Annotated in this window: 91 protein-coding genes, 4 tRNA genes, 6 rRNA genes and 2 pseudogenes (2 of these 103 cut by a window edge); 52 read left to right on the top strand and 51 right to left on the bottom strand. The window is 67.7% G+C overall.

Annotated features, from left to right (window positions below):
* A protein-coding gene (locus AC1VNM_RS19455) for a CaiB/BaiF CoA transferase family protein (RefSeq protein ID WP_483107991.1) crosses the window boundary here: on the bottom strand, positions 1–52 show its 5' end (the start). It extends 1,214 nt beyond the left edge of the window; the window shows 52 of its 1,266 coding nt (coding positions 1–52); it begins with the start codon at positions 50–52; its stop codon lies beyond the left edge, outside the window.
* A gap of 75 nt (positions 53–127) precedes the next feature.
* On the opposite strand from AC1VNM_RS19455, the gene AC1VNM_RS19450 reads away from it, so the two are divergent.
* The 3 genes from AC1VNM_RS19450 (at position 128) to AC1VNM_RS19440 (ending at position 1,423) form a co-directional block, all read left to right on the top strand.
* Positions 128–646 carry a hypothetical protein gene (locus AC1VNM_RS19450; protein WP_483107990.1) on the top strand — a complete coding sequence of 173 codons (519 nt, stop codon included), beginning with the start codon at positions 128–130 and terminating at the stop codon, positions 644–646.
* Between the two features lie 85 nt (positions 647–731).
* Positions 732–1,157, top strand: a complete 426-nt coding sequence (locus AC1VNM_RS19445; RefSeq protein ID WP_377159735.1) for a PTS sugar transporter subunit IIA — start codon at positions 732–734, stop codon at positions 1,155–1,157.
* On the top strand, positions 1,154–1,423 hold the full coding sequence (locus AC1VNM_RS19440) for an HPr family phosphocarrier protein (RefSeq protein ID WP_067281479.1): 270 nt from the start codon (positions 1,154–1,156) through the stop codon (positions 1,421–1,423). The genes AC1VNM_RS19445 and AC1VNM_RS19440 overlap by 4 nt, the downstream gene beginning before the upstream one ends.
* 145 nt (positions 1,424–1,568) lie before the next feature.
* On the opposite strand, the gene AC1VNM_RS19435 is transcribed toward AC1VNM_RS19440, so the two are convergent.
* Positions 1,569–2,414, bottom strand: a complete 846-nt coding sequence (locus AC1VNM_RS19435; protein WP_483107989.1) for a GNAT family N-acetyltransferase — start codon at positions 2,412–2,414, stop codon at positions 1,569–1,571.
* Positions 2,415–2,613: 199 nt separating this feature from the next.
* Here AC1VNM_RS19435 and ptsP point away from each other — a divergent pair.
* The 11 genes and pseudogenes from ptsP (at position 2,614) to rrf (AC1VNM_RS19380) (ending at position 15,967) form a co-directional block, all read left to right on the top strand.
* Positions 2,614–4,391, top strand: a pseudogene (gene ptsP, locus AC1VNM_RS19430) (phosphoenolpyruvate--protein phosphotransferase).
* 488 nt (positions 4,392–4,879) lie between these two features.
* Positions 4,880–6,408, top strand: a 16S ribosomal RNA gene (locus AC1VNM_RS19425).
* A 180-nt stretch (positions 6,409–6,588) separates the two neighbouring features.
* Positions 6,589–6,665 (top strand) — tRNA-Ile (locus tag AC1VNM_RS19420).
* 19 nt (positions 6,666–6,684) lie between these two features.
* A tRNA-Ala gene (locus AC1VNM_RS19415) sits at positions 6,685–6,760 on the top strand.
* A 301-nt stretch (positions 6,761–7,061) separates the two neighbouring features.
* Positions 7,062–9,942, top strand: a 23S ribosomal RNA gene (locus tag AC1VNM_RS19410).
* Between the two features lie 177 nt (positions 9,943–10,119).
* Positions 10,120–10,232: ribosomal RNA gene (gene rrf / locus AC1VNM_RS19405) — 5S ribosomal RNA — on the top strand.
* 382 nt (positions 10,233–10,614) lie between these two features.
* Positions 10,615–12,143, top strand: a 16S ribosomal RNA gene (locus AC1VNM_RS19400).
* 180 nt (positions 12,144–12,323) lie between these two features.
* Positions 12,324–12,400 (top strand) — tRNA-Ile (locus AC1VNM_RS19395).
* 19 nt (positions 12,401–12,419) lie between these two features.
* Positions 12,420–12,495 (top strand) — tRNA-Ala (locus AC1VNM_RS19390).
* A gap of 301 nt (positions 12,496–12,796) precedes the next feature.
* A 23S ribosomal RNA gene (locus AC1VNM_RS19385) occupies positions 12,797–15,677 on the top strand.
* Between the two features lie 177 nt (positions 15,678–15,854).
* Positions 15,855–15,967 (top strand): 5S ribosomal RNA (gene rrf, locus AC1VNM_RS19380).
* Together the 16S, 23S and 5S rRNA genes with 4 tRNA genes alongside form the textbook arrangement of a ribosomal RNA operon.
* 71 nt (positions 15,968–16,038) lie before the next feature.
* Here rrf (AC1VNM_RS19380) and AC1VNM_RS19375 read toward each other — a convergent pair.
* Together AC1VNM_RS19375 and AC1VNM_RS19370 are read right to left on the bottom strand one after the other, a co-directional pair.
* A complete protein-coding gene (locus tag AC1VNM_RS19375) occupies positions 16,039–16,983 on the bottom strand; it encodes an MBL fold metallo-hydrolase (protein ID WP_483107988.1) in 945 nt (314 codons plus the stop codon).
* 32 nt (positions 16,984–17,015) lie between these two features.
* Entirely contained in the window at positions 17,016–18,710 is a 1,695-nt protein-coding gene (locus AC1VNM_RS19370; protein WP_483107987.1) for a long-chain-fatty-acid--CoA ligase, read from the bottom strand.
* 225 nt (positions 18,711–18,935) lie between these two features.
* Between AC1VNM_RS19370 and AC1VNM_RS19365 the strand changes: the two genes are divergently transcribed.
* Entirely contained in the window at positions 18,936–19,880 is a 945-nt protein-coding gene (locus AC1VNM_RS19365; protein ID WP_483107986.1) for an esterase/lipase family protein, read from the top strand.
* 12 nt (positions 19,881–19,892) lie between these two features.
* Here AC1VNM_RS19365 and hppD read toward each other — a convergent pair whose 3' ends face one another.
* On the bottom strand, positions 19,893–21,017 hold the full coding sequence (gene hppD / locus AC1VNM_RS19360) for a 4-hydroxyphenylpyruvate dioxygenase (protein WP_483107985.1): 1,125 nt from the start codon (positions 21,015–21,017) through the stop codon (positions 19,893–19,895).
* A 137-nt stretch (positions 21,018–21,154) separates the two neighbouring features.
* Here hppD and AC1VNM_RS19355 point away from each other — a divergent pair, with 137 nt between their 5' ends.
* Positions 21,155–21,637: an Lrp/AsnC family transcriptional regulator gene (locus AC1VNM_RS19355; protein WP_088407753.1), complete on the top strand. Its 483-nt coding sequence runs from the start codon at positions 21,155–21,157 to the stop codon at positions 21,635–21,637.
* 10 nt (positions 21,638–21,647) lie between these two features.
* Here AC1VNM_RS19355 and AC1VNM_RS19350 read toward each other — a convergent pair whose 3' ends face one another.
* The 6 genes from AC1VNM_RS19350 to fusA form a co-directional block, all read right to left on the bottom strand.
* Positions 21,648–22,259: a methyltransferase domain-containing protein gene (locus AC1VNM_RS19350; RefSeq protein ID WP_483107984.1), complete on the bottom strand. Its 612-nt coding sequence runs from the start codon at positions 22,257–22,259 to the stop codon at positions 21,648–21,650.
* Positions 22,260–22,320: 61 nt separating this feature from the next.
* Positions 22,321–23,082 carry an HDOD domain-containing protein gene (locus AC1VNM_RS19345; RefSeq protein ID WP_483107983.1) on the bottom strand — a complete coding sequence of 254 codons (762 nt, stop codon included), beginning with the start codon at positions 23,080–23,082 and terminating at the stop codon, positions 22,321–22,323.
* A gap of 285 nt (positions 23,083–23,367) precedes the next feature.
* Positions 23,368–23,619: a hypothetical protein gene (locus AC1VNM_RS19340; RefSeq protein WP_377159749.1), complete on the bottom strand. Its 252-nt coding sequence runs from the start codon at positions 23,617–23,619 to the stop codon at positions 23,368–23,370.
* Positions 23,620–23,685: 66 nt separating this feature from the next.
* Positions 23,686–23,868 (bottom strand): hypothetical protein, encoded by a 183-nt coding sequence (locus AC1VNM_RS19335; protein ID WP_483107982.1) that lies wholly within the window; start codon positions 23,866–23,868, stop codon positions 23,686–23,688.
* Between the two features lie 252 nt (positions 23,869–24,120).
* Positions 24,121–24,720 carry a hypothetical protein gene (locus AC1VNM_RS19330; RefSeq protein ID WP_483107981.1) on the bottom strand — a complete coding sequence of 200 codons (600 nt, stop codon included), beginning with the start codon at positions 24,718–24,720 and terminating at the stop codon, positions 24,121–24,123.
* 99 nt (positions 24,721–24,819) lie between these two features.
* Positions 24,820–26,949: an elongation factor G gene (fusA, locus tag AC1VNM_RS19325; RefSeq protein ID WP_483107980.1), complete on the bottom strand. Its 2,130-nt coding sequence runs from the start codon at positions 26,947–26,949 to the stop codon at positions 24,820–24,822.
* 254 nt (positions 26,950–27,203) lie between these two features.
* On the opposite strand from fusA, the gene AC1VNM_RS19320 reads away from it, so the two are divergent.
* A complete protein-coding gene (locus AC1VNM_RS19320) occupies positions 27,204–28,373 on the top strand; it encodes a PQQ-dependent sugar dehydrogenase (RefSeq protein WP_483107979.1) in 1,170 nt (389 codons plus the stop codon).
* Positions 28,374–28,396: 23 nt separating this feature from the next.
* On the opposite strand, the gene AC1VNM_RS19315 is transcribed toward AC1VNM_RS19320, so the two are convergent.
* Both AC1VNM_RS19315 and AC1VNM_RS19310 read right to left on the bottom strand, forming a co-directional pair.
* On the bottom strand, positions 28,397–28,906 hold the full coding sequence (locus tag AC1VNM_RS19315) for a GNAT family N-acetyltransferase (RefSeq protein ID WP_483107978.1): 510 nt from the start codon (positions 28,904–28,906) through the stop codon (positions 28,397–28,399).
* Positions 28,897–29,478, bottom strand: a complete 582-nt coding sequence (locus AC1VNM_RS19310) for a GNAT family N-acetyltransferase (protein WP_483107977.1) — start codon at positions 29,476–29,478, stop codon at positions 28,897–28,899. Before AC1VNM_RS19310 ends, AC1VNM_RS19315 begins: the two co-directional genes overlap by 10 nt.
* A gap of 10 nt (positions 29,479–29,488) precedes the next feature.
* On the opposite strand from AC1VNM_RS19310, the gene AC1VNM_RS19305 reads away from it, so the two are divergent.
* Positions 29,489–30,313 carry a TetR/AcrR family transcriptional regulator gene (locus AC1VNM_RS19305; protein ID WP_483107976.1) on the top strand — a complete coding sequence of 275 codons (825 nt, stop codon included), beginning with the start codon at positions 29,489–29,491 and terminating at the stop codon, positions 30,311–30,313.
* A 67-nt stretch (positions 30,314–30,380) separates the two neighbouring features.
* On the opposite strand, the gene AC1VNM_RS19300 is transcribed toward AC1VNM_RS19305, so the two are convergent.
* Positions 30,381–31,013 carry a GNAT family N-acetyltransferase gene (locus AC1VNM_RS19300; RefSeq protein WP_377159765.1) on the bottom strand — a complete coding sequence of 211 codons (633 nt, stop codon included), beginning with the start codon at positions 31,011–31,013 and terminating at the stop codon, positions 30,381–30,383.
* 252 nt (positions 31,014–31,265) lie between these two features.
* Positions 31,266–32,447, bottom strand: a complete 1,182-nt coding sequence (locus AC1VNM_RS19295) for a GGDEF domain-containing protein (protein ID WP_377159767.1) — start codon at positions 32,445–32,447, stop codon at positions 31,266–31,268.
* A gap of 73 nt (positions 32,448–32,520) precedes the next feature.
* On the opposite strand from AC1VNM_RS19295, the gene AC1VNM_RS19290 reads away from it, so the two are divergent.
* Positions 32,521–33,582, top strand: coding sequence for a lactonase family protein (locus AC1VNM_RS19290; RefSeq protein ID WP_483107975.1), 1,062 nt, complete (start codon positions 32,521–32,523; stop codon positions 33,580–33,582).
* Between the two features lie 31 nt (positions 33,583–33,613).
* Here the strand turns inward: AC1VNM_RS19290 and ftrA are convergent, their stop codons facing one another.
* Complete coding sequence (gene ftrA, locus AC1VNM_RS19285; protein WP_483107974.1) at positions 33,614–34,624, bottom strand: transcriptional regulator FtrA; 1,011 nt, start codon at positions 34,622–34,624, stop codon at positions 33,614–33,616.
* Between the two features lie 100 nt (positions 34,625–34,724).
* Between ftrA and AC1VNM_RS19280 the strand changes: the two genes are divergently transcribed.
* A complete protein-coding gene (locus AC1VNM_RS19280) occupies positions 34,725–35,150 on the top strand; it encodes a rhodanese-like domain-containing protein (protein WP_483107973.1) in 426 nt (141 codons plus the stop codon).
* Between the two features lie 28 nt (positions 35,151–35,178).
* On the opposite strand, the gene AC1VNM_RS19275 is transcribed toward AC1VNM_RS19280, so the two are convergent.
* From AC1VNM_RS19275 to AC1VNM_RS19260, 4 genes are all read right to left on the bottom strand, one after another.
* Entirely contained in the window at positions 35,179–35,712 is a 534-nt protein-coding gene (locus AC1VNM_RS19275) for a CreA family protein (protein WP_483107972.1), read from the bottom strand.
* Positions 35,705–36,895 carry an acyltransferase family protein gene (locus AC1VNM_RS19270; protein ID WP_483107971.1) on the bottom strand — a complete coding sequence of 397 codons (1,191 nt, stop codon included), beginning with the start codon at positions 36,893–36,895 and terminating at the stop codon, positions 35,705–35,707. Before AC1VNM_RS19270 ends, AC1VNM_RS19275 begins: the two co-directional genes overlap by 8 nt.
* Before the next feature lie 162 nt (positions 36,896–37,057).
* On the bottom strand, positions 37,058–37,405 hold the full coding sequence (locus AC1VNM_RS19265; RefSeq protein WP_483107970.1) for an antibiotic biosynthesis monooxygenase family protein: 348 nt from the start codon (positions 37,403–37,405) through the stop codon (positions 37,058–37,060).
* On the bottom strand, positions 37,402–38,337 hold the full coding sequence (locus AC1VNM_RS19260; RefSeq protein ID WP_483107969.1) for a cytochrome P450 family protein: 936 nt from the start codon (positions 38,335–38,337) through the stop codon (positions 37,402–37,404). Before AC1VNM_RS19260 ends, AC1VNM_RS19265 begins: the two co-directional genes overlap by 4 nt.
* A 51-nt stretch (positions 38,338–38,388) precedes the next feature.
* On the opposite strand from AC1VNM_RS19260, the gene AC1VNM_RS19255 reads away from it, so the two are divergent.
* The 4 genes from AC1VNM_RS19255 to AC1VNM_RS19240 all read left to right on the top strand — a co-directional run bounded on the left by AC1VNM_RS19255 (position 38,389) and on the right by AC1VNM_RS19240 (position 43,199).
* The gene (locus tag AC1VNM_RS19255; RefSeq protein ID WP_377159783.1) at positions 38,389–39,096 is read left to right on the top strand and encodes an ArsR/SmtB family transcription factor; all 708 of its coding nucleotides are present in this window, start codon (positions 38,389–38,391) and stop codon (positions 39,094–39,096) included.
* Entirely contained in the window at positions 39,093–39,890 is a 798-nt protein-coding gene (locus tag AC1VNM_RS19250; protein ID WP_483107968.1) for a DUF72 domain-containing protein, read from the top strand. The genes AC1VNM_RS19255 and AC1VNM_RS19250 overlap by 4 nt, the downstream gene beginning before the upstream one ends.
* 151 nt (positions 39,891–40,041) lie before the next feature.
* The gene (locus tag AC1VNM_RS19245; RefSeq protein WP_483107967.1) at positions 40,042–41,916 is read left to right on the top strand and encodes a carboxyl transferase domain-containing protein; all 1,875 of its coding nucleotides are present in this window, start codon (positions 40,042–40,044) and stop codon (positions 41,914–41,916) included.
* Positions 41,917–42,002: 86 nt separating this feature from the next.
* The gene (locus tag AC1VNM_RS19240; protein WP_377159787.1) at positions 42,003–43,199 is read left to right on the top strand and encodes a GGDEF domain-containing protein; all 1,197 of its coding nucleotides are present in this window, start codon (positions 42,003–42,005) and stop codon (positions 43,197–43,199) included.
* A gap of 31 nt (positions 43,200–43,230) precedes the next feature.
* Here AC1VNM_RS19240 and AC1VNM_RS19235 read toward each other — a convergent pair whose 3' ends face one another.
* Positions 43,231–43,836 (bottom strand): YdeI/OmpD-associated family protein, encoded by a 606-nt coding sequence (locus tag AC1VNM_RS19235; RefSeq protein ID WP_483107966.1) that lies wholly within the window; start codon positions 43,834–43,836, stop codon positions 43,231–43,233.
* Positions 43,837–43,893: 57 nt separating this feature from the next.
* Between AC1VNM_RS19235 and AC1VNM_RS19230 the strand changes: the two genes are divergently transcribed.
* Positions 43,894–45,009 carry a calcium:cation antiporter gene (locus tag AC1VNM_RS19230; protein WP_377159791.1) on the top strand — a complete coding sequence of 372 codons (1,116 nt, stop codon included), beginning with the start codon at positions 43,894–43,896 and terminating at the stop codon, positions 45,007–45,009.
* A gap of 6 nt (positions 45,010–45,015) precedes the next feature.
* On the opposite strand, the gene AC1VNM_RS19225 is transcribed toward AC1VNM_RS19230, so the two are convergent.
* From AC1VNM_RS19225 to AC1VNM_RS19195, 7 genes and pseudogenes are all read right to left on the bottom strand, one after another.
* Positions 45,016–46,245, bottom strand: coding sequence for a serine hydrolase domain-containing protein (locus tag AC1VNM_RS19225; RefSeq protein ID WP_483107965.1), 1,230 nt, complete (start codon positions 46,243–46,245; stop codon positions 45,016–45,018).
* Positions 46,242–47,792, bottom strand: coding sequence for a methyl-accepting chemotaxis protein (locus tag AC1VNM_RS19220; RefSeq protein ID WP_483107964.1), 1,551 nt, complete (start codon positions 47,790–47,792; stop codon positions 46,242–46,244). The genes AC1VNM_RS19225 and AC1VNM_RS19220 overlap by 4 nt, the downstream gene beginning before the upstream one ends.
* 100 nt (positions 47,793–47,892) lie before the next feature.
* Complete coding sequence (locus AC1VNM_RS19215) at positions 47,893–48,030, bottom strand: hypothetical protein (RefSeq protein WP_483109356.1); 138 nt, start codon at positions 48,028–48,030, stop codon at positions 47,893–47,895.
* On the bottom strand, positions 48,027–49,265 hold the full coding sequence (locus AC1VNM_RS19210) for a hypothetical protein (RefSeq protein ID WP_483107963.1): 1,239 nt from the start codon (positions 49,263–49,265) through the stop codon (positions 48,027–48,029). Before AC1VNM_RS19210 ends, AC1VNM_RS19215 begins: the two co-directional genes overlap by 4 nt.
* Before the next feature lie 71 nt (positions 49,266–49,336).
* Positions 49,337–52,647: pseudogene (icmF, locus tag AC1VNM_RS19205) on the bottom strand (fused isobutyryl-CoA mutase/GTPase IcmF).
* Between the two features lie 180 nt (positions 52,648–52,827).
* On the bottom strand, positions 52,828–53,820 hold the full coding sequence (locus AC1VNM_RS19200) for a PEP-CTERM sorting domain-containing protein (protein WP_483107962.1): 993 nt from the start codon (positions 53,818–53,820) through the stop codon (positions 52,828–52,830).
* On the bottom strand, positions 53,820–57,938 hold the full coding sequence (locus AC1VNM_RS19195; protein ID WP_483107961.1) for a PEPxxWA-CTERM sorting domain-containing protein: 4,119 nt from the start codon (positions 57,936–57,938) through the stop codon (positions 53,820–53,822). Before AC1VNM_RS19195 ends, AC1VNM_RS19200 begins: the two co-directional genes overlap by 1 nt.
* Positions 57,939–58,110: 172 nt before the next feature.
* Here AC1VNM_RS19195 and AC1VNM_RS19190 point away from each other — a divergent pair, with 172 nt between their 5' ends.
* From AC1VNM_RS19190 to AC1VNM_RS19175, 4 genes are all read left to right on the top strand, one after another.
* The gene (locus AC1VNM_RS19190) at positions 58,111–58,755 is read left to right on the top strand and encodes an ANTAR domain-containing response regulator (RefSeq protein WP_483107960.1); all 645 of its coding nucleotides are present in this window, start codon (positions 58,111–58,113) and stop codon (positions 58,753–58,755) included.
* A gap of 275 nt (positions 58,756–59,030) precedes the next feature.
* Positions 59,031–60,254: a CmpA/NrtA family ABC transporter substrate-binding protein gene (locus AC1VNM_RS19185; protein ID WP_483107959.1), complete on the top strand. Its 1,224-nt coding sequence runs from the start codon at positions 59,031–59,033 to the stop codon at positions 60,252–60,254.
* 44 nt (positions 60,255–60,298) lie between these two features.
* Entirely contained in the window at positions 60,299–61,216 is a 918-nt protein-coding gene (gene ntrB, locus AC1VNM_RS19180) for a nitrate ABC transporter permease (RefSeq protein ID WP_377159807.1), read from the top strand.
* Between the two features lie 16 nt (positions 61,217–61,232).
* On the top strand, positions 61,233–62,033 hold the full coding sequence (locus AC1VNM_RS19175; RefSeq protein WP_483107958.1) for an ABC transporter ATP-binding protein: 801 nt from the start codon (positions 61,233–61,235) through the stop codon (positions 62,031–62,033).
* A 155-nt stretch (positions 62,034–62,188) separates the two neighbouring features.
* Here the strand turns inward: AC1VNM_RS19175 and AC1VNM_RS19170 are convergent, their stop codons facing one another.
* Positions 62,189–63,559 (bottom strand): type IV pili methyl-accepting chemotaxis transducer N-terminal domain-containing protein, encoded by a 1,371-nt coding sequence (locus AC1VNM_RS19170; protein ID WP_483107957.1) that lies wholly within the window; start codon positions 63,557–63,559, stop codon positions 62,189–62,191.
* 301 nt (positions 63,560–63,860) lie between these two features.
* Here AC1VNM_RS19170 and AC1VNM_RS19165 point away from each other — a divergent pair, with 301 nt between their 5' ends.
* The 5 genes from AC1VNM_RS19165 to cobA are packed head-to-tail and all read left to right on the top strand — an operon-like array spanning position 63,861 to position 71,807.
* Complete coding sequence (locus AC1VNM_RS19165) at positions 63,861–65,180, top strand: MFS transporter (protein ID WP_483107956.1); 1,320 nt, start codon at positions 63,861–63,863, stop codon at positions 65,178–65,180.
* 50 nt (positions 65,181–65,230) lie between these two features.
* Positions 65,231–67,672 (top strand): nitrite reductase large subunit NirB, encoded by a 2,442-nt coding sequence (gene nirB / locus AC1VNM_RS19160; RefSeq protein ID WP_483109309.1) that lies wholly within the window; start codon positions 65,231–65,233, stop codon positions 67,670–67,672.
* A 10-nt stretch (positions 67,673–67,682) separates the two neighbouring features.
* Entirely contained in the window at positions 67,683–68,063 is a 381-nt protein-coding gene (gene nirD / locus AC1VNM_RS19155) for a nitrite reductase small subunit NirD (protein WP_377159815.1), read from the top strand.
* A 13-nt stretch (positions 68,064–68,076) separates the two neighbouring features.
* The gene (locus tag AC1VNM_RS19150; protein WP_483109308.1) at positions 68,077–70,902 is read left to right on the top strand and encodes a nitrate reductase; all 2,826 of its coding nucleotides are present in this window, start codon (positions 68,077–68,079) and stop codon (positions 70,900–70,902) included.
* Positions 70,899–71,807: a uroporphyrinogen-III C-methyltransferase gene (gene cobA / locus AC1VNM_RS19145; protein ID WP_483107955.1), complete on the top strand. Its 909-nt coding sequence runs from the start codon at positions 70,899–70,901 to the stop codon at positions 71,805–71,807. The genes AC1VNM_RS19150 and cobA overlap by 4 nt, the downstream gene beginning before the upstream one ends.
* On the opposite strand, the gene AC1VNM_RS19140 is transcribed toward cobA, so the two are convergent.
* Positions 71,775–72,947, bottom strand: coding sequence for a YbfB/YjiJ family MFS transporter (locus tag AC1VNM_RS19140; protein WP_483107954.1), 1,173 nt, complete (start codon positions 72,945–72,947; stop codon positions 71,775–71,777). The genes cobA and AC1VNM_RS19140 overlap by 33 nt on opposite strands.
* Positions 72,948–73,295: 348 nt before the next feature.
* The gene (locus tag AC1VNM_RS19135) at positions 73,296–75,167 is read right to left on the bottom strand and encodes a methyl-accepting chemotaxis protein (RefSeq protein ID WP_483107953.1); all 1,872 of its coding nucleotides are present in this window, start codon (positions 75,165–75,167) and stop codon (positions 73,296–73,298) included.
* Between the two features lie 179 nt (positions 75,168–75,346).
* Here AC1VNM_RS19135 and AC1VNM_RS19130 point away from each other — a divergent pair, with 179 nt between their 5' ends.
* Together AC1VNM_RS19130 and AC1VNM_RS19125 are read left to right on the top strand one after the other, a co-directional pair.
* On the top strand, positions 75,347–76,135 hold the full coding sequence (locus tag AC1VNM_RS19130; protein ID WP_483107952.1) for a type III pantothenate kinase: 789 nt from the start codon (positions 75,347–75,349) through the stop codon (positions 76,133–76,135).
* A 100-nt stretch (positions 76,136–76,235) separates the two neighbouring features.
* A complete protein-coding gene (locus AC1VNM_RS19125; RefSeq protein WP_377159827.1) occupies positions 76,236–76,559 on the top strand; it encodes a hypothetical protein in 324 nt (107 codons plus the stop codon).
* A 3-nt stretch (positions 76,560–76,562) separates the two neighbouring features.
* Here the strand turns inward: AC1VNM_RS19125 and AC1VNM_RS19120 are convergent, their stop codons facing one another.
* The 5 genes from AC1VNM_RS19120 to AC1VNM_RS19100 form a co-directional block, all read right to left on the bottom strand.
* On the bottom strand, positions 76,563–76,958 hold the full coding sequence (locus AC1VNM_RS19120; RefSeq protein ID WP_483107951.1) for a tautomerase family protein: 396 nt from the start codon (positions 76,956–76,958) through the stop codon (positions 76,563–76,565).
* A 202-nt stretch (positions 76,959–77,160) separates the two neighbouring features.
* Entirely contained in the window at positions 77,161–77,580 is a 420-nt protein-coding gene (locus tag AC1VNM_RS19115) for a YybH family protein (protein ID WP_483107950.1), read from the bottom strand.
* A 102-nt stretch (positions 77,581–77,682) separates the two neighbouring features.
* Positions 77,683–77,931 carry a hypothetical protein gene (locus AC1VNM_RS19110; RefSeq protein WP_483107949.1) on the bottom strand — a complete coding sequence of 83 codons (249 nt, stop codon included), beginning with the start codon at positions 77,929–77,931 and terminating at the stop codon, positions 77,683–77,685.
* A gap of 139 nt (positions 77,932–78,070) precedes the next feature.
* Complete coding sequence (locus AC1VNM_RS19105; RefSeq protein ID WP_483107948.1) at positions 78,071–78,904, bottom strand: oxidoreductase; 834 nt, start codon at positions 78,902–78,904, stop codon at positions 78,071–78,073.
* A complete protein-coding gene (locus tag AC1VNM_RS19100) occupies positions 78,901–79,530 on the bottom strand; it encodes a nuclear transport factor 2 family protein (RefSeq protein WP_483107947.1) in 630 nt (209 codons plus the stop codon). Before AC1VNM_RS19100 ends, AC1VNM_RS19105 begins: the two co-directional genes overlap by 4 nt.
* Positions 79,531–79,683: 153 nt before the next feature.
* Between AC1VNM_RS19100 and AC1VNM_RS19095 the strand changes: the two genes are divergently transcribed.
* Positions 79,684–80,676: a LysR family transcriptional regulator gene (locus AC1VNM_RS19095; protein ID WP_483107946.1), complete on the top strand. Its 993-nt coding sequence runs from the start codon at positions 79,684–79,686 to the stop codon at positions 80,674–80,676.
* A 174-nt stretch (positions 80,677–80,850) separates the two neighbouring features.
* Here AC1VNM_RS19095 and hslU read toward each other — a convergent pair whose 3' ends face one another.
* The 5 genes from hslU to AC1VNM_RS19070 all read right to left on the bottom strand — a co-directional run bounded on the left by hslU (position 80,851) and on the right by AC1VNM_RS19070 (position 86,791).
* On the bottom strand, positions 80,851–82,200 hold the full coding sequence (gene hslU, locus AC1VNM_RS19090; RefSeq protein WP_483107945.1) for an ATP-dependent protease ATPase subunit HslU: 1,350 nt from the start codon (positions 82,198–82,200) through the stop codon (positions 80,851–80,853).
* 19 nt (positions 82,201–82,219) lie between these two features.
* A complete protein-coding gene (gene hslV, locus AC1VNM_RS19085; protein WP_431263929.1) occupies positions 82,220–82,780 on the bottom strand; it encodes an ATP-dependent protease subunit HslV in 561 nt (186 codons plus the stop codon).
* A gap of 233 nt (positions 82,781–83,013) precedes the next feature.
* Complete coding sequence (locus AC1VNM_RS19080; RefSeq protein ID WP_483107944.1) at positions 83,014–84,768, bottom strand: hypothetical protein; 1,755 nt, start codon at positions 84,766–84,768, stop codon at positions 83,014–83,016.
* Between the two features lie 91 nt (positions 84,769–84,859).
* Positions 84,860–85,495 (bottom strand): RNA polymerase-binding protein DksA, encoded by a 636-nt coding sequence (gene dksA / locus AC1VNM_RS19075; RefSeq protein WP_483107943.1) that lies wholly within the window; start codon positions 85,493–85,495, stop codon positions 84,860–84,862.
* A 150-nt stretch (positions 85,496–85,645) separates the two neighbouring features.
* Positions 85,646–86,791, bottom strand: a complete 1,146-nt coding sequence (locus AC1VNM_RS19070) for a CobW family GTP-binding protein (protein WP_483107942.1) — start codon at positions 86,789–86,791, stop codon at positions 85,646–85,648.
* Positions 86,792–86,913: 122 nt separating this feature from the next.
* On the opposite strand from AC1VNM_RS19070, the gene AC1VNM_RS19065 reads away from it, so the two are divergent.
* The 7 genes from AC1VNM_RS19065 (at position 86,914) to AC1VNM_RS19035 (ending at position 95,081) form a co-directional block, all read left to right on the top strand.
* Entirely contained in the window at positions 86,914–87,798 is an 885-nt protein-coding gene (locus AC1VNM_RS19065; protein ID WP_483107941.1) for an HlyC/CorC family transporter, read from the top strand.
* Complete coding sequence (gene lnt, locus AC1VNM_RS19060) at positions 87,798–89,348, top strand: apolipoprotein N-acyltransferase (RefSeq protein WP_483107940.1); 1,551 nt, start codon at positions 87,798–87,800, stop codon at positions 89,346–89,348. The genes AC1VNM_RS19065 and lnt overlap by 1 nt, the downstream gene beginning before the upstream one ends.
* Before the next feature lie 100 nt (positions 89,349–89,448).
* Positions 89,449–90,426, top strand: a complete 978-nt coding sequence (gene glyQ / locus AC1VNM_RS19055) for a glycine--tRNA ligase subunit alpha (RefSeq protein WP_377159857.1) — start codon at positions 89,449–89,451, stop codon at positions 90,424–90,426.
* A 19-nt stretch (positions 90,427–90,445) separates the two neighbouring features.
* Positions 90,446–92,587 (top strand): glycine--tRNA ligase subunit beta, encoded by a 2,142-nt coding sequence (gene glyS, locus AC1VNM_RS19050; protein WP_483107939.1) that lies wholly within the window; start codon positions 90,446–90,448, stop codon positions 92,585–92,587.
* 86 nt (positions 92,588–92,673) lie between these two features.
* Positions 92,674–93,324: a D-glycero-beta-D-manno-heptose 1,7-bisphosphate 7-phosphatase gene (gene gmhB, locus AC1VNM_RS19045; protein WP_377159861.1), complete on the top strand. Its 651-nt coding sequence runs from the start codon at positions 92,674–92,676 to the stop codon at positions 93,322–93,324.
* A complete protein-coding gene (locus tag AC1VNM_RS19040) occupies positions 93,324–94,142 on the top strand; it encodes a lysophospholipid acyltransferase family protein (RefSeq protein ID WP_377159863.1) in 819 nt (272 codons plus the stop codon). Before gmhB ends, AC1VNM_RS19040 begins: the two co-directional genes overlap by 1 nt.
* 15 nt (positions 94,143–94,157) lie before the next feature.
* The gene (locus tag AC1VNM_RS19035) at positions 94,158–95,081 is read left to right on the top strand and encodes a M48 family metallopeptidase (protein ID WP_377159865.1); all 924 of its coding nucleotides are present in this window, start codon (positions 94,158–94,160) and stop codon (positions 95,079–95,081) included.
* A gap of 312 nt (positions 95,082–95,393) precedes the next feature.
* On the opposite strand, the gene AC1VNM_RS19030 is transcribed toward AC1VNM_RS19035, so the two are convergent.
* Positions 95,394–96,461, bottom strand: a complete 1,068-nt coding sequence (locus tag AC1VNM_RS19030; RefSeq protein ID WP_483107938.1) for an MBL fold metallo-hydrolase — start codon at positions 96,459–96,461, stop codon at positions 95,394–95,396.
* Between the two features lie 45 nt (positions 96,462–96,506).
* Between AC1VNM_RS19030 and AC1VNM_RS19025 the strand changes: the two genes are divergently transcribed.
* From AC1VNM_RS19025 to AC1VNM_RS19010, 4 genes are all read left to right on the top strand, one after another.
* Positions 96,507–96,977, top strand: a complete 471-nt coding sequence (locus AC1VNM_RS19025) for a MerR family transcriptional regulator (protein ID WP_377159869.1) — start codon at positions 96,507–96,509, stop codon at positions 96,975–96,977.
* A 150-nt stretch (positions 96,978–97,127) separates the two neighbouring features.
* A complete protein-coding gene (locus AC1VNM_RS19020) occupies positions 97,128–97,517 on the top strand; it encodes an S-adenosylmethionine decarboxylase family protein (RefSeq protein WP_483107937.1) in 390 nt (129 codons plus the stop codon).
* 41 nt (positions 97,518–97,558) lie between these two features.
* Entirely contained in the window at positions 97,559–98,830 is a 1,272-nt protein-coding gene (locus AC1VNM_RS19015; protein ID WP_483107936.1) for a YjgN family protein, read from the top strand.
* Positions 98,831–98,846: 16 nt separating this feature from the next.
* On the top strand, positions 98,847–99,950 hold the full coding sequence (locus AC1VNM_RS19010) for a M48 family metallopeptidase (RefSeq protein WP_483107935.1): 1,104 nt from the start codon (positions 98,847–98,849) through the stop codon (positions 99,948–99,950).
* 3 nt (positions 99,951–99,953) lie between these two features.
* Here AC1VNM_RS19010 and AC1VNM_RS19005 read toward each other — a convergent pair whose 3' ends face one another.
* Together AC1VNM_RS19005 and AC1VNM_RS19000 are read right to left on the bottom strand one after the other, a co-directional pair.
* On the bottom strand, positions 99,954–103,247 hold the full coding sequence (locus tag AC1VNM_RS19005; RefSeq protein ID WP_483107934.1) for a S9 family peptidase: 3,294 nt from the start codon (positions 103,245–103,247) through the stop codon (positions 99,954–99,956).
* A gap of 69 nt (positions 103,248–103,316) precedes the next feature.
* On the bottom strand, positions 103,317–104,021 hold the full coding sequence (locus AC1VNM_RS19000) for an alpha/beta hydrolase (protein ID WP_377159879.1): 705 nt from the start codon (positions 104,019–104,021) through the stop codon (positions 103,317–103,319).
* Between the two features lie 184 nt (positions 104,022–104,205).
* On the opposite strand from AC1VNM_RS19000, the gene AC1VNM_RS18995 reads away from it, so the two are divergent.
* Positions 104,206–104,571, top strand: a complete 366-nt coding sequence (locus AC1VNM_RS18995; RefSeq protein ID WP_377159881.1) for a PspC domain-containing protein — start codon at positions 104,206–104,208, stop codon at positions 104,569–104,571.
* 148 nt (positions 104,572–104,719) lie between these two features.
* On the opposite strand, the gene AC1VNM_RS18990 is transcribed toward AC1VNM_RS18995, so the two are convergent.
* On the bottom strand, positions 104,720–105,370 hold the full coding sequence (locus tag AC1VNM_RS18990) for a class I SAM-dependent methyltransferase (RefSeq protein WP_483107933.1): 651 nt from the start codon (positions 105,368–105,370) through the stop codon (positions 104,720–104,722).
* A gap of 110 nt (positions 105,371–105,480) precedes the next feature.
* Between AC1VNM_RS18990 and AC1VNM_RS18985 the strand changes: the two genes are divergently transcribed.
* The 3 genes from AC1VNM_RS18985 (at position 105,481) to AC1VNM_RS18975 (ending at position 109,515) form a co-directional block, all read left to right on the top strand.
* A complete protein-coding gene (locus AC1VNM_RS18985) occupies positions 105,481–106,023 on the top strand; it encodes a hypothetical protein (protein WP_483107932.1) in 543 nt (180 codons plus the stop codon).
* Positions 106,020–108,077: an alkaline phosphatase gene (locus AC1VNM_RS18980; RefSeq protein WP_483107931.1), complete on the top strand. Its 2,058-nt coding sequence runs from the start codon at positions 106,020–106,022 to the stop codon at positions 108,075–108,077. Before AC1VNM_RS18985 ends, AC1VNM_RS18980 begins: the two co-directional genes overlap by 4 nt.
* A gap of 166 nt (positions 108,078–108,243) precedes the next feature.
* On the top strand, positions 108,244–109,515 hold the full coding sequence (locus AC1VNM_RS18975; RefSeq protein ID WP_483107930.1) for a hypothetical protein: 1,272 nt from the start codon (positions 108,244–108,246) through the stop codon (positions 109,513–109,515).
* Between the two features lie 43 nt (positions 109,516–109,558).
* Here AC1VNM_RS18975 and AC1VNM_RS18970 read toward each other — a convergent pair whose 3' ends face one another.
* The 6 genes from AC1VNM_RS18970 to AC1VNM_RS18945 all read right to left on the bottom strand — a co-directional run.
* Complete coding sequence (locus tag AC1VNM_RS18970) at positions 109,559–109,903, bottom strand: type II toxin-antitoxin system ChpB family toxin (protein ID WP_483107929.1); 345 nt, start codon at positions 109,901–109,903, stop codon at positions 109,559–109,561.
* Positions 109,897–110,148, bottom strand: coding sequence for an AbrB/MazE/SpoVT family DNA-binding domain-containing protein (locus AC1VNM_RS18965; RefSeq protein WP_483107928.1), 252 nt, complete (start codon positions 110,146–110,148; stop codon positions 109,897–109,899). The genes AC1VNM_RS18970 and AC1VNM_RS18965 overlap by 7 nt, the downstream gene beginning before the upstream one ends.
* A 387-nt stretch (positions 110,149–110,535) precedes the next feature.
* Positions 110,536–112,260 carry a bifunctional hydroxymethylpyrimidine kinase/phosphomethylpyrimidine kinase gene (locus AC1VNM_RS18960; protein ID WP_483107927.1) on the bottom strand — a complete coding sequence of 575 codons (1,725 nt, stop codon included), beginning with the start codon at positions 112,258–112,260 and terminating at the stop codon, positions 110,536–110,538.
* The gene (locus AC1VNM_RS18955; protein ID WP_483107926.1) at positions 112,257–113,138 is read right to left on the bottom strand and encodes a thiazole synthase; all 882 of its coding nucleotides are present in this window, start codon (positions 113,136–113,138) and stop codon (positions 112,257–112,259) included. The genes AC1VNM_RS18960 and AC1VNM_RS18955 overlap by 4 nt, the downstream gene beginning before the upstream one ends.
* Position 113,139: 1 nt before the next feature.
* Positions 113,140–113,358, bottom strand: a complete 219-nt coding sequence (thiS, locus tag AC1VNM_RS18950; RefSeq protein ID WP_483107925.1) for a sulfur carrier protein ThiS — start codon at positions 113,356–113,358, stop codon at positions 113,140–113,142.
* Positions 113,355–114,187, bottom strand: partial view of an FAD-dependent oxidoreductase gene (locus AC1VNM_RS18945; RefSeq protein ID WP_483107924.1) — the 3' portion only. Its footprint extends 304 nt past the window's final position; 833 of the gene's 1,137 nt are visible here — the last part of the coding sequence; the start codon falls outside the window, past its right edge; its stop codon occupies positions 113,355–113,357. The genes thiS and AC1VNM_RS18945 overlap by 4 nt, the downstream gene beginning before the upstream one ends.

The raw sequence follows: 114,187 nt of genomic DNA, 5'->3' as shown, positions 1-114,187 counted from the left end.
GCACGCCCGTCAGGGCCATGGCGGAGGGCGTGGGAGAGTTCGCTTCGCTCATCGGGGCATTGTGGGGGATGCTGCGGTGGGCCGCACCGGGGGCGCGCGTCGTCGTCACGCCCTCGATAATCGTCCGATGCGTTCGTTGTCCCTGCTTGTTTCGATCGTCCCGCTGGTGTTGGCCGCCGGGTGCAGTCCGGCGTTGAACTGGCGCAAGGTGAGCCCGGAAGGGGCGCAGATGCAATTGATGTTTCCTTGCAAGCCAGACCGCGAGGAGCGTATGCAGCCTGGCCCGGCGGGTCAGGCGGTCGCCGTGCGGTCACTGAGCTGCAAGGCGCGGGGGGCCCAGTTCTCGTTGACCTGGACGGATCTCCGGGAGGCCGGGGCGACGTCCGCGGCGATGCGTCGCATGCATGAGGGCATCGCCCGGCAGATGCTCCCGCAGGCGTCCGCGCCCTTGGGCATGCGCGGTATCGCGGCCGATCCGGAAGCGTTCCAGCAATCGTTCGAGGCTCGCGCCGGCCAGCCCCGCCAGCAGGTGCGGCAGGCGGTGTTCTCGCGCGGGGGACGGCTGTATCAGTTGCTGATGCAAGGCGAACGCCTCGACCCGGAAGCCTGGGACGTATTCCTCGGGTCGGTGGAACTGCCGCCCTGAGGGCGGGGGGGCTGCATCCTCCCCACGATTGAGGGTTTGTGCGAGCCTCGCCCGCACCATGCTGCGCCGCACGATAATGATCGCCATGTCCGGCCTGCTGTTGATCGCTCACGCCCCGCTGGCCACCGCGCTGAAGCAGGTGGCCGAGCACACGTTCCCGCATTGCTCGCTGCAGCTGAGGGTGCTGGACGTGACGCCTGAGATGAGCGCCGACGACGTCGAGTCGCAGGCGCGCGCGCTGATCATCGCTTCCGGACACCAGCAGACCCTCGTGCTGACCGACGTCTACGGCGCGACACCGACGAATGCGGCGCTGCGCCTGCAGGGCGAGCAGGTGAAGGTGTTGACCGGCGTCAACGTGCCGATGCTGTGGCGCTCGTTGTGCTACGCCGGCGAAGGCCTGGAGGCGCTGGTCCAGCGCGCCAGCCAGGGCGGCACCCAGGGCATCCTGTGCGACGCGACGGCGCCCTGCGCCTCCAACAATTCCTCGTCCCATCCTTCCTGCACATGATCAAGTCGACCCTCACCATCAGCAACAAGCTGGGCCTGCATGCCCGGGCTTCGGCGAAGTTGACGAAGTTGGCGGGAGGATTCAAGGCGGAGGTCTTCATGACCCGCAACGGCCGTCGCGTGAATGCCAAGAGCATCATGGGCGTCATGATGCTGGCGGCGGGCATCGGCGCGGAGGTCGAGCTCGAGACCTCCGGCGAGGACGAACAGCCCGCGCATGACGCGATCACGGCGCTGGTCAACGACAAGTTCGGCGAAGGCCAGTAAGGCGAACGCCAGCCCCTTCAATCGCCCCCACGAACCGCGCGATCCGAAGAAGCCGGAGCGCCGGTACCCTGCGGAGCGAATGCCGAGCGTGAGGAGGCGATTGAGCGGAGCGGGGTACCGGCGCTCCGGCTTCGCAGCGCTGTGCTCAACGCCCCAGGAAGTGCTTCCGGTACCGCGCCGGCAGATCCGCGATGCGCATGATCATCGGCAGGTCGGCGGTATTGAAGTCCGGATCCCAGGCCGGCCGGCCGAGGATGCGCGCGCCGACCCGCAGGTAGCCCTTGATCAGGGGCGGTGGCTCGACCACCAGGTCCTGACGTAGCTCGTCGACCGGCAGCGGCAGGCGCGGGCGCACTTGCCAGGCGATGTCCGCCATGTGACTGGCGTCCAGCTGGCGCCACAGGCTGGCGGCGTAGTGACCGCCGTCGCGCATGCTGATGCTGGCGCAGCCGATCATCGTGTCCAGGTCGTTGCGCACCATGAATTCGGTGAGGGCGCCCCACAGCGCCATGATGGCGCCGCCGTTGCGATGATCCGGGTGAACGCAGGAGCGGCCCAGTTCAACCATGCGCGGACGCAGCGAGCGCAGGCGGGTCAGGTCGAACTCGGTTTCGCTGTAGAGGCCGCCGGCGCGGCGGGCCGCCTCCGGCGTCAGCACCCGGTAGGTGCCGATCACCTCGCCGGGCTGTCCGTGCTTGTCGAGCGTGCGCACCAGCAGGTGCTCGCAGAAAGGGTCGAAGAGGTCGATGTCGTGCCCGGCGGGCGCGCCGGCCGGCACGCTCAGGCGCGCGCCCATCTCATCGACGAAGACCTGGTACCTCAGGCGCTGGGCCTGGCGGACTTCGTCCTCCGTGCGCGCCCAACCCACGTGGAAGCGAGTGCGCGCAGCATCGACAGCGACGTCTTGCGAACTGGCTGGAAGTGACCTCCGAGGCGCTTCGACAGGGCGCAGATCGGAGAAGGGCAGGGTAGGCAGCGGCAGATCCCTCATGGCAAAGCCTCGCTGAAGTGATGGCTGCGATGCTGAGCGGGCGGGGTGACGCGTCGGTGACCCTCAAGTGAACGAACCGTGACAGTCGCGGCCTCGTCACGTTCATGCATCGGGGTGATTGACGCCGGCTCCACAGAGGTTTTCGCGGAGTTCACCTTCGTCCACCGGGGGATTCGGAACCCGCTGCTAAAGTCGGCGCATGAGTTTCCAGGTCTTCGGCATTCCCGTTTCTCGCGGCGTGGCGATCGGCCGCGCGGTGCTGGTCGCCTCCAGCCGCGTCGACGTCGCGCATTACTTCATCGCCGCCGCCGATGCGGAGCAGGAGTACGCCCGCTTGGTGCGGGGCCGCGATGTGGTCACCCGTGAATTGCAGGGGCTGAAGGCCGAACTGCCGGAGGACGCGCCGCACGAACTCGACGCGCTGCTGGATGTCCACCTGCTGCTGCTGAACGACGAGGCGCTCGTCGATACGGCTCGCGATTGGATCGTCGATCGCCACTACAACGCCGAATGGGCGCTGTCGGCGCAGCTGGAAGTCCTGGCGCGTCAGTTCGACGAAATGGAAGACGACTACCTGCGCGAGCGCAAGGCGGATCTGGAACAGGTGGTCGAGCGCATCCTGGCCGCCCTCGCCGCGGAACTGGACGATGCGCCCGCCGGCGGACCGGCCGCCGTGGTGGCCCGGGACTTCGCCGGAGAGGATCCGCTGCTGCTGGTGGCCGCCGACATCGCGCCCGCCGACATGATCCAGTTCAAGCGCAGCGTCTTTCAGGGCTTCATTACCGACATCGGGGGAAGACCTCACATACCGCGATCGTGGCGCGCAGCATGGCCATCCCCGCCGTGGTGGGAACGCGAGAGGCCTCGCGGCTGATCCGCCAGGACGATTGGGTCATCATCGATGGCGACGCGGGGACGGTGATCGTCAACCCGTCCCCCATCGTGCTGGAGGAATACCGCTTCCGGCAGCGTCAGTCGGAACTGGAGAACGCACGTCTCGCTCGCCTGCGGCACACGCCGGCGATCACCATGGATGGGCAGCGAATCGAACTGCACGCCAATATCGAGTTGCCGGGCGACACGGTGGCGGCGCTGGCGTCCGGCGCAACTGGCGTGGGGCTGTTCCGCAGTGAGTTCCTCTTCATGAACCGCGACGGCGACCTGCCGAGCGAGGAAGAGCAATTCGCCGCCTATAAGAGTGCGGTCGAAGCGATGGCCGGTCTGCCGGTGACGATCCGCACGGTTGATATCGGCGCCGACAAGCCACTGGACCGGATGTCGGTCAACGAGCTCCGGCACGAACATGTGCTCAACCCGGCCATGGGCCTGCGGGCGATCCGATGGAGTCTGGCGGAGCCGAGCATGTTCCGCCAGCAACTGCGTGCGATCTATCGGGCGAGCGCGTTCGGCAAGGTGAAGCTGCTGATCCCGATGGTCGCCCATCTGGGTGAGATCCGTCAGGTCCAGGAGGCCGCCAAACGAGTGAAGGCGCAGCTCGACGAGGCGGGGCAGGCTTATGGCGAAGTCGAACTCGGCGTGATGGTGGAGGTGCCCGCGGCGGCGATCATGCTGCCGCAGCTGCTCAGGCATGTGGACTTCGTGTCGATCGGGACCAACGACCTCATTCAATACACGCTGGCCATCGACCGTGCCGATGAGGCGGTCGCCCATCTCTATGACCCGTGGCATCCCGCAGTCCTCCATCTACTGGCGCATTCGATCGCGCAGGCGCGAGCGGCCGGGAAGGAAGTCAGTGTCTGCGGCGAAATGGCGGGCGATGCCGCCTTCACCGATCTGCTCCTGAGCATGGGACTCACCAGTTTCTCGATGCACCCGTCGCAGATCCCTTCGGTCAAGCAACGGGTCCTGCGGGCGGACGTGCCACGGTTGGCTGCTGCGCTGCCTCGCATCCTGGAGAGCGATGAACCCGCGAAAGTGGCTCTGGAAGTACTCGCGCCGCAGTCCCGCCTGCATTGAGCCGCGCCTACTCGGGCGGCTGCGGTCGAACATCGCACCTCCCCAAGCAAGTCGTACGGGGGAGTTGCGCCGGTGAAAAAACTCGTGCTAGACTAGCGGTCTTCGCTGTTCACGACATCGTTCTGAACAGCGGCCTCGGAGGGTATGCCGAGGTGGTCAGATGAATAACTAGCAAAAGCTAGTTTTCATTTGACGGCGAGATTCTCGCAGTCGCTGATGAAAATAATTTCTCTGACTGCTTGACGGGTTCGAAAGAAATCGTTCATAATCTCGCTTCTGCGCTTCTGACGACAAATCAGCGGTGCGACGAAGCAAGGCGGAAAGCCTGAAGCGAAAGCTGCTTCGATGTTCTTTAAGAATTTACAGCCGATAAGCGTGGGCGTCTGGACGAGCGACCTGAGAAGGTTAAATCGCTAGATGCTCACGGAAGATATGAATGAAGCTATGAAAGTAGTCTTTGTTCGATTCCGTTGAGTTTATTCAAGATCGAACTGTAGAGTTTGATCCTGGCTCAGATTGAACGCTGGCGGCATGCCTTACACATGCAAGTCGAACGGTAACGCGGGGCAACCTGGCGACGAGTGGCGAACGGGTGAGTAATATATCGGAACGTGCCCAGTTGTGGGGGATAACTGCTCGAAAGAGCAGCTAATACCGCATACGACCTGAGGGTGAAAGCGGGGGATCGCAAGACCTCGCGCAATTGGAGCGGCCGATATCAGATTAGGTAGTTGGTGGGGTAAAGGCCTACCAAGCCGACGATCTGTAGCTGGTCTGAGAGGACGACCAGCCACACTGGGACTGAGACACGGCCCAGACTCCTACGGGAGGCAGCAGTGGGGAATTTTGGACAATGGGGGCAACCCTGATCCAGCCATGCCGCGTGCGGGAAGAAGGCCTTCGGGTTGTAAACCGCTTTTGTCAGGGAAGAAAAGACTCCTACTAATACTGGGGGTTCATGACGGTACCTGAAGAATAAGCACCGGCTAACTACGTGCCAGCAGCCGCGGTAATACGTAGGGTGCAAGCGTTAATCGGAATTACTGGGCGTAAAGCGTGCGCAGGCGGTTATGCAAGACAGATGTGAAATCCCCGGGCTCAACCTGGGAACTGCATTTGTGACTGCATGGCTAGAGTACGGTAGAGGGGGATGGAATTCCGCGTGTAGCAGTGAAATGCGTAGATATGCGGAGGAACACCGATGGCGAAGGCAATCCCCTGGACCTGTACTGACGCTCATGCACGAAAGCGTGGGGAGCAAACAGGATTAGATACCCTGGTAGTCCACGCCCTAAACGATGTCAACTGGTTGTTGGGAGGGTTTCTTCTCAGTAACGTAGCTAACGCGTGAAGTTGACCGCCTGGGGAGTACGGCCGCAAGGTTGAAACTCAAAGGAATTGACGGGGACCCGCACAAGCGGTGGATGATGTGGTTTAATTCGATGCAACGCGAAAAACCTTACCTACCCTTGACATGCCAGGAATCCTGCAGAGATGTGGGAGTGCTCGAAAGAGAACCTGGACACAGGTGCTGCATGGCCGTCGTCAGCTCGTGTCGTGAGATGTTGGGTTAAGTCCCGCAACGAGCGCAACCCTTGTCATTAGTTGCTACGAAAGGGCACTCTAATGAGACTGCCGGTGACAAACCGGAGGAAGGTGGGGATGACGTCAGGTCATCATGGCCCTTATGGGTAGGGCTACACACGTCATACAATGGCCGGGACAGAGGGCTGCCAACCCGCGAGGGGGAGCTAATCCCAGAAACCCGGTCGTAGTCCGGATCGCAGTCTGCAACTCGACTGCGTGAAGTCGGAATCGCTAGTAATCGCGGATCAGCTTGCCGCGGTGAATACGTTCCCGGGTCTTGTACACACCGCCCGTCACACCATGGGAGCGGGTTCTGCCAGAAGTAGTTAGCCTAACCGCAAGGGGGGCGATTACCACGGCAGGGTTCGTGACTGGGGTGAAGTCGTAACAAGGTAGCCGTATCGGAAGGTGCGGCTGGATCACCTCCTTTCTAGAGAATGACGAGACCGTCGGGTTGCCTAGGCAGCTCGGGAGAGTCGAGTCGAAAAATGCGAGTTCAGCGCGCCCACACTTATCGGCTGTAGACACACAACAGTGAGTGAGAAAACGCGTGAGCCTGGCGAGCTGGCCTTGCCGGTTGGCGCGATACAGGAGCACGCATGAAACGCGTGGGTCTGTAGCTCAGTCGGTTAGAGCACCGTCTTGATAAGGCGGGGGTCGCTGGTTCGAATCCAGCCAGACCCACCACGAGGATCGTCAAGATCTTGGGGGATTAGCTCAGCTGGGAGAGCACCTGCTTTGCAAGCAGGGGGTCGTCGGTTCGATCCCGTCATCCTCCACCAATCACTTCACAAGGGTGGCAAACCACAGCGTCAAGCATGACGTTGTGGTTTGCCAGTCTCGACTTTTTAGTCGGCTGTTGTTCTTTAACAATTCGTAGAGTCGAATCAGCGTTGCTGGCGGAAAGCTTAGCGCTTCGTAAAGGGGCGCGGCACCGTGCCGCCAGCGACATTTGATTGCGTCAACAAACTTCAACTCTGAAAAGAGTAGAAATTGAAGAACGGCGAACGCGTGATACTCAAATAAATGCTCAAGTTGTTGAGCATCTGTCCTTGACGACATCTGCGGATGTCAAAGTTATAGGGTCAAGTGACTAAGTGCATGTGGTGGATGCCTTGGCGATTACAGGCGACGAAGGACGTGATAGCCTGCGATAAGCTTCGGGGAGCTGGCAAATAAGCTTTGATCCGGAGATTTCCGAATGGGGAAACCCACCTCGTTTAGAGGTATCGCACACTGAATACATAGGTGTGCGAGGCGAACCGGGTGAACTGAAACATCTCAGTAGCTCGAGGAAAAGACATCAACCGAGATTCCGAAAGTAGTGGCGAGCGAAATCGGAGTAGCCCTCGTGTTTTAGCAGTTGGCATATCAGAACGGAATGGAAAGTCCGGCCATAGCGGGTGATAGCCCCGTATGAGAAATGTCGATTGTGGAACTAGGCACGAATAGAGTAGGGCGGGACACGTGAAATCCTGTCTGAATATGGGGGGACCATCCTCCAAGGCTAAATACTCGTAATCGACCGATAGTGAACAAGTACCGTGAGGGAAAGGCGAAAAGAACCCCGGGAGGGGAGTGAAATAGATCCTGAAACCGCATGCATACAAAAAGTAGGAGCCCGCAAGGGTGACTGCGTACCTTTTGTATAATGGGTCAGCGACTTACATTCAGTGGCGAGGTTAACCGAATAGGGTAGCCGTAGAGAAATCGAGTCCGAATAGGGCGATTTAGTCGCTGGGTGTAGACCCGAAACCAGGTGATCTATCCATGGCCAGGATGAAGGTACCGTAACAGGTGCTGGAGGTCCGAACCGACTAGTGTTGCAAAACTAGCGGATGAGCTGTGGATAGGGGTGAAAGGCTAAACAAACCTGGAGATAGCTGGTTCTCTCCGAAAACTATTTAGGTAGTGCCTCAAGTATTACCTTCGGGGGTAGAGCACTGTTTAGGCTAGGGGGTCATGGCGACTTACCAAACCTATGCAAACTCCGAATACCGAAGAGTACAGCTTGGGAGACAGAGCACCGGGTGCTAACGTCCGGACTCAAGAGGGAAACAACCCAGACCGCCAGCTAAGGTCCCTAAAATTGGCTAAGTGGGAAACGAAGTGGGAAGGCTAAAACAGTCAGGATGTTGGCTTAGAAGCAGCCATCATTTAAAGAAAGCGTAATAGCTCACTGATCGAGTCGTCCTGCGCGGAAGATGTAACGGGGCTAAGCCAGTTACCGAAGCTGCGGATGCACAGTTTACTGTGCGTGGTAGGAGAGCGTTCTGTACGCCTGTGAAGGTGGGTCGTGAGGCCTGCTGGAGGTATCAGAAGTGCGAATGCTGACATGAGTAGCGTTAAAGGGGGTGAAAAGCCCCCTCGCCGAAAGCGCAAGGTTTCCTACGCAACGTTCATCGGCGTAGGGTGAGTCGGCCCCTAAGGCGAGGCAGAGATGCGTAGCTGATGGGAAACAGGTCAATATTCCTGTACCGATCAATAGTGCGATGTGGGGACGGAGAAGGTTAGCTCAGCCGGGTGTTGGATGTCCCGGTTCAAGCCTGTAGTCGTGCCTGGTAGGCAAATCCGCCGGGCTTAGATGAGGGGTGATAACGAGTCTGCTTGCAGACGAAGTGAGTGATACCCTGCTTCCAGGAAAAGCCACTAAGCTTCAGCTATTGACGACCGTACCGCAAACCGACACTGGTGCGCGAGATGAGTATTCTAAGGCGCTTGAGAGAACTCTGGAGAAGGAACTCGGCAAATTGACACCGTAACTTCGGAAGAAGGTGTGCCTTTAGTAGGTGATCCATTTACTTGGTTAGCCCAATGAGGCCGCAGAGAATCGGTGGCTGCAACTGTTTATTAAAAACACAGCACTCTGCAAAGACGAAAGTCGACGTATAGGGTGTGACTCCTGCCCGGTGCTGGAAGATTAAATGATGGGGTGCAAGCTCTTGACTGAAGTCCCAGTAAACGGCGGCCGTAACTATAACGGTCCTAAGGTAGCGAAATTCCTTGTCGGGTAAGTTCCGACCTGCACGAATGGAGTAATGATGGCCACACTGTCTCCTCCAGAGACTCAGCGAAGTTGAAATGTTTGTGATGATGCAATCTCCCCGCGGAAAGACGGAAAGACCCCATGAACCTTTACTGTAGCTTTACATTGGACTTTGAACAGATCTGTGTAGGATAGGTGGGAGGCTTTGAAACCTGGTCGCTAGATCAGGTGGAGCCAACGTTGAAATACCACCCTGGTGTGTTTGAGGTTCTAACCTTGGCCCGTTATCCGGGTTGGGGACAGTGTATGGTGGGCAGTTTGACTGGGGCGGTCTCCTCCCAAAGTGTAACGGAGGAGTTCGAAGGTACGCTAAATACGGTCGGAAATCGTGTTGATAGTGCATTGGCATAAGCGTGCTTGACTGCGAGACTGACAAGTCGAGCAGGTACGAAAGTAGGACAAAGTGATCCGGTGGTTCTGTATGGAAGGGCCATCGCTCAACGGATAAAAGGTACTCTGGGGATAACAGGCTGATACCGCCCAAGAGTTCATATCGACGGCGGTGTTTGGCACCTCGATGTCGGCTCATCTCATCCTGGGGCTGTAGCCGGTCCCAAGGGTATGGCTGTTCGCCATTTAAAGAGGTACGTGAGCTGGGTTTAAAACGTCGTGAGACAGTTTGGTCCCTATCTTCCGTGGGCGCTGCAAGATTGAGAGAGCCTGCTCCTAGTACGAGAGGACCGGAGTGGACGCACCTCTGGTGTATCGGTTGTCACGCCAGTGGCATCGCCGAGTAGCTAAGTGCGGAAGAGATAACCGCTGAAAGCATCTAAGCGGGAAACTCGTCTCAAGATGAGTCTTGCCGGGGCCTAGAGCCCCCTGAAGGGTCGTTCAAGACCAGGACGTTGATAGGCTGGGTGTGGAAGCGCAGTAATGCGTTAAGCTAACCAGTACTAATTGCCCGTGAGGCTTGACCCTATAACTTTGACACTCAAAACGTCAAGGTGAGTGGTCACGCAGATCGACGCGCATCCCGCTCATGCTGGGAATGCCCGATCAAAACCGTTCTTCAAACCTGAAGACGCAATCAAACCAAGCTGATTTGACTCTACCGAATTGGGCCTGCTGAGTTCCTCAGCAAGCCAACCAGTCAAGCCTGATGACCATAGCGAGTCGGTCCCACCCCTTCCCATCCCGAACAGGACCGTGAAACGACTCAGCGCCGATGATAGTGCGGATTCCCGTGTGAAAGTAGGTCATCGTCAGGCTAATATCCGGAGACGCCCGGTCGGATGACCGGGCGTTCCTTTCTCTGCTTGCAGAGATCAGCGCTTCGCGGAGCGTTGATCTCTGGAGCTGAGGCGGTGTCGATCAGATCATGAGAATGATCGTGAAAGACGCTTGACAAGTTCAAACGAACTCGTTTATAGTCTCATCTCTGCGCTTCTGACGACAAATCAGCGGTGCGACGAAGCAAGGCGGAAAGCCTGAAGCGAAAGCTGCTTCGATGTTCTTTAAGAATTTACAGCCGATAAGCGTGGGCGTCTGGACGAGCGGCCTGAGAAGGTTAAATCGCTAGATGCTCACGGAAGATATGAATGAAGCTATGAAAGTAGTCTTTGTTCGATTCCGTTGAGTTTATTCAAGATCGAACTGTAGAGTTTGATCCTGGCTCAGATTGAACGCTGGCGGCATGCCTTACACATGCAAGTCGAACGGTAACGCGGGGCAACCTGGCGACGAGTGGCGAACGGGTGAGTAATATATCGGAACGTGCCCAGTTGTGGGGGATAACTGCTCGAAAGAGCAGCTAATACCGCATACGACCTGAGGGTGAAAGCGGGGGATCGCAAGACCTCGCGCAATTGGAGCGGCCGATATCAGATTAGGTAGTTGGTGGGGTAAAGGCCTACCAAGCCGACGATCTGTAGCTGGTCTGAGAGGACGACCAGCCACACTGGGACTGAGACACGGCCCAGACTCCTACGGGAGGCAGCAGTGGGGAATTTTGGACAATGGGGGCAACCCTGATCCAGCCATGCCGCGTGCGGGAAGAAGGCCTTCGGGTTGTAAACCGCTTTTGTCAGGGAAGAAAAGACTCCTACTAATACTGGGGGTTCATGACGGTACCTGAAGAATAAGCACCGGCTAACTACGTGCCAGCAGCCGCGGTAATACGTAGGGTGCAAGCGTTAATCGGAATTACTGGGCGTAAAGCGTGCGCAGGCGGTTATGCAAGACAGATGTGAAATCCCCGGGCTCAACCTGGGAACTGCATTTGTGACTGCATGGCTAGAGTACGGTAGAGGGGGATGGAATTCCGCGTGTAGCAGTGAAATGCGTAGATATGCGGAGGAACACCGATGGCGAAGGCAATCCCCTGGACCTGTACTGACGCTCATGCACGAAAGCGTGGGGAGCAAACAGGATTAGATACCCTGGTAGTCCACGCCCTAAACGATGTCAACTGGTTGTTGGGAGGGTTTCTTCTCAGTAACGTAGCTAACGCGTGAAGTTGACCGCCTGGGGAGTACGGCCGCAAGGTTGAAACTCAAAGGAATTGACGGGGACCCGCACAAGCGGTGGATGATGTGGTTTAATTCGATGCAACGCGAAAAACCTTACCTACCCTTGACATGCCAGGAATCCTGCAGAGATGTGGGAGTGCTCGAAAGAGAACCTGGACACAGGTGCTGCATGGCCGTCGTCAGCTCGTGTCGTGAGATGTTGGGTTAAGTCCCGCAACGAGCGCAACCCTTGTCATTAGTTGCTACGAAAGGGCACTCTAATGAGACTGCCGGTGACAAACCGGAGGAAGGTGGGGATGACGTCAGGTCATCATGGCCCTTATGGGTAGGGCTACACACGTCATACAATGGCCGGGACAGAGGGCTGCCAACCCGCGAGGGGGAGCTAATCCCAGAAACCCGGTCGTAGTCCGGATCGCAGTCTGCAACTCGACTGCGTGAAGTCGGAATCGCTAGTAATCGCGGATCAGCTTGCCGCGGTGAATACGTTCCCGGGTCTTGTACACACCGCCCGTCACACCATGGGAGCGGGTTCTGCCAGAAGTAGTTAGCCTAACCGCAAGGGGGGCGATTACCACGGCAGGGTTCGTGACTGGGGTGAAGTCGTAACAAGGTAGCCGTATCGGAAGGTGCGGCTGGATCACCTCCTTTCTAGAGAATGACGAGACCGTCGGGTTGCCTAGGCAGCTCGGGAGAGTCGAGTCGAAAAATGCGAGTTCAGCGCGCCCACACTTATCGGCTGTAGACACACAACAGTGAGTGAGAAAACGCGTGAGCCTGGCGAGCTGGCCTTGCCGGTTGGCGCGATACAGGAGCACGCATGAAACGCGTGGGTCTGTAGCTCAGTCGGTTAGAGCACCGTCTTGATAAGGCGGGGGTCGCTGGTTCGAATCCAGCCAGACCCACCACGAGGATCGTCAAGATCTTGGGGGATTAGCTCAGCTGGGAGAGCACCTGCTTTGCAAGCAGGGGGTCGTCGGTTCGATCCCGTCATCCTCCACCAATCACTTCACAAGGGTGGCAAACCACAGCGTCAAGCATGACGTTGTGGTTTGCCAGTCTCGACTTTTTAGTCGGCTGTTGTTCTTTAACAATTCGTAGAGTCGAATCAGCGTTGCTGGCGGAAAGCTTAGCGCTTCGTAAAGGGGCGCGGCACCGTGCCGCCAGCGACATTTGATTGCGTCAACAAACTTCAACTCTGAAAAGAGTAGAAATTGAAGAACGGCGAACGCGTGATACTCAAATAAATGCTCAAGTTGTTGAGCATCTGTCCTTGACGACATCTGCGGATGTCAAAGTTATAGGGTCAAGTGACTAAGTGCATGTGGTGGATGCCTTGGCGATTACAGGCGACGAAGGACGTGATAGCCTGCGATAAGCTTCGGGGAGCTGGCAAATAAGCTTTGATCCGGAGATTTCCGAATGGGGAAACCCACCTCGTTTAGAGGTATCGCACACTGAATACATAGGTGTGCGAGGCGAACCGGGTGAACTGAAACATCTCAGTAGCTCGAGGAAAAGACATCAACCGAGATTCCGAAAGTAGTGGCGAGCGAAATCGGAGTAGCCCTCGTGTTTTAGCAGTTGGCATATCAGAACGGAATGGAAAGTCCGGCCATAGCGGGTGATAGCCCCGTATGAGAAATGTCGATTGTGGAACTAGGCACGAATAGAGTAGGGCGGGACACGTGAAATCCTGTCTGAATATGGGGGGACCATCCTCCAAGGCTAAATACTCGTAATCGACCGATAGTGAACAAGTACCGTGAGGGAAAGGCGAAAAGAACCCCGGGAGGGGAGTGAAATAGATCCTGAAACCGCATGCATACAAAAAGTAGGAGCCCGCAAGGGTGACTGCGTACCTTTTGTATAATGGGTCAGCGACTTACATTCAGTGGCGAGGTTAACCGAATAGGGTAGCCGTAGAGAAATCGAGTCCGAATAGGGCGATTTAGTCGCTGGGTGTAGACCCGAAACCAGGTGATCTATCCATGGCCAGGATGAAGGTACCGTAACAGGTGCTGGAGGTCCGAACCGACTAGTGTTGCAAAACTAGCGGATGAGCTGTGGATAGGGGTGAAAGGCTAAACAAACCTGGAGATAGCTGGTTCTCTCCGAAAACTATTTAGGTAGTGCCTCAAGTATTACCTTCGGGGGTAGAGCACTGTTTAGGCTAGGGGGTCATGGCGACTTACCAAACCTATGCAAACTCCGAATACCGAAGAGTACAGCTTGGGAGACAGAGCACCGGGTGCTAACGTCCGGACTCAAGAGGGAAACAACCCAGACCGCCAGCTAAGGTCCCTAAAATTGGCTAAGTGGGAAACGAAGTGGGAAGGCTAAAACAGTCAGGATGTTGGCTTAGAAGCAGCCATCATTTAAAGAAAGCGTAATAGCTCACTGATCGAGTCGTCCTGCGCGGAAGATGTAACGGGGCTAAGCCAGTTACCGAAGCTGCGGATGCACAGTTTACTGTGCGTGGTAGGAGAGCGTTCTGTACGCCTGTGAAGGTGGGTCGTGAGGCCTGCTGGAGGTATCAGAAGTGCGAATGCTGACATGAGTAGCGTTAAAGGGGGTGAAAAGCCCCCTCGCCGAAAGCGCAAGGTTTCCTACGCAACGTTCATCGGCGTAGGGTGAGTCGGCCCCTAAGGCGAGGCAGAGATGCGTAGCTGATGGGAAACAGGTCAATATTCCTGTACCGATCAATAGTGCGATGTGGGGACGGAGAAGGTTAGCTCAGCCGGGTGTTGGATGTCCCGGTTCAAGCCTGTAGTCGTGCCTGGTAGGCAAATCCGCCGGGCTTAGATGAGGGGTGATAACGAGTCTGCTTGCAGACGAAGTGAGTGATACCCTGCTTCCAGGAAAAGCCACTAAGCTTCAGCTATTGACGACCGTACCGCAAACCGACACTGGTGCGCGAGATGAGTATTCTAAGGCGCTTGAGAGAACTCTGGAGAAGGAACTCGGCAAATTGACACCGTAACTTCGGAAGAAGGTGTGCCTTTAGTAGGTGATCCATTTACTTGGTTAGCCCAATGAGGCCGCAGAGAATCGGTGGCTGCAACTGTTTATTAAAAACACAGCACTCTGCAAAGACGAAAGTCGACGTATAGGGTGTGACTCCTGCCCGGTGCTGGAAGATTAAATGATGGGGTGCAAGCTCTTGACTGAAGTCCCAGTAAACGGCGGCCGTAACTATAACGGTCCTAAGGTAGCGAAATTCCTTGTCGGGTAAGTTCCGACCTGCACGAATGGAGTAATGATGGCCACACTGTCTCCTCCAGAGACTCAGCGAAGTTGAAATGTTTGTGATGATGCAATCTCCCCGCGGAAAGACGGAAAGACCCCATGAACCTTTACTGTAGCTTTACATTGGACTTTGAACAGATCTGTGTAGGATAGGTGGGAGGCTTTGAAACCTGGTCGCTAGATCAGGTGGAGCCAACGTTGAAATACCACCCTGGTGTGTTTGAGGTTCTAACCTTGGCCCGTTATCCGGGTTGGGGACAGTGTATGGTGGGCAGTTTGACTGGGGCGGTCTCCTCCCAAAGTGTAACGGAGGAGTTCGAAGGTACGCTAAATACGGTCGGAAATCGTGTTGATAGTGCATTGGCATAAGCGTGCTTGACTGCGAGACTGACAAGTCGAGCAGGTACGAAAGTAGGACAAAGTGATCCGGTGGTTCTGTATGGAAGGGCCATCGCTCAACGGATAAAAGGTACTCTGGGGATAACAGGCTGATACCGCCCAAGAGTTCATATCGACGGCGGTGTTTGGCACCTCGATGTCGGCTCATCTCATCCTGGGGCTGTAGCCGGTCCCAAGGGTATGGCTGTTCGCCATTTAAAGAGGTACGTGAGCTGGGTTTAAAACGTCGTGAGACAGTTTGGTCCCTATCTTCCGTGGGCGCTGCAAGATTGAGAGAGCCTGCTCCTAGTACGAGAGGACCGGAGTGGACGCACCTCTGGTGTATCGGTTGTCACGCCAGTGGCATCGCCGAGTAGCTAAGTGCGGAAGAGATAACCGCTGAAAGCATCTAAGCGGGAAACTCGTCTCAAGATGAGTCTTGCCGGGGCCTAGAGCCCCCTGAAGGGTCGTTCAAGACCAGGACGTTGATAGGCTGGGTGTGGAAGCGCAGTAATGCGTTAAGCTAACCAGTACTAATTGCCCGTGAGGCTTGACCCTATAACTTTGACACTCAAAACGTCAAGGTGAGTGGTCACGCAGATCGACGCGCATCCCGCTCATGCTGGGAATGCCCGATCAAAACCGTTCTTCAAACCTGAAGACGCAATCAAACCAAGCTGATTTGACTCTACCGAATTGGGCCTGCTGAGTTCCTCAGCAAGCCAACCAGTCAAGCCTGATGACCATAGCGAGTCGGTCCCACCCCTTCCCATCCCGAACAGGACCGTGAAACGACTCAGCGCCGATGATAGTGCGGATTCCCGTGTGAAAGTAGGTCATCGTCAGGCTAATACCCCGCCAAACCCCTCGATCAGTCATGGTCGAGGGGTTTTGCCTTTTCCGGAAGCAATTTCCGACTTCAACCGCTCGCAGCTGAGATTGTTCGAATTGGCGTCGAGTCCTGTTGCAAGGCGCCGCCAAGTACGAGGTTCTGCACCAACTGCGCTGCCCAACCATGTAGCGGATCCGAGTCAAAGAACCGTCTCCAGGTCTGGACCAGGATAGGGGTGCTCGTCAGCCACTCGACCAAGTCCTCCGTTGGGCAGGCTTGAGCTTCGAGCATGTGGAAGACCGTCAGTGCCTTAGCCGCATGCATGGCGTGTTTTCGAGGCTCGCGCTGGAAATACTCGAGTCTTCCGCGTGCAGTGCTCAGGGCGGCTTGTGCATCTTTAAATGGCGAGCCATGACCCGGGATAACGATTCGAGGGTGGAGCGATTCGATGAGGTCCAGCGTCGCGCCCACGTGCGCGAACGCGTGTTCGTCGTCGAGCTCCGGAAACACAATGCCGAAACCTCGTTCCCACAACGCGTCAGCCGAGATCAGTGTCCGGTTCTCTGGCTCAAAAAGGATCACCGAGTGAGGATCATGGCCTGGTGCCGAATGAATCTGCCATTCGTGCCCACCTTGGTACAAGGCTTCGCCGGGAATCAGCTTGCCCGTGGGGCTGAACTGTTCACAGTATTGGCCAGTGGCGCGAAAACTGAGTGCGGCCTGGTCCCAGGCCAAGATTGCCGAGAATTCGCCCGGGGGGATCAAAACTGGGCAACGATATCTCGCCGAGAGGGCCGCGTTTCCACCGCAATGATCCGAGTGCAAGTGACTATTGGCGATTAGCCGGAGCTTTTCACCCGGCCGGAGTGATTCCGCGATCAGTGCGAGCGTCTGTTCACGATGGGACGAGTACCCGGTATCGACCAGGACCGCACCTTCCTCACGTGTCGCGCCATGAAGCAGGATGTTGTTGGAGGAGAGCCATCCGCGCTCCAGCACTGTCATGCCGGCAGGAAGGTTCAGGTGGCCCATCGCCCCGCGTCTCGCCAAGTCCAATCGAACTGCTACTGGCGCAACTCGCGCCTGAGGATCTTGCCGACATTCGTCTTGGGCAGCTCATCGCGGAACTCGATGTACTTCGGACGTTTGTAGCCGGTCAGTTGCTTATGGCAGTAGGCGGACAAGTCCTCTTCCGCGAGCGCCGAATCCTTCTTGATGACGAAAAGCTTCACCGCCTCACCTGAATGCTGATCGGGAACTCCGATCGCAGCGCATTCCATGACCCCGGGATGCAGATTGACCACCTGTTCAATCTCGGTGGGATATACGTTGAACCCGCTGACAAGGATCATGTCCTTCTTGCGATCTACGATGCGCGTGAAGCCTTCGGCGTCCATGACGCCGATGTCGCCGGTCTTGAAGAATCCGTCCGGGCCGATTGCCTGTGCGGTGTCGTCCGGGCGATTCCAATAGCCGGCCATCACCTGAGGGCCGCGGATGCAGATCTCTCCGCGCTGCCCCAATGGCACGTCATTCCCGTCGTCGTCGCGGATGGCAATCTCAGTATTTGGAACAGGCAGCCCGATCGAGCCGTTGAACTGATCCAGGTCGAGGCGGTTGACCGTCGCGACAGGAGACGTCTCCGAGAGTCCATAACCTTCGACGACGGGACAGCCGGTGATGCGAGCCCATTTCTCCGCCGTGGCCTGCTGCACTGCCATGCCACCGCCGTTCGAGATCACCAGTTCGCTGAAGTCCAGCTTGGCGAAGGCGGGGTCGTTCGCCAAGGCGTTGAACAGCGTATTGACCGCGGGGAACATGTTCACGCGGTAGTTGCGAAGCGTGGCGATCAGCCCTGGAATGTCGCGCGGATTGGGAATCAGCAGATTCATGATCCCCATCCGCGCGCCCAGCATGTAGCACGCCGTCAGCGCGAAGATGTGATACAGCGGCAGCGCGCAGACGATGGTCAGCGGCTTGTCGCCCAGCTTGTTGAGCATCGGCGCGAACCACGCCTCGCTCTGCAGGATGTTGGCCACGACATTTCGATGCAGCAGCGTCGCCCCCTTGGACAGGCCGGTCGTGCCGCCGGTGTACTGCAGGAACGCGGGATCCTCGGCGCCCACCTGCACCGGCCTCAGCGGCTGGCCTGCGCCTTCCGCAAGCGCCTTGTTGAAGCGCGTGACGCTGCGGCCGCCGGTCAATGGCAGGCGGAATTCCGGCACCATCTTCTTGACATGTCGAACCGCGAAGTTGATCAGTGGCCCGCGCCACCAACCGAGCATGTCGCCCAAACCGGTGAGCACCACGTGCTTCACCTGAGTTCGGTCGATGACCTCCGACAGCGTCTTGGCAAAGTTCTCGAGGACGATGATCGCCTCGGCGCCGGAGTCTTTCAGCTGATGCTCGAGCTCGCGAGGCGTGTACAACGGATTGACGTTCACGACGACGTAGCCTGCGCGCAGGATCGCGGCGATCGTCACCATGTACTGCAGCACGTTCGGCATCATGATGGCGACGCGAGCACCCCGCGCCAGACCGCGGTGCTGCAACCAGGCGCCCAATGCGGTCGAGAGCTCATCGACCTGCGCGAAGGTCAGGCGCTGATCCATGCAGGCGGCCGCATCGCGGCGCGCATGCTTGCGGAAGGCCTCCTCCAGCAGGGCTACCAGCGAGGGATAGACATCGACGGGGATCTCGGCAGGAACGCCTGGCGGATAGTTCTTGAGCCAAGGCTTGTCGGTGTGGGTTGCGGTCATGTCTCCTCGTCGCGTTCTTGATGTTGGGGAGGGGGCTGGCCCCCGAGGAACTGCCGATGCTGGCGGCTGACGCGGTCTCGTCGTAGCGGGGATGCCCTAGGCCGACGCGTCACGTGAGGGACAACGTGGGTGATCCGAGGGGCGGTGCACGCCGCCGCAGAATTTTCCGAACTCCCGGCGACGCCGAACCCACCTCTACACTCGATGCTTTGCCCGGGAGTCCGGATGAACGGCAGGCTGCAGCGCCTCACTTCCCTGTTTCGCTGGATCGTCGGACCGCTGCTGTCCGTGTGTGCGGCCGTTCTCTGGACGCCATGGATCGGTCTTTCCGTCCTCGCCCTGTTCGTGCTGGGACCCCCTTTGACGATGCTGCCGCAGTTCCTGGTTCTGCGCGTCATACCGCCGGCGCCGGGGCTCCCGACCGCGCCGCTCGGCGACCTGCTGCACGCATGGTGGCGCGAAGTCGTCGTGGTGACCAAGGTGTTCAGCTGGCAGCAACCGTGGGCAGAGCACCAGGAGCCCGACTTCATCCCCGACGCCGCGCAGGGACGAGGGGAGCGCGGCGTCGTGCTCCTGCACGGCTATGGCTGCAATCGCGGCTTGTGGAACGGATGGATGAAGGCGCTGCGCAAGCGCGGCATTCCCTTCGTCGCCATCACCCAGGAGCCGGCATTTGGCTCGATCGATCGTTACGCGCCTCAGATCGACGCGGCTATGCACGCGCTGCAGGCGTGCACGGGGCAGGCGCCGTTGATCGTCGCGCACAGCATGGGCGGATTGAGCGCTCGCGCCTGGTGGCGCAGCCAGGGCCACGCCTTTGACCGCGTCCATCGCATCCTGACGCTGGGCACCCCGCATCACGGCACGCTGCTGGCGAAACTCGGGACCACCGAAAACGCTCGCCAGATGCGCGGCGATTCGGAATGGCTGAATCAGATGGCGCGCGAGGAGCCTGCACAGCTGGCAGGTCATTTCGATTGCCTCTACGGACACTGCGACCAGATCGTGTTCCCGGCGGAAACCGCCATCCTGCCCGGCGCCCGCGTCCTGCACCTCCCGGCGCGGGGACATCTGCAACTGGTGTTCGAGCCGCAGGCCTTCGAACGGGCGATGCAGTTGCTCGAAGAGCCCGCCCAGCGTGCACCCGAAAGGGCGAGCCGGGCGGGCTGAGTCAGGCAAAGATCAGGCGTCGGCCTTGAGCACGCCGCGGCGGATCTGGTCGAGCTCGATGCTTTCGAACAGCGCCTTGAAGTTGCCCTCGCCGAAGCCTTCGTTGCCCTTGCGCTGAATGATCTCGAAGAAGATCGGGCCGATCACTTCCTTGGTGAAGATCTGGAGCAGCAGCTCGTGCGGCGCGCCCTGATGCGCGGCGCCATCGATCAGGATGCGCAGGCGGCGCAACTCGTCGAGGTTCTCGCCGTGCTCGGGCAGGCGCTTCGACACCAGGTCGTAGTAGGTCTCGATCGTGTCCTGGAAGACCACGCCGGTCCCCCGCATGCCTTCGATGCTGCTGTAGATGTCGTCGGTGCCCAGTGCCACGTGCTGGATGCCTTCGCCGTGATACAGGTCCAGGTACTCCGCGATCTGGCTCTTGTCGTCGCTGCTCTCGTTGATCGGGATACGGATCTTGCCGCAGGGGCTGGTCATCGCCTTGGACTTCAGGCCGGTCAGCTTGCCCTCGATGTCGAAATAGCGGACCTCGCGGAAGTTGAACAGTCGCTCGTAGAACTCAGCCCATTCCTTCATGCGTCCGCGGAAGACGTTGTGGGTCAGGTGATCGATGTAGGTCAGGCCATGACCCTTGGGCGTCGACTGCACCGGCTGGCCTTCCGCGTCCAGCAGCGGAACGAAGTCGACGTCGTAGATGCTGATGTTGCCGATCTCGCCGGCGGCCGCGCCGTTCTTGCCTTGCCAGCGGTCGACGAAGTAGATCAGCGAGTCGCCGATGCCCTTGATCGCCGGGATGTTCAGCTCCATCGGGCCGGCCTTGTTGTCGAAGCCCCAGGCGCCCAGTTCCAGCGCGCGGCGGTACGCGAAGGCGGCGTCCTTGACGCGGAACGCGATCGCGCAGATCGACGGGCCGTGCAGGCGCGCGAAGCGCTGTGCGAAGGCGTCCTGCTCGGCGTTGATGATGAAGTTCACATCGCCCTGGCGATACAGCGTCACGTTCTTGTGGCGGTGGCGTGCGACAGCGACGAAGCCCATCGAGGTGAACAGCGCGCCGAGCGCGGCGGGATCGGGCGCGGCGAATTCGATGAACTCGAAGCCGTCGGTGCCCATCGGGTTGTCCCAGGGGGTGAATGCCATGTTTGTCTCCGTTTCCCGGTCAAGGGGATCTGGTCAGAAATGCGATGGCGTCACTGTAGAAGGCGGAGGGCGCAGGATTTCTGCGATCCACGTCGTCCTCTTGGGGTGAGGCGCAGGAATCCTGCAAGAATCCCGGCATGGACAAGCAGATCGAGCTCGATGCGATCGACCGACGCATCCTCCACGCCCTCCAGGCCGATGGCCGCATGACCTACGACGCGCTGGCGGCGCAGGTCAACCTGTCGTCGTCCGCGGTGCTGCGGCGGGTCCGGAGGCTGGAAGAAGGCGGCGTGATCACCGCCTACGTGGCGCTGGTGAATCCGGAGCGGGTGGGGCTGGGGCTCACGGCCTACATCAACGTCCGATTGGAGAAGCACACGGAGAGCCACAAGCGCACGCCGATGGACCTCTTCCGCGCCGCGGTCCAGACCTGGCCCGAAGTGGTGGAATGCGCCGCCCTGACGGGGGAGATGGATTACCTGCTGCGTGTGCTTGTCGAGGACATGAGCCACTACGCGCGCTTCATCAGCGACACCCTGTTGCGTCATCCCAGCGTGCAGGACTGCAAGACGAGCTTCGTGCTGGACCGGTTGAAGAACACGACGGCCTTGCCGGTGTGAGCCGGGGACGTCAGCGGCGTTCCAGCACCACCGCCAGTTCGAACCACCCCCGCTCGTGGGGGCGTTGCAGGTAGGGCGGCGCGGGCCACTTCCAAAGGGCGAGCGGGAACAGGGCCCTCACCGCGTTGATGTCGCAGTGGTACGGCGGGCCGACGACCTGGCCGAGCTCGGACTCTTCGCGCCGCGCCTGCATGAACAACCCCAGCAGCCGCCCTCCCGGCTTGAGCCAGCGCTGCAGTTGCTCGGCGTAGGTCGTCCATTGATCGGGGTGCAGGGCGCAGAGGCAGGTCTGCTCGTAGACCAGGTCGAGCGGCTGGTCCGGACGCCAGGCCAGCACGTCCGCCTGTTCGACCCGACCCGGCAGGCGCGCCTCCTTGAGCTTGGCGCGGGCGCTCTCGACGGCCGCCGGCGTGTAGTCGAGCCCGGTCACGTCGAGCCCCGCCTGCGCCAGCACGGCCAGTTCGTGGCCGCGACCGCAGCCCGGCACCACGACGCGCTGGCCGTTGCCGAGTAATCCGTCGCCCATCCACGTCGCCAGTTGCGGATGCGCGCTGCCGCGGTCCCAGCCGGTCTGACCGGTCTCGAACCGCTGTTGCCAGAACGCTTGATCGGGGCCGGCCATGTTGTCTCCTCGCGCGGTGTCCGCGTTCCTGCGAAGCGGACAGCGTAACCGGGCGCGGGGGTCAGATGACGCCGTCGACCTCGTGGACGAGTTTCAGCGTATGGGCGGGCGAGAGGCTCATCAGCTGTCCGATCTCGATGAGATCGTCCGGCACGGCCGGGTTCTCCCAGCTCTGTGCGGTGTGTCGCGCCAGGCGGACTGCCAGCATCACGCTGCGGACCTGCGGGTCGTGGACCTTCTTGTCATCGACGATGTGGGCGAGCAACTCCGGCAGACGCCAGGTGCGCATCAAGGCCTGCTCGAGATCGCCGAGTTCCACGTTGAGCACCGCGCGCTGCGCCGCGACGCTGCGCAGCGTCGGATCGGCCTCTTGACGGCGCCGGATCTCGAGCGCGAGGTCCGGCGCCTCGCACCACAGCAGCATCTCGGAGAAGTCGTGGAGCAGCGCGGCGCTGTGGATGACGGCGGCGTCGGGATCGGCGCGGTGGGCGGCGAATCCCAGTGCGAAGCGGGCCGCGCGCTCGGCGCGGTGCAGTACGCGCTGCACGCCGGCCAGCGCGTCCGGTCGGTCTGCCAGACGCTGCTCGACCGTCGGCTGTTCGCCGAAGGCCTTGAAGAAGGGGGTGATGCCCATCAACACCAGCGCGGCCGTGACCGTCTCGGTGTCGGTCAGCAGCCGGCTGGAGCGCTGCGACGCGGCATGCGCCAGCAGCTTGAGCGTCATCAGCGGGTCCTTGCTCAGGAACTCGCCGAGCAGGTGCGCGTCGACCGCATCCTCATTCGCGCGCCAGAGCTCCAGTTGCTCGGCCGTGCTGGCCAGCACCGGGATCTCCATGTCGCGAAAGCGGGCCGTCCACGCCGCCAGATCCGGCAAGGGCCGGGTCAGCGGCTGGAACGGCGTCCGCGGCGCCGGAGGCGGGGAGGGAATCGGCGGATTCCCCGGCCCGCTCCCGGACGGGGCAGACGCAGCGGGCGGAGCGCTCTGGGTCATGAAGCGGGGTCGTCGCGTGGGCGGCGATGCACGGTGAACGTTGTTCATCGTATATCGGCTCGGCGCCCGCGAGCTTGATCCCCACCGCGGCCACGGCGACCGCGAGCCAGACCGGCATCACAGCCGTTGCACACCCGCGAGGGTGCCCTGCAGTTGGCCGTCGACGTAGATCCGGCCGGCGCCATCGGCATCGGCGTGGAACTCAAGCCCTTCGGCCGGAGCTTCCCGACGCGCCGCCGGAGCGACGTGCCAGGCCCAACTGATCAGGCGCCCGCCGGCGCTGAGCAGCAGGATCGCCAGCCAGCCCCGGAGGCTCTGCTGGCGGACCAGACCGTGCATGCGGCCTGGCATCAAGGTGATCTCTTGCATTTCTTGTCTCCCGGGGCGGCCTGCGCCGGACCGGGAGGACATCCCGTTCCGTCGGAGGCTACCCTTTCAAGGGCTGAAGTCGTCGTGCCGCTGAAGCGCGCGCTTCAGGGCCTGCTGTTCCTGCTGGCGGCGGCCGCCGGTGCCGGGGCCGTGACGGCCCGCGGAACGGCCGTGGCTCAGGGCCACGAAGGGATTGCGCGGCTTGCGCAGGGTCATTGCACGCGGACGGGGAGTGGTGAACTGGGCCATGGCAGCCTCCTGTGATGACAGACGAAAGGGGACGGAAAGGGGTCGACAGCGTGAGCGCCTCGGTCCCGGAACGGCGCCAGACAGCGCGGCCGTTGCGGCGGGGGCTCAAAAGTTGCGCAGATGATAAACATCTGATTATCAAGCGCAAGAGCTTTTCATCAGACGTTGTCCCTGGGCGACGGGACGCGCCCAGGCTGGCGCCCACCGGGTCGGCGTGGCGTGTGCAGGGTTGGGGCGTGCGGAAGAAGCGCGTCAGCGCTTCTTGGATTTCAGCGGTGCGATGCTCCGCTGCAGCTTGTGCCAGTCGTCGACGTCGGAGGCCGCTGGCACAGCGGCCCTGGGCGCCGGCACGGGCGGCGCATTCGGCGCGGGTGGGGTGAGCACCTCGCCCAGCAGATCCAGCAGGCGCGTGCGCGCCCGTTGCGGATGGCGGCGGTAGTAGGTCAGCACCAGACCGACGATGAAGCGCTCGTCGTCGTCCTGCGGCAGGCTGGGGGAGTTGTCCGCCGAGCCTGGCCGGCTTGCGCTTGATAAAGCCGTGTTGCTCTGCGAGGTACCGCCGGCCGCCGGCGCGGCGGTGCCGAGCGGGCCGTGTTCCTGGTCCATCCAGCCGTTGGGCTTGTGGGTCAACTGTTCGAACTGGCGGGCCAGCCGCTCTCCGATCTGCCGCGAGCGGCTCTTGATCTGGCTCCAGTAGCTGGGCTGGATCTGCAGGCGCTCGGCAAAACGGCGCTCAAGGCCGCGCAGGGCGGCGGCATCGGGATGTTTGATCGTCGCGGAGACAAACTCGTCGAACAAGCGCATCGCGTTGTCCAGGCGGATCTGCGCGACGTCTCGGTGGGCGGAACACATCCCCCAATGATAAAGCTTCGTTCACAAACGCCCGGCCCCCACCCCGGGGCCAGCGCCGTGCCCATCGGCGTGGTAGCGCTACGGTGAGGGGAGCGGGGGCTACTCCTCCTCCTTCAGGTGGTAGCCGGCCACCAACTGGGCCTGTGTATTGGGGGGCACCGCCTCGTAGTGGGACAGCACCATCGTGTAGCGCCCCTGGCCGCTCGTCATCGCGTTGAGCCGGTTCTGGTACGCGCTGAGCTCGGCCAGCGGCGCCAGCCCGTCGACGCCGATCAGTCCAGGCACGCTGCTGCGCGTCCCGAGCACCTGACCGCGCCGCGACGCCAGATCGCCGGTGATGTCGCCGGTCGCGTTCTCGGGCGCGCTGATCTCGACCTGCACGATCGGCTCCAGCACCACGGGTCGCGCTTCGCGGACCGCCGCGATCAGCGCCTTCTTGCCCGCCGTGATGAAGGCGATCTCCTTGGAGTCAACCGAATGGTGCTTGCCGTCGAAGACCGTCACCCGCAGGTCGACGACTGGATATCCGGCCACGACGCCCTGCGCCAGCGCCTGCCGCACGCCTTTCTCGACCGCCGGCATGAACTGGCCGGGGATCGTCCCGCCCTTGACCTCGTCGCGGAACTCGAAGCCTGCGCCGCGCTCCAGCGGCTCGATGCGCAGCCACACCTCGCCGAACTGCCCTGCGCCGCCGGTCTGCTTCTTATGGCGGTAATGCCCCTCGGCTTTCGCCGAGATCGTTTCGCGATACGCGATCCGTGGCGGTTGGGTCTGGACGTCGAACTTGTAGGTCTCCTTGAGCCGGTCCAGCAGCACCCGCAGGTGCAACTCTCCCAGTCCGTAGACGAGCGTCTCGCCGCCTTGCGGGCCGAGACCCTCCTCCTGGCCACCACGTTCCAGGCGCAGGCACGGGTCCTCCTCGACCAGACGCGCCAGGACCTCCCACAGCCGCTGCTCGTCGCCATGCCGGCTGGGTCGGATCGCCACGCCGTGCACCGGCGTCGGCAATGCGATCGGCGCCAGGTGCAGATGCTCGTCTTCCTGCGCGTCGTGCAGCACCGCGTCGTAGTGCAACTCGTCGATCTTGGCCAGCGCGCACAGGTCGCCGGGCAGCGCCTGCTCGATCTCGACGTGCTCCTTGCCCTGCAGCATGAACAGATGGGCGACCCGCACCGCCTTGCGCGCGTGGCCGACGAACAGCTGGGCGTTCTTCCTCAGCGTGCCCTGGTGGACGCGCAGCATCGCGAGCTTGCCGAGGTAGGGGTCGGACTGGATCTTGAAGACATGCGCGACGACGTGCTGCGCCGGATCCATCGCGACGATCAGCGGTTCCGCCTCGTCGCCTTCGCGTCGCATGAACTGCGGCGGGTTCGCTTCATAGGGGTTGGGCAGCAGCTTCTCGATCACGTCGAGCAGTTCCGCCACGCCCGCGCCGGTGCGCGCGGACACGAAGCATACGGGGATCAGGTGACCCTCGCGGAAGGCCTGCTCCAGCGGGGCATGCAGCTCGGTGGCGGGCACGTCGCCGTCGTTGAGGTAGCGGTCGACGAAGTCCGGATCGACCTCGACGACCTGCTCCACCAGCGCGCGATGCGCCGCCTCGACCGAGCCGAAGTCGCTCTCCCCGCTGCAGCCGAAGAAGCAGTCCTGCACCCGCGCGCCGCCCGCGGCGGGCAGGTTCAGCGGCAGGCACTCCCGTCCGAAGGCCGCTTGCAGCTGCCCGAGCAGCGCCTGCGCGTCGACACCCGGCGCATCGATCTTGTTGACGATGATCAGCCGCGTGAGGTCGCGCCCCGCCGCCGCGTCCATCATCCGTTGGACCATCAGCTCGAGGCCGTTCTGCGCGTTGATGACGACGGCGACCGTTTCGACGGCCTCGAGCGCCGGCAACGCCTGGCCGATGAAATCGGGCGCGCCCGGCGTGTCGAGCAGGTGGATGCGCAGGCCCTCGTGCGTGATGTGCATCTGCGAGGCCTGCAGCGAATGCAGCATCCGCCGCTCGAGTGGATCGTGGTCGCTGACCGTGCTGCCTTTCTCGATGCTGCCGGCGGTCTTGATGGCGCCAGCTTTCAACAGCAGGGCCTCGGCCAGCGTGGTCTTGCCGGCGCCGGCCGGGCCGGCCAGCACGAGGGTGCGGATCGCCGCGATGCCGGGATGCCGGGCCACCGCGGCGCCGCCTGGGCTGCCCGCGGGGGCGCCTTCCGTGTCGGGGGAGGGAGTGGGGGACATGGCTCGTTCCTCTCAGGCAAGAGTTGGACGTGGGTCTGGAGCCGGACTGCGGCCAGCGTAGAGGAAGCGCAGGGCCTGCACAAGCAGGGGCATCCGGGCCGGTTCCGGGCGCGCATGGTGATTGCCCGTGTCGCGGGAGCGTCCGGAGACGCCGATTTCATCCGCTTGCAACTCCGTTGCGGACGCGGCCTAGACTGGCCGCCTTCACGGTGTCGTGACACCGGCACGGGCGGCAGGCAACAAGGAGAACGGACATGAGCGTGGCGGAATGGATGTCGACACTGGCCGTCGCGATGGCGGCCACGGCGTGCGGTGGTGGCGGCGGCGGCGGGGATGACACCGCCGCGCCGACCCAGCCCGGCGGCGGCGCGGCGGCGCCTTCGATGCAGACGCTGAACAGCACGCTCGACCGTCCCTGGGGCCTGGCGCAGCTGCCGGACGGCCGGCTGCTGGTGACGCAGAAGGGCGGCACGATCGTGCGGCTGTCCGCGGCCGGCAAGACCGAGGCGACCGTCGCCGGCGTGCCCAAGGTGCTGGACAGCGGCCAGGGCGGGCTGCTGGGCATCACGATCGACCCGGACTTCGCGACCGCCGGCAGCAACTGGGTCTACTTCTCCTACTCGGAGCCGGGCACCGGCGCCGAGTCCGGCAAGGCCGGCACCTCGGTCGCGCGCGGCCGGCTGGAGGGCGACGCGCTCACCGGCGTGCAGGTGATCTTCCGCCAATCCCCCAAGGTCGACGGCACGGGGCACTACGGCTCACGGCTGGTCTTCGCGCGCGACAAGACGCTCTACATCACGACCGGCGAGCGCATGAAGGGCAGCCCGTCGCAGGACCTGCAGCAGACGCTGGGCAAGGTGATCCGCGTGAACCGCGACGGCAGCATCCCGGCGGACAACCCGAGCTTCGCGGCGGGCGCCAAGCCGGGCATCTGGAGCTACGGCCACCGCAACATCCAGGGCGCCGCGCTGCATCCGCAGACTGGCGAGCTGTGGATCACCGAGCACGGACCGCAAGGCGGCGACGAGGTCAACATCGCGCGCGCCGGCCAGAACTACGGCTGGCCGATCAAGAGCTACGGCTGCGACTACGGCTCGCCGGTCGGCGATGCCTGCCGCATCGGGGGCGGCACGCATGCGCCGACCTATGTCGAGCCGCTGACGACCTGGACGCCGATCTCGGTCGCGCCGGCCGGGCTCGTCTTCTACACGGGCAGCATGTTCCCGGAGTGGCGCGGGCAGTTGATCTCGGGCTCGCTGGCGGGCACCGCGCTGTGGCGCATCGCGCTGAACGGCGACACGGTGAGCGGCAAGGAGAAGATGTTCGGCGATCTCGGCGAACGCTTCCGCGACGTGATCCAGGCGCGCGATGGCGCGCTGCTGACGGTGACCGATGGCGGCAAGCTGATGCGCTTGTCGCGTTGAGGCGCTGATGCGCTGGCGAGCGCTCAGTCCAGCCGCTTCCAGTACAGCGCGGTGGCTTGCAGTTCGCCGCGTGGGTTGGCGGCGAAGCACGGAATCTCGCCGGTGCGCTGGAAGCCTTGCGACTGGTAGAAGGTCTCCGCGGCGGACTGGGCTTCCGTGTCCAGGGTCAGCAAGGTGAGGCCCGCGTCGCGCGCGGTCTGTTCCAGCGTGGCCATCAACTGGACGGCGAGGCCACGTCGCCGCGCGTCGCGGTGGACCATCAGCTTCATCACGTCCGCACGATGGCGCTGATTGGGTTTGCCGCAGATCGCCAGTTGCACCGTCCCGAGCACCCGGTCGCCTTCCCGCACGATCCACAGGCGATGGCGCGGTCCGAGCTGCTCGAACACGCCGTCCCAGTACTCGCGCATCTGCGCCTCGTCGACGTCCTCCAGGAACCCCAGCGAGCCGCCGCCATCGATGACATCGAAGAACAGCTCGCCGAGCGCCGGCATCCAGTCGCGGTCGGTGCCGCGCAGTTCGATCAGATCCATGAGGCTTCCTTGTTCAACGATGGGGCGGCAGCGTGGCGCAGCGGCTTGCCGAGGCACACCGCCTCCTCGCGGCCGACGTAGCTGCCGTAGTTGGGAATGTCGGAATAGCCGTGCCGCCGATAGAAGCGCAGCGCGCGTCCGTTGACGCGACGGGTCTCCAGCCACAACGCGCGATAACCCATGGCGAGGGCTTCCCGCTCCAGCGCGGCCAGCAGCGCGGCACCGACACCGCGGGTGCCGTCGCGGGCGAACATCCGCTTGAGCTCGGCCACCGGCGCCGCGCCAGCCTGCGCGAGCGGGCGGATCGCGCCGCAGCCGAGGAGGGCGCCGTCGGCGCCTCGCGCAACCAGGAACACCGACCGCCCGGTCGGCATCGAGCCTGCTTCGAAACTGCTGGCGCCGGAGTCGCCGCTGAGCGATGCCAACCGTTGGTTGAGCTGATGCATCAGCAGCACCGCATCGGGGTGAGCGACGGAGACTGCCTCCAGCACCGGCAAGGCGAAGGGTGCGTCGGCATGGTCAATCGCAGGGTTTTGTGGCATCGTCCAGTCTTTATTCAAACCGTTGATCAAATACTAACCAATGGTTAGCAAATCCACAAGTGGCGGCCGCGCGCCGATGCCGGACCCGCGTCCGAGCGGTCCGAAAGGCCTGCACAACACGTCGGGCGTCGTGCAGGACCGGCCGGATGGTTCGGCCGATGCGAGACCGCAGGCGAAGCCCCAGCCGCGCGTGCGACAGAAGGTGGCCAAGCCGGAAGGTCCACTCAAGCGTCAGGCGCAGCGAAAGGCGTTGAACGAGGGCGACCTCGACGGCGAGGCCGCCCTGGGTCTCGGTGACGATGCGGATGTGCCGCAGACCGCCTCCCAGCAGCGGCGCGCCGCGCACAAGCTCGCGCTGGAGGCCGGGATCCTGGCCGCGGCGCGCGAGCTGTTTGCGGAGCGCGGCGCCGACGCGCTCACGCTGCGCGAAGTCGGCGCGGCGGTGGGCTACTCGCATGCGACGCTCTACAGCTTCTTCCACGACAAGGGGGAACTGCTCGCGCGCCTGGCCGAGGACAGCCTGCGCACGCTGCTCACGCGCTTGCAAGGCGCGGCGGACGGAGCCGCCTCAGGCGGTGAAGCCGCCGCCGTGGCGCGGGCCTTCGTGAACTGGGGGTTGCTGCACCCGCATGACTACCGGCTGCTGATGCTCGACACGCCGGTCGCCCTGCGCGAATCGCTGATCGCGGGCCTGGACGGATTGATCACCCCGGCGGCGTTGCCGGCGCCGCGTGCCGCGGCGCTCTGGGCGGGGCTGCATGGCCTGGTGATGCTGGAGCAGGGCGGGCTCGCCGCGCTGGGCGGCGTTGCCGCGCGAGCGAAGCGCATCGAAGCGCTGCTCGCGGGCCTGCTGGCAGGGCGCTGACGCACGCGCTGCCGGTCGGGCGCACCAGGACGCCGGGCGCCGGCGTCCGTGCGCTGGCGCGGGAAGCTCAGACCAGATGCGGCAGGCGCTTGTAGTACAGCGCGGCGGCCTGGAGCTGGCCCTCGGCGCCGTGGCAGTGATCCGGGATCTGGCCGGCGCGCTGCCAGCCGAGATGCGCGAACACCGCTTCCGCCTGCGAGTCCGCGCAGGTCTCGAGTTGCAGCAGGAATCGGCCCTGCGTCGCCGCCGCGCACTCCAGGCGCGACATCAGCTGTCCCGCCACGCCGCGGCTGCGTTCCTGGCTGTGCACCATCAGCCGTTGGACTTCCCCACGGTGGTGCGCATTCGCCAGCGGGCACAGCGACAGCTGGACGGCGCCCAGCAGACGGCCCGGACCTTCCGATTCGCAGGCGATCCACAGCATGTGGTGCTGGCCCAGTCGCGCGAAGACACCGTGCCAGTAGTCCAGCGCCTGGTAGCGCGACAGCGGGGCCAGGAAGCCCAGCGTGGCGCCGAGGTGGACGTTGTCGATCAGCAGGTTCGTCAGGGCGGGCAGCCACTGCAGATCGCGAGAGGTCAGCTTGACGACCTCCATCGGCGCGCGTTGCAGGTGCTGCGACGCGGCGGCATCGCTGGCCAGCGGATTGAGGGCGCGAGGGGCTCGAGCGTGAACGGCCGTGGGACTGAGGGCGACATGCATGTGCGGGAACTCCAGGGCGAGGGTCTACGGCATCCCGACCGATCTTGTGGATCACGGCGGGACCTGGAAAACCCTGACGCAAACGTCATGCCAACCGGGCGTTGGCGCCTGTCGACTGGGCGATTGCCGCGCGAGTGGTGTGGCGCGCGTGAACCGCGTCACGTCTCATGGCCTCGCCGGGAGGTGGACGGGGGCCGGTCGGACCTCGTCCCGACGCCGTCGTGCCCGCCGGGGCCGTGAGCGAGGGGGGGCTCAGGCCGGAACGGCCACGCTGAGCTCGGCCTCGAGCCCCGGTTCGGCGCACAGGCGCCCCTTTCCCTGGCGTTTGGCGGCATAGAGCGCTGCTTCGGCGCGGTGCAGCAGGTCCTCGATGTTGCGGTCGCCGTTGCGCAGCTTGGCCCAGCCGGCGGAGTAGCCCAGCGTGAAACCGAGCTCGCGCGGCGCGAGTTCGAGCAAGGCATCGCGCAGCCGGCGGTCGAGCGCGGGCGGCCCCACCAGGTCGGAGCGCGCCATCAGCACGGCGAAGCGCTGGCCGTCGATGCGCGCGACGACGTCGCCCAGGCGCTTCTGCTCGTCCAGGCAGCGACCGAACAGCGCGATGGCCTGGTCGCCCTTGGCCTCGCCGTGCGTGGTGTTGATCGCCTTGCAGCCGTCGACGTCCATCACGAGCAGCATCAGCGGCTCGCTGTAGCGCCGGGCCATCGAGATCATGTCCACCGAACGCTGCTGGAACGCACGGCGGTTGGCCAACCCGGTGGACGCGTCGATCTGCGTGAGGCGGCGCAGCTCGGCCTCGCTCTCGCCGCGCCAGGCCACGAGGATCGCGACTGCGGCGGCCAGCACGCAGACATTGGCGACGACGGCGAAGACCATGTTGAGCGGATGCGGGGCGTCGAAGCGGGGCAGGTTCGCGGTGTCGAAGCCGGCCAGGTAGGCCCGCGCCAGGTTGAGCACGGCCAGCAGGCCGAGGCTGACCGTGAACAGCAGCCGCCATCGCAGGTTGCCGACCGGGCCGCGCTTGACGGGCTGCATCAGGCTGGCGCCGAGCGCGAGCATCTGCAGGCCGATGCAGCCGTTGGACCAGGCCAGGCGCAGCGCATAGTTGTCCCAGCCGGCACCGTAGCCGACCATGACCAGCACCGGCATGCCGTACTGGAAAAGGCGGCCGAGCCGCCCCGGCAGCCAGCGGTCGGCGGCCATCCACAGCAGCGTGACGCTGAGGCTGAGCAGCCCGAGCGCGACGATCGACGTCAGGCGCGTGCCGTCGGGCGGCAACAGCAACAACGCCCAACCGGTGGCCTGCGCGGCCGCGCTGAGCTGCGCGCGACGGGCGGCGATGCTGTCGCACCAGCCGAGCAGCAGCGGCAGCAGCAGCGCCAGCGCCAGGGACTGGATCAGCATCAGGCTGAACAGCGTCGGGACGTCGAAACGCATACGCGGCACCCGCCGGCGAGGACGGGCTGGAGCTGGTCATGACAGGACATTGTGGCCGTAAAGTCGCGCTCCGATGACCCCTGCCACCCCCACGATTTCCTCGGCCCCGTTCGAAGGCCTGACCTTCGCCTATGCGGGCGGTTATGCGCCGCCATGTGCCGGCATCCACGCGCTGGTGCGCGATGCCGAGGGGCATGTCCGGGCGCGCCTCGCGGCGGCGCTGCCGGGCAGTCCGACCTGGCTGCACCTCGCCGAAGGCGGAAGGCATCTGCATGCGTTGCTGGAAGACGGCCACGAGCTGGCGAGCTTCGACGTCGACCCGGAGGACGGGACGTTGACCCTGCTGTCCCGACACGCGACCGGCGGGACCTTGCCGGTGCACCTGGCACTCGATGCGCAGGCGCGCCATGCATGGATCGCGCATTACGGCGACGGCACACTGCGCCGCGCGGCGATCGGCGCGGATGGCGCGCTGCGGGCACCCGAGCGGGTCGTCATGCCGCGAGTCGGTGTCGACCCCGTCGCCGATGCGCATGCGCACATGATTCGCCACCATCCGCGATGGCCGCTGATGCTGGGAAGCGACCTCGGGCGCGACCTGCTGCGGGTGTGGCGGCTCGAGGGGCCCGACGCAGACCCGCTCGAACTCGACGGCTTGACGCTGCCGACGGGATCAGGTCCGCGCCACTTCGTCATCCATCCCCGGGACGACGGACAGGTCTATCTGCTCAACGAGCAGGCCAACGCGCTCGACTGGCTGGGCCTGGACGGGGAGGGCCGTCTGACGCATCGACTGCGGCTCAGCAGCCTGCCCGAAGGATTCGAAGGCCTGAGCTACGCCTCGGACCTGCTCGTCGCGCCGGATGGTCGTCGGCTCTTCGCGCTGAACCGGCTGCACGACGCGATCGCCGTCTTCGACCTCGACGACCAGGGGCGGCCGTCATGGCGCGGCGAGACCTGGGCACAAGGCAGCTACCCGCGCAGCGCGACCTTCAGTCCGGACGGCCGGGAGCTGTGGGTCTGCCTGCAGCGCAGTCATCAGGTCTGCGTGTTCCGGCTCGACGGCCAGGAACTGCCGCGCTTCGACGGCCGCTTCATCGCCATGCCTGGCGCGGCCTGCGTCGTGTTCCGCTGAGCGGGTGGACGGGCGACGAGCGGGCGTCCGTTCAGCCGAATTGCCGCCGATAGCGTGAGGGCGCCGGCAGGCCCATCAGCCGGAAGTGCCGGCGCATCGACTCTGGCGAGCCCAGTCCGGCGAGGTCCGCGACGGCCTCGACATCGAGCGCGTCACGGGTCTCGAGCAGCTCCTTCGCGATGGCGACGCGCTCGCGGGTCAGCCACTCGAGCGGCGCGAGCCCGGTGGCGTCCTTGAAGCGGCGCTGCAGCGTGCGGGCGCTCATCGCGGCGTGGCGGGCCATCGACGCGACGGTGTGTGCCTCGCGCGGATGCGCGCGCAACCAGTCCTGCAGCACGGCGATGGGGCTGGATTCATCCGAAGGCATCGGCCTGGGAACGAATTGCGCCTGGCCGCCCTCGCGGTGTGGCGACATCACCAGCCGCTGCGCCACGGCGTTGGCGACACGCGGACCGTGATCGCGGCGCACGAGATGCATGAGCATGTCGAGCCCGGCGGCGGATCCCGCCGACGTGACCAGTTCGCCCTCGTCGACGTAGAGCGCGGACCGGTCGACGTCGATCAACGGGAACTCCTGCGCGAGCCGCTCGGCATATCGCCAGTGCGTGGTCGCGCGCCTGCCGTCGAGCAACCCCGCATGCGCGAGCACGAAGACGCCGGAGCAGATCGTGCACAGCCGCGCGCCGCGCGCGTGGGCGGCCCGCACGGCCTTGAGCAGCGCCTCGGGCGGCCGCTCCGCGGCATCGCGCCAGCCGGGGATGACGATGGTGTCGGCGCGGCGCAGCATCGCCAGCGTGTGCGGCGCTTCGACACGGACACCGCCGGTGCCGCGCAGCGGCCCGGGCTCCGCGGCGCAGATCGCATGCCGGTACCAGGCGACGCCCAGCTCCGGACGCTCGAGCGCGAAGAGTTCGACCGCGCAGCCGAACTCGAACATGCAAAGCCGGTCGTACGCCAGGATCGCGACGAGATGCGGCTTGTCCACGGCGGAGGCAGCGGCGGAACGACTGGCGGCACGGGCGGCGGTAGGCGGACGGGGCATGGCGCGATCTTACCGATTGGCGTCGTTCCGGCCACTCGTCCGAAGCGAGGCGCTTCGCGACACTGGCTGCCGTCGATCCACTCCGTTGAAGGAATCCCCGATGAGCTCGAACATCGCTGCCGTCCCCGCCGCCCCGAGCGCCCAGGCGCTTGCCCACTTCGAGCAGGCGTTCGCCTTCGAGACCGACTGCTGGGACGTGCACGACGCGTTCACGCGCGGCGTCGAGGACTTCGTGCTGCTCGACGTCCGCAGCCACGAGCTCTTCGCCCGCGGTCACGTGCCCGGCGCCGTGAGCCTGCCGCACGGCAAGATCACCGAGGGCAAGATGGCCGCGTACCCGATGGGCACGCTGTTCGTCGTCTACTGCGCCGGCCCGCACTGCAACGGCGCGCACCGCGGCGCGATCCGGCTCGCGAAGCTCGGCCGACCGGTGAAGCTGATGATCGGCGGGCTGACGGGGTGGATCGACGAGGGGTTCGAGGTCGCACGCGTCGCAGTGCCGACCGTCGCCGGTGCCGACCGGTGACGCTCTTGGCTGAGGCTGACCGTCGCCGTCACTTCACCGGAATCACCGTCCCCCGATCCACCGGCACGGCCGTCACGCTGTTCTGCGGCGAGCCTTCGATCACCCGGTCCGAGTAGGTCAGGTAGACCAGCGTGTTGCGTTTCGGGTCGACCATGCGGACGACGCGCAGCCGCTTGAACACCAGCGAGGAGCGTTCCGAGAACACCTCCTCCTGCTTGGGCAGCGGCTTGGGGAAGCTGATCGGGCCGACCGCGCGGCAGGCGATCGAGGCCTCCGACTTGTCCTCGGCCAGGCCGAGGCCGCCCTTGATGCCGCCGGTCCTCGCGCGCGAGACGTAGCAGGTCACGCCGTTCACGGCGGGATCGTCGTAGGCATCGACGACGATCTTGTGGTTCGGGCCGATGAACTTGAACACCGTGCTCACTTCGCCGATCTCTTCGGCGCTGGCGGCGACACACGCCGAAGCGACGAGCGCGAGCACGGCGGCACCGGCGGACAGGATCGCCGCGCGGCGCGGGCTGCGGACAGGGCGGGTGGGGCTGGAAGGACGAGGGCTACGCATGCTGGGGACTCCTTGGATCCGCCGTTGTAGCACGCTGTGTGTCGACGAATTGCGAAGGGATCCAACGGTCCCGCAGGCGCATGAACGGCGACTCCACCCACCGGTACAGCAGCCATCCGCCGAGCAGGCAGGCCGCCGCGATCACCGGCACGGTCCATCCCGACGCCCGCATGAGTCCGAGCGCCGCCAGCGGCTTCACGAGCGCGAAGGCGATCGGCTTGTGCGTCAGATACAGCGCATACGACCAGCGTGCCAGCGCGTTCGCACCCGGGACCTGCGCGCGTGCCAGCGGCCCGCGCGGTGCAAGCGCGGCCAGCACCATCAGGCCGAAACTCCAGGCCAGCGCGCTGTAGCCCCAGCTGCTCATGGCATGGCCGTAACCGTAGCCATCGATGTAGTAGAAGTGCAGCATCAAGGTCAGCATGCCGAGGCTCGCCGCCGCGCCGATCGCGAGCAGCGTCTTCGCGCGCCGCATCAGCGCCGACCAGAGATCCGCGTGGCCATGCTTCAGCAACGCGATCGCGACACCGGGCAGGAACTCGTCCAGTCGCGCGAGGCTGCCGTAGTACAGGTGCGGGTAGTAGCCCAGCGACGGATCCTGCGTCCCGTAAAGGCGCCACAGGTGATCGCGCCAGAGGATCGCCGCGAGGGTCAGCACGCCGATCAGCGACCACGCCAGCGTGCGGCGGTGCCGCTTCAGCGCGGCCCCCAGCATCAGCGCCGCGGGCAGCACCAGGTAGAACTGCTCCTCGATGCACAGTGACCAGGCGTGCGAGAACGCCGTGCCCGGCGTCAGCGCGATGTTCTGCGTGAAGGTGAGGAAGCGCCACAGCGGCGGCGGCTCGCGTCCGCCCATCACCTGCGGGAGCAGCCAGTAGAGCGCGAGCACCACATAGAAGTTGGGCAGCGTGCGCAGCAGGCGCCGCCCGTAGAAGCGCGGCAGCGAGAGCTGCCCGCCGCGCGTCATCCCACCCATCAACTGGTTGGCGATCAGGTAGCCGCTCAGCACGAAGAACAGGTCGACGCCCGCCCAGCCGATGCGGCTCAGCCAGCCGAAGGTCGGCGTGCCGCTCACGAAGACCTGGTAGTGGTACGCGAAGACCAGCAGGATGGCGGCGGCGCGCAGCGTGTCCAGGCCGTGCTGGCGCGGCGAACCCATGGCGGGCAGGGAAGGGGATGACATGAGCGGGGCCGGCCTCGAGGCCGTGTCGTAGGAGCGGCGGCGATTCTCGGCGCGCTGCCCGACGCCGGGCGCGATGGTGCGACGGAATCGTCCTCTCCGACGACGAGACCCCGGCGGAAGGCGCGTTACGTGCGTTACGCGCTCTATGCGCTCTATGCGGGCTCAGCCGCGATGCCGCTCCCGGCTATCCGCCGGCGCCTGCTCGCGCTCGGTCATGCCGTAGTCGCGCAGCACTGCGGCGACGCGCAGGCGGTAGTCGGCGAAGACGCCCGCACGCCCCTCCGATTGCGCGCCGCGGTGCGCCTCGATCCGACGCCACTCGCGCACCGCCGCCTCGTCGCGCCAGAAGGACAGAGACAGCAGCTTGTCCGGGTCGGTCAGGCTCTGGAAGCGCTCGATGCTGAGGAAGCCGTCGACCTCCTGCAGCAGCGGCTTGAGTTCGGCGGCGAGTTCCAGGTAGCGGTCGCGCCCGTCGGCGCTGGGGATGACTTCGAAGATGACGGCGATCATGAGCGGAGCTCCTCGTCCAGGAATTGCGGAATGTCCATGTTGGGCAGCGACAGTGGCGGGGCCGGATCAGGCAGCGGTGGTCCGGGCTGACCGGCGAGCCAGGCCAGCGCCGCGTGGAGGCTCGTCAGTGCCAGGCCTTGCCCGGGGCAGCGATGGGCGCCGTCGCCGAAAGGATGGTCGGTGCCGGAGAGTGGAACGCTCACCGGCGTGGCGGGATCCTGCCGCACATCGAAGCGACGGGTCACGCGGACCGCGCCGCCCTCGCGCGCGATGCGCAACAGGTCCTCGCGCGTCGGCACGCGACCGGTCGACCGCCAGTCGAGCAAGGCATGCCCGAGCAGCGCGGCGCCGGCTTCGTGGCTCTGCCAGATCAGCGCCAGCCGGTTGGCGGTGAACGTGGCGCGATCGGTCCATCGGGCGGGCGGCGCATGGCGCAGCAGGGTCCATTGCAACGGGGCATCCGGCGAACGGCGCTCCGCGTCGTCGAGCGCGGTCAGCAGCGTCGTGACCGCCGCGCCACCCGCGAGCACAGCGTCGGCATTCGCGTCCGCGCCGAGGCCCGCCGCCATCGCGCGCAGGCTGGCGTACAGCCGACGTTGCGCGTCGACGTCGTTGAGCTCGATGCCGAGCAGGCTCGCCGCTGTCGACGCCGGGACGGCCCAGGACCAGTGCGACCACCCGCCTGGCAGCGCGATCGCGGCCTGGCGCCGTGCGTGGGCGCGGATGTCGTCGTCGGAGAGCGCCTGCAGCGCACGCGTCAGCGCGGCCTTCTCAGGCGCGTGTGCGCCATCGTCGCGCTGTCGCAGCCAGCGCGCGAAGACGTCGCCCAGCGGCCCGCCGTGCGCGCGCAGCGGCGGAGGCAAGGGCTCACCGGGCGGGCGCATGCGCAAGTCAGGATCGAGCAGCGGCGAATGAATGGGACAGGAGGTCATGGGGGAATCTTCGCGATGGATCGCCAGGAACGCTTCGCTTAGCATCGAAGCATGATTGACGCCCCCACCGCCGACGAGGCGCTGGCCCACATCGCCGCCAGCATGGCCGAGCCGGTGCGCGCGCGCATGCTGTGCTGCCTGATGGACGGCCACGCGCGCACGGCGACCGAGCTGGCCGCCGTCGGCGACGTCGCCGCGTCCACCGCCAGCGCGCACCTGGCCAAGCTGCTCGGGCAGGGACTGGTCGGCTGCATGGCGCAGGGCAAGCACCGCTACTACCGGCTGGCCGGCCCGGAGGTCGGCCAGGCGCTGGAAGCGATGCTGGTGCTGGCCGGTCTGCCGCGGCCGCGTTTCGAGCCCAGTACGCCGCCCGCGCTGCGTCAGGCGCGGCGCTGCTACGACCACCTCGCCGGCCATTGGGGCGTGCGGCTGCACGACCACGCGCTGCGTCTGCACTGGATGACGCCCGACCCCGACGAGGTCCGCGGCTATCGCTTCACCGGCGAGGGCCTGGACGCGTTGCGCGACCTCGGCGTCGATGTCGATGCCGCCACCGGCGCGCGCCGCCGTCGGCTGGCCTGCGCCTGCATGGACTGGAGCGAGCGGCGCCCGCACCTGGGCGGCGCGCTCGGCGCCGCGTGGCTGCAGGCGATGCTGACGCAGGGCTGGCTCGATCCCGACCCCGACAGCCGCGCCCTGCGCGTGACGCGCCGCGGACAGACCCGACTCGAACGACTTCTGGAGGACACGACGACATGAGCACCTCGATCCACGTGGGCATCGGCGGCTGGAACTTCGAGCCCTGGCGCGAGACCTTCTATCCCAAGGACCTGCCCGCCTCGCGCGAGCTGGAATACGCCAGCCGCAAGCTGAGCGCCATCGAGGTCAACGGCACCTACTACTCGACCTTCAAGCCGGCGACCTTCGCCAAGTGGCGCGACACCGCGCCGGAGGGCTTCGTGTTCTCGCTCAAGGCCAACCGCTTCGCGACCAACCGGCGCGTGCTGGCCGAGGCCGGCGAGTCGGTGATGCGATTCATCGACAGCGGCGTCGCCGAGCTGGGGCCCAAGCTCGGCCCCATCGTCTGGCAGTTCGCGCCGACCAAGCGCTTCGATCCGGTCGACTTCGGCGCCTTCCTGAAGCTGCTGCCGAAGGACTCCGCCGGCGTGGCGTTGCGGCATGCGCTCGATGTCCGGCATGAAAGCTTCCGATCGCCGGAGTTCCTGGCGATGGCGCGCGACCACGGCGCGGGCGTCGTGTTCACCGAGTCCGACGACTATCCGCCGATCCCCGACCTCACCGCCGATTTCGTCTACACGCGGGTGATGCGCACGCGCCCGGAGCTCGTCACCGGGGTCACGGAGGAGGAGCTCGACGGCCTCGCCGCCAGCGCCTCGCGCTGGGAGTCCGGCGGCCAGCCCGACCGGCTGCCGCTGGTCGAGGCCGACCGCGCGCCGCCCAAGCGTGCGCGCGACGTGTTCGTCTTCTTCATCAGCGGCGCGAAGGAGCGAGCGCCGGCCGCGGCGATGGCGCTGATCGAGCGCCTGTCCTGAGCCGGACCAGCCGCAGCCGAGACCGACCTGAGGCGGACCTGAACCGGACCTGAGGGGGAGGGACGCGGGCGCGCTGGCGACCGCTGTCAACTTCGCGGCAGCGCGCGGCCGGCGGGCCGCCTAGAGTCGGCGGTCTCCCGGGAGGTTCCACATGCCGTCGCTCGTCGCTCCGTTGTCCGCCACCGTCCAGCAGTGGCTCGTCGCCGTCGGGGAAGTCGTCCGACGCGGCCAGCCGGTCGTGCGGCTCGAGGCGATGAAGATGGAGCACGAACTGCCCGCGCCGGCTGATGGACGCATCGCGGAGCTCTTCGCCGTCGAAGGCGAGCTGGTGCGCGAGGGCGATGCCCTGATGGCGTGGCAGGCCGCGTCTCCCGCATCCGAATCCGCATCCGAATCTGCGGCGGAAGCAGCGGACGGAGTCGCGGCCCGTCACGGCGCCCCGAACGACAGGACCGTCGAATCGTCGACGACCGGAGAGCGTGCCGACCTTCGCGCCTGGCGCGAGCGTCACGCGCTGCTGACCGACGAGGTCCGGCCCGATGCCGTCGCCAGGCGGCATGCGCTGGGCCAGCGCACGGCGCGCGAGAACGTCGATGCCCTCTGCGATCCCGGCAGCTTCACCGAATACGGTGCGCTCGCGATCGCCGCGCAGACCGCACGTCGTCCCGTCGAGGAACTGCGGGCGCAGACGCCTGCCGACGGTGTCGTGACCGGCATTGCGCGCCTGCGCGGCCGGCCGATCGCCGTGATGGCCTACGACGCCACCGTGCTCGCCGGCACACAGGGCTTCCGCAGTCACCAGAAGACCGACCGGCTGATCGAGCTCGCGGAGCGCCGCCAGCTGCCGTTCGTGCTGTTCGCCGAAGGCGGCGGCGGTCGGCCCGGCGACACGGACATGCCGGTCGTCGCCGGCCTGCATGTCGCGACCTTCGCGCGACTGGCCGCGCTGGCCGGACAGGTGCCGACGATCGGCGTTGCGGCGGGACGCTGCTTCGCGGGCAATGCCGCGCTGCTGGCCTGCTGCGACCTGGTCGTCGCCACGCGCGGCAGCAACATCGGGCTCGGCGGTCCGGCGATGATCGAAGGCGGCGGCCTCGGTCGCTTCGAGCCCGAGCAGATCGGCCCCGCGCCCGAGCTCGCGCGGGCGGGTGTCGTCGATGCGCTGGTGGACGATGAGCAACAGGCGACCAGTCTCGTCCGGGCACTGATGGCCTGGATGTGCCGCCTGCCCGCAGCGACGGCGTTCTCCGAGCCGGACCAGGCACCGCTCGACGACGCGATCCCGGAGATCCGCCAGCGGGCGTACCCGGTCCGCGAGATCCTTGCGCGTCTCTTCGACGCGGGCTCGCTGATCGAGCTCGGTCGCGGCAGCGGCGACAGCGTGATCACCGCCGCCGCCTTTCTCGAGGGCCAGCCGGTGGCCGTCGTGGCGAGCGACTGCGCCGTGCTGGGCGGCGCGGTCGATGGCGCCGCGTCACGCAAGCTGGCGCGCTTCTGGCGGCTGTGCGAGCGCCTCGGCCTGCCCGTCGTCAGTCTGATCGACAGCCCCGGCTTCATGGTCGGCCCGGAGGCCGAATCCACCGGCCAGCTGCGAGAGGCCGGCGACCTCTTCCGCGCCGCGGCGGCGTTGACGGTGCCGCTGGTGGCGGTGGTGATGCGACGCGCGTTCGGGCTCGGCGCGATGGCGCTGGCCGGCGGCAGCCTGCACCGGCCGATCGGCTGCGCCGCGTGGCCGAGCGGCGAATTCGGTGCGATGGGACTGGAAGGGGCGGTGCGGCTCGGCTACCGCAAGGAACTGGCGGCCGTGCCCGACGGACCGGAACGGCAGGCGCTGTTCGAGCGCCTGCTCGCGGCGCAGGTGGCACGAGGTCAGGCGCTGGCGATCGCGGAGACGCTGGAGATCGACGCCGTGATCGCGCCACGACAGACGCGCGACTGGATCGCCGGGCTGATCGGCGCTGCCCCGGCGACGTCCCGCGCGGGCCCGCCGGCACATCTGCCGGTACATCCGCCGGCAAGGTCGTGAGCGACGCGACTTGACGCGCCCTTCACGCGCGGCGCCTGCGATGTAGGGGGTCTGCCGGCGGGCGTCGATCACTACACTCACGCGTCATGGCGTCCATCCACATCCCCACGCTGATGTTGGCGCTGCTGAGCGGTTTCGCGATGCTCGGCGTCCAGCTGTGGGCGGCGCAGCGCAGCCGGCTGCGCTACCTCGACCTCGGCGTGTGGACCTGGGGCTCGTGGACGCTGCTGGCCGGCTTCACGATGCTGACGGCGCGCGTGGTGCTGCCGGTCTGGGTGTCGGCGCTGATCGGCAACGGGCTGATCGCGCTGGGCATCGTGTTCTACAACGAGGCCATCCATCGGCATGTGCTGGGGCGTTCGCTGCCGCGCTGGATGTGGTGGGGCGGCCCGACGGTGGCCTGGGGCCTGACGGCATGGATGCTGGCCTGGCCGCTGGCGGTACGCACGAGCGCGATCTCGCTGGTCTTCGCAACCCTGCTGCTGCCGGCGATCTTCGTGCTGCTGGGGCCGGGCTGGCGCGGCGAGTCGTCGCTGCGCGCCGTCGGCATCACGCTCGTGGCCGCGGCGGCGAGCCTGCTGCTGCGCAGCCTGCACGCGATGACGAATCCGGAGGAATACCTGGACCTGATGCAGGGCAGCCTCGGCCAGGGCCTGACCTTCCTGTTCAGCTTCCTCTGCCTGATCGGCGCGGGTTTCGGCTTCGTGCTCGCGAACTTCGAGCGCATCGCGCGGCGCATGGAGGAGGTCGCCTCCACGGACGGCCTCACCGGCTGCCTGAACCGGATGACCGCCGACGCGCTGCTGCGGCACGAGCTGGAGCGCGGCCGGCGCGAGGGCACGCCGCTGGCCTTCGTGCTGCTGGACCTGGACCATTTCAAGGACGTCAACGACTGCCACGGCCATCACGCCGGCGACGACGCGTTGCGCGCGTTCGCGGCCGAGGTGCGGGCGCGGCTGCGCGCGTCGGACGTCGTGGGCCGCTGGGGCGGCGAGGAATTCGGGCTCGTGCTGCCGGCCACCGACGGATCGGGCGCGATCCGTCTGGTCGAGCAGATCCGCGAAGCGGTGGCGACGCTGCAACTGTGCGACGGCGATGGGCGTGCCTTCACGCTGACGGTGTCGGCCGGCGTCGCGGTCGCGGAGCCCGGCGACCAGGTGAGCGCCGATCAGCTGTTCATGCGGGCCGACCGCGCGCTGTATCGCGCCAAGGACGGCGGTCGCAACAACGTGCAGGTGCACGACAGCAACTGGGAGCTCGGCGCGGGGTCGTCCGCGGCGTGAGCCTGCGCCAAGCCGCTGGCGGGCCGTGGCCTCAGCAGTTCTCGTACTTCCAGTTCCGCCGCTTGCCTTCGGCCATCCACTCCACGGCCTGCGCCAGGCGGCGCTCGCGCGTCTCGGCCTTCCTGGCCTCGACGATCCAGTCGACGTAGTCGCGCTTCTGCCCGGGCGGGAAGGACTCGAAGGTCTTCCGCGCGGCGGGATTGGCCCGCAGCGCGGCGGCGAGGTCGTCGGGCACTTCCGGCGGCGGCTTCGGCGCGGTCGGGCGCGCGGGTCGGGCCTTCACGCCGTCCTCGATCAATTGCATCGCGCGTTTCAGGATCGCCTGCTGCTCGGCCTTGGGCGGCAGGTCCTGGAGCGACGTGAGCTTGCCGAAGTCGCCCATCGCGCCCCCCTTGGCGTGGTCGGCGCCGACGGCCGCCTCGCCGTGCCAGAAGCCGATCGAGCAATGCGCCTTGAAGGCGGCCATGCCGGTCAGGATCTTGTCGCGGTACGTGAAGTTGGGGAAGCCCCACTTGATCGTCTCGACCACGTCGGGGCAGTGCGCATGCACGGTCGCGCGCCAGTGGCGCAGCAGGTCCTGGGCGAACGGGGCGGCGCGGTCGATGTAGGCGTCGACGCGCGGATCGAGGGTCGGCATGGCTGCCGAGCGTAGCGCTTCCGAGGTCGCCAGACCATCGTGGTCTATGCTCGGTCCATGCATGTGAAGCGCTCCAACTCCCTCCTTGCCCGCCTGCCGGCGGCCCTGCCCATCTGGTCGCTGCTGGCGCCGCTGGCCGCGATCCTCGCGCTGCTGGGGCTGACGGCGGGCGCCAATTCGACGCTGGTGCTGACGGTGGTGAGCGTGCTGCTGATCGCCGCGGTGCTCGCGGCGGTGCATCACGCCGAGGTCGTCGCGCACCGTGTGGGCGAACCGTACGGCTCGCTGGTGCTGGCGGTGGCGGTGACCATCATCGAGGTGGCGCTGATCGTGTCGCTGATGCTGGCCGGCGGCGAGTCGACCAACGCACTGGCGCGCGACACGGTGTTCTCCGCGATCATGATCGTGTGCAACGGCGTGCTGGGGTTGTGCATCCTGGTCGGCGGCTGGAAGCATCAGGAGCTGGCCTTCCGTGTCGAAGGCACGAGTCCGACGCTCGCGGTGCTGGCCGCGCTGTCGGTGCTGACGCTGGTGCTGCCGGCGTTCACGACGAGTTCGGCCGGGCCGACGTTCACGACCACGCAGCTGCTGTTCGCGGGCGGCGTGTCGCTGGTGCTCTACGGAGCCTTCGTGTTCGTGCAGGCGGTGCGGCACCGCGACTACTTCCTGCCGGTGGCCGGCGTCGACGACCAGGACACGCATGCGGCGCCGCCGAGCTGGCGCGTGGCCGGCACGAGTCTGGCGCTGCTGCTGGTGTGCCTGGTCGGCGTGGTCGGCCTGGCGAAGCTGCTGGCGCCGACGATCGAGCGCGGCGTGCATGCGATCGGCGCGCCGCCGTCGCTGGTGGGCGTGATCGTGGCGATGCTGGTGCTGCTGCCGGAGACGGTGGCGGCGGTGCGCGCGGCGCTGCACAACCGGCTGCAGACCAGCCTCAATCTGGCGCTGGGTTCGGGCCTGGCCAGCATCGGGCTGACGATCCCGACGGTGGCGGTGCTCTCGCCGCTGTTCCCGCACTCGCTGGTGCTGGGGCTGACGCCGTTGAGCATGGTGCTGCTGTTCCTGACCTTCATCGTCGGCGGCCTGACGCTCGGCGGCGGCCGCGCGACGGTGCTGCAGGGGGCGGTCCACATGGTGGTGTTCGTGGTGTTCCTGTTCCTTGCGGTGTTCCCGTGATGTCTGTCAGCGCGGCCAGGCTGTCGCCTTCGACCCGTACTCCCACGTGAACGGCACGCCGGTCTCGCTGAGCACGCGGCGCACGATCGCGGGGTAGAGCCGTTCGGCCATCACGTCGTTGGACAGCAGCACGACGCAGGCGCGGCGCTGTTCGAGGCACACCATCGTGTTGCCCGTCTGATCGTCGTGGCCGCCCTTGAAGTAGCCACGGCCTTGCGGGCCGTCGAACACGACGACGCCCAGTCCGGCCGCGAGGTCCGGCCTGCGTTGCGTCGCAGGCAGCTCCGGCTGCAGCGTCGGGAACTGCGACGCGGTCGTGATCGGTGCCTGCGGGCGCGTCATCTCCGCCCGGCTGCGCGGCGAGAGGCCGTCGCCACGCGCAAGCCCCGCCGCGAAGCGCGCGAAGTCGTCGATCGACGTGTCCATCGAGCCCGCCGCGCGCACGCGGCTGCGCGCATCGTGCGGGACCCAGCGGCGCACTTCGGTCACGCCGTCCGCGAGGTTCGTCGCGAAGTCCGCCCGCCACTTCATCGCCGTCATCGTCATGCCGAAGCGGTCGAAGACGCGGCGCTGCATCTCCTGGCCGAGGTCCAGCTTCAGCCGGCCCTGTTCGAGCACGAACTGCAGCAGGATCAGGCCCTCGCCGGAATACGCGTAGCGGCTTCCCGGATCAAAGTGGAAGCGCAGCTTCCCGTCCGGCTCCAGGAACGCGAAGTTGCCGAAGCCGCCGCGGTGCGAGAGCAGCAGACGCGGCGTCAGCGCCCGCCAGCGTTCATCGCCGCGCAGGTCCGGCCACGGGCCGTAGCGGGCGTCCTTCGGGTAGTCGGGCAGCGGACGGTCCAGCAGGGTGGCGATCGAGGCGTCGAGATCGATCCGGCCCTCGTCGACGAGCTGCATCACCGTGTAGGCGAAGACCGCCTTGGTCAGCGATGCCCCGTACATCACCGTGCCGGTCTGCAGCGCCTGACCGTCGGCGTTGCGATGGCCGTAGCTGCGCACCGCGCGAATCTGTCCGTCCTCGATCACGGCGAGCGCCAGGCCCTTCACCTCGCCCGAAGTGATCGATGCCCTGATCAACGACTCCGCGCCATCGAGGTCCGGCGCGGAGACGACGACGGACGTGCCCGTCTGATCGCGCGCGCATCCGCTCAACGACGTGGTCAACGTCCCCAGCGCCGAGCCGGCGACCAGTGCGGCGAAGGCCGCGGCGATGCGCTGTCCGTCGCGACGCCTCATGCCGCCAGTCGGAAGGTGCTCACCAGCGCGTTGAGCTGTTCCGCCTGTGAGCGCAGGCTGCCCGCCGCCGCGGCCGATTCCTCGACCAGCGCCGCGTTCTGCTGCGTCATTTCGTCGAGCCGCTGCACGGCGACGTTGACCTGGCCGATGCCGTCCTTCTGCTCGGCGGCCGCCGTCGCGATTTCGCCGACGATGTCGGCCACGCGGCGCACGCCCTGGACGATCTCGCCCATGGCCAGTCCCGCGTTCTGCGCCAGGCGCGTGCCGGTATCCACGCGCAGCACGCTCTCGCCGATCAGCGCCTTGATCTCCTTGGCCGCGCCGGCCGAGCGCTGCGCCAGCGCCCGCACCTCGCCGGCCACGACCGCGAAGCCCCGACCCTGTTCGCCGGCGCGCGCTGCCTCGACGGCGGCGTTCAGCGCCAGGATGTTGGTCTGGAACGCGATGCCATCGATGGTCCCGATGATGTCGTTGATGCGGCGCGAGCTCGACTCGATCTGCTGCATCACCGCGACCACCTCGCCGACGACATCGCCGCCCTTGGACGCCGACACGCGCGTCGCGCTCACCAGGTCGTTGGCCTGCTGCGCCGAGCTGGCCGTGCTGGCGACCGTGCCGGTCAGTTCCTCCATCGAGGACGCCGTCTCCTGCAGGTTGGACGCCGTGGCCTCGGTGCGCGCCGACAGGTCCTGGTTGCCGGTCGCGATCTCGCGCGTCGCGACATTGATCGTCTCCGTGCCGTCCCGCACCTGGCGCACCATGCGCCGCAGCGACTCCTGCATCGCGCTCAGCTCGCGCAGCAGCACGCCGATCTCGTCGCTGCGGTCGACGACGATGTCCTGGCTCAGGTCGCCGCTGGCGATGGTCTGCGCCACTGCGCCGGCCCGCACCATCGGCGCCCGCACCGAGTGCGTGATCCGCCACGCGATGAAGATCCCCAGCACGACCGCGACGCCCGTCAACGTCAGCATCAGCGTCGCCGCCTGCGTGGCCTGTTCGCGCTGCTGTGCGGCGAAGTGGTCGGTGTCCTCCGAGATCAGCGTCACCAGCTTCTCGACCGATGCCAGGTAACTCGCCGCCACCGGGATCAGCGTCTGGTCGACCTGCCGCCCGCCGGCCTCCGGGTCCGCCTTGATCGCGGCCATCACGCCCTTGCGGATGTCGACGTAGCGCTGTCGCTCGGACGCGATCACCGGCAGCTGGGCCTTCTGCTCGGGATCGTCGATGACCTTGTCGAGCTCGGCCTGCAACTGGTTGATGCGTTCGGTGGTGCGCGTCATCTCGGCGGACAGGAAACTGCTGAGCCCCTGATGTCCGCCGGACTTGGCCATCGCCATCACGCGGTTGAGGTTGAGCTCGGTGGCGGCGCGCCAGTTCGTGGCCATCAGCCGGCGCTGCTCCAGCGTGTGCAGCTGTTCGCTGAGCCGCACCATCTCGCGCAGCTTCATCACGCCGACGCCGGTCATCAAGGCGGCCATCGCGAGCACTGCCGCGAAGCCGACTTGCAACAGGGTCGTGATCTTCATTCGGCTCAGGACCTGCAGCATGTCGTACTCCAACAGCGATGGTGCAATCGATTATGGGAGTGCCGCTGCGGGGCGGCAACACGCGGGAGAACCCGGCCCCCCCGGCCCCGGGGGCGCGCGCTCACGCGAGCCGGAACACCCGCACCAGCGCCGCGAGTTCCTTGGCCTGCTGCTGCAGGCTGTCCGCGGCCGCGCTGCTTTCCTCGACCAGCGCGGCGTTCTGCTGCGTCACCTGGTCGAGCTGCGAGCCCGGTGTCACGACGGATCGTCCGCCTGCGAGAGCGGGTCCGCGAAGGTGACGCGCCGGGATCGCGGCCGCGCCGTCAGCGCTTCCATCTGCAGCAGGCCCATGCGGCGCAGCACATCGCCCTCGGGCAGACGCACCTGCCATTCGGCAAAGTTCAACATGGCCTCGCCGAAGCCCTGGCCCCCCTCCCAGGCCTTGCGCAGGCTGGTCGCGGCGGCGTGGCGCGCCTTGCACGCCTCGTCGATGCACTTCGCCCGCGTGTAGAAGTCGTCCGGCCACGCCCACCGCTGGAGCTTGGCCAGCGTGACGAGGTCGCGCGGCGGCCGGATCGGTCGGAACGCGCCGCGGGGCGGACTGGCGATGTGCCATTGATCGTCGAGGAGGTGGGCGATCCGCAACAGGTCCTGCTCGTCCAGCCCTTGCTTGAGGTAAGGCGGAGGCGCCAGGCGCAGGGGAAGCATCCGGAGCAGCAGGTCCTCGATGGCGATCGAGCCCGGCGCGGGAAGCAGTTCGCGCGGCACCATGCGCAGCGCACGGCCGATCGTGAGCTGCTCCTCGGCGTTCGGCTGGATCCTCGGGTGAGCGCCATCCTTGCGGTTGTCGTCGACGCCGGAGCGGCCGAACCAGGAGGCAAACAGGTCGGCGAGCCGGCGCGACAAGTCCCCGAACGCCTTTGCCGGCGGCAGTTCCAGCCGGCAGTCATCGCTGCACAGGGCGTCGCGCAGGGCGGCGACCGCCATCAGGCGTGTCGGGGCGACGTCGCTGTCTTCCCGCGCCAGAGGCACGCAGCTCGGGGCCCGTTCGGTCAGGCGGAACAGCACCGGAACACCGGACGGGTTGAGCAGGTAGGGGAGCGGGTCCGTGGTCTCGAACAGGCGCAGCGCCGTGTCGGTCGGCAGGTCCACGAGGGTCCGCTGCGCGTCGACATGCGGCGCGCTGACGCATTCCGTGCCGGACAGCTCCCGCAGGAAGCGGTTGACCGTGGAGGCCGTGCAACCGTCCGGCAGCGCCACCACCGGCGGATGGTCGGCGGGGTGCGGAAACGCGTGTTTTCCCAGCAGCCGGAGGAAGCCGTCCGGCAACTCGTCGAGCGTGGTCGGACGCAGGTCGCGCAGATCGGCGACGGACGTGCCGGCGCCGGTCAGGCGCTGCAGCACCGGATGGAGGATCGTCCTGTCGCCGCCGCGGCGCGACAACGTGGAGAACGCCTGGACGAGCGCGGAGGGGAGAGCGGATGGTGGCAGCATGGTGGGAGACCTCGACGAAGGTCTCCCCTAGTGCCGGGCCGGCGGACGCGCGGCGCGCGCCCGCGGATCGCTCACATGCTGCGCCGGTACTGCCCACCCACTTCAAACAGTGCCGCGGTGATCTGTCCCAGCGAGCACACCCGCACCGCGTCCATCAGCACGTCGAAGACGTTGCCGTTGGCGATCACCGCCTGCTGCAACCGCTTGAGCATCGCCGGCGCCTCGGCCGCATGGCGCGCGTGGAAATCGCCCAGGCGCGTCAGCTGGCCCTGCTTCTCCTCCTCGGTCGAGCGCGCCAGCTCGATGTGGTCCGGCACCGGGTCGCCGTGCGGGTTGCGGAAGGTGTTCACGCCGATGATCGGGTACTCGCCGGTGTGCTTCAGCATCTCGTAGTGCATCGACTCTTCCTGGATCTTGCCGCGCTGGTAGCCCGTCTCCATCGCGCCCAGCACGCCGCCGCGCTCGGCGATGCGCTCGAACTCGGTCAGCACCGCCTCCTCGACCAGCTCGGTGAGCTCGTCGATGATGAACGCGCCCTGGCTCGGGTTCTCGTTCTTCGCCAGGCCCCACTCGCGGTTGATGACCAGCTGGATCGCCATCGCGCGGCGCACCGATTCCTCGGTCGGCGTGGTGATCGCCTCGTCGTAGGCGTTGGTGTGCAGCGAGTTGCAGTTGTCGTAGATCGCGATCAGCGCCTGCAGCGTGGTGCGGATGTCGTTGAAAGCGATCTCCTGCGCATGCAGCGAGCGGCCCGAGGTCTGGATGTGGTACTTCAGCTTCTGGCTGCGCTCGTTGGCGCCGTACTTGTCGCGCATCGCCACGGCCCAGATGCGTCGCGCGACGCGGCCCAGCACGGTGTACTCGGGGTCCATGCCGTTGCTGAAGAAGAAGCTCAGGTTGGGCGCGAAGTCGTCGATGTGCATCCCGCGCGCGAGATAGGCCTCGACGAAGGTGAAGCCGTTGGACAGCGTGAACGCCAGCTGCGAGATCGGGTTCGCGCCCGCCTCGGCGATGTGATAACCGCTGATCGACACCGAGTAGAAGTTGCGCACGTCGTGGTTGACGAAGTACTGCGCGATGTCGCCCATCACCTTCAGCGAGAACTCGGTCGAGAAGATGCAGGTGTTCTGGCCCTGGTCCTCCTTGAGGATGTCCGCCTGCACCGTGCCGCGCACGTTGGCCAGCACCCAGGCGCGGATCTTGGCGGCCTCGTCGGCGGTCGGGTCGCGGCCATTGTCGGCCTTGAACTTCACCAGCTGCTGGTCGATCGCGGTGTTCATGAACATCGCCAGGATCGAGGGCGCCGGGCCGTTGATCGTCATCGACACCGAGGTCGTCGGGTGGCAGAGGTCGAAGCCGTCGTACAGGACCTTCATGTCGTCCAGCGTCGCGATGCTGACGCCGGAGTTGCCGACCTTGCCGTAGATGTCGGGCCGCGGCGCGGGATCGGCGCCGTAGAGCGTGACCGAGTCGAAGGCCGTCGACAGCCGCTTGGCCGGCAGGCCCTCCGACACCAGCTTGAAGCGCCGGTTGGTGCGGAAGGCGTCGCCCTCGCCGGCGAACATGCGGGTGGGGTCCTCGCCCTCGCGCTTGAACGCGAACACGCCGGCCGTGTACGGGAAGCTGCCCGGCACGTTCTCCAGCATCAGCCACTTCAGCAGCTCGCCCTGGTCCTCGTACGGCGGCAGCACGACCTTGCGGATGCGCGTGCCCGACAACGAGGTCGACACCAGCGCCGTGCGGATCTCCTTGTCGCGGATCTTCACGACGTACTCGTCGCCGGCGTAGGCCTGCTGCATGTCGGGCCACTGCGCGAGCAACTGGCGCGCGTCGGCGTCGAGCTTCGCCTGACGCGAGGTGGCGAGTGCTTCAAGCGTGGACAGCGACGCGGCATGAGCCTGGATATCGCCGCCGGCTCCGGCGCTACCGAGCATCGCGGCGCTGGCGGTCAGCTGCTGGATCTCGCGGGCCAGGCGCGCTTGCGCGCGGGCCCGCTTCTTGTATGAGCGCACGGTGTCGCCGATCTCGGCGAGGTAACGCGAACGCGCCGGCGGCACGATCGGTGTCTGGTGGGTGCTGAAGCGCGTGGCGGCGACCGGCAGACGGCCGTCGCCGTCCCGCAGCGGCAGGCCGAGCTCGGCCAGGCGCGGCTTCAGCGCCTGGTAGAGCGCGGTGACGCCGTCGTCATTGAAGCGGCTGGCCATGGTGCCGAAGACCGGCAGTTCCTCGGCCTTCTTCCCCAGGCCTCCTTGTTGCGCTGCACCTGCTTGGCGACGTCGCGCCACGCGTCGGCCGCACCCTTGCGGTCGAACTTGTTGATCGCGACGAACTCGGCGAAGTCCAGCATGTCGATCTTCTCGAGCTGGCTGGCCGCGCCGAACTCCGGCGTCATCACGTACATCGGCACGTCGACGTGCGGCACGATGGCCGCGTCGCCCTGGCCGATGCCGGAGGTCTCGACGATGACGAGGTCGAAGCCCGCGACCTTGGCCGCGGCGATCACGTCGGGCAGCGCCTGCGAGATCTCGGAGCCGAAGTCGCGCGTCGCGAGCGAGCGCATGTAGACGCGTTGACCTGCGGCCCAGGGCGCGATCGCATTCATGCGGATGCGGTCGCCCAGCAGCGCGCCGCCGCTCTTGCGGCGCGACGGGTCGATCGAGATCACGGCGATGCGCAGCGCGTCGTCCTGGTCCAGGCGCAGGCGGCGGATCAGTTCGTCGGTCAGCGAGGACTTGCCCGCGCCGCCGGTGCCGGTGATGCCCAGCACGGGCGTGCGCAAGCCCTTGGCGGCATCGCGCAGCGCCTGCGTGAAGCTCGCATCGGCGCGACCGTTCTCCAGCGCCGTGATCGCCTGCGCGAGCGCGCGCCAGGCGCTTTCCGAATGGCCTTGCAGCGCGGCCACGGCCTTGGGCGCGGCGGCGCTGAGGTCCTGGTCGCAGCGCATGACCATCTCGCCGATCATGCCCATCAGGCCCATGCGCTGGCCGTCCTCGGGGCTGAAGATGCGCACGCCCTGGTCGGCCAGGTCGCGGATCTCGGCCGGCACGATCACGCCGCCGCCGCCGCCGAAGACCTGGATCTTCTCACCGCCGCGCTGGCGCAGCAGCTCCACCATGTACTTGAAGTATTCGACGTGGCCGCCCTGGTAGGAGCTGACCGCGATGCCCTGCGCGTCTTCCTGCAACGCGGCGGTGACGACCTCGTCCACCGAGCGGTTGTGGCCCAGGTGGATGACCTCCGCGCCCATGCTCTGCAGGATGCGCCGCATGATGTTGATCGCCGCGTCGTGCCCGTCGAACAGGCTGGCGGCGGTCACGAAGCGGACCTTCTGGGTGGGGCGGTACTCGGCCAGGGCCTTGTACTCGGCGGACATCTCGGTCATGACGTGTGTCTCCGGCTGGGGGCGCGGTCGCCTGCGATGGAGAGGATGGTCCCGCCGCGGCGCCTGTCGTGGGTCGACCCCTTTTGGGGATCGATGTTGCGCGCCGATTCTAGATTCCGGTTGACGTTTACGTAAACGTGAGATGTCCGGGGTTGTTCACCCGCGAAGGGCGGGGAATCCCTAGGATGCCGGTTGATCCGAGCGATGGCGGCGACGCGAGCGTCCCAGCGCGAGCAGCGCCAGCCCGGCGACCATCAGCGCCCAGGTGCCCGGTTCGGGGACCGTCGCCGCAGCCAGCGAGGCGGCGTAGTTGATGCCGACGTCGTTGAAGGCGGTCACGTCCGCCATCGGGCGGCCCTGCGCATCGGTGACGCCGACGATCCCGTCCCAGCTGAAGCTGTGGGAGAAGTCGGTCAGACCGGCGGCCCAGGCGGTGATGCGCGAGTCCGGGTCGGTGAGGCCGACGACGGCGGTCGCGTAGAGCGAGCTGCGCCAGCTGATGTCGATCGTTTCGCCGAAGGTGACCGGCACCGTGTAGGCGAAGGTGCCGACGCCCTCGCCGAGGCTGAAGCGGGTGCGCTCGCCGGTGGTGAAGTAGTTGACCTCGTGGCTATCGAAACGGAACGGCGACGCGCCGGGCGCGCTCAGCAACAGGCTCGTCTGCCAGCCGCTCTCCGCGGCGTAGACGCCGCCCGGTCCCTCCAGGACCGAGGCGTAGCCGTCGGGCCAGCGCACGCCGTCGACGACGATGCGGAAGGTCATTGCGCCGGCGCTCCCGGACACGCAGGCCGGGCAGGTGAGGGCGAAGCGGTCGCTCGATTCGGCAGCGACGAAGGAGGAGCCGAAGGCGACGCCGGTGCCGTCGCGGCTGTCGAGGAAAGCGCTGGACTGCGCGCTCAGGCGCGCGTTGCCGTAGGTGACGTCGACGCGGGCCTGCGACTGCGCGAGACTGCTGTGACCGGGCGCCTCGCCGGCTGCCGAGGTGACGATCCGCGCGGTGAGCGGCGATTCGGCGTAGCGGTCTTCCAGCGTGCGTTCGTCCTGTTCGGAACCCGTGCGGCTGATGCTGTTGCCCCGCGTCACGAAGTTCGCCCCCTGGGCGTCGATGAACACGCCGGCCAGCAGGGCGGCGGTCGCGGCCTGCGCCAGGAGCCGAGAGATGAGCGCGGGCATCACGCGATGTCCTCCAGCGACCGGCCGCGCCGATGCGCGATGACACCGAGGACGCACAGGCCCAGCGCCATCAAGGCCCAGGTGCCGGGTTCGGGGATGGCGGCGACCGCCAGCGATTGCGCGAAGTCGACGCCGTCCGCGTTCAGCGCGCGGTAGCCGGCGACGCTCGCGCCGCTGCTGTCCAGCACCGAGGTGATGCCGCGCCAGTAGGTGTCGTCGGGTCCCATGGACAGCGCCAACGACGCCCAGGTGGTCGCGTTGTGAGGCTCCTCGCGGCCGGCGACGGCATAGACGCCCATCGAGACGTTCCAGACGAATCCGACCGGCTGACCGAAGACGAAGTCGATCGTCAGCGACTGGCGTCCAGGCGGATCGCCGCCGGTCATCGTCAGGGGCTCGCCGTTGGCGAACTCATAGTTGACGGTGGTGTTGAGTTGGCGGTAGATCGTCTGCCCGTTCCCGTCCCGGATGCCTTCGGCGTAGGTCTGCAGATAGCTCCCCCAGCCAGCCGAGCCACCGTAGACGGGACCGAGCGAGAGTGGCATGGCGCCGCCGTTCCAGGTCGCAGCGTCGGCGCCCACCTGGATCTGAAGCGTGAGGCTGCCCCGCGTGCCCGCCACGCAGGTCGGGCAGGTGACGATGAAGCTGTCGACGGTGGAGCCCGTGACGTTGCCTTCGGCGGAGATCCAGGAACTCTCGTTGTTGGCGGCGGCCAGCACGGAGCCGGAGACGGACATCTCGAACCCGCCCGGCCGGGCCTGGCCCCAGGTCCGCGCCTGGCCGGTGGCCGCGTAGCCCGGACCGGCGTCGAACACCGAGACATGGCTGGAGGCCGGACCCAGCCACGGCGGCTTGATGGACGCGTCCCGCTCGTCGGACACCGGACCGAGGACATGGGTGTTGGTGGAGACGAAGGTCTCGGCGGCCCCCGCCATCGCGGGCCAGGCCAGCGCGAGCAGGACGAGACGCCACGGACGGCGGCGCGGGGAGACCGGTCGCGCCGTCGGGGTGCGACGGGTCGCGGGGCCGACGCCCCGACCGCGACGTCCTGTGGCGAGCAGGACGAGCAGCGCCGCTCCGGCGGCCATCAGCGCCCAGGTGCCGGGCTCCGGGATGACCGCGGCGCTGGCGAAGGCGCGGGTGTAGTCGAGTCCCCGTGCATTCAGCGCGGTGACGCCGGCCACGGCGTTGCCCTGCGCGTCGAGCACGCTGGTGATGCCGGCCCAGTACATGCTGTGCGTGGCGTCGGTCTCCATCGCGGCCCGGGCGCTGAACGAGTCGGTGTTCCGCCCGGAGTAGAGGGCGCCGGAGAGGGAGGCGGCCAGGGTCATGTCGAGGTGGATCGGCTGTCCGAAGACGAAGTCGAGGGACAGGTTCTGCATGCCGGCCGTCATGCCCGGACTCTCCTCGACGCCGGCGACATCGTTGCGCAACGTGTCGAAACGGTAGTAGCGGAAGTCCAGTTGTCCCTGGCCGGACGGGCCGGACACGCCGTCGGCACGGACCGCGACGTCGGACCACCAATGGTTGTCGGCGTTGTAGAAGCCGCCCGCGTCTGCCGGCGACTGCGTCATGCCGCCCTGATGGGCGGTGACGGCGTCGAAGAAGATGCGGAAGTTCATCGTGCCCGCCGTCCCCGCCGTGCAGCCGCCGCATTGGATGACGAAGGTATCGGTCAGCGAGCTTTTCACCTGCGCGAACGAATAGGCGTCATGGTTGGGTCCCTGTGCCACGAGCGAGGTCGATCCCTTGACGTAGGCCTGCAGGTGTCCGTAAGAGGCGGCGCCCCAGCCCTCGATGCTGGCGTCGGCGTGTCGCGGGCCGCCGTCGAAGCTGATCGCATCGCTGAACGTGCGCCGTTCGCCGGGGTCCATCTCGCCGCCGACCTCGTCGCTGCGTCCGGGGACGCCGAAGGCGCCGAGGCCGTAGCTGTAGCTCACGGACAGCGTCTGCGCCTGGGCCAGGCCGGCGACGCCCACAAGACCCGCGGCGCCCAGGGCGCCTGCCAGACGCCGGATAGCGATGCGGCGACGCCGCAGGCTGGCTCCCAGCATCCCCAGCCCCGCCAGCATCAGCGCCCAGGTGCCGGGCTCCGGCACGACCGCGGCGGTCGCGAACGAGCGCGCGTAGTCGATGCCCACGGCGTTCCGCGCGGTGAAGCCGTTGACCGCGTTGCCCTGCGCGTCGATCACGCTGGTGATGCCGTCCCAGTACATGCTGCGCGTCGCGTCGGTCTCCATCGCGCCGTGCCCGCTGAACGGCGTCGTGTTCTCGCCGGTGTAGACGCCGCCGAGCAGCACGGCGCTCAGGCCCATGTCGATCCGGATCGGTTCGCCGAAGACGAACTGGATCGACAGCTCCTGCAGACCGGCCGACACGCGCGGACTTTCCTCGATGCCGGGGACGTCGTTGTGCAGCGTTTCCAGGCGATAGAACTGGAACCCCAGCTGGCCGGGGTTCGGCGGCCCGGGCACGTCGGGCGGCGACGGATTGGGCACCCCTTGGGCGGTGATCCCGAAGCCGGTCCACCAGTCGGTATCGGCGAGGTAGCCGCCGGTCTGCGAGACCGGCTGGCCGAGTCCGCCTTCGCGCGCGGTGGCGGCGTCGAAGAACACGCGGAAGTTCATCGAGCCCACGGTCCCCGCCGCGCAGCCGCCGCACTGGATGACGAAGCTGTCGGTCAGCGTCGCGGTGACACTGCCCAGCAGGTAGGTGCTCTGGTCCGCCGCCTGGGCCGCGAGCGCCGTCGATCCCTTGACGTAGGCCTGCAGGTGGCCGTAGCGCGCCGCGCCCCAGCCTTCCATGCGTGCATCGGAAGACAGCGACGCGTCGCTGAAGCCGATCGCATCGCTGAAGCGGCGCACCTCGCCGGCCGACGTGAAGGCGCTGCGGTGTTCCATCCGGCTGGGCGCGCCGGGCGCGACCAGCTGGTAGTCGTAGACCACCTCGAAGGGCGGCAGGGGCTGCGCCTGCGCAGGACCGTTGATGCCCAGGCCCAGGAGTCCGCCGCAGGCCGCGAGCAGCGTCGTGAACCGACGCGTCGGCCTTGACGTCGACATCGGGTCGATTCGCCGCGAGCGCCGACGCCCGGCGATCAGTCCCAGCATCCCCAACCCGGCCGCCATCAGCGCCCAGGTGCCGGGCTCCGGCACCAGCGCCGCATTGGCGAAGGACTGCGCGTAGTCGACGCCGACGCCGTTCTTCGCGGTGAAGCCGTTCACCAGATTGCCGTTGGCATCGGTGACGGCGGAGATGCCATCCCAGTAGAAGCTGTTGGAGAAGGCGGCGTAGCCCATCGCGCTCAGCGCGCCGATGGCGTTGCCGTCGCCCGCCCGCAGGTCGGCCAAGGACGATGCGCTGGCCAGCCAGTTCATATGGATGGGGCTGCCGAACTCGAATTCGAGCTGGTAGTCGTAGATGCCCATGCCTTCGCGCGAGCCGCCGGCCACGATGTCGTCGTTGACCATCGCCCGGTAGTCGTAGGCGAACAGCGCCAGCGTGCCGGGGCCGGGAAAGTCCATGGCGACACCCTCGGCGCGCATCGACAGGTTGCTGCTCCAGTAGTACTGCGTGGTCCGGGCCGCGCCTGGGATCGGTTGACCGCCGAGGCTGCTGGACGAATTGTTCAGACCCACGTCGCCCTCCAGCACGACCCGGAAGTTCATCGTGCCGCGCGTGCCGGCGACGCAGGTGGGGCAGGCAACGACGAAGCTGTCGGCCATCGACGCGCTGGCGTTGGATTCGGCGTGCAGCCCGGGCTGATCGCCCGACACGGAAGTCTGGTTCGTCGACGAGCGGGAGACGAAGACCAGGTGACCGTAGCTCGCGCTCGCGTAGGAGATGGCATTGGTGTTCTGAAGGACCCCGGGCACGGCGTCGTACAGGATGAGGTCGGTGCCGGCCCACACCGGCGAGCTGCCCGATCGGGGATCGCCGCCGCCCTGCTGCACGTTCTTCGTCGCCGTCTGGCTGGACGCTCCGGCCCCGGCGGTGAATTCGGCGGCGCAGACCGCGCCGCCGCCCAGCGACAGCAGTGCGATCAGCAGGGCCTGGCGACCCACGCGACGCGGGAGGTGGTGCGGAATCCCGTGTGGGATCAAATGCGTTGAAAGGCGCATGGTCATCTCCCTGGCGACGTGACCGCCGCTCGCCGCGACAGTACGGCGAAGCGCCGGTTTGCGCGGCCCCTTCTTGGCAGGACCCTGGGCACGCCGGTTGCGGTGGTTCAGGAGCGTGCCTTGCCCGGCATCCCGGCGTGGAAGCGGCCGGACTCGGCATGGAACTTGCGCCGTGATTGGCGTGAAGCCGCCGCCCGCCCCCGATGCCAGCCCGCCGCCCGCGCATGCCGCGCATGCCGGCTTGCGCGTGCTGCTCATCGACGACGGCGCCCATCGCGTCGACCTGCTGCGCGATGAACTGGTGCGCCAGGGCTGCGAGGTCGTCGGCGTCATCGAGCAGGCCACGCTGATCCACGACTGCGTGCTGCGCCTGCAACCGGACGTCGTCATCGTCGACGCCGAATCGCCGACGCGCGACACGCTCGAGAACCTCGCCACGCTGTCGACGAAGATGCCGCGCCCCGTCGTGATCTTCGCGGAGGACGAGGACCGCGCCCCGATGCGCCGCGCGATCCAGGCCGGCGTCAGCGCGTATGTCGTGGCGGGACTGCAGACGCAGCGGCTCGCGCCCGTGCTGCACGTGGCGATCGCGCGCTTCGAGCAGGACCTCGCGCTGCGCGAGGAGCTCAGCAGGACGCAGGCGCAACTGGCTTCGCGCAAGCTCGTCGACAAGGCCAAGGGCATCCTGATGCGCGAGCAGGGCCTGGACGAGGACCAGGCCTACCAGCGCCTGCGCAAGCTCGCGATGGACCGCGGCGAGGCGCTCGCGCAGGTCGCGCGGCGCGTGATCGACGCGCACGATCTGTTGCGAGGCTGAACGCACCGCAACGGCGCATGGATGCCGCGAGACAGTGCATCGCGACGGACTTCGGCGTGCCTGTCCGCCTGCTTCCTCCTGGGCCGCGTCGTATCGACCTCGTGGCACGCTTCCTGCAATGCCCTGCTCGTGCCCTCGCAACGGCGTGAGGGTCACATCGAAAGATTTGGGCAAAGGCGTCCGATCGGTTCCGCTTCGACGAAGCGGGACGGTCGCGACGCCTTTTTTGTTTTTCCCGGAGGTCTTGAATGCAACACGGTTCCCAGGAGGGTCTGATGAGCGCTGAGCGTCGCAAGCTGCTCGCCACCGGCGCGGCGCTGGGCGGGCTGTCCGCGCTGCCGGGCGGCGGCGCGTTCGCCGCCGGCTCCGACAAGCCGGAGAAGGAGGAGGTCCGCATCGGCTTCATCCCGCTGACCGACTGCGCGTCGGTGGTGATGGCCGCCGCGCTGGGCTTCGACAAGAAGTACGGCATCAAGATCATCCCGACCAAGGAAGCTTCCTGGGCCGGCGTGCGCGACAAGCTCGTCAACGGCGAGCTCGACATGGCGCACGTGCTCTACGGCCTGATCTATGGCGTGCAGCTGGGCGTGGCCGGTCCGAAGAAGGACATGGCCGTCCTGATGACCCTGAACAACAACGGCCAGGCGATCACGCTGTCGAAGAAGCTGGCCGAGGCCGGCGCGGTGGACGCGGCCTCGCTGGCCAAGGTCATGAAGAAGGACAAGCGCGACTACACCTTCGCGCAGACCTTCCCGACCGGCACGCACGCGATGTGGCTCTACTACTGGCTGGCCGCCGCGGGCGTGAACCCGATGAAGGAGGCCAAGGTCATCACCGTGCCGCCGCCGCAGATGGTGGCCAACATGCGCGTGGGCAACATGGACGGCTTCTGCGTCGGCGAGCCCTGGAACCACCGCGCCATCATCGACGGCATCGGCATCACCGCCGCCACCACGCAGGACATCTGGAAGGACCATCCGGAGAAGGTGCTCGGCACCACCGGCGACTTCGTCAAGAAGTACCCCAACACCGCGCGTGCCGTGATCATGGCGGTGCTCGAGGCCGGCCGCTGGATCGACGCCAGCCTGTCCAACAAGCAGAAGATGGCCGAGACCATCGCCGACAAGGCCTACGTCAACACCAGCGTCGACGCGATCAACCAGCGCATCCTGGGCCGGTACCAGAACGGCCTGGGCAAGACCTGGGACGACCCCAACTACATGAAGTTCTTCAACGACGGCCAGGTCAACTTCCCCTGGTTGTCCGACGGCATGTGGTTCCTGACGCAGCACAAGCGCTGGGGACTGATCAAGGAGCATCCGGACTACCTGGGCGTCGCGCGCCAGGTGAACCAGGTCGAGCTCTACAAGCAGGCGGCGTCGGCGCTCGGCGTGTCGGTGCCGAAGGAGACGATGCGCTCGGCGAAGCTGTTCGACGGCGTCGTCTGGGACGCCAAGGATCCCGCCAAGTACGCGGACGCCTTCAAGGTCCGCGCATGACGGGCTTCCTCACCTCTCCCTTCTGATCGATGCAGGAGTCCGCCATGGTCAGTGCCGTTTTTCATTCCCCCGGCGATGCGAACGGTGAGCCGGTCACCGTCTCCGTCGCGACGCCCCTGCCGCTGGCGCGTGACGCGGCCAACGAGCCGGTCGCCAAGCCGGTCCCCGCGCGGCCGCCGCGCGCCGGCATCGACTGGCGCGCCGTCTGGATGCGCGTGCTGCCGCCGGTGTGCGGGCTTGGCCTGCTCTGGCTGGTCTGGTACGTCGCGACGATGAAGGGCGGCGAGTTCCCGACGCCGGGTGCGACGTGGGACGCCGCGGTCAAGCTGTTCGCCGATCCGTTCTATCGCAACGGGCCGAACGACCAGGGCATCGGCTGGAACATCCTGAACTCGCTGCAGCGGGTGGCGCTGGGCTTCGGTCTTGCGGCGGCGGTCGGCATCCCGCTGGGCTTCATCATCGGCCGTTTCGAATTCGCGAGCCGCATGCTGTCGCCGCTGATCAGCCTGCTCAAGCCGGTGTCGCCGCTGGCGTGGCTGCCGATCGGGCTGCTGGTGTTCAAGAGCGCCAACCCGGCGGCGATCTGGACCATCTTCATCTGCTCGATCTGGCCGATGGTCGTCAACACCGCGGTGGGCGTGCAGCGCGTGCCGCAGGACTACCTGAACGTCGCCCGCGTGCTGCGCCTGTCCGAATGGAAGCTGGTGACGCGCATCCTCTTCCCCGCCGTGCTGCCCTACATGCTGACCGGCGTGCGGCTGTCCGTCGGCACCGCGTGGCTGGTGATCGTGGCGGCCGAGATGCTGACCGGCGGCGTCGGCATCGGCTTCTGGGTCTGGGACGAGTGGAACAACCTCAACGTGCAGCACATCCTCATCGCGATCTTCGTGATCGGGATCGTGGGGCTGTTGCTGGAGTGGTTCCTGATGACCCTCGCCAAGCGCTTTTCCTTCGATGACTAGGCCCGAGGAGACTTCGATGAGTCCGTTCATCCGTGTGCAGCAGGCCGAGATGGTCTTCTCCAGCCGCAAGGGCCGCTTCCATGCGCTGCGCGAGATCGACCTCGACATCGCCAAGGGCGAGTTCGTGACCCTGATCGGCCATTCGGGCTGCGGCAAGTCGACGCTGCTGAACCTGATCGCCGGCCTGCTGCAGCCCACCGACGGCGGCCTGCTCTGCGACGGTCGCGAGATCGCCGGCCCCGGCCCCGAGCGCGCGGTCGTGTTCCAGAACCACTCGCTGCTGCCGTGGCTGACCTGCTTCGACAACGTGCTGCTGGCGGTGGAGTCGGTCTTCGGCAGCCGCGAGCTGCGACCGCGCCTGATGGCGCGCACCGAGGAGGCGCTGCACCTCGTCGGCATGAGTCACGCGATGTTCAAGCGGCCGCACGAGATCTCCGGCGGCATGAAGCAGCGCGTGGGCATCGCGCGGGCGCTGGCGATGGAGCCCAAGGTGCTGCTGATGGACGAGCCCTTCGGCGCGCTGGACGCGCTGACGCGCGCGCACCTGCAGGACGAGCTGCTGAAGATCGTCGCCGCGACGCACAGCACGGTGGTCATGGTCACGCACGACGTGGACGAGGCGGTGCTGCTGTCCGACCGCATCGTCATGATGACCAACGGCCCGGCGGCCACGATCGGCGAGATCCTGCCCGTCACGCTGCCGCGGCCGCGCGACCGCGTCGCGCTCGCCGAGGACCCGACCTACGTCCATGCGCGCAAGGCGGTGATCGACTTCCTCTACACGCGCCATCGGCACGTGGAGTCGCGGGCCGCTTGACTGCGTGAGTCAGCTGGCCCTCACCCCCGCCCTCTCCCGCAAGCGGGAGAGGGTGTCCGACGGGCTCCATTCGCGGCGCTGGCTCTCTTTCTCCCTCTCCCGCTTGCGGGAGAGGGTAGGGGTGAGGGCCAGCGGCCGTGGCAGTCCTGAAGCCCTCAACCCAGGATGATCTGCAGACTCTGTTGGTAATGCACCGTGAGCAGCTCCAGCCGATCGAGCAGCACCTCGCTGCTGCGCGCCAGCCCTTCGGCCGCCTCGCGGCCGTGGGCGTGGCGCACGCTGCGCATCAGCCGCAGCCATTCGGCGCCGACCTCGGCCAGCAGCGCGCGGATCGCGTCGCTCGATAGCGGCGAAGACTCCAGTTCCGCGAGGCCCGCGGCGAAGCGATCCAGGCTGTCGATCAGCACCGCCGTGTCGCGACCCGGCAGCAGGACCGCGAGCAGGGCCTCCTTCGCCAGTTGCTGGCTCAGCATGCGCTGCCGTCCGCAGACATTGACGACGTGCAGCGGCTTGCCGCCGCCCGAGGCCGCGAGTGCCGTGGCCAGCGCGTCGGACTGCGTCAGCAGGTCTTGCGCGGCGCCATCGGCGGCCGCCAGCGCCTCGGTGCCGGGCTTGCCGGCGAGCAGGGGCTCCAGCCGGTGCCAGGCGTTGATCACGGGGTCGACGAGGTGGGCCGGTGTGCCCGTCGACGGCGGCAGGCCCGCCACCAACGCGGGCAGTCGGGCCAGGTTGGCGGTGACGCGCGCGCAGGACTCGTCCTGCAGCGCCTTGGCGCGCTTGCCCTCGATGCCGGCGGCGCGCTGGGCCATCAGCTTCACCAGCCGCTGGCTGAGCATGCGCTGCTGGCCGGCGAGGTTCACCGCCTCCGCCAACTGGGCCGACTGCACGACCGACCGCGCCACCTCGCCCAGCCGCAGGTGCGCGTGCATCGCCGCATCGCGCAGCAGCCGGAAGGCGGCGTCTTCATCGAGGTCGCGGGCCGACATCAGCAGGCCCTTGGCGCGATCGGTCCACTTGCGGTCGTCCAGCTGCGCCCGCAGCGCCGCGAAGCGGGCGCTGGCCCCGACCGCCCAACGCAGCTGGCGACGCAGCGCGGCGGGTTCCGGCATCGACTCGAGGAGCACCTGCACGCCGACCGACATCGCGCGCTGCTGGAACTCGACGGGCATCCGATCGGCGCCGGGCGCCACGCACACACCCGGCAGGTTCAGCTGGGCGGCCTCCAGGGCGTCGAACCAGTCCGACCAGTCCGGCACCATCGACCGCGCCGCGATCGACCGATCCGACGCGCTCGCAGGCGACGCGCTCGCAGGAGACGCGCCGAGGTCGAGCACGAACGCCTCCGCGTCCCGTTCCTGTGCGGCGCGCACCAAGCTGTCGCGTTCCGACTGGTGCACGGCTGCCGCAATCCAGTGCGCGGCGGGGTCGCCCGCCAGCGCGGCGGCGCCGAGCAGCAGGACGCGGCGGGGCAGCGTCTCGTCGTCGTCGGCGGGATCGGCATCGGGTCGGGCGAGGGGCTCGGACATGGGGCTGACAGAGGAGGGCGGCGACGGTCTCCGGCCATCGACGGACGGTCCGGCGGAGCGCCGCAGCATAAGCCTGTACCGGTCCGGCGTTGAAGAAATACCGACCGCCGCGCGCGCTGGCATGCGACTTGCGAAGTCTCCGGCGTGGCGCAACGACGCGCCGCACCCGCGCGGGGCTCCGGTCCCGCGGTCTTCGCGCCGGATCGCCCGCGATCCGATGCCTCATCCGTCAGAAGGCCTCGCCGAGCCCCGCGCTCGACGCGGCCTTTTTTCGTTTCCAGCCCCCCACAGCAATTCCGCCATGGCAGCGTTCCGCACCTTCCTGCGCTCCGGCCACGCCCCGACCCTCGGCGCGGCGTTCCTGTACTTCGCCTGCTCCTGCTGCATCTGGGTGCTCAACGGCGCGCTCGCGCCCTTCATCAGCGAGGCCTACCAGCTCACCGCCGCGCAGAAGGGGCTGATGCTGTCGATCCCCATCATGGCCGGCGCGCTGATGCGCTTCCCGCTGGGCGTGCTGTCGCAGTACATCGGTCGCAAGAACGCGACGCTGGTGGAGATGGCGCTGATCGCCGTCGCCATGAGCTACGGCTACTTCATGGTCGAGAGCTACGGCGATCTGCTCGCGATGGGCGTGCTGCTGGGCATCGCCGGCGCGAGCTTCGGCGTGGCGATGTCGCTGGGGTCGGGCTGGTACCCGCCGAAGTACAAGGGCCTGGCGATGGGCCTGGTCGGCGCGGGCAACGTCGGCACCGCGGTGTCGGTGCTGGTGGCGCCGCCGCTGGCGCAGTGGCTGGGCTGGCAGAGCGTCTACGCGATCGCCGCCGCCGCGATCGCGGTGCCGATGGTCGTGATGGTGGTCTTCGCGAAGGAGCCGCCGGACGTCGACGCCCACGCCGGTCTGCGCGAGCACGTCGCCTGCCTGTTCGAGAAGGACGGCTGGGCCTTCAGCCTGCTGTACGCGGTGACCTTCGGCGGCTTCATCGGCCTCACCACCTTCCTGCCCACCTACTACCACGACCAGTTCGGCGTCTCCAAGATCGCCGCCGGTCAGTTGACGATGCTGGCGGCGTTCATGGGCGCGGCGGTCCGTGTCTTCGGCGGCGCGCTCTCGGACCGCTGGGGCGGCGTCAATGCGCTGACGGTGGTGTTGGCGATGGTGACGGTCTCGCTGCTGCTCATCGGGCCGGCCAACGGCTCGCTGGTGCTGACGACGGTGCTGCTGGTGGTCTGCTTCGGCGCGCTGGGCGCGGGCAACGGCGCGCTGTTCCAGCTGGTGCCGCTGCGCTGGCCCGCGGCCACCGCGGTGGCCGGTTCGATGATCGGCGAGATCGGCGCCCTCGGCGGCGGTGCGGTCCCCAACCTCATGGGCCTGTCCAGGCAATGGGCCGGCACCTACGCCTGGGGCTTCGCGGCCTTCGCCGTCTTCGCGCTCGCGATGCTCGGCCTGCTGCGCGTGATGCAGGCCCGCTGGACCCGCACCTGGGTCGGCGCCGGCGGCCGCGCGCATCCCTCTGCGTCCACCGAGACGCCTCTCTCACTCCCTCTCCCGCTTGCGGGAGAGGGCAGGGGTGAGGGCCGGGCTCTCCCGACCGCCACCTTCCGCATGGAGCGCTCCGCATGAACGCCACCACCGAACTCGCGCCTCTGAACACCCCAGCCGGAGCCCCTGCCATGAAGAAGATGAAGCTCGTGATGATCGGCAACGGCATGGCCGGCGTGCGCACGCTGGAAGAGCTGCTGAAGATCTCCCCCGACCTGTACGACATCACCGTCTTCGGGGCGGAGTCCCATCCCAACTACAACCGCATCCTGCTCAGCCCGGTGCTGGCCGGCGAGCAGACGCTCGACGAGATCATCCTGAATCCGCTGTCCTGGTACGAGGACAACGGCATCACGCTGCACCTGGGCAAGACGGTGACGACCATCGACCGGGTCCGCCGCAAGGTGGTCGCCGACGACGGCACCGAGGCCGAATACGACCGGCTGCTGATCGCCACCGGTTCCAATCCGTTCATCCTGCCGGTGCCCGGCAAGGAGCTCGCGGGCGTGATCGGCTACCGCGACATCACCGACACCAACACGATGATCGAGGCGGCCGCGAAGTACCGCCATGCCGTGATCATCGGCGGCGGGCTGCTGGGCCTGGAGGCGGCGAACGGCCTGATGTTGCGCGGCATGCAGGTCACGGTGATCCACATCGCCGGCTGGCTGATGGAACGCCAGCTTGACGACCAGGCCGGCGACCTGCTGCGCAAGTCGCTGCAGGAACGCGGCCTGCGCTTCCGGATGGGCGCGCAGACGGAGGCGCTGATCGGCGACAAGGACGGACGGGTGATGGCCGTGCGTTTCAAGGACGGCGAGGAGATCCCCGCCGACCTCGTCGTGATGGCCGCCGGCATCCGTCCCAACACCGCGCTGGCCGAGCGCGCCGGCCTGCACTGCCAACGTGGCATCGTCGTCACCGACACGTTGCAGACGGTCACCGATCCCCGCGTGTACGCCGTCGGGGAATGCGCCGCGCACCGCGGCATCGCCTACGGTCTCGTGGCGCCGCTGTTCGAGCAGGGCAAGGTCTGCGCGAACCACCTGGCGCAGTTCGGCATCGGCCGCTATCTCGGCAGCCAGACCAGCACCAAGCTGAAGGTCACCGGCATCGACCTGTTCTCGGCCGGCGACTTCATGGGCGGCGAGGGCACCGAGGAGATCGTGATGAGCGATCCCTTCGCCGGCGTCTACAAGAAGCTCGTCATCAAGGAGGACCAACTGGTCGGCGCCTGCCTCTATGGCGACACCGTCGACGGCAGCTGGTACTTCAAGCTGCTGCGCGAGGGCCGCAAGATCGGCGACATCCGGGACAAGCTGATGTTCGGCGAGAGCAACATCGGCGACGTCGGCCACCAGGGGCACAACAAGGCGGCCGCGATGGCCGACAGCGACGAGGTCTGCGGCTGCAACGGCGTCACCAAGGGCGCCGTCTGCAAGGCGATCAAGGAGAAGGGCCTGTTCACGCTGGAGGAGGTGCGCAAGCACACCAAGGCCAGCGCGAGCTGCGGCTCCTGCACGGGGCTGGTCGAGCAGCTGCTGATGTTCACGGCCGGCGGCGACTACTCGTCGGCGCCGAAGAAGAAGGCGATCTGCGGCTGCACCGACCTGAGCCACCAGGAGGTGCGCGACGCCATCTTCGACGAGCACCTGATCAAGCTCGGCGACGTCTACGCGCGCCTGAACTGGAAGACGCCCAACGGCTGCGCGACCTGCCGGCCGGCGCTCAACTACTACCTGCTCTCGTCGTGGCCCAAGGAGGCCGTGGACGATCCGCAGTCGCGCTTCATCAACGAGCGCAGTCACGCGAATATCCAGAAGGACGGGACCTACTCGGTGATCCCGCGGATGTGGGGCGGGGAGACGACCGCCGATGAGCTGCGCCGGATCGCCGACGCCGTCGACAAGTACAAGATCCCGACGGTGAAGGTGACCGGCGGCCAGCGCATCGACCTGCTGGGCGTGCGCAAGGAGGACCTGGTCGACGTCTGGCGCGACATCGGCATGCCCAGCGGCCATGCCTACGCCAAGGCGCTGCGCACGGTGAAGACCTGCGTCGGCTCCGAGTGGTGCCGCATGGGCACGCAGGACAGCACGCAGATGGGCAAGGACCTGGAGCGCGCGATGTGGCGGATGTATGCGCCGCACAAGGTCAAGTTCGCCGTCAGCGGCTGCCCGCGCAACTGCGCCGAGGCCGGCATCAAGGACGTCGGCATCATCGGCGTGGACTCCGGCTGGGAGATGTACGTCGCGGGCAACGGCGGCATCAAGACCGAGGTGGCGCACTTCCTCGTCAAGCTCAAGACCTCGGAAGAGGTCATGGAATACACCGGCGCCTTCATGCAGCTCTACCGCAAGGAGGGCTGGTACCTCGAACGCACCGTGCACTACGTGAGCCGCGTGGGCCTGGACCATGTGAAGCGCCGCATCCTCGACGACGCCGAGGGGCGCAAGGCGCTGTGGGCCGAGCTGCAGTTCGCGCTCGACGGCGAGCCGGATCCGTGGTTCGAGTTCGCGAAGGCCCAGGTCGACGTGCGCCAGTTCGAGCCGGTCGCCACCGTTCAAGCGTGAGGAACACCCCATGACGAACTGGATCTCCGTCTGCACCGTGGCCGATATTCCCGTGCTGGGCTCGCGACGCGTCGCCCGCGAAAAGGGCCCGCAGGTCGCGCTGTTCCGCACCGCGGACGACCGCGTCCATGCGCTGCTCGATCGCTGCCCCCACAAGGCGGGGCCGCTCAGCCAGGGCATCGTCTTCGGCAACGCGGTCGCGTGTCCGCTGCACAACTGGACCATCGCGCTGGAGAACGGCTGCGCCCGCGAGCCGGATGAAGGCCGCACGCCGGTCTTCCAGGTGAAGGTCGAGGACGGCGTCGTGCTGCTGGACCGCGATGAACTGGACACGGTCGGCATCGATCTGCCGCCGGTGAAGGCCGGCCCCTGCACCCGGGTGGCCTGCTGAGAGGCCGATGGCGATGAGCCCGGACGTCCGCACCACGCGCTCGACCTGCCCGTACTGCGGCGTGGGCTGCGGCGTGCTGATCGACGCGACGGGGGACGGCGCGGACGCCCGGATCGTCGGCGTGCGCGGCGATCCGGCGCATCCGGCCAACTTCGGCCGCCTCTGCACCAAGGGCTCGACCTTGCACCTGACCGCGACGCCGATGGTGCGCGCGCAGCAGCGCTTGCTGCAGCCGGCATGGCGGGCGACGCGCGACGCGCCGCTCCAGACGGTGGCCTGGGACGCGACGACGCAGCGTCTCGCCGATCGATTGCTGGCGATCCGGACGGAGCACGGCCCGGACGCGATCGGCTTCTACATCTCGGGGCAGCTGCTGACCGAGGATTACCACGCGTTCAACAAGCTGGCGCGCGGGCTGATCGGCACCAACAACATCGACAGCAACTCGCGGCTGTGCATGAGCTCGGCGGTCGTGGGCTACAAGCAGTCGTTGGGCGCGGATGCGCCGCCCACCTGCTACGACGACCTGGAGCAGACGGACTGCCTGTTCATCGCCGGCGCCAACACGGCATGGGCGCATCCGATCCTGTTCCGCCGCATCGAGGCGGCGCGCGCCGCGCGGCCGGCCATGAAGATCATCGTCGTCGACCCGCGCCGCACCGAGACCGCCGAGTTCGCCGACCTGCATCTGGCGCTGAAGCCCGGCAGCGACATTGCGCTGTTCCACGGGATGCTGCACGCGGCGATCTGGGAGGGCTGGATCGACGCCGCGTTCATCGAGCGGCACACGAGCGGCTTCGACGCGCTGAAGGCGCTGGTGCGCACGACCACGCCGGCCGAGTCGGCGCGGCTGACCGGGCTGAAGGAAACGGACATCCTGCAGGCGGCGCAGTGGTTCGCGCGGTCGCCGTCGACGCTGTCGCTGTACTGCATGGGCCTGAACCAGAGCAGCAGCGGCGCGGCGAAGAACACGGCGCTGATCAACCTGCATCTCGCCACCGGCCAGATCGGTCGCGCGGGCGCGGGGCCCTTCTCGCTCACGGGCCAGCCGAATGCGATGGGCGGTCGCGAAAGCGGCGGCATGGCGACGCTGCTGCCGGGTCATCGCGACCCGGGCAACGCCGCGCATCGCGCGGAGGTGGCGGCGCTGTGGGGCGTGGACGCCTTGCCGGAGCGGCCGGGCAAGACGGCGGTCGAGCTGTTCCAGGCGGCGGCGCGTGGCGAACTCAAGGCGCTGTGGATCGCGTGCACGAACCCGGCGCAGTCGATGCCCGACCAGGCGCTGGTGCGCGCGGCGCTGGAACGCTGCGAGCTGGTGATCCTCCAGGAAGCTTTCGCGGGCACGGCGACGGCGGCGTTCGCCGACGTGGTGCTGCCGGCGGCGACCTGGGCGGAGAAGGAAGGCACGGTCACCAACAGCGAGCGCCGCATCAGCCGCGTGCGTGCGGCGCTGCCGGCGGCCGGCGAGTCGCGCGCCGACTGGCGCATCGTGCGGGACGTCGCTCGCCGCATGGAGACTGCATTGCGACCGGGGCAGGCTTCGCTTTTCGCCTGGGACCGGGAGGAGCAGCTCTGGCTGGAGCATCGCGAGGCGACGCTCGGACGGGACCTGGACATCGGCGGTTTGAGCTACCCGATGCTGGAAGAGGCACCCCGCCAGTGGCCCTGGCCCGCGGGCGCGAACGCGGCGACGACGAGGCTCTACGAGGACGGCGAGTTCGCTCACCCCGACGGCCGGGCGCGCTTCATCACGAAGCCCTTCGCGCCGACCGCGGAGGTGCAGGACGCCAGGTTCCCGATGGCGCTGAGCACCGGACGTCTGCGTGACCAGTGGCACGGCATGAGTCGGAGCGGCACGGTCGCCAGGCTCTTTGCCGGCGCGCCGGGGCCGGCGGTGGCGATGCACCCGCAGGACATCGACCGGCGCGGCTTGACGGCCGCTTCCCTGGTCCGCGTGCGGTCGCGGCGCGGCGAACTGATCGTGCCGCTTCGCGCGGACGAGGGCGTCGGCGCGCAACAGGCGTGGCTGCCCATGCACTGGGGCAGCGAGTTCCTCGGCGGGCGCGGCCTGTCGGGCATCAATGCGCTGACACAGCCGGCGTACTGCCCCGATGCGCGGCAGCCGGAGCTCAAGTTCACCGCCGTGGCCGTCGAGGCCGTCCAACTGCCGTGGCGCGTCTTCGGCGCTGCGTGGGTCGGCCCGGGCGAGGGCGCGGCGCTGCGCAGCCAGCTTCGCGCGTTGATGGCGGAGGCGGATTACGCCTGCTGCCTGCCAGGCCCCGCGCAGGACGCGCAGGAGGGACTGGATGCGATGGAGGGATGGAGCCTGGAACTCGCCTTCGCGGAGCCGCCACCGGCACCGGTGGTGCAGGCGCTGGCGGCGGTGCTGCAACTGAACGGCGTCGGTGTGTTGCGCTACGCCGATGGGCGCCGTGGGCGCAGTCGATCGTTGCGGCTCGACGGCGAAGGGACCGAGGCGAGGCTGCAATCGCTGATGCGCGTCGGCGAGGGCGGCGAAGCGGCCTGGCTCGACACGCTCTGGCGCGAGCGTGTGCCGGTGGCGCCGTTCGGGCGCCGCCTGCTGGCGCCCGATGCGGAGTCGCCCGCCGTACCTGTCAGCCCGCAGGTCTGCAACTGTTTCAACGTGCGGGAAGACGCCATCGGCGCCTGCCTCCGGCGACTGCCGGAGGGCTCGCCCGAAACCCGTCTCGCCGCGCTGCAGGGCGAGTTGCGCTGCGGCACGCAGTGCGGCTCCTGTCTGCCGGCGCTGCGCCGCCTCGTGCACACCAAGGCACCGAGGGTGCCACCCGTCTCGAATGAAGTGAAGGAACCGACATGAGCCCGCTCGACGCCAGCCCACCTCTCGGTCATGCCGTTCGCACGCCCTGCGTGTCCCTCGTCGGCGCCGGACCGGGCGATCCGGAGTTGCTCACGGTCAAGGCGCTCAAGCGGCTGCAGCAGGCGGAGGTCGTGCTGACGGACGATCTCGTCGACCAGCGCGTGCTGGCGTGTCTGCCGGCCTCCGCGCGCGTGTTGCGCGTGGGCAAGCGCGGCGGCTGCGTGTCGACGGAGCAGCGCTTCATCCACGAACTGATGATCCGCGAGGCCAGGGCCGGCGCGCGCGTCGTTCGCTTGAAGGGCGGCGACCCGTTCGTGTTCGGACGCGGCGGCGAGGAAGTCGACGCGTTGCGCGAGGCAGGGATCGAGGTCGAGGTGATCAACGGCCTGTCCGCCGGGCTGGCGGCGCCCGCGTCGGTCGGCGTGCCGGTCACGGACCGGCGCTGCACGCCGGGCGTGGCCTTCGTGACCGGGCACAACGGCGAGCATGGCGTCGCGCCGGACTGGGCAGCGCTGGCGCGCAGCCGGCTCACGCTGGTCGTGTACATGGGTCTGACGCGCGCCGCGGTCATCGCTCAGTCCCTGCAGGACGGCGGACTGGCCGCCGGCACGCCGGCGGTGATCGTCAGCGCCGCACACACGCCGCGTCAGCGCGAGTGCTTCACGACGCTCGCCGACCTGCCGGCCGCGATCGAGCGCGAAGGTCTGCCGAGTCCGGCGCTGCTGGTCATCGGCGACGTGGTGGCGCTGTCGCCGCAATGGCGAACGGACCTGGGCCTGGAGGGCTCGACGTCCGCCCCGGATGAAGTGGCCGCCGTGTCCGTCAGGGCCGCAACGGCCGCGACGGCCGCAATGGCCGATGGCATCGATGACTCACGCGTCGCCGCGCGCTTCCAGGCCGCGTAGTCTGAGCATGATCAGCATGCCGACGGTGAGCACGGCGGCGGTCAACCACAGCGACGCGCTGTAGCTGCCGCTGGCCTGCGCCATCGCGCCCGCGAGCGCCGGCGCCGTGACCTGCGCGACGCCGTAGCTCAGGGTGAGGCGCGCCATCGCCTTGCCGGGATTGCCGGGCGAGCGCCGTCCCACGAGCGCGAGCGTGAGGCTCACGAGCCCGATGAAGGTCGCCCCGTAGAGCAGCGCGCCGGTGAGTGCGGCGGCGAGGCCGCCGGACAGCATGGGCAGGACGACGGAGACGATCTGCAGCGCGAAGGCGGCGAGCAGCGCGTTGAGATCGCCGAAGCGGCGGGCGACGCGGTCCCACAGGAACACGGCCGGCGTGGCGGAGAGCCCGACCAGCAGCCACGCCCAAGGGCCCTGACCGTGAAGCAGCGGCTGACGCTCGACGATGGTCACGGTGAACGTGGCGCTGATGACGAAGCCCCAGCCGGCGCAGAAGTAGCCGGCGATCATCCACCGCATCCAACGGACGCTGGGCGCGCCGGCGGCGAGTGTCGCGGTCGCGGGGGGCGGCACGGGCGGACGCCACCACCAGGTGATCGCGAGCAGCGGCGCGCCGATGACGACGAAGCCCCACCAGTGGCCGGCCCAGTCGAGCGCGAGCCGGTCCATCGCCATCGCGCCGATCGCGGAGACGACGATGCCCAGGCCCAGTCCCATGAAGTGGACGCCGAGTTCCGGGCGTCTGCCGGCGCGCATCAGGAAGCCCAACACGAGGCCGGAGCCGAGCAGCATGCCGGCGGCGCCGCTGAGGCCGCCGAGGTAGCGGGAGACCGCCCACAGCGCCAGGTTGGGCGCGAGCGGCATCAGCGCGGTGGCGACGAGGCCGAGCAGCATGCCCCAGAAGTACAGCCGCGAGCGCCAGCGCGGATCGTCGATGAGCGCGGCGAGGACGGCGCCGCTCATGTAACCGGCGTAGTTGACGGCGGCGAGCGTGCCGCCCATCGCGTCGCCGAGCGCGGCCTGCTGCTGCATCAACGGCAGCACCGGCGTGTAGGCGAAGCGCGCCAGGCCGATGCTCAGGATCAGACCGGCGATGCCGCCAGTGGAGACTTGCCAGGGGAGGAGGGGGCTGGCGCTGCGCATCGCTCACGAATCGATGAAGGATGTCAGTCGCGACTAAGGCATTGCGTCATGTCACGACGCTCATGAATCATGTCGATCACGCGTACATGATCTTCGGTCTCAACATAGAAGACCTCCTGAGGGGACTTGTGCCCAACGCGCCAATTCGTCGGGCAATCCGAGGTTAAGAGTAGCCATCGTGGCGATGTGGCGGTCGGGGACGGGAGAGGGGCATCGTCGGGATGCGGGATGAAGTGCATGCTACGTCCGCAAGAGTTGGAGGAGGGCAGTCAGCCTAAACCTGTCGCGGACGCCAAAAACCCATTCCCAAAGCAAAACGACCTCTATTCAAGAGGTCGTTGCGCCAGATCAAAAAGTTTCCCAATCGCCGTCGGGAGCAGCCGTTGCGCTGGGTCCCGATGGCTTTGGGGCCGCCGGTCTTGGTGTATGCGACGCGGCGGGCGCTTTCGGCGCGGGCGCCTTGGGGACAGGTCTTGCCACCGGCTTCGGCGCGGACGCCTTGGCCGCGGTCTTCACGACCGGCGTCTTGGTCGCAGTCGATGGCCGCGGTGCCGGCGGCTTCTTCGCGACGGGTGTCGCCGCCGGACGGGGAGCAGTCGCCGGTCTGGCGACCGGTGCCGCGGCACGCGCGATCGGCGCGGGCGCCGCGACGACGCTCGTGGCCTCCTCCTGCGTCGGCTTGGGATCGCTGACCTTGAAGTGCCCCACCAGCGCGGTGAGCTTGCGCGCCTGCTCGCTGAGCGACTCGGCGGCGGCCGCCGATTCCTCGACCAGCGCGGCGTTCTGCTGCGTCATCTGGTCCAGCTGCGACACCGAGCCGTTGACGCTGCCGATGCCCTGGCTCTGCTCCACGGTGCTCGCGCTGATCTCGCCGATGATGTCCGACACGCGCTGCACGCTGGCGACGATCTCGTTCATCGTCGCGCCGGCGTTGCGCACCTGCTGCGAGCCGACCTCCACCTTGGTCACGCTGTCGCCGATCAGCGCCTTGATCTCGCGCGCCGCGCCGGCGCTGCGCTGCGCCAGCGCCCGCACCTCGGACGCGACCACCGCGAAGCCCTTGCCGTGCTCGCCCGCGCGGGCCGCCTCGACGGCCGCGTTCAGCGCCAGGATGTTGGTCTGGAACGCGATGCCGTCGATGGTGCCGATGATGTCGTTGATCTTCTTGGCCGACGCGTCGATCTGCGCCATCGTGCCCACGACGTCGCCCACCGCCGTGCCGCCGCGCTCCGCCACCTCGGCGGCGCTGCCCGCCAACTGGTTGGCGGTGCGCGCGCTCTCGGCGCTCTGCTGCACGGTGCCGGTCAACTGCGACAGCGACGACGCCGCCTGCTGCAGGCTGGACGCGGTCTGCTCGGTGCGCAGGCTCAGGTCCTGGTTGCCGCTGGCGATCTCCTGGCTGGCGGTCTGCATGCCGTCGGCGCTTGCGCGCACCTCGCGGATGACCTTGCGCAGCGAGCTCTTCATCGCGGCCAGCGCGCGTTGCACGTCGCCGATCTCGTCGTCGCGGTAGTCGCGCTCGACGTGGTACAGATCGCCCTCGCCGATGCGCTCGGCTTCGGACATCAGCGACTTCAGCGGCGCCGAGATCGTCCGCACGAAGTACGCCGTGGCCAGCGCCAGCAGGCCGACGATGACCGCCATCAGCGTCGCCACGCCCCACAGCGTGCGCATGCGCTCGGCGCCCGCGGCCTCGCGCAGCGACGCGGAGCGCTTCTGCTGCAGCGCGACGAAGTCCTGCTGCGCGGCCAGGTACTGCTCGATCGCGGGCACGACCTTCTGCTTGAGCGCCTGATGCGCGCCGTCCGTGTCGCCGCCGGACTTCAGCTTGTTGGCATCGTTGCGCGCGGCGATGTAGACCTTGCGCTGTTCGGCGATCTTCGCCATCGCGGCCTTGTCCTCGTCGCCTTCGGCGAGCGCCTCGAGCTGCTTCTGGACATCGTTGATCGTCTCGGTGGTCCGGGCGATGTCGGCCTTCATGGCGTCGGCGACGGCGTTGTCGTTGGCCGCCAGCCCGGCCTGCACGCGGCTGGCGTTGGCCTCGGTGAGGCCGCGCCAGCGCAGCGCGAGTTCGAAGCGCTGCTGCTGCTTTTCCTGTGTCACCTGGGCGACTTCCAGCAGGGCGCGGGTCCGGGAGGCCGCTCCCAGCGTCATGACGACGGTCATGACGGACATGACGGCGACGGGGATCCACAGTCGCGTGGCGATGGAGAACTTCATCGGTCCGGAGCCTTGTTGTTGTGACGACGGCGTTGCCCCGGGATGGGGCGACGAGCCTCGATTCAATCCTAAATCGGCTGTCCGGTGCACCGGCTTGAGGACAAACACTGCTAACCTGCCGCCCTGTCCCTCACGGCACCGACATTTCCCCAAGAACCGCACGGATTCGCGCAACGCCCATGAGCTTCCTGGCCATCGACATCGGCAATACCCGCCTCAAGTGGGCGCTTTATGCCGGCCCGCAACCGGGCAGTCCGATGCTGGCGCACGGCGCGCAGTTCCTGGAGAACATCGAGAAGCTCGCCGAGGACGACTGGGCGAAGCTTCCCGCGGCGCCCGGCAGCATGCTCGGCAGCAACGTCGCCGGCGACGCGATGCGGCATCGCGTCGAGGAGCAGATGGAGGAGATCTGGGACATCGAGCCGCGCTGGGTCGCCTCGTCGGCGCAGGCGGGCGGCGTGACCAACGGGTACGACCATCCGGGACGCCTGGGCGCGGACCGCTTCGTCGCGCTGATCGGCGCGCGGCACCATGTGGTGGCACGCGGGCGCGGACAGGCGCCGAAGCCGGCGCCGGCGCTGGTGGTGATGGTGGGCACGGCGGTCACGGTGGACGCGCTCGATGCGGACGGCAGGTTCCTCGGCGGACTGATCCTGCCCGGACACGGGATCATGCTGCGGTCGCTGGAAGGCGGCACCGCCGGCCTGCGCGTGCCGACCGGCGAGGTGCGCGAATTCCCGACGAACACGTCGGACGCGCTCACCAGCGGCGGCAACTACGCGATCACCGGCGCGATCGAGCGCATGCATCGCCACATCCTCAAGCGCTGCGGCCAGGCGCCGGTCACGCTGATGACCGGCGGCGCGGGCTGGAAGGTCTCGCCGGCCCTGGACATCCCGCACGAGCTGATCGACTCGCTGATCTTCGACGGGCTGCTGGCGCTGCAGGCGCATCGGCTGGCGCTCTGACTTCGCGCCCGCGGTTGTCCCCTCGCTGCGGGACGGTGCGGATCGACGCTTGCATGTGACACTGGTTTCGTCCGTCACCGTTCACGCCAGGGAGCATCGAATGAGCGAGATGAAGACCATGTTGCCGCTGATCGCCGCTGTCGTCGGCACGGCGGTGTCGATCGGGCTCGGAGGTTGCGCGACCTCCCATCACCACTGGGAGAAGTCCGACGCGCCGATGTCGCAGGTCGAGAAGGACAAGGCCGAATGCGAGTACGAGGCCAAGGCCGCGACCGCGAGTTACTCGACGGCGAGCTCCGGCAAGGAGAGCGGCAGCCAGGCCATGGGCAAGGCCGTCGGCGACGGCATCGTCATCGCCGAGAAGCGCATCGAGCTGACCAACGAGTGCATGAAGGTACGCGGGTACCGGCCGCGGGCGTCGTGAGCATCACACGTCGACCTTGAATCCGAGGTCGATCTCCGACGCCGGCACGCCGCCGCGCAGGCCCCAGTTCTCGCGCTCCACTTCGTTGAGCGTGATCGTGATGTGGTCGGCGGGAATGTCGAGCGCGCCCAGGCGCTCGACGATGCTGCGATAGAGGCGACGCTTCGCCTCGATCGTCCGGCCGGCGAAGCCGGTGACCGTGACCAGGGTGTAGCACTCGGGGCGCGACAGACGCGGCGGGTAGATGAACCGGTGCGGCTCGTAGGCGACGAGGCGCACGCAGCGGTCTTCCGCCGGGATCTTGAAGCCTTCGATCAGCGCGTCCTGCACGGCTTCGATCAACTGGACTTCCTGCTCCTGAGCGTAGGCGCGGCGGACTTCGATGAGGGTGCTCGGCATGGGCGTGGCTGTGGAGGGCGACGGGCCCAGCAGCTTATCGCGACCCAGGCGGAGAGAGACGTGGAAGTGCGGCATGACGGATCGGTGTCCACTCGTTGAGGAGACGCCAGTCTCGTCATGCCCTTCGAGGGCAGCATGAGCCCGCGGTGAGGTCGGTGTGAAGTCGGACGCCTCCCGACGTCCTCGGCCCTTCATCGACGCTTCAGCGGCTCACCACCTGCTTGCTCTGGAAGTCGACCGGCACGGACGTGTGCTGATGGACGACACGCCACGTGCCGCCGTCGTTGCGCAGGAGCACGGTGAGGCGGTTCTCCGTGGACCGCAACGGCCGGCCATCGGCGTCGAGCGCGGCGAACTCCAGCATGGCCGAGCCGCCGGCCACGTGGGCATCGTGCCAGGTCTTGACGTCCTTCGCCGTGACGCGCACACGCACGTCCCGGATGCCTTCGAACCAGCCGGCGATCATGCCCGCCCAGTCTTCGCGGCCAGCGAACTCCCAGCGGTCCCAGCTGTCGAAGACCTGGACATCCCCGGCGTACAGGCCGACGAAGCGCTGCAGGTCGCGGTCGAAGACTGCCGCGGCGTAGTCGCGCAGGAAGATGTGAACGGGATCGTCGGTCATCGCGGGCTCCTGGAGTTCATCGAAGGTAGATGACGAACGACGAACGGGATCAGCGGTTTTCGACATGAGCCGTTCGAAGAGGTTCCGCCCGGTCCGGTGCCATCACCGCACGCGCTGCTGATGCCGCGCCCAGTCGCGTTTCCACGCCACGACGTTGTACAGCAGCACCGAGGCCGACGTCGCCCAGAACATGCCGAGCCAGATGCCGACGACCTTCAGCGTGAAGGCCAAGTCGCCGTCGCAGCGGCCGATGGCGGTGCAGGGCGACGGGACGTAGACGTCGATGAGCAGAGCGGTCGAGACGTTCCACACCAGCAGCCCGATGAGCACGGAAGCGAGAAAGCGGTTCATGGCGAGACGAGTCCTTTCCTGAGGTGAAGGACCCAGTTTCGCCATGGGGTTCGAACTCAGCATGAGCCCTGTGTGAGCTCAGGGTGAAGGCGGCGGACGCCGCACGGCAGGCGTCCCGTGCGCCGCGATCACTGCACGATCACTTCGGGAAGTCCGTCGACACCGCCAGCTCACGCCACTGCGCGAGTTCCCCCGCGACGAAGGCGTTCTTCTGCTCGATCGCCGCGACGGTGTCCGAGCCGAACGGCATGCGCAGCGGCGGCTGTTCCGCGTCGACGACCTGCAACAGCGCCTTCGCCAGGCGCGCCGGATCGCCGGGCTGCTGATGGTTCAGTTCCGTCGCGATGCGGCGCACCGCGCCGACCGGCGTGTCGGCATAGTCGGGGATCGTGGCCGGTGCCGTCGTCAGCGAGCCGCCGTCGAGGAAGTCGGTGCGGAAGTAGCCCGGCTCGACGATCGTCACGTGGATGCCCAGCGGCTTCACTTCATCGGCGAGCGCCTCGCTGATGCCTTCGACGGCGAACTTGGTCGAGGCATAGACGCCGAAGCCCGCCGCGCTGCGATAACCGCCGATCGACGAGATGTTGATCACATGCCCCGCGCGTTGCTGGCGCAACTGCGGCAGCACGGCCCGCGTCACCGCCAGCAGGCCGAAGACGTTGGTGCGGTAGAGCGCCTCGACGTCGGCGGCGCTGGTCTCTTCGATCGCGCCGAGCACGCCGAAGCCGGCGTTGTTGACGACCACGTCGATGCGGCCGAAGCGCTTGACCGCCTGCTCGACCGCGGCGCGGGCCTGCGCCTCGTCGGTGACGTCGAGGTTCGCCGCGAGCAGGCGAGGGTGGTCGCCGAATTTGTCGATGATGACGCGTGCGTTGCGCGCCGTGGCGACGACGTTGTCGCCGCGCTCGAGCGCTTCCTTGACGAACAGGGTGCCGAAGCCGCGCGAGGCGCCAGTGATGAACCAGGTCTTCATGGGGAACTCCTTGTGGGAAAAAGGGGGTGAGGGCAGGGGGACTCAGTCGCCGCGATCGGGTTCTGCCGCCAGAACTCGTCGAAGGCGATGCTGTCGAAGAAGGCCGTGACGCGGACGGCCTTGCCGTCGCGCATCGTCAGCATCCAGACGTAGCTGTTCGTGTAGGGCTTGCCGGCGTTGGTCGTGCCGGCTGCGGAGAAGTGCGCGACGACGGTGTCGCCGTCCGCGTGGATCGCATGGATCGTGCGCGGCCGGAAGCGGTCCTGCGACTGCGCGAAGCGCGCGCCGAACGGGCCGAGCACCGTGCAGTTGAGTTCATCGCGGCTGCGCGTCGTGCCGGCGACGAGGGAGTTGCCGGTGATCGTCCATTCGATGTCGTCGGCGAGCATCGGCTGCAGCGCGCCGTAGTCGCCGCCCATCCAGCGGCGCAGCATCGTGTCGACGGCGGCCTTGTTGGCGGCGGCAATGGCGACGGCAATGGCGACGGCATTGGAAGCGGCATCGGCGCTGGCCTGAGCCTTCGCCTGGGCTGCTGCGGTCGCGGCGCGGGCTGCGGGAATCGCCATCGCGAGCGACGCGATCACGGCGCCCGTCATCACGGCGGAAACAAGTCGGGTGCTGGTCATGGTGCGGTTCCTTTGCTGGTCGTCTCCCGCCACCTGGTCGATGGCGTCGCGGTATGGAACGAACTCTAGGAACCGGCGATTGATGCGTCTATGCTCAGGAATTGAAACGAGCTAGTGGCGAATCTTCATGAATAAGCGTTTCGGACGGTCCCCGTGACTGAGCGCCCCAGCCTCGCGGAGCTGACCGCCTTCCTGGCGATCGTCCGCCATCAATCCTTCCGCGCGGCGGCGGATGAGCTGGGGATGTCGCCGTCCAGCCTGAGCCATCTGGTGCGGGGTTTGGAGGAGCGGCTCGGCGTGCGCCTTTTCAATCGCACGACGCGCAGCGTGGCGCCGACCGATGCCGGCCAGCAGCTCGCGCGCGACGTCGGGCCGATCCTGGCGGAGCTGGACAACGCGCTGGGCGACCTGGGCTCGCTGAGCGGGCGCACGTCGGGCCGGCTGAGGATCAACGTCTCCGAGATCGCGGCCGGCGAGTTGATGCGGGACATCGTGCCGACGTTCGTCGAACGCCATCCGGACGTGCAGCTGGACCTGGTCACCGAGGGCAAGCTGGTCGACATCGTCGCCGAAGGCTTCGACGCGGGCGTGCGGCTCGGCGAGGCGCTGCCGCAGGACATGGTGGCGGTGCCCTTCGGTGGCGACGTGCGATTCATCGTGGTCGCTTCGCCGGACTATCTCGCGAAGCACGGCACGCCGCGCACGCCGGACGCGCTCGCGGAGCACCGCTGCCTCCGCTTCCGCCTGCCGAGTGGAAAGATGTACCGCTGGGAGTTCGAGCGCCAGCGGCAGTCGCTGAAGGTCGACGTGCCGGGCTCGCTGACGCTCGATCACATCGGGCTGATGGTCGAGGCCTCGGCGAAGGGGATGGGCCTCGCGTACGTCTGGTCGACGAAGGCCGAAGCGGAGATCGCCGCTGGCCGCTTGGTGACGGTGCTCGACGACTGGACGCCGCCGATCCCCGGCCATCACCTCTACTACCCCAGCAGTCGCTTGATGCCCGCGGCGCTGCGAGCGTTCATCGAGGTGATCCGGGAAGTCGAGGCCCAACGCGCGCCGGCGAAGGCGCGGGTGACGGCGACGTCGGCGCTGGGAAAGGCGAAAGGTCGGACAACGGCTGCCAAGGCGCCCGCGAAGCGGGGCTGAAGCGCGCGCTCAGGAGCCGGCGACGAAGTCGCCGATCACGCTGGCTCCCAGCATTCCCGCAGCACGTCGCGGAACAGTTCGGACAACAGCGGCTCCACTCCTCCTGGAGCGCATCGGAGAGGCTTCGGTTGGAGAGATGGAGAGCCCGAGCGTCCGAGCGCCGCGGGCCTGCTCTCAGAGAATGAACCGGCTCAGATCCTCGTCCTGCGCCAGCGCGCCGAGCTTGTCATCGACCTGCGCGCCGTCGATCGTCACCGTCTTGCCGGCGTGCTTGTGCGCGTCGAAGCTGATGTCGTCCAGCAGCCGCTCCAGCACCGTCGCCAGGCGGCGCGCGCCGATGTTCTCGGTGCGCTCATTGACCTCGTAGGCGATCTGCGCCAGCCGGCGGATGCCGTCGGCGCTGAGCTCCAGCGTCAGGCCTTCCGTCGCCAGCAAGGCCTGGTACTGCTTCACCAGGCTCGCGTGCGTGCTCGACAAGATCGCTTCGAAGTCGCCCACCGACAGCGACTTCAGCTCCACCCGGATCGGGAAGCGGCCTTGCAGCTCGGGGATCAGGTCGCTGGGCTTGCTCAGGTGGAACGCGCCCGAGGCGATGAACAGGATGTGGTCGGTCTTCACCATCCCGTACTTCGTGTTCACCGTCGTGCCCTCGACCAGCGGCAGCAGGTCGCGCTGCACGCCCTGGCGCGACACGTCCGCGCCGCCGCTGTGCTCGTTGCGGGTCGCCACCTTGTCGATCTCGTCGATGAAGACGATGCCGTTGTCCTGCGCCATGGCCAGCGCGGCGGTCTTGATCTCGTCCTCGTTGACGAGCTTGCCGGCCTCTTCCTCGACCAGCAGCTTGCGGGCCTCGGCGATCTTGAGCTTGCGCGTGGTCTTCTTCTCCTGCCCCATCTGCGAGAACAGGCCCTTGAGCTGCTCCGCCATCTCCTCCATGCCCTGCGGCCCGAGGATCTCCATGGAGGGCTTGGCCTCGATCAGCGCGATCTCGATCTCCTTGTCGTCCATCGAGCCTTCACGCAGGCGCTTGCGCATGACCTGGCGCGCGGTGTTGTCCGCGCCGCCGCTCTCCGTCGCCGAAGGGGCGAAGCCGGTCGAGGATCGCGGCGGGGGGACCAGCACGTCCAGGATGCGCTCTTCGGCCGCGTCCTCGGCCCGCGCGCGCTGGAAGCGCATCTGGCGCTCGCGCTCCTGCTTGACGGCGATGTCGACCAGGTCCCGCACGATGCTGTCCACGTCCTTGCCGACGTAACCGACCTCGGTGAACTTCGTCGCCTCGACCTTGATGAAGGGCGCATCCGCCAGCTTGGCCAGGCGGCGCGCGATCTCGGTCTTGCCGACGCCAGTCGGGCCGATCATCAGGATGTTCTTCGGCGTGATCTCGCCGCGCAGCTTCTCGTCCACCTGCTGGCGACGCCAGCGGTTGCGCAGCGCGATCGCGACGGCGCGCTTCGCATCGGCCTGGCCGACGATGTGCCGATCGAGTTCGGAGACGATTTCCTGCGGGGTCATGCTGCTGCTCATTCGTGTACTCCGCGCCGGATCAGTCCAGCGTCTCGATCGTGTGATTGCCGTTGGTGTAGATGCAGATCTCGCCGGCAATGACCAGCGACTGCTTGACGATGTCCACCGCGCTCAGCTCGCTGTGGTTGAGCAGTGCCTTCGCCGCCGCCTGCGCATACGCGCCGCCGCTGCCGATGGCGACGATGCCTTGCTCCGGTTCCAGCACGTCGCCGTTGCCGGTGATGATCAGCGAGGCCGTGCGATCGGCCACCGCCAGCATCGCCTCCAGCCGCCGCAGCACGCGGTCGGTGCGCCAGTCCCGCGTCAGCTCCACGGCCGCGCGCACGAGGTTGCCCTCGTACTTCTCCAGCTTGGCCTCGAAGCGCTCGAACAGCGTGAACGCGTCCGCCGTCGCGCCGGCGAAGCCCGCCAGCACCTGGTTCTTGTGGAGCTTGCGCACCTTGCGCGCCGTCGACTTGACGACGATGGTGCCCAGCGTGACCTGACCGTCGCCGCCGATCGCGACCTGGTTGCCGCGGCGCACGCTGACGATGGTGGTGCCGTGGTACGGCGGGAGCGGGGAGGAATGGTCTTGAGACATGGGCGATCCAAACGTCTTGAACGTCGTGAAGACCTCACGTGGGTTCCCTCGCGGAAATCACAAGGTGAGGAGACGGTGAGGAAAAGGCTGCGGCGCCGCGTGTGCGAAAGCCGGTTGACGAGGTCGATGATCGGACATCCGAAAGCACAACGGGGCCAGAAGCCCCGTTGTCGCGAAGGTCGCGAGGTGTGAACCGCCAGGACGGCCAGGACGGCCAGGACGGCCGTAGTGCCTCAGACGTGCCGGACCTTGACCCGCGCGTGTTCGTTGATGCCCATCGCGCCGAAGAACAGCGCGACCAGCCGGTGCGCATCGCTGAACTGCACCGCGCGGTTCTCGCTGCGGCGGGCCAGGACCCAGTTCAGCAGGTCACCCGCGGCCATGAAGTCCAGGCGGATCAGCTTCGGGCAGGCGATGGTCACCAGCGACGCGCCGCCCAGCTGCTCGGTCATCAGCGCCAGCGTCTCGCTGATGTCGCCGCTGAGCTGGCCGGACAGTTCCATCAGCGCCGCCGTGTTGACCGCGTCGGTCATCGTCGACTCGAGGAAGGCGATGCCGGTGTCCATCGCCGCCGGCTGGATGGAGGACGGCGAGCTCGTCGACAGCGCGTTGCCGCTGATGCGGACGTGGCACAGCGCCTTTTCCCAGCTCGGCGGGGAGACCTCGTAGGTCACGCAGTAGTCGATCGCGACCTCGTCGAACTGGTCCGGGCGATTGGCCAGGCGCAGCGCTTCGAGCCGCAGCATCCAGAGGATGGGATCCGCGTCGCGGCTGCCCACCGGCGCCTGGTCCCGCAGCACCTGGAAGAAGTGGTCGCCGGACAGCCAGCGCAGGTCCAGCGCCTGTTGCGCCCAGGCACGGAACAGGTCGCGCAGCTTGGCGCAGGCCTCGATGTCGATCTGGCGCAGCGGCGCCCAGTCGATCACCCAGGGCATCGGCAGGTTCTCGCAGCGCGTGCGCATCTGCGTCACGGCCTCGGTGTCCAGGTATTCCGGCGTGGTCCACGACACGCTGCTCGCGCGGCCGCGCGGGGCGCGTTCCGCCTGCACCGCCTCGGCCACCAGCTTGGGCAGCGAGAACCATTGCGGCGACGACAGCCCGAACTGCTGCGCGTAGTCGTTGGCCAGATTCTCGAACTTGCCCTGCTGGCCGGTCGCCCGGTAGAGGTCGAACAGCACCAGCCAGGTCTCGGGGTGCTCGTGACGCGCGCCGCCCTCGCGGGTCAGGTCGATCAGGCTGCGCTCGCAATGCTCGTAGTCGGCATTGGCGAAGGCGATGACCGCCTCGTCCAGCTCGGCGTCGTGGACGACCTCGCTGACCTCGACCTGCGGATCCGCGACGTGGAAGCTCAGCGTCGGGATCTCCTTCTTCAGCTCGGGGATCGGCGCCGGAGCGCCGGCCGGTGCCGGCGGCGCGATGCCGCCGCCCATCGACGCCGCGGCCGGCGCGGGCGTCAGGTCCAGGCGTTCGATGTCGGCGCGCGGCGCGTGGTCGGAGACGCGCGCGCCGATCTGGTCCGCCGGCTGCGTCGCCGCGAAGTTGATCGGACGCGTGCTCGTCTCGAAGAAGCCGGGCGGATGCTGCCCCTGGATCTGCGTCGGGACGAAGCCTTCGCCGACCATCTGCTGCTCGATCTGGTCGATCTTGGCCTTGACGGTGCCGTCGTCGCGCCGCACGCCCTGGATCTCGCTGATGCGGCCCAGTTCGTCGATGCCCGAGGTCGCATGGCCACCCAGGGCGGCCAGCTGCTCGGGCGTCAGGCCTTCACGGCGGATCTTGCGCAGCATGTCGAGTTCGCGCTTGCGCACGAAGTCGTTGCGGCGCTTGCGCTCCACCATCGCCCGCAGCTCGGCCTTCGCGGCGTCGGCCTCGGGATCGTCCTGGCGCGAGTTGATCTCCGCCCAGTCGGTCGTCGGATTGGCGACGAAGCGCGCCACCTTGCGGAAGAAGCTCTCGCCTTCTTTGGTGCCGTCTTTGGGGTCGGACATGCTCTAGCGGACCTTGCTCTTCGCAGTGTTGCGCGGTAATGCGCAGTGTTGGCGGTTCTTCCTGTGGCTTGGCGGGCGAAGCCCGGGCGACTCAGTCGCCGAACATCTTCTGCTTCAGCTCGCGGCGCTGCTGCGCCTCGAGCGACAGCGTGGCGGTCGGACGGGCGATCAGGCGGCCCAGGCCGATCGGCTCGCCGGTCTCGTCGCAGTAGCCGTACTCGCCGCTGTCCAGGCGCGTCAGCGACTGCATGATCTTCTTGAGCAGCTTGCGCTCGCGGTCGCGGGTGCGCAGCTCCAGCGCGTGCTCTTCCTCGATCGTGGCGCGGTCGGCCGGATCGGGGACGATGGACGTGTCCTCGCGCAGGTGCTCGGTCGTCTCGCCGGCGTTGGACAGGATGTCTTCCTTCAACTGCGTCAGCTTGGCGCGGAAGAAGTCGACCTGCTTGTCGTTCATGTATTCGGTGTCGGGCATCGCGAGCACTTCGGCATCGGACAGTTCGGCACCGGCCTTGGTTTTCCAGGCAGAGGAGAGTTTGGGATCGGCTTTCACGGCAGGTCGGCTGTTCTGGTTCGTTGATGTCGGGGTCGAGGGCCGGACGGGGCTGTCCAGCAGTGAGACCGTGCTGTCGGGGGCGTCCGCCACGGCGGACTTGTCCTCCGCCGCGGCCCTGGACGCCTTCGAGGGAGTCTTGGTCGCAGCGGTCTTGGAGGCCGGGGTCTTGCTCACGTTCACTCTCCTAGCGGCTCTTTATACCTGCTCGACATGAGAAGCCGGGGCTTCCCGCCGTTGGCGCAGGGGCCTGGTTCGGGCGCGGCGGATTGTAGCCACCTCCGCCGACGTCCCAGCGATGGCCTTGAGCCATCGGTCAGTGTGGCACTAAGCCAGACACCCTTCCAGCCCCTGCATGAGGATGTCCTTCGGCAAATCGATACCGATGAACACCATCTTGCTGACCTTCTTTTCATCGGGCAGCCACTTCGGACCGAGATCCGAGCCCATCAGCTGGTGCACGCCCTGGAAGATGACCTTCTTGTCGGTGCCGTTCATGTTCAGCACGCCCTTGTAGCGCAGCATCTTCGGGCCATACACCTGCACGATCGCGCCAAGGAAGTCCTCCAGCTTGGCCGGATTGAACGGCCGTTCCGAGCGGAAGACGAAGGACTTGACGTCGTCGTCGTGGTGATGGTGGTGCGGATGGTCGCAGGCTTCGCCGGGGGCGTGGTCGTGGCCTTCGTGGCCGTGATCGTGCGAATGGCCGTGGTCATGGCCGTGATCGTGTCCGTGGTCATGCCCGTGATCGTCCACGGCCAGGAACTCCGGATCGATCTCCAGCTTGGCGTTCAGGTTGAAGCCGCGCAGGTCGAAGACGTCCTTGATCGGCACCTCGCCGAAATGGACCTTGGACTGCGGCGCGCGCGGGTTCATGTGCTTGAGGCGGTGCGACAGCGCGTCGACCGCCGCGGCGTCGACCAGGTCGGTCTTGCTCAGGAAGATCTGGTCGGCGAAGCCCACCTGGCGGCGTGCTTCCTGGCGCGTGTCGAGCTGGTCGTTGGCGTGCTTGACGTCCACCAGCGTCAGGATCGAGTCGAGCAGGAAGGTCTCCGCGATCTCGTCGTCCATGAAGAAGGTCTGCGCGACCGGGCCCGGATCGGCCAGGCCGGTGGTCTCGATGACGACGCGCTCGAAATCGAGCTCGCCCTTGCGCCGTTTCGCGGCCAGATCGGCCAGCGTGGTGCGCAGATCCTCGCGGATGGTGCAGCAGACGCAGCCGTTGCTCAGCTGGATGATCTGCTCCTGGGTCTCGCTGACGAGGATGTCGTTGTCGATGTTCTCCTCGCCGAACTCGTTCTCGATGACGGCGATCTTCTGGCCGTGCGCCTCGGTCAGCACGCGCTTGAGCAGCGTGGTCTTGCCCGAGCCCAGGAAGCCCGTGAGGATGGTGGCGGGGATGAGGCCCGTGGCGGCACTGCCGGCCGGACTCGTTGTGGAAGCCTGTGCGGCGGTATCAGGGACGGACGACATGGTGAAGACCAATCTGTAAGGGAAGCCTGGGCCCGGCAACTGAGGGCGGATGACTGTGTTTCAAGCGAATGTCAATGTCAATCGGTTATTCTGGCGCCTCTTCAACGACGGCACACACCCCAGTGTCTGAACCTCAGCCTAGTCGGCCCGCCAAACATGGCGGGCGTGGCAATGAACAACGCGGCCTGCTCGAACGCGTCCTCGAATTCCTGCACCCCGGGCCCGACTCGACCAGCGAGCTGATCGAGAACTTCGCCGAAGCGGAGGAGCGCGACCTGATCGCGCCCGAATCGCGCCAGATGCTCGAGGGCGTCCTGCGGATGGCCGAACTCAGCGCCGGCGACGTGATGGTCGCCGCGCCGCGGATGGACCTGCTGGACATCCAGTCTTCCGCCGACGAACTGCTGGCCTACGTCATCGACACCGGCCACTCGCGTTTCCCGGTGTACGACGGCCAGCGCGACAACATCATCGGCATCCTGCTGGCCAAGGACCTGCTCAAGCTCCAGCGCGCGCCGGAACTGAACCTGCGCGCCTTGCTGCGCCCGGCAGTTTTCGTGCCCGAGAGCAAGGGCCTGAACGAACTGCTGCGCGATTTCCGTTCCAACCGCAATCACCTGGCCATCGTCATCGACGAATTCGGCAACACGGCGGGCCTGATCACCATCGAGGACGTGCTCGAGGAGATCGTGGGCGAGATCGAGGACGAATTCGACGTCGGCGACGGCGATGCCGGCATCTACACGCTGGCCGACGGCAGCTACCGCGTCGCCGGCGACGCCGACGTGGCCGCGGTCAACGAGTCCTTCGGGCTGTCGCTGTCGGTGGCCGACTTCGACACCATCGGCGGCCTGGTCGCGCACGAGCACGGCCGCGTGCCGCGGCGCGGCGAGACCGTCGAGGTCGCCGGGCTGCGCTTCTCGGTGATGATCAACCGCGGCGGCGCCGTGCGCTGGTTCAAGGTGACCCGCGCGCCGGCTTCCGAGGCCGACGACCACAGCGGCTGATGCGCCGCGGATCTCGCTTCGACGGCTCCCGCGGGGCCGACGGATTCGAACGCCCCGCCCGCCAGGGATGGCGCGCGTGGCTGTGCCATCCCGCGCTGGCGCTCGTCGCCGGCGTGCTGCACACGGCCTCGTTCTCGCCCAGTCCGGCGTGGTGGCTGCAGCCGCTGGCGCTCGCCTGGCTGATCGCGGCCTGCGACGGTGCCAGGCCGCGCCGCGCCGCGCTGACCGGCGCGCTGTTCGGCGTCGGCTGGCTGGCCTCCGGGCTGTGGTGGCTCTACATCAGCATGCACGACTTCGGGCATCTGCCCGCGGCCGTGTCCGCGCTCGCGGTGCTGGCGCTGGCGCTGTTCCTGTCGACCTACTACGCCGCCGGCATGGGCCTGGCCGCGCGCTGGTCGGCGGGCGCCGCGGCGTGGCGGCGCGCGCTGGCCTTCGCCGGGCTGTGGCTGGGGGCGGAACTCGTCCGCGCCACCTTCCTCACCGGCTTCCCGTGGATCGCCAGCGGCTACGCGCATGCGCAGGGTCCGCTGGCCGCGTTCGCGCCCTACCTGGGCGTCTACGGCATCACGGCGCTGGCGGCGCTCGTGGCGGCGGCGCTGGCGCTGCGGCGCTGGGCGCTGCTGGCCGCACTCGTCGTCGCCATCGGCGCGGGACAGTTCCTGCCGCAGGACTTCACGCGGTCCACCGGCACGCTGGCCGTCTCGCTGGTGCAGCCCAACATCCCGCAGGACCAGAAGTTCGATCGCGAGCGTTTCGACCAGAACCTGGACCAGTTGATCGCGCTGATCGACGCCGCCCGGGGTCAGGTCGTGATCACGCCGGAGTCGGTGCTGCCGGTGCCGCTGGCCTTCCTCGACGAGGACCACGTCGAGCGCCTGCGCCGCGGCGCCGAGACGCGTCCGCTGCTGCTCGGCACCTTCCTGGGCAACTCGACGGACGGCTTCGTCAACTCGCTGGTGGGCGTGGGCTTCGCGCGTCGCTACGACTACGGCAAGCGCCATCTGCTGCCCTTCGGCGAGTTCATCCCGCCGGGCTTCCACTGGTTCGTCAAGGCGATGGACATCCCGCTGGACGACCAGGCCAGCGGCACGCACGAGGGCGCGCTGCCTTTCGCGGGACAGCGCCTGCGGCCGCTGATCTGCTACGAGGATCTGTTCGGCGAGGACGTCGTCGCCAGCGCGCTCGACAGCGGCGAGCCGGCCGCGACGGTGCTCGTCAACGTCAGCAACCTGGCGTGGTTCGGGCCGCGCATGGTGCAGGACCAGCATCTGCAGTTCTCGCAGATGCGGGCGCTGGAGTTCCAGCGCCCGATCGTGCGCGCGACCAACACCGGCGCGACCGCGCATGTCGACCACCGCGGGCGCGTGCTCGCGCGGCTGCCGGCGGAGCAGGCCGGCGTGCTGGAAGTGAGCGTCGACGGCCGCAGCGGCGTCACGCCGTATGCGCGCTGGCTGGCGCTGCTCGGGCTGTGGCCGTTGTGGGCGCTGGCCGCGCTCGGCGTGCTGCCGGTGCTGGGCCGTCGCCGTCCCGCGTCGGCGCGCCTGGCCTGAACGGGGTCCGCGTCCCCGAGACGGGACGCCGGTGCGCGGCACGAGGCGCACATAGAATCGGTCGGTTTTCTCCAACGCCCGCCGACGGCCCGACGTCCCTATGCTGACTTTCCAGCAACTGATCCTCCGCCTGCAGGAATACTGGTCCCAGCAAGGCTGTGCCCTGCTGCAGCCCTACGACATGGAAGTCGGCGCCGGCACCAGCCACACCGCGACCTTCCTGCGCGCGCTCGGTCCCGAGCCCTGGAAGGCCGCCTACGTCCAGCCCAGCCGCCGCCCCAAGGACGGCCGCTACGGCGAGAACCCGAACCGCCTGCAGCACTATTACCAGTTCCAGGTCGTGCTCAAGCCCGCGCCGGCCAACATCCTGGAGCTCTACCTCGGCTCGCTGGAGGCGCTCGGCTTCGACCTGAAGAAGAACGACGTCCGCTTCGTCGAGGACGACTGGGAGAACCCGACACTCGGCTGCTGGGGCCTGGGCTGGGAGGTCTGGCTCAACGGCATGGAGGTGACGCAGTTCACCTACTTCCAGCAGGTCGGCGGCATCGACTGCAAGCCGATCACCGGCGAGATCACCTACGGCCTCGAGCGCCTGGCGATGTACCTGCAGGGCAAGGAGTCCGTGTACGACCTGGTCTACACCGACGGTCTGACCTACGGCGACGTGTTCCATCAGAACGAGGTCGAGCAGTCGACCTACAACTTCGAGCACAGCGACGTCGACTTCCTGCTGAACGCCTTCGGCGCGTATGAGCGCAAGTCCAAGGACCTGATGGACGCGCACCTGGCGCTGCCCGCCTACGAGCAACTGCTCAAGGCCGCCCACACCTTCAACCTGCTGGACGCGCGCGGCGCGATCAGCGTGACCGAGCGCGCCGCCTACATCGGCCGCATCCGCAACCTCGCGCGCGCCGTGGCGCAGAGCTATCTGGAGAGCCGCGCGCGGCTCGGCTTCCCGATGGCGCCCAAGGACTGGGCCGACGAGGTGATCGCGCAGATCGAGAAGAAGAGCGCCGAGGCGGCCGCCAAGTCTGAAAAGGCTGCCGACAAGGCTTCGGACAAGAAGACCGCCGCCTGACGACGAGGAACCCCCCAGCATGACCACGAAGAATCTTCTCGTCGAACTGTTTGTCGAGGAACTGCCGCCCAAGGCGCTGAAGAAGCTCGGCGAGGCGTTCTCGACGGCGCTGACCGACTCGCTGAAGGCGCAGGGCCTGGCCGAGGCCGGCGCCGCCGTGACCGCCTTCGCGACGCCGCGCCGCCTGGCCGTGCACCTGACCGGTGTCGGTGCCAAGGCCGCCGACCGCGCCGTGCAGCAGAAGCTGATGCCGGTGGCGGTGGCGCTGGATGCGTCGGGCAACGCGACGCCCGCGCTGCTGAAGAAGCTGGCTTCGGTCGGCGCGGACGCGTCGGTCGTCCCCAGCCTGAAGCGCGCGCCGGACGGCAAGGCCGAGGCGCTGTTCCTGGACACCGTCGTCGCCGGCGTCACGCTGAAGGACGGCCTGCAGAAGGCGCTGGACGAGGCGCTCGCCAAGCTGCCGATCCCCAAGGTCATGACCTATCAACTGGCCGACGGCTGGAGCGACGTCAAGTTCGTCCGCCCCGCCCACGGCCTGATCGCGCTGCATGGCGACGAGCTCGTCGAGATCGGCGCGCTCGGCCTGACGTCCGGCCGCACGACGCGCGGTCATCGCTTCGAGACGACCGTCGCCTCGATCGAGATCAAGAGCGCGGACACCTATGAGCAGCAGCTGCGCGAGGAAGGCCGCGTCATCGCGTCCTTCGAGCAGCGTCGCAACGACATCGTGCGTCAGCTGCAGGCGCAGGCCGAGCCGCTGGGCCTGACGCCGATCGACGCGCCCGAGCTGCTGGACGAAGTGACCGCGCTGGTCGAGCTGCCCAACGTGCTCTCCTGCCAGTTCGAGCCCGAGTTCCTGGCCGTGCCGCAGGAATGCCTCATCCTGACGATGAAGGCCAACCAGAAGTACTTCCCGCTGCTGGACGGCCACGGCAAGCTGACGCACCGCTTCCTGGTCGTCAGCAACGTGCATCCGGACGACGCCTCGAAGGTCGTCGAGGGCAACGAGCGCGTCGTGCGCCCCCGCCTGGCCGACGCGAAGTTCTTCTTCGACCAGGACCGCAAGAAGACGCTCGCCTCGCGCGTCGAGGGCCTGGGCAAGGTCGTGTACCACGGCAAGCTCGGCAGCCAGGGCGACCGGGCCGAGCGCGTGCGCGCGATCGCGCACACGATCGTCAACCAGCTGCGCATGGCCCAGCACCCGTACACGGCGGAAGCCAAGGACGAGTTCGACATGCTGGACAGCAAGGTCAAGGAAGCCGCGCTGCTGGCCAAGACCGACCTGCTGACCGACATGGTCGGCGAGTTCCCCGAGCTGCAGGGCATCATGGGCGGCTACTACGCGCGCCATGAAGGCCTGCGCGACGGCGTCGCCAAGGCCATCGAGGACCACTACAAGCCGCGCTTCGCCGGCGATGCGCTGCCGCGCAACCACACCGGCACCGTCGTCGCGCTGGCCGACAAGCTGGAGACGCTGGTCGGCCTGTTCGGCATCGGCCAGCTGCCCACCGGCGACAAGGACCCGTTCGCGCTGCGCCGCCATGCGCTGGGCGTGATCCGCATCCTGGTCGAGAACCACATGCATCTGTCGCTGCCCGAACTGATCGAGGGCGCGCTGCCCGCGTTCGGCGAGCTGATCCAGGACCCGAGCGAGCCGCTGCTGAGCTTCTTCGCCGACCGCCTGGCGGTCAGCCTGCGCGACCAGGGCTACAGCGCCCAGGAAGTCGACGCGGTGCTGGCGCTGAACCCGGCCCGCCTGGGCGACGTGCCCAAGCGCCTGGGCGCCGTGCGTGCCTTCGCGGCGCTGCCGGAATCGGCCTCGCTGGCCGCGGCCAACAAGCGCGTGGGCAACATCCTCAAGAAGGTCGAGGGCGAGCTCCCGACCGAAGTGACCCCTGCGCTGCTGACCGAGGCCGCCGAGAAGGCGCTCGCCGACGCGCTGGCCGGCGTGAAGCCGCAGGCCGACGCGCTGTTCGAGCAGCACGACTACGCCGGTTCGCTGAAGGCGCTGGCCGCGCTGAAGGCGCCGGTCGATGCGTTCTTCGACGACGTCATGGTCAACGCCGAGGACCCGGCCTTGCGCGCCAACCGCCAGGCGCTGCTCAAGCAGCTGCACGAGGCGATGAACCGCGTGGCCGACCTGTCGCGCCTGGCCGTCTGAGCGGCGGCTGATCGTTCCCCGTCGTCGCCCCTCGTCGCCCCCTCGTCGCCCCGTCGTCGTCCAAACGCAGTTCACTGGAGACCCCGATGCCTACCCGGTCCGACCATCCGCACGGCATGAAGCTGGTGATCCTGGGCCGCGACGGCACGATCAACCGCTACCGCGACGACCACGTGAAGTCGCCCGAGGAACTCGAGCCGCTGCCCGGCGCGCTCGAGGCCGTCGCGCGGCTGAACCACGCCGGCTGGCACACCGTCATGGCCACGAACCAGCCCGGCATCGGCCGCGGGCTGATCGACATGGCCTCGCTGAATGCCGTCCACCTGCGGCTCAACCAGCTGCTGGCGGAGAAGGGCGGCCGGCTCGACGCCGCGTTCTTCTGCCCGCACGCGCCGGAAGACAACTGCAACTGCCGCAAGCCGCTGCCGGGCCTGATCGAACAGATCGGCGAACGCTTCGGCGTGGACCTGAAGAACGTCCACATGGTCGGCGCCAGCGTGCGCGACCTGCAGACCGCGCGCAACGCCGGCTGCGTGCCGCACCTGGTGCGCGGCGACCGGCTCGCCGGCGTCGAGGAAGCGCAGCTGCAGGAGCAGATCGCGCTCGTGCCCGGCTCGCGCGTGCACCAGGACCTGGCGGCCTTTGCCGAAACCCTCATCCACGCGGAACGCCGCGCCCGCGCCGAGTCGCGGGGCGAGTCCGCCGAACCCGATACCGCTCCTGGAGACCTGGGCTGATGCTCGTTGCGCTGCGTTCCTTCCTCTTCGTCCTCTACCTGATCGTCACCGTCGTCCCCTGGGGCAGCGCGGTGGTGCTCTGCTCGCTGTTCCTGAACAGCACCCAGCTGTACTGGATGTGCGCCAACTGGCTGCGCGTCGCGATCTGGGGGGCCAAGCTCATCTGCGGCGTGCACTGGCGCGTCCGCGGCATGGAGCACCTGCCCACCGACCCGAAGCAGTCGGTGATCCTGCTGTCCAAGCACCAGTCGACCTGGGAGACCTTCGCCTACCCGATGCTGATGCCGCGGCCGCTGGCCTACGTGTTCAAGCGGGAGCTGATCTACATCCCGTTCTTCGGCTGGTCGATGGCGCGGCTCGACATGATCCACATCGATCGCAGCAAGCGCAGCGAGGCCTGGAACAAGGTGGCCGCGCAGGGCAAGCGGATCGCGGCGCTGGGCCACTGGATCATCATGTTCCCGGAAGGCACGCGCGTGGCGCGCGGCAAGGCCGGCGACTACAAGACCGGCGGCTCGCGCCTGGCGGTCGAGACCGGCGTGCCGGTGGTGCCGATCGCGATGAACTCCGCGACCTGCTGGCCGCGCAAGAGCTTCCTGTTGAAACCTGGCACGATCGATGTCTCCATCGGCCCGATGATCCCCAGCACCGGTCGCGCGCCGGCCGAACTGATGAAGGAAGTGCAGGCCTGGATCGAGGCCGAGATGCGGGTGCTCGACCCCGCGGCCTATCCGGCGTCCGCGTCGGGCGAGGTGACTCAGGCACCGCCCACGCCGCCTGCGCCACCCGCGCCGCCGCCCACGCCGGCCGCCGCCTGATTACACTCGCAGCCCATGCTGCCTTCCAAGCTGCGGGGACTGGGCGCGCTGCTGAACAACTTCACGCAGCTGTCGCTGTTCGACACCGAGCCCCAGCCCCAGCCCGTTTCTCCGACAACGTCACCGCTGCCCCCGCCGGAGCCGCTCGCGCCGACGCCGCGGTCGCGTGGCGATGCCGGCGCGTCGACGCGTCAGGTCTTGCTCCAGGGCCAGTCCATTCCCTATGAACTGAAACGCGCGCGGCGCCGCAGCATCGGCTTCACCGTGAGCGAGGACGGCCTGCGCGTGTCCGCGCCGAAGTGGGTGCCGCTGGGCGACATCGACAAGGCGCTGCAACAGAAGGGCGAATGGATCCTGCGCAAGCTCGTCGAGCAGCGCGAGCGCGCGCGACGCACGCAGGCGGCCCGCGTCCATTGGGGCGACGGCTGCAGCCTGCCTTACCTGGGCGAACCGCTGATCGTGGTGCTCGATCCGTCGCAGACGGGCGCGCGGCTCGACGAGGGTCAGGCCGATCCGCAACCGACGCTGGCGACGGTGCCGCGCCGCATGCTCTACCTCGGCCTGCCGCAAGACGCGACCCCCGAGCAGATCCGCGACACGGTGCAGGCCTGGTTGCAGCGCCAGGCGCGGCAGCGATTCGAGCAGCGTTGCCGGCACTTCGCGGGGCCGCTCGGCGTCACGATGACGGGGTTGCGGCTCTCGTCCGCGCAGACGCGTTGGGGCAGCGCCAGCGCGGACGGCATGATCCGGCTCAACTGGCGGCTCATCCACTTCTCGCCGGCGCTGATCGACTACGTCGTCGCGCATGAACTCGCGCACCTCAAGGAGATGAACCACAGCCCGCGTTTCTGGGCGGTGGTGAGATCCGTCTTCCCCGAATACGAGCTCGCGCGCGATCGTCTCAAGCAGGCCGTGCTGCCGCTGATGGACGAGGCCTGAGGCGGGCGGACGCAGTACGTTTCGGGCTTCCCCCTTCAGGGGGGCTTGTAGCTGATTTGAGTGGCGGTACACACTGCGAGTTGCTGTCATCACTCGCATCTGAGTCAGAACTTCCTCCCGCGTTCCGCTCCCGGCGGCGCTCAGGGTTCCCCGGCCGACAGGCTGCGTCAGGACAACCCGCGCTCAGAGCCGACAAGCTGATGCATAACAAGGCGCAGCGCCGCCGTCCCGTGATCGGGGCGGCGGCGACTGTCTTTCTGGGGGCTGTTTTCTTGCGCCGTCGCGCACGGACGCCAGCGCGGCGTCGCGGCCTCAGGCCGAGAAGCGATGGATCCCGTCCTCGTCCAGCGTGCGCCGCAGCAGCCCGCCCAGCCACAGGCGGTTCAGGTGGGCCACCGCCTCGCCCATCGCGAAGGTCGTCTGGTGCAGGTCCAGCGGCCGGCGGAACATCATCGGCAGCAGCTCCGCCGCATGACAGGGCTTCGCCGTGCAGGCCTCGAGCACTTCCGCCAGACGCTCCCGATGGTGCTCCTCCAACTGATCGATGCGCGCATGCAGGCCGCGGAACGGCTTGCCGTGGGCGGGCAGCACCAGCGTGTCGGCGGGCAGGGCGGTCAGCCGCGCGAGCGAGTCCAGGTAGAGCTGCAGCGGATCCGCTTCCGGCTCCACATCGACGACCGACACGTTGGTCGAGATCCTCGGCAACACCATGTCGCCGGCGATCATCACGCCGAGCCCGTTCCCCTGCGTCTGGCTGAACAGGCTGATGTGCTCGGGCGCATGACCGTAGCCGACGAGGCAGCGCCAGTCGTGATCGCCGATGCGCACCGTCATGCCGTCCATGAGCCGGCGGAAGGCGGCGGGGATCGCCGGCACCATGCTCGGGTAGTAGCTGGCGCGGCCGCGGATCTTCTCCAGTGCCGCGGAGTCGGTCAGCCCATGGCTGCCGAAGAACGCCGCCGCCGCTTCGCCGCCCATGCCGACCGTCGACGACGAGGCGACCCTCGCCAGCTGATAGTCGGTGGCGCTGATCCACAGCCGGCACTGCCAGCGCTCGGTCAGCCAGTGGCCCAGTCCGAGGTGGTCGGGATGGAAGTGCGTGGCGATCACGCGCAGCACCGGCAGTCCGTCCAGGCGCTCGGCGAAGACGCGCTCCCAGTTCGCCTTCGTGGTGTCGTTGTGGATGCCGCAATCGACGATGGTCCAGCCCTCACGACCGTCGAGCACGTCGCGCAGCAACCAGAGGTTGATGTGGTCCAGCGCGAAGGGCAGCCCCATCCGCACCCAGCGCACGCCGGGCAGCAGGTCCAGTGCTTCGCCGGGACCTGGCAGCGTGTCGCCCAGGGGGTAGGAGAGTTCCGATTCGCGAGGATTGGCCATGGCTTTAGACTTACGTTTACGTCAACGTCATTTGCCAGTGTAGCCATGAGCCCCTCACCCCGCCCGACCCCGGCCGATGACCTGCCCGAGGACGCGCTGCCCGAGGCCGGCGACGACGCGGGGCCGCTGTTCACGATCACCGAACTGGCGGCCGAGTTCGACATCACTCCCCGGGCGATCCGTTTCTACGAGGACATGGGACTGCTGACGCCTGCGCGTGCCGGTCGCAACCGTGTCTACACGCAGCGCGACCGCACGCGACTGAAGCTGACCTTGCGCGGCAAGCGGCTGGGCCTGTCGCTGCAGGAGATCAAGCAGCTGGTCGACATGTACGACAACCAGTCGGACACGGTGCCGCAGGCGCGCGCCTTCCTCGGCGTCCTGGAGCAGCACCGCCGCCAGTTGCAGCAGCAGCTGAACGACATCGAGATCACCCTCGAAGAGATTGCTCAGCACGAAGAGCGCTGCCACGCGCTCCTCGCCGAGGCCGGCGCCGAACAACAACCGACCGCCTGACTCGGTCCCAGACTGCGGCAGTACGCCAGTGGTGGGGGACGGCTGTGCATGGGGTTTTGGCGCTTGCCGCCAAGGCCCCATGCACAGGCGGCCAACGCCCCGGCCTCCGCAGGACTGCCCTGCGCAGGACAGCCCCTAAACTCCCAGCCAATGAACGGCTTGCACCTCACCGCCGACCTGGCCGGCTGCGCCAACGGAGATCTGCTCACGGACGGGTCAGGTCTTGCGCGGGCGATCCGAGCGGCCGCGGAGGGGGCGGGCCTGAGCGTCGTCGGCGAACACTGGCACCGCTTCCCCGACGCGTCGGACGGTCAGCCCGGCGGCATCACCGGCATGCTGCTGCTCGCGGAGTCGCACGTCGCGCTCCACACCTGGCCCGAGATCGCGTCGGTCACGCTGGACGTCTACGTCTGCAACTACGGCGGTGACAACTCGGCCAAGGCGCGCGCGCTGATGGCGACGATGGTGGCGCTGTTCGCGCCGGCCGACGCCCGGGAGCACACGCTCGTCCGAGGGCGGCTCGGCGCCGAGGCCCTTTAGTAGACTCTCGCCCGGGCCGTGAGAGCCCGGGAGTAGAGGGATTGATCGAGAGCACGACCGAGCTGACGCTGGTGCCGAAGGCGCCGCCGGCGGCACCAGCCACGTCCGCGCCTGCGCGCGGGCCGGGCTCGGTGTCGCCTGCGCCCGCGCCTGCGCGGCCGGTCGGCCGGTCGTCGGGCGCCGCGTCCGCGCCGGACGCCCCCGCCGCCCAGCGTCATGCGCAGCGGCTCGAGTTCACCGGCACCGGCGGCGACTACTTCCGCGTCTGGATCGTCAACGCGCTGCTGACGCTGGCGACGCTGGGCGTCTATTCCGCCTGGGCAAAGCGCCGCAAGGCCCGCTGGTTCGCGCGGCACACGCTGCTGGCGGGTGAACCCTTCGACTTCCACGGCGACCCGCGCCGCATCCTCGCCGGACGCGTGATCGCGTTGATCCTGCTGATCGCCTACGGCCACGCATTCGACTGGTCCGCGGTGGCGGGCTTCGCCATGCTGGCGGTGCTCTGCGCGGTCGGACCGATGCTGTTCGCGGGCGCCCAGCGCTTCAAGCTGGGCAACACCAGCTGGCGCGGCCTGCGCTTCGGGTTCCAGGCAAACGCCGTCACCGTCTATGCGTCCTGCCTGCCGCTGCTGGTGGCGTGGACGCTGGCGTCGTTGGTCGCGGGCTGGGGCTCGAATCCGCTCGTCGACGGGCTGGCCGCATTGGCGCTGTTCCTGCTGCTGCCGCTCGCGCATGGCCGGCTCAAGCGCTTCCAGCATCGCCATGCCCGCTACGGCACGCTCGCCTTCGACTTCCAGCTGTCCGTCGACGCGTTCTACGGTCTGTACGTGCGTCTGGGGTTGGCGCTGATCGTCGGCGGCGTCGTGGCCGCGCTGCTCGGCTTCGGCGTGTCCGCCGCCTTGAAGCTGGTACCAGGCGCGGAAGAAGGGCCGGTGAGTACCGTCCTGCCGCTGATGGCGCTGGCCGTGGTCTGGACCTTCGCCTGGCCGGTCTACGTCGCGCGGCTTCAGCAACTCACCTGGACCCGCACGCACCTGTCGGGCGGCATCGGATTCGCCTACGCGATCTCAGAATTCGCGCTGTTCAAGACGCTGCTGACCCACGGCCTGCTGACGCTGCTGACGCTGGGCCTGTACTGGCCCTTCCTGGCCGTGCGGATCGCCAAGATGCGCATCGAGGGCCTGGTCGTGCTGTCCGATACCCCGATCGGTGAACTCGTCGTGACGGCCCCGCAGCGTCGCGGTCGCGGTCGCGGTCGCGGCGCGATCGGCGACGGCGCCGCCGAGGCCTTCGGCCTGGACATCGGCTGGTGAGCGCGCAGGACCCGCCATGAAACCGCAGACCCTCACCGCCACCGCCCGCTGGTTCGACGGCGCCGGGAACCGGCCGCACGAGGTGCGCGTGCGCCTGAGCCGCAACCACTTCGAATTCATGCCGTGGCCGCCGCGCCCGCAAAGCTCGTCGTCGACGCCGCCGTCGGAGGCGGAGCTGGCCGCGTCGCGGCCGTCGATGCCCGGCCTGCGCCGCTACGCCCGCAAGGCGCTGCAGGTCGGCGAATGGTGGCGCGGCCGCCCGACGCCGGTCGGCCTGCCGGACGGCGGCACGGTCTGGCTCCCCGCGGACAGCGCGATGGGACGGGTGCTCGGCGGCCAGTCGCTGATGTCGCTGGTCATCGGCAGCTGGAGCCTGGCCGCATGCGCGCTGGTGGCGCTGATCGCGCTGGTCGTGTGGTTCGACCGCCAGGGCGTGGGGCTGCTGGCGCATGCCGCGCTGCCGCTGATTCCGACGCAGCTGGACGGCGCAGTCGGCAAGCGGGTCGAGGAGCAGCTCGCGGCCACCTGGCTGAAACCGTCCCAACTGCCGGCGCAACGCCAGCAGGCGATCCGCGCGCGCTTCGCCGACATCGCCGGACGCGTGTTCCCGGGCGTGGCCCTGGACGTCCGCTTCGCGCGCCAGGGCGACCGCCCCGGCTTCAATGCGATGGCGCTGCCCAACGGCACCCTCTTCGTCTTCGACGGTCTGGCGGAATTGCTGAGCGAGGACGAGCTGATCGCCGTGCTCGGCCACGAGGCCGGCCATGTGAAGCACCGCCACGCGATGCGCCACCTGGTGCAGGGCGCCGGGCTGCTGTCGGTGGCGGGCGTGGTGATGGGCGACTTCTCATCGGTCGCGGCGGGCACGCTGGCCTCGGTGCAGACGCTGCGCTACTCGCGCGACGCGGAGCGCGAATCCGACGCCGAGGCGCAGCGCCTGATCCTGCGTGAACACCTGCCCAACGAGACGCTGGTCGGCGCGTGGCTCAAGGTGCTGGAGCAGATGCGGCGGGACGGCCGCGTCGACAGCGGCACGGAGTGGCTGTCGATACACCCGCCGATCGGCGAGCGCATCGAGAGCGCCCGGCGCGCGGCGCAGAACGCGGAACCGCCGCGCTGAGACCTACTTGGCGCTCGTCGAGGTTGACGATTCCTGGCCTTTGGCCACGGCGGTCTCCGCCGGCGGCGTCGCCGGTTTGAACTGGCCCATCACGTCGCGCTTGCCCCGTTCGAGGTAGGGCACCGGCTGGTCCATCCACGTGGGCCGCGGACTGCCGAGCAGGTAGTGATCGAAGAACTCGGCCATGTGCACGGTGAAGTGCTTCATGTTGTCGCGGTCGCGCAGACCGTGCTTCTCGCCGTTGTAGTTGAACCAGTACGCCTCCTTGCCCAGGCGGCGCAGCGCGGTGAAGAACTCGATGCCCTGGTACCAGGGCACCGCGTCATCCTCGTCGTTGTGGATCGTCAGGTAGGGCGTGGTGACCTTGTCGACACGGAAGATCGGCGAGTTCTCCAGGTACAGGTCCGGACGCTCCCAGGGCGTGGCGCCGATGCGGCTCTGGCCGTGCTCGTACTGGAACGCGCGGCTGATGCCCGCGCCCCAACGGATGCCGCCGTAGCCGCTGATCATGTTGGCCATCGACGCGCCGGCCTCCGCCGCGCGGAACTGGTTCGTGTGCGTGATCAGGTAGTTGATCTGGTACGCGCCCCAGCTGTGTCCCTGGATGCCGACGCGCTTGGGATCGACGTAGCCCTTGGCGATCTGCTGGCGGATCGCCGGCAGCACCGTGTTCATCGCACTCTTGCCGGGCTGCCCGGTCGTGTAGACGATGTCCGGACGCAGCACCAGGTAGCCGTTGCTGACGTAGCGCGTGACGTTGATGTTCTGCGCCGGCGCGGGCGGGATGTAGCGGTACCGGTTGTCGGTCATCTTCTCGTAGATGTAGACCATCATTGGGTACTGCTTTTTCGGGTCGAAGTCGGCCGGCTTGGCCAGCAACGCGCGCAGCTTCTTGCCGTCGGCGGCGGTGTACTCGACCAGCTCCTGCGTGCCCCAGGCATACCGCGACTGCTGCGGGTTGGCGTCGCTGACCTTCTGCGGCTGCTGGAACGCGAGCGTCGAGGTCCACAGGTCCGGGAACTGCGTGAAGCTCTGCTGCGTGAAGACGATGCGGTCCGCGTCCTTGGCCTTGATCAGGCCGCCGATCATGCGGTCGTCCTGGATCAGCGCCTTCGGCACACCGCCGGTCGCGTCGACGCGGTAGTAGCCGCTGGCGCGCGTGATGTCCTGCGTGCCCGCCAGCGTCAGTGCATCCGCGGGCAGGGGTTTCTTGTCGGCGTCCTCGGGATCGAGCGGCACGACGCGCAACTGCAACTGCTGCTTGCGGCCCCAGCCCTGCGTGAGGTTGCCGGACTGGCCGGTGGCCGGCTGCACGGCCCAGAGGTCGAACTTGTCGTAGACGACGACGCTGTCGTCATCCGCGGTCCAGCCGGCGCTGCCGTAGGGGGAGGGCAGGTCGGGCACGTCGCGGTCGTCGTTGTCGAAGCGCGACTTGATCTTGCCGGTCAGGTCGATGGCGGCGGCGGTGTCGGTGCGCCAAGCCATCCAGCGCGCGGCCGGCGCGTCGAAGCCCAGCACGTAGCGGCCGGCGGGCGACAGCGTCGGCGCATGGCGCAGCTTGCGCGCCAGCGGCCGGGCCGCACCGGTGTTCAGGTCGACGGCATAGGCGTCCATGTAGGCACCTTCCCACGACATCAGCTGGCGATACGGCAGTTCGCTCAGGCCGAGCGCGACGGTGGCGTTCTCGTTGACCTGGATCGTGGGCAGGTCCTTCGTCGCGAGCTGCACGAAGCGCGCCGCGTCGACGTCGTTGCCCAGGTGCACGACCGCGCGGTAGCTGCGCGTGCGCTCCCGCTCGGCCTTGGCCTTCTGCGCCGACTGCAGCTCCGGATCCTTCCAGTGCCAGAGGTCGACCTTCATCGGCTCGGGCGCATCCTTGGGCTCGGGCGCGGGGAGCTCGGCGGTGCCGAGGAACAGGCGCTGGCCGTCCTTGCTGAAGGCAAGCGCGGCGTGCTCGCTCGGTGTCCAGCCGGCGGGCATGCCGGCGGTCTGCGCGCTGACCAGCACCGCGGCGCGCTCCTGGCCGGCCTTCCACAGGAAGAGCTTGAACGGCGTGGGATCGGGCTTGTCGGCCTTCTCGTCCTTCTTCTCGTCCTTCTTCTCCTCCTTGTCGTCGGCCCGCTTCGCCTTCTCCGCGGCCTTGGTCTCGGCGACGTGATCGCGGCTGCTGACGAACGCCAGGCGGCGGCCGGCCTCGTCGAAGCGCACCTGCTTGTAGCTGCCGGCGCCCGACATCACCGCGCGCGCCTGCGTCGGCGCGGCCGGGTCGATCAGGTAGACGCCCTCGCGGGCGGTGTCATCGGGGGCAGGTCTTGCCTCGGCGACGACCGCAGGCGGAACGTCCGATACGGTGGAGGCGCCGGGGACGCCTGGGGCGCTCGATGCCGACGCTGCGGGCACAGCGGGCACAGCGGGCACAGCGGGCACGGCGGGTGCAGCGGGCGCGCTCGGCTTGGACGCGTCCTTCTTCGCCGGTTCCTTGACGGACACGACGTAGGCCAGCAGCGTTCCGCCGTTGTTCCAGGCGAAGTCCGACGCGTCCTTGAAGGTGTTGCGCTGCTTCGTCTCCGCGTCGATCAGCAGCAGGTCGTTGCCAGGGACCTTCTTGGCGGATGGCGCGCCGCCCTCTGCGGGCGCTTCCTGATCACGCGGATTCGCGTCGAGATCGGCATCGATCCCGTCATCCATCTCGGCGTCGACCTTGGCCGGCGCCGCCTTGGCGTCCTTCGAGCCTTCCTTCTTCGCCGGCGCCTCCAGCAACAACGCCAGATGCTGGCCGCCGTCCTTGCCCCAGGCGAAGCGCTTCACGCGGTCGACGGTCTCGACCTTGCCGGTGCTGAGGTCCATCCAGGCCGCGCCGGCCTTGGGCGCGTCGTCGCCCTTCTTCTTGTCCTTCTTGGCCTTGTCGAGCTCGACCCGCGTCGGCTGCACGGCGAAGGCGACGAAGCGCCCGTCGGCGCTGAACTGCGGCGAGGTCCCGCGCGGCGCGCGGTACTCGCGGCCGTCGGCGACGTGGCGCACGACGAGTTCGCCATCGGCCTCCTGCGCCACCAGCGCGTAGGCGATCCACTGCCCGTCGCGGCTCAGCTGCGTGTGCTGGATGCTGCGCCAGGTGGCGTAGACGTCGTGCGTGATCGGCAGCCTGGCGGCGATGGGCTGCGCCACCGAAGCCGCCGCCGCGGCGACCGGCGTGGCGGACTGCGGCGGCGTGGCCGCGGACAACGGTGCGAGCGGCGCCAACGGCAACAGGGCGAATGACAGCGCGGGAAGCGAGGACAGGAGGGACCGGTTGGACATAGGACGGAAGCAGAAGTCGAGGAATTGGGCGGGCAGGCTTCGGGAGCCGAGGGACAGGAGCCGCGCGGATCAGCCGCCGGCTGAGTCCGCGGCGCCCGCGGCGGTCAGCGTCTTCACGAGCCAGGCCTGCAGGTCCTGGATCTCGTCCATGCTGACCTCGTGGGCCATCGGGTACTCGTGCCACTCGACGTCGTGGCCGAGCCGGCGCAGCTCGGCCAGCGACGCGTGCGCGCGGGCCGGCACGACGACGCCGTCGTTGCTGCCGTGCGCCAGGAAGATCGGTGTGTCCGCGTTGGCGGCGTTCCGTTCGGCTTCGGTCGTGCCCAGCACGGGCAGATAGCCGGACAGGCCGACGAGCCCCGCCAGCCGTTTCGGATACCGCAGCCCGGTCATCAGCGTCATCGCGCAGCCCTGCGAGAAGCCCATCAACACGACGCGCTCCGGCGGGATGCCGAACTCGCTTTCCTCGCGGGCGATCAGGTCCTCGATCAGGCGCTGCGACACGCGCAGGCCGTCGGCGTCCTCGCGCTGGCTGAGGTCGCCGTGGCGGATGTCGTACCAGGCGCGCATGCGCATGCCGCCGTTGATGGTGACGGGGATCTCGGGCGCGCTCGGCAGCACGACGCGCAGGCCGCCCAGCGCCAGCACCGGCGACAGGTCCAGGGCCTGGACCACGGGCACGAAGTCGTTGCCGTCGGCGCCCAGGCCGTGCAGCACCAGCAGGCTGAAACGGGGCGCCTCGCGGGTCTGCAGTTCGATGGTTTCGAGGTTCATGGACGGGAATGCTAGTCCGCCGCGCGGCGCCGGTCCTGGGTGGAAACGCCCTGTCGCGCCTCATCCGCTCCGCATCGCGCCCAGATGCAGCCGGTCGCACGCGCCTCGCGGCGGGCCGGGCCGATGCGTAGTCTTCAACCCATCGCATCTTCCGATGCACGACTCTCCGGGAAAGGAGCCCACCATGTCCGACAGCGAAGAACTCAGCCGCCTGGCCGATCTGCATCAACGCGGCATCCTCAGCGACGAGGAGTTCGCCAAGGCCAAGGAGCGCGTGCTGAACGCCAGCGCCCGGTCGTCGAGCTCGACGTCCTATGCGTATGCCACGCCGCATGGCGGCAGCAGCGGCGCGCCGGTGGTGAACGCGATCAACACCTTCCGCCGCAGCCGCGACGACCGCTGGATCGGCGGCGTGTGCGGCGGGCTTGCCCGGCTCAGCGGCCTGGCGGCGTGGTTCTGGCGGATCGTGTTCGTGGCGCTCACGACGTGCGCGGGCGGTGGGGTGCTGCTCTACTTGCTGTTGTGGATCTTTGTGCCGCTGGAGGATTGAGGGAGGCCGCCTGCCTGCGGAGGGTGGGGCGTTGGCCGCCGAGGCATGAGGCCCCGGAGTCAAGCTCCGAAACCTCACGCCTCGCCGTCCCCAACCACCACCGCCCTTCGACGGTTTCGCGACCGAGAACCCCGTGAGGCCGTGAGGGCTAGACCGAGCCGGTCAACACATACGCGGAGGCGAGCCATCGGCGCTCGACCTCCGCGTTCTTCATCCGGGACTCGAGCAGCTTCCATGGGCACTCCAGTCCGTCCATGCGCACGATCGAGTGCATCGCCGCACCAAGCACGAACAGGTTGCTCACCGGCATCCACGGCGGCGCCCAGGCGAGGCCCGCCGCAACGACGCGAGCACCGGGCTTGAGCGCCGAGAAGGCGCGCTCCAGGCCTTCCTCGCTCTGCAGCACATCGTGCGTGAAGAAGAAGAGCGCCGCGTCCGCGCGGCGCCTGCCGAGCACTGACGCGTAGTCCGCGTCCTCCGCGGTGGCCGGCAGGAAGTCGATCGATGCATCGAGGTGATCGACCCGCGCGCGCTGCCGCGCCTGGCGCATCATCGTCTCGCAGGGCTCGACGGCCACCACGCGGCCGGTGCGTCCGACGGCTCGGTTGAGGCCGGGCAGGCTCAGCCCCGTGCCCGCGCCGACGTCGAGCACGGTCTGCCCCGGTTGCAGGCCGAGCAGCGCGATCGCCTCGCGCCGCAGCGGCGCCACCGGCATCAGCTCGTAGTCGTAGACCGGCGCACGGCGCGCGTACAGCGCGTTCAGGGCCTGAAGCCCGGGCCGAGGGTCTGGCGTGTTCATGGACTCCCTTGTGCTGGCGGGCCAGCTTCGCGGCGTGCGACCCGCGGTGTCAAGCAAGAAAAACGGAGCGTCACGGAACCGTCACGCGGGACCGAAAGAATCGCGTCCCTATGTGCGTCCAACTCACCACAGGTACGCGGCTTGCCCGCCGTGCCGCCCGCTCGATCGCCGCGCTGTGCGCCGCGGTCGCCCTTCTGCCCCTCTCCGTGTCCGGGGCACACGCCGGGCCCGCCCCCGCAGATGCGGTGGCCGATCTGAAGTTCGCTCAGTTCTTCAAGTCGCCGATCGGGCCAGCGGGCCTGGAGCTCTCCGACCAGCTGCGCGCCGCCGATGGTCGCGCGGTGCGACTGGTCGGCTACATGGTCGCGCAGGAGCAGGCCAAGCCGGGCCGCTTCTGGCTCACGCCGCGCCCGGTGCGCATGAGCGAACACGCCGACGGCGAGGCGGACGACCTGCCCGCGGCCACGGTCACCGTGCTGCTCGATCCGGCCCAGCGGGACCGCCTCGTCGCCCATCGCAACGGACTGGTGACGCTCACCGGCACGCTGTCGATCGGCCGCGTCGAGGACGAGACCGGCCGCGTGTCCTGGATCCGCCTGCAACTGCCGACCGACGCCCTTTCCGATTCCCCCGACTCGAGCTCCCAACGATGAAACATCTGCCTTCCCTGCTCGCCGGCGCTTGCGCGTTGCTGGCGCTGAGCGCCGCGAACAACGCTGTGGCGGCTCCGACCGTCACCCGCCTGACGCCGCCGAGCGAGCGCTTCTCCAGCGGCCAGCCGGAGCCGGTCATCGCGCGCTTCCTGCCCGGCCAACGCTTCGACCTGCAGGCCACGATCAAGCCGGACGCCGGCCAGCGCATCACCGCCGCGCGCTTCGTGATCGACGGGAAGCCGGTCGACGCGACGGTCGCGTTGCGCGACTGCGCCACCGGCTGCGTGAAGGGCGTGAGCGCCGAGACCGCGATCGCGACGATCCGCGCGGTGAGCCTGGACAAGGCCGGCCGCCATGAGTTCAGCGTCGAGGCCACCCAGTCCGACGGTCAGAAGGTCGCCGCCACCGGCAATTTCGACGTGGTGCCCTTCACCGCGGCGATGGGCCCGAAGGTCAAGAACATCATCATCCTGCTGGGCGACGGCATGGGCGCCGCGCAACGCACCGCGGCCCGCATCGTCAAGGGCGGCTACGCGCAGGGCAAGGTGATCAACCCGCTGGCGATGGACACCTTCCCGGCGACCGGCATGGTGAAGACGGCGTCGTTGAACTCGGTGGTGACGGACTCGTCGCCGGGCATGACGTCCTACGTCTCGGGCAACAAGAACAACAACAATGAAGAAGGCGTGTTCCCCGACGACACCGTCGAGCCCTTCGACAACCCGCGCATCGAATACCTGTCGGAGTACCTGCATCGCACGCAGGGCAAGGCGCTGGGCATCGTGACGACGGCCGACGTGTTCGACGCGACACCGGCTGGCAACGCAGTGCACACGAGCAACCGCGGCGCGGGCACCGGCATCGTCGACCAGTTCTTCGACGACCGCTCGCGCACCGGCCTGACGGTGCTGCTGGGCGGCGGCCGCAAGTGGTTCCTGCCCGCGGGCACGGCGGGCTCGGAGCGCGCCGAGGGCAACGACTACGCGTTCTCGTCGACCGACCCGCACACGTCGGAGATCGTCAAGCGCTGGGGCGCCGCGCCGGGCGCGAAGGACAAGGGCCGGGACCTGATCCAGGAGTTCCAGACCGCCGGCTACCGCTACGCGCCGACGAAGACCGAGCTCGAGGCCGCCACGGCGGGCGCGGGCGCCGACAAGCTGCTGGGCCTGTTCGCGTTCTCCAACATGAACGTGGCGCTGGACAAGATCGACGGCCGCCGCGGCGCGAAGAAGGGCCTGGCGGGCGGCAGCGTCGTCGACGACTACGGTTTCCCCGACCAGCCGATGCTCGACGAGATGGCCAAGGCCGCGATCGCGACGCTGAAGAAGCAGTCCAAGGGCTTCGTGCTGATGATCGAGGGCGCCTCGATCGACAAGCAGGCGCACAACATGGACAGCGAGCGCTGGATGCTCGACACGATCGAGTTCGACCGGGCCGTGCAGGTCGCGCAGGATTTCGCGCGCGAGAACGGCGACACGCTGGTCATCGTGACGGCGGATCACGAATGCTCGGGCGCGGCGCTGATCGGCGGCTCGATGCTGACCGACCAGGCGCTGCTGGACGCGGCGACGAAGAAGGGCGCGGCCAACCTGCGCGACAAGGTCGTCGGCGTGTACGAGAAGGCGGGCTTCCCGCGTTACCGCATCGCCGCCGACGGTTATCCGGAAGCGACCGACATCGACTACCGCCTGCTGGTGGGATACGGCGCGAACGCGGACCGCTACGAAGACTGGCGCACCAACGCGACGCCGCTGCGGGATTCGCAGCAGCCGCTGGCCAAGTCCGAGCCGCTGAAGTGGTACCCGGCCAACGCCGCCGAGCGCGACGACGCGACGGGCGAGTTCCTGGTCACCGGTCAGGTGCCCGGCGAGCAGGCGGTGCACACGGCGACGGACATTCCGCTGTCGGCGTTCGGTCCGGGCGCGCTGGCGTTCACCGGCGTCATCGACAACACGGACGTGTTCTTCAAGCTCGCGCAGGCGGCGGTGAAGGGCGCGACGGCGCCGGCGGATGCAACCGGCGCGAAGCGGCCGGCGAAGGTCACCAAGCAGTGATCGTCATCGCCCGGCAGGGACTTCAATGGCGGGGCCCGTAAGCCCCTGTCCTGCGCAACTCGACACTGCGCAGCTCGCAGACAACCGCGACGAAATCTGCGAGGCGGCGAACCAGAGGGGACAAGTTCCGACAAATGAACTTGTCCTTTTTTTTGCCGCTTTCGCCATGAGAACTTCGCACAACACCAATGCCAGCCCGCCAGCAGCGATCACGCCGATCATCGAGGCGCACGGCATTGAAGTCGGGGCCGCAGCGCCAGCCGGTGAGGCGTCGACATCGCCACGCATCAGTTTCCGCGGCGACATGCCCCTGGACGACTTCATTCGCGAGCAGGGTCCGCAAGCCGTCGCCCAGGTCGTGTCCGTCTGTGAACGGCTGTCCGCCGTCGCCGACGCTGCCAAGGTGCCGGGTCTCCGACAAGCGCTTCAACGCGAGGTGGTTGATCCGCTGTCCGATCTACGGGCCCCGCATATCGGTGTCCGGCTGGGTTATCAGAAGCTGGCCCTGGAAACATTGCTCCGTCGCCTCGAAGGCCCGGGGGTGGACGGCGAGCGACGCGCCGAGGTCTTGAAGAAGCTGGAACAGCGCCTTCGCCTGCCAGGGTTCGATGTGGCTTCCACGATCCTGAAGGCGTCTCGCTTCAGCTTGAGCCATCCGCTGTCCGCTTGGCACAAAGAGCGGGCCACGTGCAAACGGCAGGGGGCCATCCTCAACTTCGCGATTCGCGCGCCAATTGCCGTGGGGCGCTCACAGCACGACGTCGTCGGGTACGCGAACGCTTTGAGCCAACGTCTGGAAGTTCCCGAGATGGTCCCCCATCCTCGACTTCCCCGCGGCATGGCCGTCAGCGACGACATGGCCAACCGTTGCTTCCTGGCGATGGAGACGGCGGCCAACAAGATTCCCAAGATCGCTCAGGAGATGGCTGCTTTTCACCTGCCACTTCTTCCCGCGCCCGTCCCGGGGAACCTGCGAAGTCTCGACGTCTCGGACATTGATCAATTGGAACGCCTCGCAGAAGCGCTGTACGCGGATCCACTGGGCGACGTGGTTGCGAAAGGCATCGAGTTGGTCGGCCCGCAAGATGGGCGGCATTTCAGCGCCGATCCATCGACGCTGGCCTACCACTACTGGCAAATCCTGAAAGGGCTGGGCGAAGGCGGCGAGGAAGTTCCCGAGACGCTCTGGCAGGGACCGGACGAAGCGGGGAAGCCGATGCGTATCGTTCAGGTGGACGACGCCTTTGTAGTCAGCATCGTCGACGCAGGTCCGGATCAAAGGGTGCGGGGCATCAGCGAAAGGGATGCGGACCAGCTTGAACAGAGCGTCGGCTTTGCTTCGCTGCCGCCGAAGACGCGCGGACTGATCACCGACGCGCTGAGGCGGTCGATCGCGCCGACACCGTCACGGGAGGCCCGAGAGCTACGGTGGCAATGAGCGCGACAGACCCTCTTCGGCTGCTGCACCGTCGCTGTCGAAGTCACTGCAACAGGCCTGACAGCCGTGCCAGCGCCTCGTCGATGACCTCCATGGGCACCTGCTCGATGCGTCGCGTCTTGCGCGCGTGGAGGTCCAGCATCCGGATCTTGTTGACCAGCGCCGCGCCCTGCGTCTTGCATCCTGTGCCGGTCAAGGTCACGGCGAAGCCAGCATGACGAGCGAAGTCGCCTCCCTGCGTGATGGGCGCCACCAGGACGTCTCCGAGCGCGTTGAACTCCTTGGTCGTCAGGACCAGGGCGGGGCGTGTCCCGCGCTGTTCGAGTCCCAGCGCGGGATCGAGAGGCACCGCGACGATATCGCCTCGGTCAAAGACTTTCCTCACCACGCTTCACCGCCTTCCGGCTTCATGCGATCCCAGTCCGCCATGACCGCCGGTGGCGCTGCGGAGAGATCGCACTGGGCAATCATCTCGGCCAGCGTGTACTTGCGTTTCGGGGTCAGGACGATGCGACGGTCGGACGTGGTCTCCAGCGTCAGGGCATGACCCGCGGCCAGACCCAGGTTGCGGAGCACGGTCGGCGGGAGGATCAACGCGGTACTGTTTCCCATTTTCTTCAACACCACTTCCATGAGCGCCTCCCTTCCATTGCAGCCTGGGTCGGATTCTAGAAGGGCGATGCAGTTGACGTAAAACAAAGTTGTACGTCCGTTGCAACGCCGGGCGACCCTTCGGAGGCAGTGGAAGGAGATGACGATGTGGGCCGCCCGGCGTGCATCGAACGAGCCCAGATCCTGCACCCGAGACCGGCAGTTGGAAATCGCGCCAAGGGGGGCACTCCAAATGGCGAGACGCAGGAGCGACATCCCTCCTCGCATTTCTCATACCGGGAAACCTTGGCAACACTGCCCCGTTTGCGGCGCGTGGATCGAGCGGCGATCGCGGCGATCGCCGTCATCCACCACCCAACGCCCGCACCAGCGCCAGCCGGTTCTCCAACTCGCTCTGCAGGATGCGGATCAGGTCGTTGTCCTGCGCGAAGAGCTTGCGCCGCGCGTCGATGACTCAGAAGCAGGTGACGACAAGCGCCCCTTCGCCACCATCTCCTCCGCCGCCCGCACCAGGCACATGGCCGTCGCCCCGGCGGCCAGGCCGGCGCGCCACTGGCGCTCCTCCAGCACGCCGCCGATGCCGACCACCGGCACGCCCGCCATGCGCGCCCACCAGCGCAACTGCGCCAGCCCTTGCGGCAGCCACGGCATGTCCTTGGTCGTCGTCGGCCACAGCGGGCCGCAGGCGATGTAGTCCGGCGCCACGCCGCGCGCGCGGGCGAGCTCCCACAGGCTGTGGCTCGACAGGCCCAGGCGCACGCCGTGCCGCGTGCGGCGCTGCTGAAGATCGTCGCGGTCCTCGCCGCCCATTCCCGCCCAGTCCTCCTGGCCGAGGTGCAGCGCCCGCGCGCCTTCGTCCAGCGCCAGCCGCCAGTGGTCGTTGATCCACAAGCTCGCCGACCGGCCCGCCATGTCGCGCACCGCCTCGCGGATCGCCGAGCGCAGCGCCTCGTCATCGGTCGACGGGCCCCGCTTGATGCGCAGCTGCACATGCTCGAACTGGCCGCTGAGCGCCAGCGCCGCCACGCGTTCCGCTCGGTCCGTGATCGCGTACAGACCGGTGGCGAAGGGCGGCGGACGGCGCGACGCCGGCCACATCACCTCGCGCCAGCGCGTCAGCGTCGCGCGATCGGGTGCCGTCTCGTCGTCGAAGCCCATCACGGGCATCGCGCGGGGATCGTCCACGAAGCGTCGGTCCGGGCGCAGCGGTCCCGCGCCCGCGCCCGCCGCGTGGCCGTCGCGCAGGGCGCTCCAGGTGAGCATCTTCGCGAGGATCACCGCGTCCGGCACGGCGAAGCCGCGCGCCAGCGCGGCGGCCGCTGCGGTCGCGAAGGTGCAGCCGCTGCCGTGGTGATGCGGCGGTCCGCCGTTGCGGCCGGACAGGCGCGGCAAGGCGATCCATCCCGTCGCCAGCGGACTGTCCAGCCAGTCCATCGAGAGCCCGTCGACCTGCGCCGCATCGTCGCCGCCGGTGATGCAGACCGCCTGCGCGCCCATTCCGCGCAGCATCGCGGCCAGTTCCGGCACCGGCAACTGGCCCGTCGCGACGCCGAGCAGCCGTTCCGCCTCGCGCCGGTTCGGCGTGATCAGCGCCGCGCGCGGGACCAGTTGATGGCGATAGGCGCCGAGCAGGTCGTCGTCGCAGAACGCCGCGCCGCCCGCGCTCGCGCCGAGGACCGGATCGACGACCAACGGGGCCTCGCCGATCTGCGCCAGCAAGGCGTCCACCGTCGCCGCGCTCGCGAGCAGGCCGGTCTTGACGACGCGCGGCGGCAGGTCCTGGCGCAGGGCGCTCAGCTGCGCTCGCACCTGGCTGGCGGGAAGCGGGAACACCGCGTTCACGCCTTGCGAGTGCTGCGCCGTGACGGCCGCGACGATGGGGCAGAGATGAACGCCCATCGCCGCCGCCGCGCGCGTGTCGGCGCTCAAGCCCGCGCCGCCGCCGCTGTCGGTGCCGGCGACGCTCCAGATGACCGGCGGCGTCGGATCGTCGGTCCACGGCGTCAGGGTCAGCAGGTCCGGATCGATCGTCGCGGCCCAAGGTCCCGGCAGGCTCGGATGCGGCACGGCCGGCGACGGGCGGGCCATCGCGGCGGACTCGCGCCGATCGCCGTGTTCGTTCTGCCCGTTCATGCGTCCCCCAGCAGGAAGGCATGGCCGCCGACCGGCGTGGTCGCAACCGCGAAGGCCTGCGGCGCCATCAGGCCCGCGCGGAAGGCTTGCCGACCCGCGCGCACGGCGTCGGCGAACGCGCCCGCCATCGCCACCGGATCGGCGGCCTGCGCCACCGCGCTGTTCAGCAGCACCGCGTCGAAGCCCAGCTCCATCGCGCGCGCGGCCTGCGACGGGGCGCCCAGGCCCGCGTCGATCACCAGCGCGGTGTCGGGCAGGCGCTCGCGCAGCGTGCGCAGTCCGTGCAGGTTCAGCAGTCCCTGGCCCGATCCGATCGGCGCTCCCCACGGCATCAGCAGCGGACAGCCGGCATCCAGCAAGCGCCGGCCGAGGATCAGGTCCTCCGTGCAGTAGGGAAAGACGACGAAGCCCTCGCGCACGAGTTCGGTCGCCGCGGCGACCAGCTCGAACGGATCGGGCTGCAGCGTGTGGTCGTCGCCGATGACCTCGAGCTTGATCCAGGCCGTGCCGTAGAGCTCGCGCGCCATGTGGGCGAGCTGCACCGCCTCACGCGCGCTGCGGCAACCCGCGGTGTTGGGCAGCAGCCGCGCGCCCTGCTCGCGCCCCACCGCGAGGGCCTGCGCCAGCGCGCCGTTGTCGCCCGCCTGCAGCGTGCGCTTGAGGCCGACGGTCAGCAGCTGCGAGCCGGACGCGCGGATCGCGTCGCACAGCGTCGCGGGGCTGGGGTAACCGGCCGTGCCGAGGAAGAAGCGGCTGTCGAGCGCGACGCCGTCGATCAGCAGCGGATCGTCCGTTTGAAGATGCGGCGGTGACGGATGGGGCACTCCTGGATCGACGGATTGCGGATCGGTGGACTGGGCAACGGTGGTGAGCAGCATGTCAACCTCCGACGATCGGTTGGAAGAAGAGCACGACGTCGCCGTCGTTGAGCGCCGTGCCCGCGCGCGCGTCTCGGGCGACGAAGCGGCCGTTCAGCGCGGTGGCCACGGCGTCGGCCTCGCGTCGTTCGAGTTCGAGCAACTGCGCCAGCGTCGCGCCGGCGGGCATCGCCACGGCGCGGTCGTCGAGCCGCACGGTGATCGGGGGCGGGGTGGTCATGGGGAGGTCTCCAGGAGAGGGACGGCCAGCCCGGCGTCGTCGAGCAGCCGCTCGACCAGCGCCGGCGCGAGCAGCCAGCCATGGCGGTACAGGCCGTTGAGCCGCAGCAGGCCGGGCTCGTGATGGGTGAAGGGCAGGTTGTCCGGCAGCGCCGGCCGGAGATGCCGATCGAGTCGCACGATGCGTGCCTCCGACAACGCCGGCAGCACGCTCTGCGCCGCGGCCATCAGCTCGACGGCGGAGCGCAGCGAGACGGGGCTGCGGTCCTCGCTCTCGATCTCGCTGGCGCCGACCACGAGCTCCTCGTCGGAGCGCGGCACGAGATAGACGCGATGCCGCGGATGCAGCAGCCGGACGGGCCGGCGCAGACCGTGAGCGGGCAGCGAGAGCGTGATGATCTCGCCGCGCACGCCGCGCAGCGGCAGCGGCGGCCGAGCGCCGAGTCCGCGCGCATCGATCGCCCAGTCGCCGCGCCAGCGCCCGCCGTCGGCGAAGTGCAGTTCGCCGGGCAACACCTGGTCGACCGCCCGCGCCCAATGCCAGCGCGCGCCTGCCGCGCCGTCGTGCAGCGCGGCCATCGCGGGTATCGGCGCGATCAGGCCCTCGCGCGGCAGCAGCCATCCCCGCAGGCCCGGCGCGAGCATCGGCTCATGCGCGCGCAGCGCGTCCGCATCGAGCGGCTCCGCGCCCGGCATGCGCATCAGCGCGCGCTGGGCCGCACCGAGGTCCGCGCGATGCGACAGCAGCAGGCTGCCGTCGATGCGCAGTGGCACCGGCCGCGACGCTGAACTCGACCCCGAGCTCGAGCCAGAGCCAGAGCCAGAGCCAG

The sequence above is a fragment of the Mitsuaria sp. MSU3D genome, from assembly GCF_056867975.1.
This window is presented reverse-complemented; position numbering and strand designations above follow the sequence as displayed.

Bases quoted from the DNA above. Each gene is read 5' to 3' on its own strand.
- AC1VNM_RS19450 (WP_483107990.1), top strand. From the start codon at position 128: ATGCGTTCGTTGTCCCTGCTTGTTTCGATCGTCCCGCTGGTGTTGGCC.
- AC1VNM_RS19445 (WP_377159735.1), top strand. From the start codon at position 732: ATGTCCGGCCTGCTGTTGATCGCTCACGCCCCGCTGGCCACCGCGCTG.
- AC1VNM_RS19440 (WP_067281479.1), top strand. From the start codon at position 1,154: ATGATCAAGTCGACCCTCACCATCAGCAACAAGCTGGGCCTGCATGCC.
- AC1VNM_RS19435 (WP_483107989.1), bottom strand. From the start codon at position 2,414: ATGAGGGATCTGCCGCTGCCTACCCTGCCCTTCTCCGATCTGCGCCCT.
- AC1VNM_RS19375 (WP_483107988.1), bottom strand. From the start codon at position 16,983: ATGGGCCACCTGAACCTTCCTGCCGGCATGACAGTGCTGGAGCGCGGA.
- AC1VNM_RS19370 (WP_483107987.1), bottom strand. From the start codon at position 18,710: ATGACCGCAACCCACACCGACAAGCCTTGGCTCAAGAACTATCCGCCA.
- AC1VNM_RS19365 (WP_483107986.1), top strand. From the start codon at position 18,936: ATGAACGGCAGGCTGCAGCGCCTCACTTCCCTGTTTCGCTGGATCGTC.
- hppD (WP_483107985.1), bottom strand. From the start codon at position 21,017: ATGGCATTCACCCCCTGGGACAACCCGATGGGCACCGACGGCTTCGAG.
- AC1VNM_RS19355 (WP_088407753.1), top strand. From the start codon at position 21,155: ATGGACAAGCAGATCGAGCTCGATGCGATCGACCGACGCATCCTCCAC.
- AC1VNM_RS19350 (WP_483107984.1), bottom strand. From the start codon at position 22,259: ATGGCCGGCCCCGATCAAGCGTTCTGGCAACAGCGGTTCGAGACCGGT.
- AC1VNM_RS19340 (WP_377159749.1), bottom strand. From the start codon at position 23,619: ATGCAAGAGATCACCTTGATGCCAGGCCGCATGCACGGTCTGGTCCGC.
- AC1VNM_RS19335 (WP_483107982.1), bottom strand. From the start codon at position 23,868: ATGGCCCAGTTCACCACTCCCCGTCCGCGTGCAATGACCCTGCGCAAG.
- AC1VNM_RS19330 (WP_483107981.1), bottom strand. From the start codon at position 24,720: ATGTGTTCCGCCCACCGAGACGTCGCGCAGATCCGCCTGGACAACGCG.
- fusA (WP_483107980.1), bottom strand. From the start codon at position 26,949: ATGTCCCCCACTCCCTCCCCCGACACGGAAGGCGCCCCCGCGGGCAGC.
- AC1VNM_RS19320 (WP_483107979.1), top strand. From the start codon at position 27,204: ATGAGCGTGGCGGAATGGATGTCGACACTGGCCGTCGCGATGGCGGCC.
- AC1VNM_RS19315 (WP_483107978.1), bottom strand. From the start codon at position 28,906: ATGGATCTGATCGAACTGCGCGGCACCGACCGCGACTGGATGCCGGCG.
- AC1VNM_RS19305 (WP_483107976.1), top strand. From the start codon at position 29,489: ATGGTTAGCAAATCCACAAGTGGCGGCCGCGCGCCGATGCCGGACCCG.
- AC1VNM_RS19300 (WP_377159765.1), bottom strand. From the start codon at position 31,013: ATGCATGTCGCCCTCAGTCCCACGGCCGTTCACGCTCGAGCCCCTCGC.
- AC1VNM_RS19295 (WP_377159767.1), bottom strand. From the start codon at position 32,447: ATGCGTTTCGACGTCCCGACGCTGTTCAGCCTGATGCTGATCCAGTCC.
- AC1VNM_RS19290 (WP_483107975.1), top strand. From the start codon at position 32,521: ATGACCCCTGCCACCCCCACGATTTCCTCGGCCCCGTTCGAAGGCCTG.
- ftrA (WP_483107974.1), bottom strand. From the start codon at position 34,624: ATGCCCCGTCCGCCTACCGCCGCCCGTGCCGCCAGTCGTTCCGCCGCT.
- AC1VNM_RS19280 (WP_483107973.1), top strand. From the start codon at position 34,725: ATGAGCTCGAACATCGCTGCCGTCCCCGCCGCCCCGAGCGCCCAGGCG.
- AC1VNM_RS19275 (WP_483107972.1), bottom strand. From the start codon at position 35,712: ATGCGTAGCCCTCGTCCTTCCAGCCCCACCCGCCCTGTCCGCAGCCCG.
- AC1VNM_RS19270 (WP_483107971.1), bottom strand. From the start codon at position 36,895: ATGTCATCCCCTTCCCTGCCCGCCATGGGTTCGCCGCGCCAGCACGGC.
- AC1VNM_RS19265 (WP_483107970.1), bottom strand. From the start codon at position 37,405: ATGATCGCCGTCATCTTCGAAGTCATCCCCAGCGCCGACGGGCGCGAC.
- AC1VNM_RS19260 (WP_483107969.1), bottom strand. From the start codon at position 38,337: ATGACCTCCTGTCCCATTCATTCGCCGCTGCTCGATCCTGACTTGCGC.
- AC1VNM_RS19255 (WP_377159783.1), top strand. From the start codon at position 38,389: ATGATTGACGCCCCCACCGCCGACGAGGCGCTGGCCCACATCGCCGCC.
- AC1VNM_RS19250 (WP_483107968.1), top strand. From the start codon at position 39,093: ATGAGCACCTCGATCCACGTGGGCATCGGCGGCTGGAACTTCGAGCCC.
- AC1VNM_RS19245 (WP_483107967.1), top strand. From the start codon at position 40,042: ATGCCGTCGCTCGTCGCTCCGTTGTCCGCCACCGTCCAGCAGTGGCTC.
- AC1VNM_RS19240 (WP_377159787.1), top strand. From the start codon at position 42,003: ATGGCGTCCATCCACATCCCCACGCTGATGTTGGCGCTGCTGAGCGGT.
- AC1VNM_RS19235 (WP_483107966.1), bottom strand. From the start codon at position 43,836: ATGCCGACCCTCGATCCGCGCGTCGACGCCTACATCGACCGCGCCGCC.
- AC1VNM_RS19230 (WP_377159791.1), top strand. From the start codon at position 43,894: ATGCATGTGAAGCGCTCCAACTCCCTCCTTGCCCGCCTGCCGGCGGCC.
- AC1VNM_RS19225 (WP_483107965.1), bottom strand. From the start codon at position 46,245: ATGAGGCGTCGCGACGGACAGCGCATCGCCGCGGCCTTCGCCGCACTG.
- AC1VNM_RS19220 (WP_483107964.1), bottom strand. From the start codon at position 47,792: ATGCTGCAGGTCCTGAGCCGAATGAAGATCACGACCCTGTTGCAAGTC.
- AC1VNM_RS19210 (WP_483107963.1), bottom strand. From the start codon at position 49,265: ATGCTGCCACCATCCGCTCTCCCCTCCGCGCTCGTCCAGGCGTTCTCC.
- AC1VNM_RS19200 (WP_483107962.1), bottom strand. From the start codon at position 53,820: ATGCCCGCGCTCATCTCTCGGCTCCTGGCGCAGGCCGCGACCGCCGCC.
- AC1VNM_RS19195 (WP_483107961.1), bottom strand. From the start codon at position 57,938: ATGCGCCTTTCAACGCATTTGATCCCACACGGGATTCCGCACCACCTC.
- AC1VNM_RS19185 (WP_483107959.1), top strand. From the start codon at position 59,031: ATGAGCGCTGAGCGTCGCAAGCTGCTCGCCACCGGCGCGGCGCTGGGC.
- ntrB (WP_377159807.1), top strand. From the start codon at position 60,299: ATGGTCAGTGCCGTTTTTCATTCCCCCGGCGATGCGAACGGTGAGCCG.
- AC1VNM_RS19175 (WP_483107958.1), top strand. From the start codon at position 61,233: ATGAGTCCGTTCATCCGTGTGCAGCAGGCCGAGATGGTCTTCTCCAGC.
- AC1VNM_RS19170 (WP_483107957.1), bottom strand. From the start codon at position 63,559: ATGTCCGAGCCCCTCGCCCGACCCGATGCCGATCCCGCCGACGACGAC.
- AC1VNM_RS19165 (WP_483107956.1), top strand. From the start codon at position 63,861: ATGGCAGCGTTCCGCACCTTCCTGCGCTCCGGCCACGCCCCGACCCTC.
- nirB (WP_483109309.1), top strand. From the start codon at position 65,231: ATGAAGAAGATGAAGCTCGTGATGATCGGCAACGGCATGGCCGGCGTG.
- nirD (WP_377159815.1), top strand. From the start codon at position 67,683: ATGACGAACTGGATCTCCGTCTGCACCGTGGCCGATATTCCCGTGCTG.
- AC1VNM_RS19150 (WP_483109308.1), top strand. From the start codon at position 68,077: ATGAGCCCGGACGTCCGCACCACGCGCTCGACCTGCCCGTACTGCGGC.
- cobA (WP_483107955.1), top strand. From the start codon at position 70,899: ATGAGCCCGCTCGACGCCAGCCCACCTCTCGGTCATGCCGTTCGCACG.
- AC1VNM_RS19140 (WP_483107954.1), bottom strand. From the start codon at position 72,947: ATGCGCAGCGCCAGCCCCCTCCTCCCCTGGCAAGTCTCCACTGGCGGC.
- AC1VNM_RS19135 (WP_483107953.1), bottom strand. From the start codon at position 75,167: ATGAAGTTCTCCATCGCCACGCGACTGTGGATCCCCGTCGCCGTCATG.
- AC1VNM_RS19130 (WP_483107952.1), top strand. From the start codon at position 75,347: ATGAGCTTCCTGGCCATCGACATCGGCAATACCCGCCTCAAGTGGGCG.
- AC1VNM_RS19125 (WP_377159827.1), top strand. From the start codon at position 76,236: ATGAGCGAGATGAAGACCATGTTGCCGCTGATCGCCGCTGTCGTCGGC.
- AC1VNM_RS19120 (WP_483107951.1), bottom strand. From the start codon at position 76,958: ATGCCGAGCACCCTCATCGAAGTCCGCCGCGCCTACGCTCAGGAGCAG.
- AC1VNM_RS19115 (WP_483107950.1), bottom strand. From the start codon at position 77,580: ATGACCGACGATCCCGTTCACATCTTCCTGCGCGACTACGCCGCGGCA.
- AC1VNM_RS19110 (WP_483107949.1), bottom strand. From the start codon at position 77,931: ATGAACCGCTTTCTCGCTTCCGTGCTCATCGGGCTGCTGGTGTGGAAC.
- AC1VNM_RS19105 (WP_483107948.1), bottom strand. From the start codon at position 78,904: ATGAAGACCTGGTTCATCACTGGCGCCTCGCGCGGCTTCGGCACCCTG.
- AC1VNM_RS19100 (WP_483107947.1), bottom strand. From the start codon at position 79,530: ATGACCAGCACCCGACTTGTTTCCGCCGTGATGACGGGCGCCGTGATC.
- hslU (WP_483107945.1), bottom strand. From the start codon at position 82,200: ATGAGCAGCAGCATGACCCCGCAGGAAATCGTCTCCGAACTCGATCGG.
- hslV (WP_431263929.1), bottom strand. From the start codon at position 82,780: ATGTCTCAAGACCATTCCTCCCCGCTCCCGCCGTACCACGGCACCACC.
- AC1VNM_RS19080 (WP_483107944.1), bottom strand. From the start codon at position 84,768: ATGTCCGACCCCAAAGACGGCACCAAAGAAGGCGAGAGCTTCTTCCGC.
- AC1VNM_RS19070 (WP_483107942.1), bottom strand. From the start codon at position 86,791: ATGTCGTCCGTCCCTGATACCGCCGCACAGGCTTCCACAACGAGTCCG.
- lnt (WP_483107940.1), top strand. From the start codon at position 87,798: ATGCGCCGCGGATCTCGCTTCGACGGCTCCCGCGGGGCCGACGGATTC.
- glyQ (WP_377159857.1), top strand. From the start codon at position 89,449: ATGCTGACTTTCCAGCAACTGATCCTCCGCCTGCAGGAATACTGGTCC.
- glyS (WP_483107939.1), top strand. From the start codon at position 90,446: ATGACCACGAAGAATCTTCTCGTCGAACTGTTTGTCGAGGAACTGCCG.
- gmhB (WP_377159861.1), top strand. From the start codon at position 92,674: ATGCCTACCCGGTCCGACCATCCGCACGGCATGAAGCTGGTGATCCTG.
- AC1VNM_RS19040 (WP_377159863.1), top strand. From the start codon at position 93,324: ATGCTCGTTGCGCTGCGTTCCTTCCTCTTCGTCCTCTACCTGATCGTC.
- AC1VNM_RS19035 (WP_377159865.1), top strand. From the start codon at position 94,158: ATGCTGCCTTCCAAGCTGCGGGGACTGGGCGCGCTGCTGAACAACTTC.
- AC1VNM_RS19030 (WP_483107938.1), bottom strand. From the start codon at position 96,461: ATGGCCAATCCTCGCGAATCGGAACTCTCCTACCCCCTGGGCGACACG.
- AC1VNM_RS19025 (WP_377159869.1), top strand. From the start codon at position 96,507: ATGAGCCCCTCACCCCGCCCGACCCCGGCCGATGACCTGCCCGAGGAC.
- AC1VNM_RS19020 (WP_483107937.1), top strand. From the start codon at position 97,128: ATGAACGGCTTGCACCTCACCGCCGACCTGGCCGGCTGCGCCAACGGA.
- AC1VNM_RS19010 (WP_483107935.1), top strand. From the start codon at position 98,847: ATGAAACCGCAGACCCTCACCGCCACCGCCCGCTGGTTCGACGGCGCC.
- AC1VNM_RS19005 (WP_483107934.1), bottom strand. From the start codon at position 103,247: ATGTCCAACCGGTCCCTCCTGTCCTCGCTTCCCGCGCTGTCATTCGCC.
- AC1VNM_RS19000 (WP_377159879.1), bottom strand. From the start codon at position 104,021: ATGAACCTCGAAACCATCGAACTGCAGACCCGCGAGGCGCCCCGTTTC.
- AC1VNM_RS18995 (WP_377159881.1), top strand. From the start codon at position 104,206: ATGTCCGACAGCGAAGAACTCAGCCGCCTGGCCGATCTGCATCAACGC.
- AC1VNM_RS18990 (WP_483107933.1), bottom strand. From the start codon at position 105,370: ATGAACACGCCAGACCCTCGGCCCGGGCTTCAGGCCCTGAACGCGCTG.
- AC1VNM_RS18985 (WP_483107932.1), top strand. From the start codon at position 105,481: ATGTGCGTCCAACTCACCACAGGTACGCGGCTTGCCCGCCGTGCCGCC.
- AC1VNM_RS18980 (WP_483107931.1), top strand. From the start codon at position 106,020: ATGAAACATCTGCCTTCCCTGCTCGCCGGCGCTTGCGCGTTGCTGGCG.
- AC1VNM_RS18975 (WP_483107930.1), top strand. From the start codon at position 108,244: ATGAGAACTTCGCACAACACCAATGCCAGCCCGCCAGCAGCGATCACG.
- AC1VNM_RS18965 (WP_483107928.1), bottom strand. From the start codon at position 110,148: ATGGAAGTGGTGTTGAAGAAAATGGGAAACAGTACCGCGTTGATCCTC.
- AC1VNM_RS18960 (WP_483107927.1), bottom strand. From the start codon at position 112,260: ATGAACGGGCAGAACGAACACGGCGATCGGCGCGAGTCCGCCGCGATG.
- AC1VNM_RS18955 (WP_483107926.1), bottom strand. From the start codon at position 113,138: ATGCTGCTCACCACCGTTGCCCAGTCCACCGATCCGCAATCCGTCGAT.
- thiS (WP_483107925.1), bottom strand. From the start codon at position 113,358: ATGACCACCCCGCCCCCGATCACCGTGCGGCTCGACGACCGCGCCGTG.